The organism is Vibrio sp. YT-17, assembly GCF_033337375.1.
GTDB lineage: Bacteria > Pseudomonadota > Gammaproteobacteria > Enterobacterales > Vibrionaceae > Vibrio > Vibrio alginolyticus.
Window position 1 is genome coordinate 1 of record NZ_JAWOQP010000011.1, and the last position, 115,343, is coordinate 115,343.

The following is a 115,343-nucleotide window of genomic DNA, read 5'->3' on the forward strand; positions in this document are numbered from 1 at the left end:
GAGTAGTTTTACAGGCAAAGCCGAAACGGATGATAACCACCTACTGAAGTAGGTGGTTTAGGGCTGAAAACAAAAAGGCTCCTAAATAGGAGCCTTAATAAATCGATTAAAATCGAGATTAGAAGCTTGAAGTATCTTGGAACAAGCCAACTTTCAAATCTTTTGCTACGTAGATTTCTTTGCCGTCCACACATACACGACCGTCGGCCAAACCCATCACAAGTTTACGGTTTACAACGCGTTTCATGTGGATCTCGTACGTCACTTTTTTCGCTGTTGGCAGGATCTGACCTGTAAACTTCACTTCGCCAACACCCAGAGCACGACCTTTTCCTTTGCCACCAACCCAGCCAAGGAAGAAACCAACAAGTTGCCACATCGCATCAAGGCCAAGACAACCCGGCATTACAGGGTCGCCAGGGAAGTGGCAGTCAAAGAACCACAAATCTGGAGTAATATCCAATTCCGCCAAGATCAAACCTTTACCAAAATCGCCTTCAGTCTCAGACATTTTAGTAACACGATCCATCATTAGCATGTTTGGCGCAGGAAGCTGAGGGTAACCAGGCCCAAACAGTTCGCCTTGGCTAGAAGCAAGTAGATCGTCACGGTTATAAGAATCACGTTTGTTTTGCATTATCAATTACTCCAATTTTTGATAGCTGCATCTTAGTGAACACGTGTACGCTAAACAACTCCGATCAGTACTAGACAAACCAGTTTTTGATGCGCTGCACAATTCCTTCTGGATGCTCATGTCTTTCAAAGTTTTCAATACGTTCCGCTATTTTGCCAATAATGCTATCGTCTTCACCTCTAAAAGGTTTATTCATTACAATCGGAATAGCTTCATCTACGGTAGAAACGGACCAAATATGGAACTCACCATTTTTAATGCTTTCTATTACATCTTTATGTAATGCAAGGTGTTTAAGGTTTGATTTTGGCATCACAACACCTTGATTTCCTGTAAAACCTTGATGTTTACAAACCTGATAAAAGCCTTCAATTTTTTCGTTCAAGCCACCGACGGCTTGCACTCGACCAAACTGATCAACAGCTCCTGTAACAGCAACTTGTTGATTAATTGGAGATTCAGATAAAGCACTCACCAAGCAACAAAGTTCTGCAAGAGATGCGCTGTCACCATCAACTTCACTATAAGACTGTTCAAATACGATGGAGGCAGAGTAAGGCAGTGGTTCATCCAGTTTCAGAGCAGAGCTCAAGAAAGCTTGCATAATCATCATGCCTTTTGCATGTAGATTGCCTCCAAGCTCAGCTTTGCGCTCAACATCGGAAACATCGCCATCACCAAAATGAATTACACAAGATATTCGTGCAGGCTCACCATAGCTGACAGGGTGCCCAGCCATATCAATAACGGTTAGGCCATTGATTTGACCAACTTGTTCCCCAGTTGTCTCAATGATGACTTGGCCATCTAAAATATCGTACACGGCACGCTGAGGAAGGTAAGATTCTCGGTAATACTTATCGTCAATCGCTTTATCTAACGACTTGTAATCTAATGCGTGGCCATCACTGAACTGGCTAGCAAGCGTTAGAAGTTGAGAGTGCCACATTACTCCTAAAGGCAGATAATGTTGATCTTCAGTAAATCTCATACCGGCCAGCAACAATCTTCTAAAACCACATTCAGTTAAGTGAGGCAGCTGATATTGAGAACATATCCAGTTCACTAAACCAAAGTAATCTGTCAAATTCTGCTCTGACAGATGAATATCTTCTTCAACTTCCGTATACATGGCAAAGCCAGAACAGAAGTCTTCATCGATGTATTCTAGCTCTGCTAACTGACTTCTTTCTCCTGTTACAATCAGTTTTACATCATAGGCTTTAGCTTGCGGTACTGAAGTAGGTAAACGAGTAGGGCTTAGGTTCAGTGGCTCGATAAGGTTTTGTTGAATTGCAGACTTTATATTTGGCCAAAGCCCTGGGTTAGCCAAAATTAGATTAGCCGGTACTATTAAGTAACCGTTATCTGCCTGTGAAATTAAACCAGGTTGGAAGGCAATATCACCACTTACATCAACACTGTAACGGTCAAATAAACGTTTGGCATCAAGTGATTCCGACAAAACTATCGCAGCGTTAGACTGGCTCTGAAGAGCTTTACTGATGAACTCTCTATATACAGAATTATCTACGCAGTTAATGAGTAGTACTCGCGTCAATCCGGAAATTTTTGAAAAACGAGATATCGTTGCCGACATTCTCGGTTGGAGCTCAGTAAAAGACTTCTTTGGTAACGAAGGTGCAGACTTTAAAAGTGCTTCGTACCGCTCAAGTGAAGGTGTTACGTCTTGCCAATTAAGTTGGTTCATTAAAATTCATCGTAATTCAATCTTGCCGACATTATAACGAAACGGACTATAACACCCTAGCACCAATTTGGTTTGTTCTCGGCATTCAACTCTCAATGAACAATACTTAGACAAATGAGTGATCAACATCGATACTTCTAAGAGTTTTATTTGCCCAAGTAAACCATCTGGGTTACGCTGTCACTAGGTTATGTTTATGGGTCGGAACAAATGAAATATCAACAGCTTGAGAATCTAGAATGTGGGTGGAAATGGAAGTATCTCATCAAAAAATGGAAAGATGGTGAAGCGATTACCCGACATATTGATACAAGCGAAGCAGATGCAGCGGTCGCAGAACTAAAACGCCTTGAACACGAGCCTACACTTGTCTTGGCTTGGATAGAAAACCACATGTCAGAAGAGTTAGATAATAAACTCAAGCAGGCTATCCGAGCGAAACGGAAACGTCACTTCAATGCAGAGCAAGTCCATACAAAGAAGAAATCCATTGATTTAGATTACCGAGTTTGGGAAAAGCTTTCTAGTAGAGCGAATGAACTTGGTTGTACGTTATCTGACGCAATTGAATATTTGCTTTCCGAAGCGTCGAGAAGTGAAAAAGCGAGTCAAAAAGTTACCTCAATTAAAGAGGATTTGAGTAAATTGCTATCTAGCTAGGATAGGGAGTGCCAAATGTTATATGTAATCTTAATTGCAGCCATCGTGATCTTTTGGTTGATCGCAGTCGATAGGCCGGTGTTAAAAGTAAAGTTCGATAATGGCCATATTAGTAACGTAAAAGGGCATCTACCTCCTTCTTTCAAACACAACTTACAGGATATTAGTGAGCATAACCCGTTTACTGGTGAAATGAAGGTGTATAGCCAACGAACAGGAATGCGCTTAAGCTTTTCCAAAGGCATTCCCAAAAAAGTTCAACAGAGGATTCGTAACGTTTTTCCGCATCAGGGCTTCAAAGCAAACAAAGGCAAGAAGCGCGCTTAATTACATATCAGTTACTTCATCATGTTAAATGGGACGCAATGTGACGTCCCATTTTCGTATCTACAGAAAAATTACTTATCATTGAACAATCAACAACATAAACGGACCAAAACGATGAGATACGTTGTAACTTTAATGATATTGATCTTTGCAAGTAATTCAGTTTTTGCTGACGATTCAGAAACGAACCTGTTGGCTAAAAAGATTAAGACTAAGCTTCAAAAGAAAGTAGACAATAAGTTTGATGGCTATCAAGGTTATTGTGACGTCATGATAGAAATGGAGCACAAAAGTAAAAACGCAGTAATAAAAAGAGTAACCAGTAGTGGTGACCAAAAAGTGTGTAGGTACGTTAAGTCCAACTTGAAGAAAGGAAAACGCTATCGTTACAAATCCCCCGAAAAGTACATTCGCCTCCATATAACCACAGGCTTATAAATGTTTCAGAACGCAACTGAGCTCGTGATTTTTGGCAGATTTCGTTGCGGAGCGATTAGAGCGTTTAGCTGATTTTTGCTGTTGTACGAGGCGAGCATGAAAGGCTTTTTGCTCAGCAGCGCGTTTGAGTTCGTTAAAGTAGTTATGACATTGAATGGCGAACTCAGTGAGTTGGCCGTCACCATCATAGATATATTGATTCTCAGGTGTTTAAGGAAGAACACACCAGTAAAGTAAGTCGAGGACTAAGCGCGCATCAATTTTCAATAAGAGATTTGATTTGCTTCGTAAGCATAACCACAAACCAAACTAGCGATTGCAAGTCCACAGGAACCTCGGTTAAAGCCTCAAAAGCAAACAATGTTGTTAACCTTAGGAGGACATTTTAAAGTAGCTAAAACCGGACATTATTGCTTTGAGACCCCACCCCTTGGTACGCATTATGTATATTATGTTAAATTGTATATTGCTGTACGCTAAATGTTGTCTGAGTATGCTCCTATTCCCCTGCAGATTTTAAATTTAAGGGCCTTACTGTGAGCATTAAACATAATCGTTATTTACCATAAAATACTTAATATAGATCTTAATAATCTATCGATTGTTAAGATCTATATTAACGCCTTTTTACTTATTGAAATGACTGTATAGCTTCAAAGATATCTTGTCTTCTAACTGGCTTGGAAATGAATCCGTCCATACCGGCATCCAGGCATTTATCTCTATCGCTTTCTAGCGCATGTGCAGTTAACGCTATAATTGGGGTCCTGAGACCTTTATCTCGAATAAGTCTTGTTGCGGTAATTCCATCCATCACTGGCATCGAGACATCCATGAGAATCAAATCGATTAAATCCTCATTCTCTTCTAAAAATGTTAATGCCTCTGCTCCATGGCTTGCGATATGAACATTATGGCCAAGCTTATTTAAGATAAGCTTTATTACGAACTGATTCGATTCGGTATCTTCTACGACGAGAAGTTCCATTGCTTTTGTCGGTTGATTGGTTTCGATTCTAACTGGACGATTTTGATTGCAACGAGTCAAAACTGGAATCGAAATCGTAAAGGTTGAACCAACATGCTCGTCACTTTTAACGGCAATCTTGCCACGCATCATTTCAACTAAATGCTTGGTTATTGCGAGTCCCAGTCCTGTACCACCAAAGCGTCTCGTGATGGAACGGTCTCCTTGATGAAATGCCGTAAACAAGTGCTCTTGCTTTGCTTTAGATATACCAATTCCAGTGTCAGATATTGAGATCACAAGTTCAGCATCTTGCTCAGATACAGAAACTTTTACTTCACCTTCGTCTGTAAACTTTATTGCATTCCCTATTAGATTAAACAGAATTTGAGATAACCGCGTGGAGTCAATCCAAAATTGTTTGTCATTAGTGACAGTACAGTTGAGCTTGAATTTAAGATCTTTCTTCTTAGCTATTTGTTTTTGCTGAGAAATAACAAAAGTGACAGTGTCTCTTAAGTTAATCCATTGTTCATTGAGCTGAAAGCGACCTGACTCGATTTTAGAAAGGTCAAGAATGTCACTGATTATCGCGAGAAGTAACTCTGCAGAGCACTCCATTTGGCTCAAAGCATCAATTTGTTCTTCTGACAAGGTTGATTGCTTCAGTATATCTAGCATTCCAAGAACGGAATTTAAAGGGGTTCTTATTTCATGACTCATCATCGCTAAGAACTCCGACTTAGACCGGTTCGCAAGCTCTGCTTCTTCTCTTGCTTTAGCGAGCTGAGTTGTTCTTACTTCAACGATACGTTGTAACTTCTCTTTGGTCTCGATATCAATGACCGCCCTTTCAATTAAGGGACGAAACCGCCTCAAGGTTTCCTTATTCTCTATGCTAAAGTGCCCTTTCTGAGCTCCAATAAGTAGGATTACGGTTTGCGTTACTTCTGAACGTATACCAGTTAAAACGACCGAGTTTACATGGCTTTTTATAAAGCTGTTTAAGTTAACAAACTCAGCGAGTTTATCTGGCTCGAACAGTAGAATGCATTCACCATTGAGAGCTCTTTGATAGGTGTTACCGTGTAACCAGGATACATTATCAAATACGCTATTAGTTGATATCAACGTCTTGAAGGGATATCGTTCACCATCACGAGTCAGTACAATAAAATCATCGAAGTTGATGTACTTTTTGAGGACATTGTTTAATCCCGTAAATATCTCATGCCGATTCTTTGCCTCACTCATCGCAGATATCGCGGAAAGAATGGCCTTGTTTTCATCAGCGAGTAGTCGTTCTCTTTGTCTAGCCTGCTTTAGCTCAACTAACGCTTCTTGAAGCGCTTCCTGTTGATATATGTCTAAGTATTTATCTTTCATAAGGTTTATGGAATATAGCCGATGAAATCATCAGGTTTCCATGTCCATTCTCACCACCAATAAATCTACCTTGCTCGCCGAAAGTAAAAGGGCAAATAAAAGGCAAATGTTCTAGTTCTTGGTTAATTTGTTCACAAACGCTATTCATGTCTTGCATTAAGTGCAACATGGGACCTGCGCAAAAGATATTTATCACTCCAATTTTTCGAGACTCTTCTAATTTTTGGTTAAAAGCGGCATTGACGACTTTTGCAGCGCGCGCAACGAGATGCTCACGACTTCCTTTCATTAATGTGAGCTCGTCACCCTCTTCTATTCGTGTAAACAACTCGATTCCACCATCTGGCGTCTCACGGATCGGATGGGATAACTTGTAATATGGGCGATCATAGAGATGACCTGCGATCCGCCCTAATGGATAAGCACTCGAGTTTGTAAACAGCATATTATCTTTACCTACTTGGTTATCCTGGTGATTTGTCCACCTTCTATAAACATTGAGCGCAGGTTCATTATCAATTTCAAGTAAGCATCTATCGTTGGTCTTGGTTGCAACACCTTTGATATTAGTTGGTGTATGCCCAGCGCTAAAAGCGATATCAACAGGTTGAGAGGAGTAAAAGAGAGTTAAGCTTAAACCTGAAGTTTGAGATCCTTGGGCGGTTATCACAGACCATTTCCCAGCGATGTTATTATCAGCGGCCGAACCACCAATAATTGGAATTAGAGTTCCAAATCTTTCATCTATAGACGCAATGATTGATTCCTCTTGCCCTGGTGTAGCATGAAGTAGAATTAAGTTTGGTACCTCTCCAACACGGTTTGCGTTCTCAAGGGCCATATCCAAAGCCTTGGTGACGCTGTCACCTGAGTTGTGATTAGAAATACCAGTACCATAAGCATGAGGACCTGTATCATAAACAGCAAGTGCCGCAATTACTGGTCCTGTATGAAAGCCCTGATCTGTCATTACGGCTTGACATGAACTGGCGCCATGAAAAGGCACACCAGGAAAATGCGCAAGAAACGCTTCTCGAATCAACTCGAAATTGTATTCTTCCGTGTAGTAACACATCACGTAAGACAAGTTTTGTTGTGTCAATTCGGACCTGAGCGTTTTTATCGCTGAGTCTTCATCTTTAATATGAGTAAAAACTGATTGGCAATGCATACGATTTTATAATTGGTTATCACTCTGCTGTTATACCATTCCAACCAATTTTCTCTAGGTAAGAAGGTGTTAATTTCATTAATAAGTTACGATTATCTCGTGATAGATCGTATTTATAATTGAACTACAACAATGTTTTCACCTTTTTTAAAGGTGATTTTTTTCGATTCAGGCATGATGTCCCATTCTACTGACTTATGCTTTTCGTTGAGATGGATAAAATTACCAGATTGATTTAGATCAATTTTTAGAGTGCTACTTTCTGTCGTTTCGAGCGAAATTCCCATTGAGTCACGATTAATCGTGATTATTTCTCCTTCAATTGTTACATCGCATCGTTCTTTTTGTGAACAGTCAACGCTATTAACACTCTCGTGTGTAAAGGTACGCCAGAAAAATGCGCCTATTAAAACACTGAGCATGATTAAGATTTGTGCAAGTCGCGCCTTTGTTAACTTTTGTGCAGGCATAATTACTAATATCCTTGTTACAAACTTCAAACTTTTTAAATAAAAAATGATTTCCAGAGGTCCAGTAAGGTTACTACCCTGTCATTGAATTGTTAATTCAAGTATAGTGTCACGCTGAAAATGCCACTTTTTATTAAAGTCAGCAATGGAAATAAGGTGATGATAACACTTGAATTCTAGAGTTTACTTGGGTGGTGTTACGACGCAAGTCGTGTTGGAAGTAAAAGTGTAGTTAATTAGAAATTGGAAGCATGCAAATGAGCCAAGTAAAGCAGCTTGAACAAAACTACAACTATACAGTCGTTCGCCAATTTACCCTTGTGACCATTTTATGGGGCATAGTTGGTATGGCTGTTGGTGTTTTGATTGCCGCTCAATTAGTTTGGCCACAGCTAAACTTTGATACGCCGTGGTTGACGTACAGTCGCTTACGTCCACTGCATACTAATGCGGTAATTTTTGCGTTTGGTACCAGTGCTCTGTTCGCAACGTCTTATTATGTTGTACAGCGCACATGTCAAACACGTCTTTTTGGTGGCCCACTCGTTGCCTTCACCTTTTGGGGTTGGCAAGCAATCATCCTGGCAGCAGCCATTACTTTGCCTCTCGGTTTAACATCGGGTAAAGAGTATGCTGAGCTAGAATGGCCTATTGATATCGCAATTGCGCTAGTATGGGTATCATATGCGGTGGTGTTCTTCGGCACACTAGTGAAGCGAAACACGTCACATATTTATGTGGCAAACTGGTTCTTCGGTGCCTTTATTATCACAGTAGCAGTACTTCACATCGTGAACAGCATGGCTATTCCTGTGTCACTTGGTAAATCTTACTCGATTTACTCGGGCGCAGTGGATGCGATGGTTCAGTGGTGGTATGGACACAATGCGGTAGGTTTCCTACTGACCGCTGGTTTCCTAGGTATGATGTACTACTTCGTTCCTAAACAAGCTGAACGTCCTGTTTATTCTTACCGTCTATCTATCGTTCACTTCTGGGCACTTATTTCTCTATATATTTGGGCAGGCCCTCACCACCTTCATTATACAGCGCTACCAGACTGGACTCAGTCTCTAGGTATGGTTATGTCGCTGGTTCTATTTGCTCCTTCTTGGGGTGGTATGATCAACGGTATTATGACGTTATCTGGTGCATGGCATAAGCTTCGTTATGACCCTATCCTACGTTTCCTAATCGTTTCACTGTCGTTCTACGGTATGTCTACCTTTGAAGGCCCGATGATGTCGATTAAGACGGTTAACGCACTTTCTCACTACACAGACTGGACCATTGGTCACGTTCACTCTGGTGCGTTAGGTTGGGTTGCGATGGTTTCTATCGGCTCTGTATATCACTTGGTACCTCGCCTATTTGGCCAAGAGCGTATGTACTCTGTTGGTCTAGTTAATGTGCATTTCTGGCTAGCAACAATCGGTACCGTTCTTTACATCGTTGCGATGTGGATCTCTGGTGTAATGCAAGGTCTTATGTGGCGCGCGGTTAACTCTGACGGTACGCTAACTTACAGCTTTGTTGAGTCTGTAGAAGCGTCTTATCCGTTCTACTTTGTACGTTTCCTAGGCGGATTTATCTTCCTATCTGGTATGTTCCTAATGGCATACAACACGTACAAAACGGTAAGTGCACCTAAAGAAAGCCTAAAAGCTATCCCACATCCGGCATAAGGAGATTTAAGAATGAGTAATAATTCTAATAATCGCCATGAAATCTTAGAACGTAATGTCGGTTTGTTGGCTATTTTTATCGTGTTTGCTATCAGTTGGGGTGCTCTTGTAGAGATCACTCCTCTGATTTTCCAAAAGCAAACGACTGAACCTGTAGAAAATCTGCGCGCTTACACTCCTTTGGAGATGGAAGGCCGTGATATCTACATCCGTGAAGGTTGTAACGTCTGTCACAGCCAGATGGTTCGTCCTTTCCGCTCAGAGACTGAACGTTACGGTCACTACTCTGTTGCTGGTGAGAGTGTTTGGGAACACCCATTCCTTTGGGGCTCTAAGCGTACAGGCCCGGATTTAGCTCGTGTTGGTGGTCGTTATTCTGACGAATGGCACCGTGTTCACCTGTTAGATCCTCGTGAGCTTGTACCTGAGTCAAACATGCCAGGTTTCCCGTGGCTAGCTGAAAACGTTTTAGACGGTAAGCTAACTCAGAAGAAACTTGAGCTATTTCGTGATCAGTTCGGCGTTCCATACACTGATGAAGAGATCGCGAATTCGGCTAAAGAAGTAGAAGGTAAAACAGAGATGGATGCAATCATCGCTTACCTTCAGTCTCTTGGTCATGCAATGAAGTAAGGGGATCATATGGATTTCGGTACAATTCATAGTATTTATACCGTTGTACTCTTCGCTAGTTTTATTGGCATCGTATGGTGGGCATTTAGTAAAAAGCGTAAAGCACGCTTTGAAGAAGATGCCAACTTGGTGTTTGCTGACGAAGAACAAAAGACCCCTAATAACCAAGGAGTGAAGAAGTAATGACTACATTCTGGAGTCTCTGGATTATCGTGATTACTGTCGGTACGCTAGTAGGCTGTGCGATTCTCCTGACTTGGTGCGCTAAAGATAAAATGGGCGTCGAGGAAGGGGAAGACATGGGCCACGAGTACGATGGTATTCGCGAGCTAAACAACCCTCTACCAAAGTGGTGGACTTACCTGTTTGTAAGCACATTTGTGTTCGCAGCAGTTTACCTTGCCCTATTCCCAGGTCTAGGTAGCTTCAAGGGCTTTTTAAACTGGCAGAGTTCGGCTCAAACCGTTCGCTCACTAGAAGAGTCAAAAGAAGCCATCGCTGCAGCACAAGAGAACAAGCAACTAAACCAATATGCAAAAGAACTGGATGATGCCGACGCTTACTTCGGCGAAGCATTCCGTAAACTTGCGCACAATGACAGTGGTCTACGCCCAATTCCTGAAATTGCGCAAGATCCTGAAGCATTAAAAGTTGGTCAGCGTTTGTTTTTGCAAAACTGTTCTCAATGCCATGGCTCTGATGCACGTGGTCAGAAAGGCTTCCCTAACCTGACTGATGATGCATGGCTATATGGTGGCGAGCCATCAGCGATCGTTACAACCATCATGCACGGCCGTATTGGTCAAATGCCAGCATGGAAAGATGCCCTTGGTGAGCAAGGTGTTCAAGAAGTTGTAAGTTACACACTTAGTCTATCTGGTCGTAAAGTAAATGCTCGTGAAGCCGCGGCAGGTAAAGCACGCTTCGTAGTGTGTGCTGCTTGTCATGGTACGGATGGTAAGGGTAACCCTGCAGTCGGTGCGCCTGACCTTACAGACCAAGACTGGTTATTTGGTGAGTCTCGTGCAGCTGTAACAGAAACCGTAATGAACGGCCGCTCAGGTGTAATGCCCGCGTGGAAAGACATTTTGGGTGAAGATAAAGTTCAGCTCGTTGCCTCTTATGTCTGGAGCTTAAGTAACTCAGAGAGTAAGTAACTGAGATATTAAGTAACATAGCAATAACAGCCCCTTTCATAGGGGCTGTCTTTCCTTTAAATTTAACGCCTTACATTTTTTCATTTAGCTGTTGAGAACTTTTTTATGGTAAAGCCTTGGTATAAACAATTTTGGCCGTGGTTCCTAATCATCCTTCCTCTTACTGTCGTAGTTTGGACTGTGATTACTGTGGTCGTTTTCTCGAACAACTCTGTTTCTTTAGTCGCCGAGGATTACTATAAAAAAGGCAAAGGCATTAATATCGACATTAGTAAAATGAATGTCGCTCGTGACCTAGGTCTTAACGCTGAGATTTCCTCTGAAAATAACAATGTTGTGATTGTTTTCGCTAAAGGGAAGCTACCTCATTACCCTGCTCTAACGGCCACTTTCACTCATCGTACTCTTCCTGATCGTGACTTCACAAAGCTTGTAACAGCGGATGCATCTGGTAATTACCGACTAAAAGCTGAGGAATCTATTCAAGGACCATGGTTTGTTGAACTACAACCACACGACAAGCAATGGATGATCCAAGGTAAAGTTGAGTTTCCTGCCTCTTCAACACCGTTAATGAAGTAAGCATATGTGTAAATCCTGTTATCACTGCGGTGAAGATGTACCAGCCAACACGGATTTCAAAGTAGAAATATTGGGTGAAATTCGCGACATGTGTTGTCCGGGCTGCGAAACTGTGGCGCAGACTATTGTAGATAGTGGTCTTGTATCATATTACCAATACCGCACTGCGCCTGCAGAAAAGGCAGACCTAGTACCAGAGCAACTCCAAGCTTTAATTCATTATGACAATGCGGATGTACAATCTGAATTCGTACGAAATCGCGAAAATGTTTCTGAAGTAACCCTTTCTTTGGAAGGCGTTTCATGTGCCGCTTGTGCGTGGTTAATCGAAAAGCAAGTTTCTAATACGGCCGGGTTGGTATCTATCCGTGTTAATACAACCACCAATCGAGCGTTACTAGCCTGGGATAAAACTCAGGTACGGTTAAGCGAGCTCCTTTCCGTTATTCATAAACTTGGTTACAAAGCTGCACCTTTTGAAGCAGATAAGCAAGAAGCCTCTTACCATCGAATGATGAAGCAATATCTATATCGACTAGGTATTGCAGGTTTAGCAACCATGCAGGTCATGATGCTCGCCGTTGCACTGTATCTCGAAGTCTTTGGTGATTTAGAGCCAGAGTTTAAAAGTTACTTTCGTTGGGTAAGTTTGATTTTTGCTACTCCTGTTTTGCTTTATTCCGCTCTTCCATTTTACTTAAACGCATGGCGTAGTATCAAAGGTCGAACCCTTGGTATGGATGTCCCGGTTTCTATCGCGTTGATCTTTGCCTATGTTGCAAGTTTAGTTGCAACAGTAACTGAACAAGGCGAAGTCTTCTTTGAATCTATCTCGATGTTTACCTTCTTTTTGTTAGTAGGTCGATTCTTAGAGATGCGCGCTCGTCGCAAAGCTGCTGCAGCGAGTGGTAACCTTCTTAAGTTGATTCCTGCAATTGCTACAACGCTGGACGGTGATCAGATCCCCGTGAAGACGCTAAAAGTTGGCGATCGTATTCGCGTTCTACCTGGTGAACATATCCCCGCTGACGGTAAAGTTATTTCAGGCCGTATTCATATTGATGAATCCATGTTAACGGGTGAGTCAGTGCACGTTGTGAAACGAGAAGGCGATGTCGTCTATGCGGGAACACTAAACGGAGACGAATCATTTGAACTTGAGGTAGTAAGCTCAAAGGCCGATTCAATGATTTCTAACATCGTGCGTTTACAAGATGAAGCTCAACACTCCAAACCTAAAATTGCGGAAATTGCAGACATTGTCGCCCGTTACTTTGTTGGTGTGATTCTTATTATCTCTGCTGGTACTTGGTTTTACTGGCATCAAACAAAACCAGATGATGCGTTTTGGATCATGCTGTCTGTGTTAGTCGCTACATGCCCATGTGCGCTATCTCTGGCTACTCCGACCGCTCTCACTTGTGCTACCTCTAGAATGGGTAATTTTGGCATTTTGCTTCGTAAAGGCCATGTGTTTGAGACACTATGTAAGATCAACCACTTAGTTGTAGATAAAACAGGCACTCTAACGAAAGGTGATATTGAGATCTGTGAAACAAAGGTACTTAGTGATCTCCCACAGAAAGATTGTCTATCACTAGCTGCAGCTTTAGAGGCTCATGCAAACCACCCTATCGCTCGTTCTTTTGCAACTTACACCAATGATGACTTTATCGTGTCTGACGTGCAAAACGTGATTGGTTCAGGGATTGAGGGTATGTGGAATGGCAAAATCGTTAAGATAGGTAGTGCTGCTTTTGTTCAAGGCAAAGAAAGTGGTGAAAGCCAGGCGGTCTATCTGTCGGTTGATGGCAAGCATGTCGCTAGCTTTTACTACCGCGACCCTATCCGAAAAGAAAGCAAAGCCTTTATTCAACGTTTTGCTGACGCTGGAATTAAGACAACCCTGCTAACTGGTGATTCTCTCTCAAACGCCCAACCAGTGGCGAATGAAATTGGTATCGATCACATCGTCGCGTCAGCAAAGCCAGAAGATAAGCTTGCATACCTTAAGAGCTTGGACGAAAACAGTATCACTATGATGGTTGGTGATGGAATCAATGACGCGCCGACTCTCGCCGGAGCTCACCTTTCTGTCGCAATGGGCGGTGGTACAGATGTCGCTAAAGCTTCTGCAGATATGACGTTACTTGGGGATAATCTCGAAAAGCTACTAGAAGCACGTTTGCTTGCACTGCGTACAAGAAAGATTATTCGAGAAAACTTGGCTTGGTCTTTGGGTTACAACCTGTTAATTTTGCCTTTGGCGGTCGCAGGTTTAGTGGCTCCCTACATTGCAGTAGTTGGCATGTCTGCAAGCTCAATTATCGTTGTATCTAACTCTTTGCGCCTGCTCAAAGAGAAATAAGTAGAGAAAGCAAACATGGAAAGTCTTTATATATTGATTCCCATCGCTATCGTTCTCGTTTGTGTTGCTGTCGCCGTTTTTCTTTGGGCAGTAAGAAGCGATCAGTTTGAAGATCTTGAACGGCAAGGGCACAACATTCTTCTCGACGAAGAAGACCAATCTAATAGTGATAAAAAGTAGCGACCTTTATGACTCCTGATTTTATCGGTGCGTTGATGATCGGCTTAGTAGGAGCCGGTCATTGTATGGGTATGTGTGGTGGTATCGCGTCTCTGCTTACCATGGGCTCTTCTGCTAAAAATAAAACTACCCCTCTTATCCCCCTCTTCTACAACCTCGGACGATTGATCAGTTATACCTTAATAGGAGCATTAGTCGGTGGTGCTATATCAGGTTTATCTGAACTTAGTGGGTTAACGCACTCTCTTGCTTGGTTAAGGCTGATTGCGGCCTTATTCATGATTCTGGTCGCGCTGTATATTGCTAAATGGTGGCAAGGCTTACTTTTAATAGAAAAGCTAGGGCAGTATATCTGGCGCTTTATCTCGCCGGCAGGGAAGAATCTGTTGCCACTAAAGCATCCTCTTCACGCGTTGCCATTTGGCTTTATTTGGGGTTGGTTACCATGTGGCTTAGTTTATTCAGCGCTTACTTGGTCGGCGGTTTCTGGTAGTGCGATGAACGGCGGCCTAATTATGCTTGCGTTTGGGCTCGGAACACTACCTGCAATGCTTATTATTGGATACGGTGCCAATCATTTTCAGAAATTACAAAAATCATTAATATTTAGAAATATTTCAGCATTAATCCTTATTGGCTATGGTACGTATACCGCTGTAGGAGCCTTAGCGTTACTCGGTTTCATATAACGTTAAACTCTATTGAGGTGACATTTTTGCTACCCTTTAAGATTAAGCGATGCTAAAATATTGATGTATATCAAATAGTGAAAGGTTGTTATGATTTCTGAAAAACCTGCAACAAAGCGTATCCAATCAGGCGGTTGCGCCATTCATTGCCAAGATTGTAGCATTAGTCAACTGTGTATCCCGTTCACTCTAAATGAGGCAGAACTTGACCAGCTTGACCAAATCATCGAACGTAAGAAGCCTATTCAAAAAGGACAAGAGCTTTTTAAGGCCGGTGATGAGCTAAAATCGCTATACGCTATCCGCTCTGGTACCATCAAGAGCTATACGATCACAGAGCAAGGTGATGAGCAAATCACAGCGTTTCACTTAGCTGGAGACTTAGTCGGTTTCGATGCTATCACTGGTGACTCCCACCCTAGCTTTGCTCAAGCACTCGAAACGTCGATGGTATGTGAAATCCCATACGAAATTTTAGACGATCTATCGGGTAAAATGCCTAAGCTTCGCCAGCAAATCATGCGTTTGATGAGTAACGAAATTAAAGGTGATCAGGAAATGATTTTGCTTCTTTCTAAAAAGAACGCAGAAGAGCGACTAGCTGCTTTCCTTTACAACCTATCAACGCGTTTTTCTCAGCGTGGCTTCAGCCCTAGAGAGTTTCGTTTAACTATGACTCGTGGTGATATTGGCAACTACCTTGGTCTTACAGTCGAAACGATCAGTCGTTTGTTAGGTCGTTTCCAGAAATCTGAGATCCTAAGCGTAAAAGGTAAATATATCACTATCTTAGACCACGATGCATTGATGGAACTTGCTGGTGTAACTAAAGAATAATACACCCTAATTATTGATGTAGCTCGAAAATGAGCTACATCATATTTCTCATAAATTCCTTTCGAAAGTCCTCAAAAAGTTCTCCAAACTAAGCTACAGTAAAAATGTACGGTGAGTACTCCAAAATACTGATTTAATTTACATTCAGTATCTGGTTTTGCAATAGAAGTGGGCTTAGTTATGAGTATATACAGTAAGATCCTTGTTGTAGCTGACATCAATAATGATGAGCAGCCCGCACTTGCAAGAGCTGTTCAATTAGCTCAGAAAAGTGTATCTAGAAGCCGAATCACTTTCTTTTTATCCATTTACGATTTCTCGTATGACATGACGTCAATGCTATCAGTGGATGAAAGAGATGCTATGCGTCGAGGTGTCATTCATCAGCGTGAGCAGTGGATGCGTAAAATTGCTCAACCATACCTAAACGATGGCTTCGACTTTGATGTTTGTGTTGTCTGGCACAACCGCCCTTATGAGGCGATTATTGCTGAAGTCTATGCAGGCAATCATGACCTAGTCATCAAAGGCACACGTAAGCATGATGTTTTAGAGTCTGTCATTTTCACACCGACAGATTGGCACTTGTTGCGAAAATGCCCTATTCCAGTGCTTCTTATTAAGAATGCTGCTTGGCCGGAACAAGCAAGTATCCTTGCCTCAGTACATGTGGGCTCAGAAAACCCGACTCATATTGATCTCAACGATACGATGGTCGAGCGATTAAAAGAAATCACCACTCGGCTTGAGGCCAAGCCATATCTTGTTAACGCCTACCCCGTTACACCGGCGAATATTACGATTGAACTTCCTGAATTTGACCCAACGACTTATACCGATGCAGTGCGAGGTCATCATTTAACGGCTATGAAAGCACTACGCCAAAAACATGGTCTTGATGAAGAACAAACGATAGTTGAGCAAGGTTTACCTGAAGATGTCATTCCGGCAGCTGCAGAGCGCTTGAACGCAGCAATGGTTATTTTAGGTACCACAGGGCGAACAGGGCTTTCGGCTGTCTTTATTGGTAATACAGCGGAGCACGTAATTGATAAAATAAATTGCGACGTGTTGGCTCTAAAACCAAAAGGCTATATTAGCCCTCTCGACCCACATACAGCAACCTAATCTCTCCTTAGTATCGCTATGTATTGAGCGCTTTCAAATAAGCGCTAATAAATCCCCCCAATACAGGGGGATTTTTGTTTGGGAACAGTTAAAGCGTTGGGTACAAAAAAGGAGGTCTAATTGACCTCCTTTTTTACGAGTTAGATGTTCGTAACATCGATGAACATCGATTCATCAATATTCGTCGAAGAAACGACAGCCTCATTAAATTCATACTCTTCGCGGTTACCTTCACGATCTAGCGGTAAGTTAACAAAGTCGAACAATTCGCGGTCTGCTAGTTGGCTTGGGCTTACGTTTTGAATTGATTTAAAAATTGCCTCCACACGCCCTGGCGTCTTCTTATCCCATTCAATCAACATTGCTTTTATAGATTGACGCTGAAGGTTCTCTTGAGAGCCACAAAGGTTACACGGAATTATTGGGAAATCCTTGTGCTCAGCGTATTTGATCAAATCTTTTTCACGACAGTAAGTCAATGGACGAATGACCACGTTACGACCATCATCAGAGCGTAGCTTTGGTGGCATCGCTTTAAGGCGAGAGCCGTGGAACATATTCAAGAACATTGTTTCGACGATGTCATCCATGTGATGACCTAGCGCAAGCTTAGTTGCACCAATCTTCTCTGCAAATGAATACAGCGTACCACGTCGCAGGCGTGAACACAGACCACAAGTGGTTTTGCCTTCTGGTACCTTCTCTTTTACGACGGAATACGTGTCCTTATCGACGATATAGTAAGGGATGTTCAGTGTTTCGAAATACTCTGGCAGAATGTGCTCAGGGAAGCCCGGTTGTTTTTGGTCTAGGTTTACCGCAACCACTTCAAATTTGATCGGTGCGGCTTTTTGAAGATTCAGCAGGATATCAAGCATCGCGAATGAATCTTTACCACCGCTAATACATGCCATTACAACATCGCCTTCTTCGATCATGTTGTAATCAGTAATGGCATTTCCAACATGTCTTCTTAGGCGTTTCTGAAGCTTGTTGAATTCTAGGGTTTCTTTTCTTGTATCTATTTGGTTCATTGCGGGCTCTCACATCGCCGATAAATCGACTAGGACTTCCTAACATGGGTTTCTTTGGGGCGTGGATTATACGAGCTTTTTACGCAGGATTAAATGCTTGTCTTATTGAGTCTTTAAGAAAAGAGTGTGAAAGATACTTTAGTTACGGTCAAAATTAAAAAAGAGCTGCGATTGCAGCCCTTTCTAAACGTTCAGTGTTCATTTCTTTGCGTTAGGTAGATAAGGTAACACTCGCATCGTCGGTTCTGGTAGTGTCATTGTGCCACCTTGCCCTATTTCACTTAGTGCGACTTGTATCTTGCCATTGACAATTGGCTTTTCGGTTCCGTTTGAGAAAATCACTTTATCATTCAGTTGATTTGCAAACTCCATCGTCACACCTTGAACTTCCGGTGTAAACCAACCCGCAAACATACCGCCTAAATCTTCCAGCATCGTCTGCATTTGAGGTAGAAGAGGCTTAAGTTGGTCGTAAGAAACGTTACCCTGTAATGGTTCTTTGGTCATCACGACAAGTGAGTAATCGCAACGTGTATCTTTTGGGGTATCGACAAAAACCAACGGATTCGCTGACTTTAAGTTTTTATCAACTGGTAAAGGCAACTCTTGTGAAGCAGGGATAACAAACTCTTCATAGTGCTCTTCTTTTTCCATCCAAGCTTTTTCTATCGTACAAATTTGTTTAGTTTTTGCGTCCACAAAAAAGACACCAACTTTCACATCGTCATGCCCTTCTTTATTGTTGTTTTTTAGTTGAGTATATAACTTTGAGTACGTGAACATGTACTCTTGAGCTTGGGTTATCGGCGATGCAAGAATTAGCGCCGCACTTCCCAACAGACTTAGGCTTAACTTTTTCATTTTATCCGTTATTTTATTGCGTCCAGTAGGCGTTGTTATGACGAATCATAGCGCGAAGATCGTGTACATAGGCGATGCCACGTTCAGAATAGGCTAGCAACCCATGCGTTAACTCTGACGCGGTTGCGACCGTTAACAAGCCCTTGTTCTTTTCAGCCAGAGATGTTCTGATTTCACGCAGGTCTGCATACGCTGGGTTTCGATTAACATTCATAAAGTAGCCATGAACAGACTGTTGTACAGAATCGAATTTTTCAACTTCATGAACTTTGTTAGCGCCACGTTGCGCTGGAACAATTCCACAGCCCTTTTTATAACACCATTGGCCGAACAAGTTGTTTGCTTGAGTAGCAAAACGAGAAGTGCCCCACGCAGATTCATTTGCCGCTTGAGTTAGAACCAACGCTTCTGGTAAGACGTTCACTCTCACAAGCATCTCGTCTAGCCATGCTTGATCAATCTTATCGTTACTCAAGGGCAACGAATACAGAGATGATAACCGCTGAGCATACTCTTGTTGTTCTTGCGTCACTTGTCCCACCTTTAAAGAGGTAAGAAAGGCCCGCTCATGACGAATTCGTTGATTCTCAAGAGCAATTTTAGGCCTTAAAAAATCAAAAAAAGCAGCTTTTTTCTCTTTCGTATCTTTTATTGAATTGAAGTCTGGGATATCACCGATGTATGGCAAGTGTGATAAATCGACATGCTTAATCTTGCCAGAGAGTACGTCAGGATTTTCCACATATTTAAACTGTTTCTCGTAGTGTAAATATGGGCCTATAGAAATGAAAGTGGCGGCTATACAGGTTGCCGCCACTCGTAAACTTATTGATTTCAAAGAATTAGGCATCAAACACCTGTGAGTTACCATCGTGATCATTATCGTTTTTCTGTGTTGTAACGATCTTAAGCTTAATTCCAAACATTTCGCGGTAGAGTATGCCTTTCAAATGGAAGAAGAATGGCAGCACAAAAATCAAGCCAATACCGTAGAACATTGCTGCAATAATAAACATTAACATCACGCCTAAGTAAAGCCCCGCGACCACAAAAATCTTCTTGTTGATTGCGCGAAGTGATAACAGCAACGCTTGCATTGGTGGCACCCTTTTCTCACAAATCAACAAAATAGAGTGACTAAATGCCAAGGAAAGATACAGCGACAGTAAAGGAAAAATCATACCAACTACACCTTGTAGCATTAAGCTCATGAGCGTTGCTAGAATAACAGGAATGGTGAACTGCAACCCCTTTCCAACATGGCGCAACTTAGTCTTCAGGCCAGCGACATGGCTCATAGCCATCAAGCTGATCCCCGCATAAATTGGTGCGCTAATCACCTCATAACTGAAATTCGCGACATAAATAGAAGACACAATATCGTTTGTGAACGACTCTGGGTTCTCAAATGCATCAAGAATAACGGTCAAATCGCCCAACTGCAGTTTTAATGCAATATAGAAAATACCTAATTGGACAAAAAGCAATACAATAATGGCAGGAGAAAATGATAAAAAGTGCTGGATGGTTGCTCGCCAAGCTTCGTTAAAAACCGCGCCAGCTTTAAGCTCGTAGTTGCCAGACAAAGCTCGCTCTACACTCCCCCCAAGATTGAAATCTTTCTCAAAATCGTCGTTCATAGTTTATCCAAGACTAACTTGTAAAATTTTGACTGGAATTCCAGTCAATTAATGTAATCGTCATTATAAAGAAATCTTTCCACATCTAACATCACAACTCACCTACAATCCTTGCAATCTCAACTGTATGGTTGATAATTAACCACTTTCAAGGTCATGAAATTGAAACAATTGTTGAACAAAGTTTAGTGCTATCAAACTGTGTCTAGATGCCAATTAATCTCATAAAAACAGTATGGTAAGGAATGATGGCTTTTTCCTGCAAAATTATTTCTGTTTCAAGATAAGAAAATGCTTTAATTTCACACTTTTGGTGATTATGATGCGCGCCTCAAAAGTGAATGGTTAGTGTCACATCAGCTGGGATAATCCCGGCTTGAACGTGGGGGAAATACAGACGTTGAACGCAAAACCGCAAGCAGGAAAGCCAGTTATTCGTTTATCTGGTATTAGTAAAAGTTTCGATGGTAAGGAAATCATCGGTAATTTAAATCTGGATGTTAATCATGGTGAATTTCTGACGATTCTCGGGCCTTCTGGTTGTGGTAAGACAACAGTTTTACGCATGATTGCAGGTTTTGAAACGGCAGATAACGGTCAAATTATTTTGGATGACCAGGATGTAACACAGGTTCCTGCAGAGCAAAGGCACGTCAACACGGTATTTCAAAGTTACGCATTGTTTCCACACATGACCGTATATGAGAATGTCGCTTTTGGCCTTCGTATGCAGAAAACGCCTACTGCGGACATTGAACCACGAGTAATGGAAGCGCTACGCATGGTGCGCCTAGAAAAAATGGCACAGCGTAAGCCTCATCAGCTTTCTGGTGGTCAGCAACAACGTATCGCCATTGCGCGTGCGGTTGTTAACAAACCAAAAGTACTGCTGCTAGATGAATCTCTATCGGCACTTGATTACAAACTGCGTAAGCAAATGCAAATCGAGCTTAAACAGCTTCAGCGTCAACTTGGTATTACCTTTATCTTCGTTACGCACGATCAGGAAGAAGCCCTATCGATGTCTGACCGCATTATTGTAATGCGCGATGGTGTTATCGAGCAGGATGGTTCTCCACGTGAGATTTACGAAGAGCCGAAGAACCTATTTGTTGCTCGCTTTATCGGAGAGATCAACGTATTCAACGCAACCATGCTAGAGCGTATCGACGAGAAACGTATCCGTGCAGAAATCGAAGGTGTCGAGTCTGTTGTTTACTACGGTCAGGAAGCGCAAGCAGGTGAAAAACTGCAAGTACTACTTCGCCCAGAAGACTTACGTATCGAAGAGATCAAAGAGTCTGAAGAAAAAGGCATCGTAGGTCACGTAACAGAGCGTACCTATAAAGGTATGACGCTTGATTCCGTTATCCAATTGGATTCAGGCATGCGTGTAATGGTTAGCGAATTCTTTAACGAAGATGATCCTGATGTGGACCACTCACTTGGCCAGAAAGTCGCTATCACTTGGGTTGAGAGTTGGGAGGTAGTCCTCAATGATAAGCAAGAAGATTAATCTTCAAAACGCGATCATTACCTTAATCGTCGGTTGGTTAACACTTTTCGTGTTGGTACCAAATGTGATGATTATCGGTACGAGTTTCTTAACGCGTGATGAAGCAAACTTAATCGAAATGACATTTACTTTCGACAACTACTTACGTCTACTCGACCCCTTGTATGCGAAAGTGCTGATGCACTCGTTCTACATGGCGATTGTGGCGACGTTGTTGTGTTTAGTAATTGGTTACCCATTTGCTTACATCATAGCGAAAATGCCAGAGAAATGGCGCCCATTCATGTTGTTCTTAGTTATCGTACCTTTTTGGACAAACTCTCTTATCCGTACTTACGGCCTGAAGATTGTTCTGGGTACACAAGGTATTTTGAACAAATCATTAATGGCGATGGAAATCATCGATAAGCCATTACGTATTATGTACACCGAAACAGCAGTAATGATTGGTCTTGTGTACATCCTGCTTCCATTTATGATTCTGCCGCTTTACTCGGCAATCGAGAAGTTGGACAACACTTATATCGAGGCGGCGAAAGATCTTGGTGCGAACAAGTTCCAAACCATTACGAAAGTGATTCTACCTCTTACAATGCCTGGCATTATCGGTGGTTGTTTGTTGGTTCTGCTACCAGCACTAGGTATGTTCTACATCTCTGACCTTCTTGGTGGTGCGAAGAACCTACTGATTGGTAACGTTATTAAGAGCCAAGTATTGAACGCTCGTGACTGGCCATTTGGTGCTGCGACCAGTATCGCCCTCACCTTCGCAATGGCTGTGATGCTTTACGCTTACTACAGAGCAGGCAAACTATTGAATAAGAAAGTGGAGCTAGACTAATGGGACGCACAGTTAGATTTAGCTTTATGGCGCTGGTGTATGCATTTTTGTATCTGCCAATCATCGTCTTAATTGTTAACTCATTTAATGCCAACAAATTTGGTATGAAATGGGGTGGTTTCACCACGAAATGGTACGAAACCTTAGTAAATAACGACAGCCTAATGCAAGCTGCATGGCATTCATTGAACGTAGCGGTATTCTCAGCGACAGCAGCAACCATCATTGGTAGCTTAACGGCCGTTGCCCTATTCCGTTACTCGTTCAAAGGTAAAGGTGCGGTAAACGGCATGCTGTTTGTCGTGATGATGTCTCCCGATATTGTAATGGCGATTTCATTACTTGCTCTGTTCCTAGTATTAGGCGCACAGCTTGGCTTCTTTACACTATTGATTGCTCACATCACCTTTTGTCTACCATTCGTTGTGGTAACTGTATACAGCCGCTTAAATGGCTTTGATGTGAAAATGTTGGAAGCAGCAAAAGACCTTGGTGCAAGCGAGTGGGTTATCTTGAAACAGATCATCCTTCCTCTCGCTAAACCAGCGGTTGCCGCAGGTTGGCTATTGAGCTTTACCTTGTCTTTGGACGATGTGATCATCAGCTCGTTTGTAACGGGTCCAACATACGAAATCTTGCCATTGAAGATTTACTCAATGGTTAAGGTGGGCATTTCACCGGAAGTGAACGCCCTAGCAACGGTGATGTTGATTGTTTCTTTGGTCTTGGTAGTAATTTCTCAGTTGCTAGCAAGAGAAAAAGTGAAGTAGAATCCGCACCTGTTAACATCACGAAACAGAATGGTTACATGCCATTCTGTTTTTCTATCTATCGTCCAAAATTGGACAACGTTTGGTTTGGAGCTAACGTCAATGAAAAAATGGGCTACTCTATTAGCTGGTAGTGCATGTGCGCTTTCTCTGTTCTCTGGTACAGCGACAGCGGATGATAAAGAACTAGTATTTATGAACTGGGGTCCTTACATCAACAGTAATATCCTAGAGCAATTTACTAAAGAAACTGGCATCAAAGTGATCTACTCGACTTACGAGTCGAACGAAACTTTGTATGCAAAGCTAAAAACTCATAACCAAGGTTATGACCTAGTAGTACCTTCAACGTACTTCGTGGCGAAGATGCGTGACGAAGGCATGCTACAAAAGATCGATAAGACTAAGCTGAAAAACTTCGGCAACCTAGATAAAAACTACCTAGACAAGCCTTACGATCCAAGTAACGACTACTCTATCCCACACGTTGTTGCGATTACAGGCCTAGCGGTTAACGCAGATATGTACGATCCAAACGACTTCCAAAGCTGGGCTGACCTATGGAAGCCTGAGCTTGAAGGTCAAGTAATGTTGATGGACGACACTCGTGAAGTGTTCCATATCGCTCTGCGTAAACTTGGCTACTCAGGTAACTCAAAAGACCCTAAGCAAATCGATGAAGCGTACGCTGAGCTACAAAAGTTGATGCCTAACGTTTTAGTTTTCAACTCTGACAACCCTGGCGCACCTTACATGTCTGGTGAAGTGGGCGTTGGTATGCTTTGGAACGGTAGCGCCGCAGCGGCACAAAGTGAAGGCCTGAACCTTAAACTCGTTTTTCCTAAAGAAGGCGGTATCGGCTGGGTTGATAACTTCGCTATCTCTTCCGGTGCGAAGAACGTAGAAGCCGCTCACAAGATGATTGACTTCCTACTGCGCCCAGAAATCGCAGAGCAAATCTCTCGTGATACTGGCTACCTAACGGCGGTGGAAGAATCGAATGCTAAGTTTAAAGACGTTGCCCCACTGTTCCCTTCTCAAGAAGACCTTGACCGTGTTGAATGGCAAGATGCGGTTGGTGATCTAACCGTTAAGTACGAAGATTATTTCCTCAAGCTGAAAGCGGGACAATAATCTAGCTTGTGTAACAAGTCATCAACCATAGGAAAATAGGCAGCAATACGCTGCCTATTTTTGTCTTAGGCTGATATAATCGCGCGTTGCTAGGTTTATTTGTCTTGGTATCATAGATTTATCGTCTCATAACAAGGAGACAACGATATTCAAGCTAAATGAACATATTTGTGCTTACTGCGATTTGGCTCAACTCGATAACTCCAGCTAGTATTGACTTGTCCAATCGCGAAACAAAACGGAAAACAAATGAAAAGTAAATTCTACGCAAGCGCTCTATGTGCAGCGACGCTCATCGCTACCCCTGCAATGGCTGCTGATCAAGAACTGTATTTCTACAACTGGTCGGAATACATTCCAAACGAAGTTCTTGAAGACTTTACAAAAGAAACCGGAATCAAAGTTATTTACTCTACATACGAATCTAACGAGAGTATGTACGCAAAACTAAAAACTCAAGGTTCTGGTTACGACTTGGTAGTACCGTCTACCTATTTCGTCTCTAAAATGCGTAAAGAAGGCATGCTACAACAGATCGACAAAGAGAAATTATCTCATTTTGCCGATCTTGATACTAACTTCCTAAACAAACCGTTCGATCCGAACAACAACTACTCTATCCCATACATTTGGGGTGCGACCGGTATTGGTATCAATGCTGACATGCTAGACAAATCATCGGTTACTAAGTGGGATGATTTTTGGGATAGTAAGTGGGAAGGTCAACTAATGCTGATGGATGATTCTCGCGAAGTATTCCACATTGCATTGACTAAGCTTGGTTACTCACCAAACACGACTAACCCAGAAGAAATCAAAGCCGCTTACGAAGAACTGAAAAAGCTAATGCCAAACGTATTAGTATTTAACTCAGACTTTCCTGCAAACCCTTACCTTGCGGGTGAAGTTTCACTAGGCATGCTTTGGAACGGTTCTGCATACATGGCTCGTCAAGAAGGTGCGAACATCGACATCATCTGGCCAGAAAAAGGCACTATCTTCTGGATGGACAGCCTAGCAATTCCAGCTGGTGCGAAGAACGTTGACGCAGCTCATAAGATGATCGATTTCCTACTACGTCCTGAGAACGCAGCTAAGATTGCACTAGAGATTGGTTATCCTACGCCAGTTAAAACGGCACACGATCTGCTACCGAAAGAATTTGCTAATGATCCAAGCATCTTCCCACCACAAGAAGTGATGGACAGCGGTACTTGGCAAGATGAAGTTGGCGAAGCGAGCGTAATGTACGATGAGTACTTCCAAAAGCTAAAAGTGAACAACTAATTCGTTAGTTTTAAAGATATGAAAAAGCGGCTCATGAGCCGCTTTTTTGTTCTTAATGACAAGACAAACACTCTTCCTGTTGAAGTTATTACGCTCTTTCTTTTCCTTCTAGAGCCAGTATCTCGTCAACTAATTTTGGAACCTCAACGCTTGCTTTTCCGTAGCGTTTTTCCTCAAATTCACTTTCTACCGCACTAGGTTCTAGGTTAATTTCAATGGTATGTGCGCCGTGCATTTTTGCATCATGAACAAAACCTGCTGCGGGATACACAACGCCAGAAGTCCCAATAGAAATAAACAAATCTGCTTCTTCTAATGACGCGTAGATATCACCCATTCGCAGTGGCATTTCACCAAACCAAACAATATGTGGTCGCATTTGTGAAGGGATCTGACAACAGTGACAAAGTTCGCCTGTCTTAATGTCCTCATTGTGCTCTACTACTTGGTTAGATTCACTACAGCGCGCCTTGAGCAACTCACCATGCATGTGAATCACATTCTGACTGCCGCCTCTTTCGTGAAGGTTGTCTATATTTTGAGTGATGACCGTCACTTTACCTTCTAACTCAGCCTCTAAACGACCTAATGCTTCATGCGCTGCATTAGGCTTTATCGCATTATCTTGAAGTTTCTTGCGGCGTTGGTTGTAAAAGTCTTGAACAAGGTCCGGATCGCGAGCAAACCCTTCAGGCGTTGCTACATCTTCGATACGGTGATTCTCCCATAGGCCATCTTGCGCACGAAATGTTTGAATACCAGATTCGGCCGAGATACCTGCACCAGTAAGTACTACAATATTTCTATAAGGGAAATTCATAACTCATCCTTGCTGTTTTTTCATTAGCTTAACACTGAAAGAATAGCAACAGTAGTAATATGGATTAGACCATAGTCGTAATGGTCACTATTAGAATTACAATTTAAGAGGAACAGCAATGAGACAAGTATCTCTAACGTTCACATTGCTTCTGACTTTGGCAGGCTGTCAACTTACCAATGTTGAAGGCGAAGTCGATGATGTAAAGGTAAGAGTCAGCACCAATGATGATGACCATCGAGGTAATGGTAATTTCTGTCCTCCGGGCCAAGCCAAGAAAGACAATTGCTAAAAGAGCGGCTTTATGCCGCTCCCATATTGGCCTCAATCCTCGTTGGTCGAAGATATTTTATGAATGGCTAGGTCAGCGCCATTGAATTCGTCTTCTTCTGAAAGCCTCAGTCCCATACTGGTATTAATCGCACCGTAGACTACAAGTGCACCAAGCGCTGCGATGGAAAGGCCCAAAAGCGTTCCTAGAAGCTGAACGATAATGCTCACGCCACCTAGCCCACCCAATGCGCTTTGACCAAAAATCCCAGCGGCAATACCACCCCAAGCGCCACATACACCGTGTAAAGGCCAGACACCCAGCACATCATCAATCTTGGTTTTGTTTTGTAGGTGGGTAAAAAGATAAACAAATAGCACGCCAGCAATCGCACCTGTCACTAAAGCACCGATAGGATGCATTAAGTCTGAGCCCGCACATACAGCAACCAAGCCAGCCAGTGGGCCGTTATGAATAAAGCCAGGGTCATTCTTACCAGCCAACAATGACGCGACAATGCCTCCGACCATTGCCATCAATGAGTTCATAGCCACCAAGCCACTTATGCCTGACACAGTTTGAGCTGACATGACGTTGAAGCCAAACCACCCCACACATAAGATCCAAGCTCCCAAGGCCAAAAATGGAATATTCGAAGGTGCAAAGTTGGTGTGCTTTCCTGCTCGAACTCTGCCTTTTCTCATGCCCAAAAACACGACGGCAACAAGCGCTACCCAGCCGCCAACACCATGCACAACGACTGAACCTGCAAAATCGTGGAAGCCATAACCAAAGGTATTTTCAAACCAAGCTTGAACACCAAAGTTTCCGTTCCAGATCATTCCCTCAAATAACGGGTATACGATGCCGACAGTGAAAAATGTTGCGATTAGAATCGGATAAAAACGAGCTCGTTCTGCAATACCACCAGAAACAATAGCAGGAATCGCTGCAGCGAAAGTCAGCAAGAAAAAGAACTTCACCAACTCGTAACCATTGCCTTGAGATAACGTCTCTGCATCGGCAAAGAAGGTGCCGCCATAAGCGACCCAGTATCCAATGAAAAAATACGCAATGGCGGAAATACCGAAATCGGCCAAGATTTTAACTAAAGCATTAACTTGGTTCTTTTGGCGCACGGTTCCTACTTCAAGAAAAGCAAAACCAGCATGCATCAAAAAAACCATGATTGCGCCAAGTAGTAAGAAAAGTGTGTCGGAACTTTGCGTGAGAGTTTGTACAGCGCCGTGTACCTGATTGGCAGTTACACTCATTATGATTGTCTCCGTTGATCTGTAGCGCACTTATCCTGTGCATCAAAGTTAGGCTCATCACCAATTTGGTGAACTTAATTTATAGAGCGTCTAACAGAGCAATTCTCATTCCACAATTTACATTTCTAACACTTACACTTTAATTTATTGTTTTGTATGAACTTTAATAAAACTACGCATTCTTGAAATGGTGCTTAACACGCTAATAAGTGCACCAATATGGTTTTAGTGCACCAACATAATGCGCACCATATAGCTCAACAAAACGTAAAAGCCACCTCATGAGAGGTGGCTTATATACTGAATTGCTAACTAAAGGGGTTTATCGAGTGATCTTCCCTGCTTTTACATCTTCTAACCAACGTCCTTCGACAAGATAGGGAGGAAGCCAACCAGTTTCAACAGATAGACGGTTGCCTTTGTCGTACCACATGCAAGCCATGCCAAGCAGAGGGAAGTTGATAAAAGTTCTGATGCCTATCCTATCTGGTCCTAATTCTCTAAGATGATATTTCTCTTGGAACTGTAGGTTTTTAACGAGCGCTTCCTCAAAATCATAACCAATATTAGTAGTGAGCGCTGCGAAGGTTTCTAGGATCCCCATCGCAATTTCCAACGCCCAGTTATCTCCTTGAGCTACCGCCGCGTCCATTGCTGAAACCAGCTTATCAGGATAATCTGATGTGCGATTGTGGAACGACTGAATGACGTCTACTAGCATATAAGACAGCTCACCCGCTTTGGTAGAGCTCTGTCTCATCAAAGAAATAGGAAAGTTTGCCAATACGTCCATGCTAGGTTTATCACGAACGATGACAGAGGTAAAATACGCATCTAGCCACATTGAGGGGCAAATGAAACCTGTTTTTAAAATACCTTCGCCTTTCCAAGTTATTTCAGGATGATCAGGTACCTTAACCGTCAAAGAGCTTTCAGGTTTTTGAGCCAGTCGATGATAGCTAGCTTGCATTATCGAGGCTTCAAATAGACGCAGCGTTCCTATTCGGTCATTTAGTTCAGACACTGGAAATAAAGTATATAACCTAACTTGCTCCCAAACCCCGTCTGTTAGATATATCAAGTTTTCTCGCTTTATTGTGATACGATGTTTTCTTTTCTCTAAGTTTTTTTCTATTTGTTTTGTATAGTAATTAAGTTCCTCAGTATTCAACTCGTAGGCTGCTTTTCTATTTATCTTTTTCATACTAACTTTACTTCCCTTAACCTAATTCTTCGAGGCTAATATCAAACTCTTTTACATTCACTTTAGATACGCCATCTGAAGCATCAATTTCTGCTTGGGTATGTAAATACCTGACTGGAATATCATCTTGCACTGCTGATGTAATTTCGTCTGCAGCAGCTCTTTCTGTTGTACCAGCTTTTTGTTCAGACATTAATTTAACGATTTCCGCCGCATATTTGCTTGTCCCTTGTTGATATGCTTCATTGCCAATTTTACGGCTACCGAGCGAACTGCTGCCACCTTTAGCCTCAACAATTATAATTTCGCCTGGTGGTGGCTCTTCCACCTTGTAAACCATATCAAAGTCGCCCGGCTTCGAAATTGAGGTTCCAATATCTTTGGGATGAAGCAGCTTAGCATTAGGACGTTTACTCCGGACAAAGTCATCCGCGGCCAACTCACCTATTTTTGCAGACTGTTGGTTAATATTACCAATTTGAGCGTTATATCCCTCTTCGCCAGATCGAGCGTCCATTGCCTCTTGACGCTCTTTCAAGCATTCATCAATTTTTGCTTTGTTTCTTTCTGTTAGCTCATAATCACTCATATTGAGTTCTGAGTTTTCTTTATACTCTGCTTTATTCAGCACAAGATCTTCAGTGAAGATCGTGCAACCTTCCTCTCCACCAACTTTCTCTGAGTCAAAAACATGCGCATTTACAAACTCCTCAATCCCAACAACATACTGCACTTCGTGTCTGGTGCCATCTGAATGATTGATATGACGATAAAAAGTAATCTCGTTTCTCTCGCAATCAATATGGTCTAAATCGTATTCATATCGAATATGATTTTTACCTTTGGGTTTTCGGATTTTGACTTGCGATCGAACGCCATCTTCTCCGACGGATGACTCTTTTGCTGCTTCTAAAATCTGATCGCAAACCTCTTGGGGAACATCGCTTTGCGCCTGATACTCTGCCAACATTTGACCCAAGCGTTTTAGCCCTTCTTCACAAAGGAAACCTGTTGGATCAATCCACTGGATAGGGTTGACTGCATATTGGTAATGATTAATACCACCAGCAATAGATATCGGATCTTGTTGGATAAAACGTCCTAGTTTAGGATCGTAATACCGAGCGAGGTTGTAGTGTAAGTCGGTTTCTTGATCGAAGTACTGCCCTTGAAAACGCAGTGGATTTACTACTTTTTCAATATGTACATGAGCAAAGCCGTTAGCATCGTAGCTGGCACTCCATACAACATTCCCTTCGCAATCGATCAGTCGCTCTGGTTTACCAACTTGATCGCACTGGTACCAATAAATAACGTCATTTTCTAGCAGTGCCACTGGCGTGTAAGTTTCGGGTTGATATAGGTACCAACGGAAAGCACCTGAAGAGCGTTCACCAATTAAACGTTCACCTTCCCACAGGAACTCCGTAACGCCTTTTTGTGTAATTTTTTTCGTTCTGCGCCCTAATGCATCATATTCATATTGACTGATACCATCGTCGGTGTGAACTTCAATGAGCTGATTTAACGCATCAAATACGCGAGTCTGAACGTGTCCTTGCCCCTCACGTTTTGTCTGGTTTCCTTGCGCGTCATATTTGAACCTGACACCATCGTGTACTTCAATACGATCAGCGAATACCTCTGAAGTTGGCAAAGTAGGATTGCCAAAACTATCGTATTCAAATTTAGTCACATCTCCGGAAGCATTGACTCGTTTAAGTTGCCCTAAGGCATCGTACTGATAGTGTGTTGCTCCTGCCGTATTATCAATGATTGATGAAATACGGTTTTGCGCATTGTAAACGTACTTTTTCTCTCTATCTGGCCAATGCTGTTCAACCAAACGACCAACACCATCATAAATGATGCGCTCATTAAAATATGCCGTTTCAATTTGGGAAACTCGTCCCATTTCATCGTAATGAAATTTGATTTGAGGTAAATCTAGGTTTCCAAACCGAATCGCTGAAAAACGCCCATATCGATCATAAGAGAAGTTCAGCTCCGTATTATCTGGCAGTACCTGAGATACGCGTTGGCCAACTCTGTTAAACTCCTGCGTTATCTCAAACTGGCCTTGAATGCGCTTTGTTAAATGCCCGAATGAAGAGTATTGGTATTGCAATGTGTGATGGCGATTGGATGCGAAAGTAAGTCGCCCACCAAGCGTATAATTGAAGTGGTTCTCTACAATACTGCTACCATTTCCTGCTTTGACGTGCTTGAGATAACCCGCAGCGTCATAGCGATACAGCACCGTCCTATCGGCGACTTGCTTACGATGGATTCGCCCCATATGATCATAATCAAATTGGCTTTGTAGATTATCAAACCCGACAGTTCCTGACAGCTGGCCTTCATCGTCATACAGGAATTCGAACTCTAAGCCGTCACTCCGAACTAATTTAGTCAGGTTACGTTGTTGATCGTATTCGTAAGAAATATGGCTGCCATCGGGAAAGATGACTGCTTCTTGTTGCGCGAGTGCTCCCCATTGATACGAGGTAATGCCTGCTGGCGTTCGAATCTGAGCAACACGGCTGTGCTCATCGTAAGAATATTCTTCGCTATAACCGACTTTGTCTTCGTCGTTAAAATAACGAACTGATGTACGCCTGCCAAATTGATCATAAGCGAGTTGAGCAATACACCCATCGGGATAAGCAACGCCATTCACTAAATCTTCTTCATTGTAGCTATAACGAAGTAATGTACCGTCTATTTCATTCGCGATAAGTCTTTGTTGTTCATCCCACCACCACTGACTTTTCTTACCATCTTCAAACTCTTTTTTGACGACTTGACCGTGTTTATCGTAATCATATTCCGTGACACAGCCGAACTGATCGGTATCCCAAACTCTTTGACCGAGGCTATTGTAGTAAGCCTTCTCGATATCCCCGTCAGGTGAAACCGTTTTAACTAACTTACCTAAGCCGTCATAACCATATTGAATTTCTTTGCCAGAGGAATGAAACTTAGAAACTAATTGACCATGCTGATTATATTGATAATTGACCGTTGACTGATCAGGATAGATAGCTTGTGCTTTTCGTCCTAATTCATCATATTGCCATCGCCAAGTTCTACCTGTGGGGCTTATTTTCTCAAGTAGGTTACCCTGCTCGTCATGCAAGAAAGACCATTGATGATCTAACGAGTCAGAATAAGAAGAGTGATTTCCTTGATAATGGAAGCGATAGTCATAAATTCCTGCGTCCCCAACGTTTCTGATGCACTTCGCTTTTGCACCTTCGCCATCCCATTCAAAATAATGAGTAAAGCCAGTTGGTCGTACACGCTTAATAATTAAATGGCCGAGGTATTGATACTGTTCCTTTAGGCCCAAATGATTAGTTGCACTGACCAAATCATCGTGCTCATCATAGGTATAAGTTGTCAGAACTTTTTGGGACTTTGCATTAAGCAGTTCTACAAGGCGTCCTTGCTTATCATATTGACATTCAAGAACCGGACGCTTGTTATATGCGATCTCGATCAATCGATGGTTTCGAGAATACTGCAATTGAAACGTTGAAAACGTGCCATTTCTAACTTGTTTAACAAGCCAGCGATCATCTTTTTGCTCAAACCGATATTGATGCCCATTAGCGAGCGTTACAATCCGAGTTGCTGAATTTAGGAAATAACAGCTCGCACCAGCGTATATCTGGTAACTTGTTGCTCCAATATCTACTGGCTCAAATTCTGTGATATCGGCCTTATCGTCAACAAACTCCCAAGCGATAACATTGTCTTTCTCGTCCGTCTTTTCGCGTAATTCAAACTGAAATGCATGTCGCCAACCAAAGCCCATTCCATGATTTACATCCGACTGCGAAGAGCGGTAAGTACGCTGCCAAGTAGTACCTTGTTGTAGCTCGATATCATAGAGTTCGAGAATTTCTTCACCCGTCACAAGTGATACAGGATCACCGGCTTTCTCATGTTTTTCGCTGCTTTGTTGCTGAGGCTTGGCGGATGCGGCACTTCTGCCACTCTTTTTATTCGACTTCCCCTTTCCCTTCGATGGTTTTGCATTGACGGTATTTTGAGTCGGTGGAGGCGTAACCGCTGACGAGAGTGCGTAGTTTTCGCCGGTAGGTACAATTCGAGCGACATGCAAATCACCGTTCACCAAAGCATTGGCAAACGTTGAATTATAGTGTTGGGAAGTAAGCTCACCGTCAGGTATGTTTGGCTTGAATTGACCAATCGCATAGAACAAGTCCTCGACAGAGCGAAGGTCAAGCTCACCAAAGCTCTCAAGAAACTCTATTGCCTCTTGTTTGGTCACGAATGTTTTAGGTTCGCCGCTAGTAAGTAACTGACCTGAAAAGTGATAGCTTTCGCCAAAGCGATTCGTGATAGGAATGACGAATTGAGGGATCATAGCCGTAACGTGTTTGTCCTTTTCTTACCTTGCCGCATCATTTAATGCTCGTTTCGCTCTTTTTATTTGTGAGAGCAAGATGCCTTAATCAAACATCCTCCGATAGAGATTCCTCTGTATGCGTAGACTGAATGTATTGATGGCAATTTTCACGTATGCAACTCTTTGAGTTTCTGAGCGCAGCGTACTTTAACGGGACGATGAATCCTGAGTAAATGAACAATAGCGTGAGTGAGACTAATGTCTCATCGTGACGCGATTTTTTTACATGTTTCTTACTTAACTATGATTTCCTGCCCAGTTACGTAAATTCACTCAATAAGTTGCATCAAGTATCACCCCTGCGACTAAGCGCTTCATATTTGAGACAAAACAGCAACAAAAAACCGCCTATTACGGCGGTTTTGCTTAAAGAATACTGATTAAAGGTTTGGACCTGTCGATGGTCTGTGTGGTTGGTTATTGAGCAGTTGCTGCATCCCTTGAAACATTCGCATAAACCACACCAAGATGGCTAATGCAGCAAACACCATCCCTACCCAAGGAATAAAGTAAGCGATGGTTTCAAGCAAAGTACTATGCAACCAATAATCACTCACGCCAACGAGTACACCGTTAGAAGTCGCGACGGTGACGATCAACACAACAAAAAACGTCAGGTAGAGAAAGAAGGTGCGAATTAAACCGTAGTAATGAGAAATCACTACGTCGCTGTCTTCTCCCTTATCTAATCGGTAACCCGCATAGATAATTGCGATAACGCCTGAGATCAGAAACGTAAACGGGGTCAGACAGCTCAGGATGTACGCAACCCAAATCCCGTTATGAGGTTTGCTCATTCGCTTTCGCTCCTTTTACTTCCGTTTGTGCCGTATCTGTTTCACCCATCGCTTCTTTGGACTTCACTTCCTCATACCAAAGATCGTGATGCTCTTTCGCCCATGTTTCATCAACTTCACCTGTCACCATGCCTTCTAGCGCACCTTCCATTCCGAATAGACCAATATAGATGTGGAAGATAAAGCCACAGATTAGAATCAGCGCCGAAATCGCATGAACTAAGTTAGAAAGCTCCATGTCACGGCGAGTTTGGCCAAAGATAGGAAAGTCCAGAACTAAGCCACTCACTGCCGCGATAGCACCAAAGAAGATTAACAACCAATAGATTGCCTTCTCACCACCGTTTGAGAAACCAGCTGACGGATGTGTGCCTTTGTGTTTACCAACCATACCGCCCATTTTCATGAACCAACGAACATCAGTCATGTTTGGAATCGACTTGCGCCACCATTTAAAGAGCACGAGCATCAGCAAAATGAAGAACAATGGTCCCATGTAATTGTGGTACTGCTTCGCCAACATGACGATAAAGCCCCAGAACTCAGTAGGAACGTACGGTTTTAAGAAGTGCTTACCGTAAACCAGCATCAAACCACTGAATGCCAACGTTAAGAATGTAAACGCCATACTCCAGTGAAGCGCGCGGTCTAAACGAGACCAACGCTTCATCTTTTTACCAGTACGCGGCTTGCTAAGCATCAAAGGACCAACGAATACGTAAGCCATGATAACCATCGCGATACTGCCGAAAATCGCGACAGCACCAGCAGGAGACATCCATTTCTCTTTTAGAATGTACCAAGTCTCACCAGGTTTACTGATCAATACGCCATGTTCTGGCGATTGGGACGTGGTGTAGCCTTCTTGCCCCTCTCTGACTTCGCGCCAATAGTCTGCCCCGGCGAGTTGCGTGATCTCCTGTTGAATAACTTTAGAAGATTGTTCCTCTCCTGAAGCAGGCATTGCGAAAGTCAGCAGCAATGCCGTCATCATTGACAGCATTGCTAAAGATGCACGTTTAAGCGTGTTTAACATGTGCCTCTCCTTACTTAGCTTTTCGTCGCATCGTAAGAAAGATCGTTTCCGTCTGTCCAACCTGCGTTTTTCGCGCCGCGTTCTACCACACGTTGACGGAAAATGTCAGAGACTTTCTCTGCGTCACCCGCAAGCAGCGCTTTGGTTGAACAAAGCGATGCACACATCGGTAACTTGCCTTCTGCGATACGGTTCGCACCGTATTTTTGACGTTCTTCCTCAGAGCCAGGCTCTGTTTCTGGGCCGCCCGCGCAGAAAGTACATTTATCCATTTTGCCACGTTCACCAAACGCTTCTTGTTTAGGAAATTGAGGTGCGCCAAACGGACAAGCAAACAAACAGTAACCACAACCGATACACAGATCTTTATTGTGAAGAACGATGCCGTCTTCGGTATGTTCGAAACAGTCTGCTGGACAAACTGCCATACAAGGTGCATCGGTACAGTGCATACAAGCAACAGAGATAGAGTTTTCACCAGCTTCACCGTCGTTTAGTGTTACCACGCGACGACGTTGAATGCCCCATTCAAGCGCATCGTCGTTTTCGTTCTTACATGCAGTAACACAGCCGTTACACTCGATACAGCGCTTGGTGTCACATAGAAATTTCATTCGTGCCATTGTCAGACTCCTTACGCTTTACGAATGTTACATAGAGTTACTTTGGTTTCCTGCATCAAGGTAACCGGGTCGTAACCGTAAGTGGTTGCCGTGTTAGCCGATTCGCCAACAACGTAAGGCTGTGTACCTTCTGGGTATTTAGGACGTAGGTCTTCACCTTCGAACTTACCGCCAAAGTGGAACGGAATGAACGCCAAACCAGGTTTCACACGACGTGTTACCATCGCTTTCACCTTGATTCGTCCCTTCTCTGCACCTTCAACCCAAACATCATCACCATCTCTGAAGCCAAGATCGTTCGCGTCTTTCGGGTTCACTTCAACAAACATTTCTTGTTGAAGCTCGGCAAGCCAAGGGTTTGAACGCGTCTCTTCACCACCACCTTCGTATTCAACCAGACGGCCAGAAGTCAGAACGATTGGGTACTCGCCCGATTTGTCTTGTTCTTGAATGGATTTATACAACGTAGGTACACGGAAGATGGCATCTTTGTCTTCCCAAGTCGGGTAATCCGTTACAAGGTCACGACGTGGTGTGTAAAGTGGTTCACGATGCAGTGGCACACGGTCTGGGAACGTCCAAACAATCGCACGCGCTTTCGCGTTACCAAATGGAATACAACCGTGCTTTATCGCGACACGCTGAATACCGCCAGAAAGGTCAGTCTTCCAGTTTTTACCCTCTGCTGCCACTTTCTCTTCAGCAGTTAGATCGTCCCACCAACCAAGTTGTTTCAATAACTTGTCAGTGAACTCTGGGTAACCGTCTTTGATCTCACAGCCTTTCGAGTAACTGTCTTCAGCAAGTAGGCTCTTGCCTTCAAATTCCACACCAAAGCGCGTACGGAAGTTACCGCCACCTTCTGCAACCGTCTTAGACGTATCGTACAGAATGTGCGTGCCTGGGTGTTTCATTTCTGGTGTACCCCAACATGGCCAAGGTAGACCGTAGGTTTCACCGTTGACAGGGCCACCTTCCGCTTCCAATGTGGTTTTGTGGAACGTATGCCAGTTTTGTTGGTGCGCTTTCAAACGCTCTGGGCTTTGGCCTGTGTAACCAATCGTCCACATGCCTTTGTTGAATTCACGCGTTAGGTCTTCAATCACCGGCTGGTTGTTTTCAACACGGATGTTTTTGAACAGAAGATCGGAATAGCCCAGTTTCTTCGAAAGCAGGTACATGATTTCGTGGTCTGGTTTTGATTCAAACAAAGGTTCAATCACCTGATCACGCCATTGTAGAGAGCGGTTAGATGCGGTAACGCTGCCGTGTGTTTCAAACTGTGTTGTTGCAGGAAGCAGGTAAACGCCGTCGGTACGGTCGTTCATTACCGCAGCAACCGTTGGGTATGGGTCCACAATCACCATCATGTCCAACTTCTGCATCGCTTTTTTCATCTCAACACCACGTGTTTGAGAGTTCACTGCGTGTCCCCAGTAGAACATTGCACGGATGTTTTCGCGTTGACGAATGTTGTCTTTGTTTTCCAGTACACCATCAACCCAACGAGATACAGGAATACCTGCACTGTGCATTGGTTTCTGACCGCTATAAGCGTTGTCATCGAAACGACCTTTGATCCATTCGTAATCGATTTCCCACACTTTTGACCAATGACGCCAAGCGCCTTCAGAAAGGCCGTAGTAGCCCGGTAGCGTGTCAGAGAGCACGCCAAGGTCGGTTGCGCCTTGTACGTTATCGTGACCACGGAAGATGTTTGCACCGCCGCCTGATTTACCAATGTTTCCAAGCGCTAGCTCAAGCACACAGTAAGCACGTGTGTTGTTGTTACCAGTAGTATGCTGAGTACCACCCATACACCAAACAATACAGCCCGGGCGATTTTCAGAAAGCAGTTTTGCTGTTTGGTAAACGTCTTCTTCGCTTACGCCTGTTACGCGCTCAACTTCTGCTGGCGTCCATTTCGCCACTTCAGCACGGATCTCATCCATACCGAATACACGTTGACGGATGAACTCTTTATCTTCCCATTGGTTTTCGAAGATGTGCCACAACACACCCCAAATGAATGCTACGTCAGAACCAGGACGAAGTGAGACATAGTGATCCGATTTTGCTGCCGTACGTGTACGACGAGGATCCGCTACGACGATCTTACAGTTGTTCTTCTCTTTTGCGATCAGAATGTGCTGCATCGCTACTGGGTGTGCTTCAGCTGGGTTTGAACCAATGAATAGCATCGACTTACAGTTGTGCATGTCATTGAAAGAGTTGGTCATCGCACCGTAACCCCAAGTATTCGCTACACCCGCCACGGTTGTTGAGTGACAAATACGCGCTTGGTGGTCAACGTTGTTCGTACCCCAAAGTGATGCCATTTTTCGGAACAAATACGCTTGTTCGTTGCTGTGCTTTGCGCTTCCCAAGAAGTAAACCGAATCAGGGCCGGACTCTTTACGGATGTCCATCACCTTGTTACCGATTTCTTCGATCGCTTGATCCCAAGAAAGCTTTTTCCACTTACCGTTTTCAAGCTTCATTGGGTATTTAAGACGGCGCTCACCGTGACCATGTTCACGCAGTGCTGCGCCTTTTGCACAGTGACCACCGGCGTTAAATGGGTGGTCGAATGCAGGCTCTTGACCCGTCCAAACACCATTTTGAACTTCTGCGTAAATACCACAACCCACTGAACAGTGAGAACAGATAGTACGTTTTACTTCTGTTTTCGCTTCTGGATCGACTGATTTTGCTTGCGCTTTTTTCATCATTCCCGGTGCGAATAGACTAGCACCAACCACTGCACCACCAGCGGCAAGCGAAGTGTTTTTCATGAATGCACGACGAGATACGCCAAGCTGGTTCGTTTCTTTGCTCACACTGTCGGAGCGTTTGACAAGTTTCATCCGTTATCTCCTAAAGTGTGTCGTAGTAATCGCGAATGTGTTGTGTTTCACGATACCCTTTCTTCTTCACGTCTTTTTCAGGAGGCTCAACCGTTTCTGAAGCAACGGCCACTTTCGTGGTTCCCGCAACAACAGCACCAGCAACGGCAGCGGTTGTGAAGCCTTTTAGGAGATCCCTACGGCTTGTGTTTATTTCTTTATTATCTTTCATCATTGCTTCCTTACCTTACGGTAGATCTTTGGAGACTCATGCCTCTCTATCGATATGACCAAGTACTGCTCGATTACTCGTAATCAGTGACGTTTTTCACATCAATTTTTAATTTGTTCTTACTGCTTTTGGTGTTCACGCTAAAGCGGACTTGCTCTAACGTTAAAAATGCATCGCAAAGCTGTGCAGCTGGCTTGTAGAAGTTCACGCTTTCGGCGCTCTCTAGTTGGCGCGTAAAAGATTGGAACCAAGGGGCAATGTGTTTGTTAAACACCGCTTGTTGAAGTTCTTCCTCTTCACCTGTCAGCATTGCCATCACTTCGCACAGTGCAGAAATATGGTCTTCAGGCTCTTTCACGTTCTCTTCTCGTTCGATGCCTAAAAGATCCAAATCGCGACGAATTTCCGCTAACGGCTTTTCCATCATCGAGCCAGTACGATGCCAAGATCCGAATGGCACAACTTCACCACGTCCAATGCCAATAAACAGATCTTGATATTCTTCTTCTAACGCTTCTCGCTGCGCTTCGTTCGCGGCTTGTTGCAGTGCGAGCCAAGCTTTTTGCATCGCGCTCTCAGACGGCTCAATTTCTAGCGATTTCAGGAACGCCAGCATTTCATCACTAGGCGCACTACGAAAAAGTGCGGATAAAACGAGATAAATGTCTGTTCTCAGTGTTTGTTCTTGTTGTGTGTCCACTGCGAGCTCCTAGTATTTCAGTTGTTTCATTGGGTCTTCTGCCATCGACTCAAACATGTCGATCACACGGCAGTCTTCACACATCGCGATACGATTGATCGCCGCTTCATCAGAGAAATGAGAGTGACCGCGTAACTTGTTTTGTAGCATGTCGATCATAGACTGAGGTGCGAATGGCTTATGACAGCGAATACATTCCGCTGCTTTCTCTTCGTGAATCACAACCGCTTTTTGGCGCTCTTTTTTCACCCAGTTCATACGAGGCGTAAGCGTCAGCACTTTCTCTGGACACGCTTTCTCGCACAGCCCACATTGAATGCAGTCTTGCTCGACGAATTTAAGCGACGGAGATTGACCATCGGTATGAAGTGCACGTGTAGGACAAACTGCCACACAGCTCATACACAACGTACAATCTTTACTTTCACAAGAGACTGTGCCGTAAGGTGCGTTCGCTGGAAGTTCAACAATGTTCTCAACTGGAATACGTGATGCGGACAACGCATCCAAGGCCGTAAATAGACGCTGACGTTTGTTACCTTGCAAATCACCTAATGCCAAATCAAAAGACTCAGTACAAAGTGTCGGAGCACCTTCACGTAGTGACTCTAGATACAGAATGTCGATGGTTTCTTTGGCGATACCAAGCTGACCGAGCAGCTCTTGAGCAATACCTACTTCGCTATTAAGCACACGAATAATGGTTTGAGGCATAAAACGTGAAGCCGCAAACAGCACCTGAGTAGCACCATTCACAAGCGCGGCGAACCAAGTATCAATACCAACCGAAGGCAGTTCTTCCACCACAATTGGAATCACATTATCTGGCAGTGCTTTTAGTGCCATCACGTTGTAGCTCTCGTGGCGAGAACTACAAATCAATACGATAGGATCTAAACCACCCGCTTGCTCATAGTTGGCGAGCGTACGTTCAATAAACTTTTGCGTATCTTCAGGGTTTGGCAGTGCGTAATGAATCGCTTCTGTCGGACACGCTGTAGCACAAGTACCCACACCTTGACATAGGTATGGGTTGATCTCGATGCGATGGCCCGTTCTGTCGCTGCCTTCACTCGATAGTGCCCCTGCCGGACAAGCATCCACACACCGTTCGCAACCTTTTACGCCACGAGAGCTGTGTGCACATAAATCGGTATCTAAACGGAAGAATTTCGGTTTATCGAACGTCCCCATTAAGGTTGGAATCTCTTCCAACGCTTCAGCCAGTTTCGGATAGCCACGACCTACTGGGTAGTAGCCCGGTACTGGGACTTCTTCCGACATGCAGCTGTTAAGGCAAAGATCGAGTACGATATCGAAACAATCGCTATTGGTCGCGACCTTGGCAAGGTTGTTGGTCAAACCATGATTTTCAATCAGAACTTCAAACGTACCTAAGAACCCTGAAACCTGAACCGAATTGGCGTAATAAAGCTCGGGATTTGTGCCCTTTTCGCCATCGGTAGAAAGCAGCGTTAGGCTGTTCATTTGCGACAATTGCGCTGCCGCACTTTCGATGATTGCTGTTGGGCCCACAATCAAAGTATTACCGCCGCTTTCATAGCTTACGGTTGGTGGAATAAGATTGGTCAACTCTACGGTATTTTCGAAAGCGTACAGCCTCGCTTTACCGTTATTGGAAGTTGCTTGTTCTAATAATTGTTTCAGCATTGCTCAATTCCATTTATGAACATGGATAGTCTTTTCCATCTCTTAGTGTAGTTAGCGCCGGAGATTCTGCTGATTAACTTATCAATGAGAATTCTTATTCCGCCGTCTATAGGCGATGAATACTACGCAGTGCGTCCGTACTAACTTCAACCAGATTGGTATTGAGCAACAAATAGCAAGTGTCATGCCAATAAAATATCAACTGAAAATCAATAGGTTATCAATTTTACTGACAAATAGTAGGGATAAAAAAACCGGTTGAGACATTTTGTCTCAGCCGGCTCATTGAGTGTTTAGTCAAAATGTACCTATTCTTTGTGTGGTATATTTTGTCTCACCTCGTTAGGCTGTGATTCTTCAGCAAAAGTATCACTTTCATCTTGAGTAATTTGGCCACTTTTGTCGGTGTTTGACTCTGCGTCTTCAACTACCTCAGATGCGATATCGTTAGCGTTAAGCTCAGACCCTTGCGCAGTTTCGGCGTCTGGTTCGTCTTCCACTTTGTCTTTAACCCAATCACGCAGCGTCTCAGCGACGTCTTGAGAAAGTGACTTTAAGTTACTGTAATCATCATCGTAATCGTCTAGGCCGTCACGCACGTTAAATTCTTCGGACAAGAACATTTTGCGCAGCGCAGCTTTCTTAACACTTTCTGAAGCTTCAGAAACCAGCAGTTGCGCCACAGACATTTCTTCGGTTTTTTCAGTCTCTACACTCGCGGTAATGTCTGGAGCCTGACTATCCTCATTGACGTTCAAAGCATCTAAGCTTTCGTCAGCGTTTGAAAGCGCTGTGACACTATCTTCGGATTGCTCCGTCTCTGCTATCGGCGTGATCTCTTCAGCATGTTGGGAAGATTCTTCTAGTTTACGTTTCGACCAACGGCTTAAAAAACTAGTTGCCATTTGCTCTGCCTGCTCCTTTGCGTTTCTTTCGTCTTACTTCTAACAACTCACCGTGACGACCAATAAAGGCTTCCATCCAAGCCTGAACGGCTAACGGCATATCGTTAGATAGTACAAGGTTATCACCATCCATATATTGCGCCGCAACAGATTGTGAAGCCGTCAGTAACTGTATCGCTGGTTTTTCACCAGACTCGACGTTATCCATCACTAAAAAGAGTTTAGGTTGCTGAGAGCTTAAGTTAAAGCGGTAGTCTGTACGCTCGTCTTTATGTAATTGCAACAGACAAACATCTGGAGTCTCTTCCGTCGGATTCAGCGCAAATCCTGTCAACTGCCATTGGGTTGTCACCCAAATCCCTGTACTGATCTCATGCTCAACAAGCTCTACGCCGATTGGCCATGTATCCTCAGTCTTTTCGTAATTTTTTTCGAAATCTTTCTTATCCGACATAACTCACCCAGTCTTTCTATTTTTGGTCTGAAAACACACGGGAGATTTTGCCCCCGTTTTCGACCATTTTTATTGTCTTCGAAGCAATAAACGCGCCAAGCTGATATAACTTAGTCTATATACTCCCTCAGGCTATAAGTACCAAACTAGACGAAACTCAAATGTATTGATGTGTCATTACTGCGAACTCGCAGTTTTAATGCATTGTTGACATAAAACCTCGCAATTTCTGTGGGAACCGCTATTTTGGAATGAGATTTGCTAGCCACTTAACAAGCTAAAATGCGTAGCAACCTAACGCTCTTAATCACTAGGACACGACTGTGCTGAAACCAAATATTATTAAAACCAGTGAAAATCCCCTGCAAACCATTGAAGTCGATGTGTACGACGAGTACGGCGAAAAGCTCACGAAGCAAATCGCTTGCGAGCGTCCTCTTACGGTCATGCTGAACTGGAAAGAAGTGGTCACGCTCATGACGCTAGGTTCGCGTCCAGAAGCACTAGTACTGGGTTATTTAAAAAACCAAAGCTTCCTGTCCGATCCAGCCGCGATTGAATCCGTTATTATTGACTGGGAAACGCATTCCGCAGCGGTGATTACTAAAGAAAACACTGAACACTTAGAAGGCGCCCTGAAAAAGAAAACCGTCACCTCAGGTTGTGGCCAAGGCACTATGTATGGCAACGTGATGAAGCAGCTTGAAAATTATCAAGTGCCTCAAGTTCCTCTTAAGCAGTCAGAGATTTATTCTGCGCTGGAAGCGTTAACTCATTACAACGACACCTACAAAAAAGCGGGCGCAGTACACGGCTGTGCGGTTTGCAAAGGTAATGAAGTGTTGTCATTTGTGGAAGATGTCGGCCGTCACAACGCAGTGGATACACTTGCAGGTGAGATGTGGCTCAAAGAAGAAACAGGTGAAGATAAAATTTTCTACACAACTGGTCGCCTTACATCAGAGATGGTGATTAAAGTGGCTCAAATGGGCATTCCTGTTCTGCTTTCTCGCTCTGGCGTTACTCAAATGGGGTTAGATCTAGCGAAGCAATTTGGTATTACGACCATTGCACGTGCGAAAGGTTTGCGCTTCCAAGTGTTTACAGGAGCCGACAAGGTTGAATTTGATGTAAAAGGCAACCAATAACACCTTTTCAGTGTAAACTAAAACCAATAATGCGGATTCACAGAGGATGTGGACTATGAATAATGACCAATTGTGGAATTTTCTGCTTACGCCCAGCGGTATCATGCTTTCTATGATTATTACCTTTGGCGTAGTCGGAATCTATGCGTATATAACCGGTCAGTTTAAGGATTAAGGCCAAATATTAAAAAAGCCTCGCTAAATAGCGAGGCTTTTGCTTTTTAAACGCTTTGCGAGTAATTACGCGTCAACGCCACGAGATTTTAGGAACTCAGAGTAAGTGCCTTTAAAGTCTGTGATTTTACCATCGCGGATTTCGATAATACGCGTTGCTAGCGAGTCTACGAATACACGGTCGTGAGAGACGAAGAACAACGTGCCTTTGTATTGCTCAAGCGCCGTGTTCAAAGATTCAATCGATTCCATATCCATGTGGTTAGTAGGTTCGTCCATTAGCAGCATGTTTGGCTTGTGCATCATTAGCTTACCAAGCAGCATACGACCTTGCTCACCACCAGACAGTACTTTTACTGACTTTTTAATGTCGTCTTGACCAAACAGCATACGACCAAGGAAACCACGAACGACTTGCTCGTCGTCGCCTTCTTGACGCCATTGACCCATCCAATCCGTTAGATTCATGTCTTCGGCAAACTCATGCGCGTGGTCTTGCGCGTAGTAACCGATGTTTGCATTTTCAGACCATTTGAACTCACCAGCACGCGGTTCAAGTACACCAGCAAGCGTGTTTAGAAGTGTTGTTTTACCCACACCATTTTCACCGATGATCGCAACGCGCTCTCCCACTTCAAAAATTGCATTGAAGTCTGAGAACAAGTCCTCTTCAAAACCTTGGCTCAGGTTTTCTACAATCAGAGCGTTACGGAACAGCTCTTTAGACTGTTCAAAACGAATGAATGGGTTTTGACGACTAGACGCTTTCACTTCGTCCAATTTGATCTTGTCGATTTGCTTCGCACGAGATGTCGCTTGTTTTGCTTTCGATGCGTTTGCAGAGAAACGCGCAACGAACGTTTGTAGCTCAGCGATTTGTGCTTTCTTCTTAGCGTTGTCGTTTAGTAGACGTTCGCGAGCTTGAGAAGCCGCCGTCATGTACTCGTCGTAGTTACCTGGGTAAACACGTAGTTCACCGTAGTCCAAGTCAGCCATGTGTGTACATACTGAGTTTAGGAAGTGACGGTCGTGCGAAATGATGATCATTGTGCAGTTACGCGCGTTTAGCGTGTCTTCCAACCAACGGATTGTGTCCATGTCCAAGTTGTTGGTAGGTTCGTCAAGAAGCATCACATCTGGGTCTGCGAATAGAACCTGCGCTAGAAGCACACGAAGTTTCCAGCCTGGTGCTACTTCACTCATTAGACCGAAGTGCTGCTCCATTGGAATACCCACCGCAAGAAGAAGTTCGCCCGCTTTGGCTTCTGCCATGTAGCCGTCCATTTCAGCAAACTGAACTTCTAAGTCAGCCACTTTCATGCCGTCTTCTTCGCTCATTTCAGCAAGTGAGTAGATGCGGTCACGCTCTTTCTTCACTTCCCATAGCTCTTTATGACCCATGATAACGGTATCGATTACCGTAAATTCTTCGTAAGCGAACTGGTCCTGGTTCAGTTTTGCAACGCGCTCGTTTGGATCGTAGCTTACGTTACCACTGGTTTGCTCAAGCTCGCCGCTGAGGATCTTCATAAAGGTTGATTTACCACAACCGTTAGCTCCAATTAAGCCATAGCGATTGCCTTCGCCGAACTTAACTGAAATGTTTTCGAATAGCGGCTTAGCGCCGAATTGTTGAGTAATATTCGCTGTGGAGATCAAAACCTTTACCTTAGCAATTGGGGTGTATTTAGAAAAACCGGGCAACGGTACTTGTTCATGCTACATACTGCAAGTGTTGTTTTTATTAATTCACTCCAAGTGAAATCATTGTAAGGTTTCTAAGAAGCAAAAGCGTAAACATAAATGCGTCATTAAATACAAAAAAGAGCCACTATCGTCAGTGGCTCTTTTTCCATTAATGCTTCAAAAAAGTGACTAAGCGATGTTCGTCACCTCTAGGATCAGTTCGGCTTTTTTAGGTAAATAAATACTGAATTTACTGCCTGTTCCCCATTCAGACTCTGCTTTTAACTCACCACCCGTTTGGCTGAGAATACTTTGGGAGACCGATAGCCCTAACCCTGTGCCTTCTCGTTTCGTTGTGTAAAATGGCGAGAAGATTCGACTCAAGTTTTCTGGTTTAATACCGCAGCCCTCATCGATAACATGAATCGCAGCTCCTTTCACTTCACCCTCTTCAATCCAGTCTTCACTGACTACTGTTAAAGTTCCTTTACCGCTCATTGCGTGAATGGCGTTCATTTGCAAATTAACTAAGATTTGTAGCAAGTGGTGACGGTTTATCTCAACGGACGTATGCGCTTGTAGGTCAGTCACAAACTCAACGTCGCGTTTCTTGGTGCCAGTTTTAACCAAGGTGATGCTTTCATCAATAATAGGATTGACATGTTGCCAAGTGATTTCATCTTGAACACCGCCTTGGCGACTGTATTGCAATAAACTGCGTGTGATATTGCGGATACGATCAATTTGCGCGTGAATCGCATCAATTTCTTCTTGTACTCGACTTGCATCGTCACCCAATTCAAAATGGATCAATTCTACGTTGCCAAGAATCACGGCGGTTGGGTTATTAATTTCGTGAGCAATCCCCGCGGTGAGTTCTCCCAGCGCTGCCAGTTTTTCATGAACAACGAGTTTGTCGCGGGTTTGGTTGAGCAATTGAATATGCAGTTCAAGATCTTGGGTTTTTTCTCTCAGGCTTGCCGTACGCTCTTGAACTTTGCATTCAAGTTGAGCTGCGGAGTTTTTCAGTTCAATTTTGCGCTCTTCTAGCGCGTCTAACATATCATCAAACTGTCTGGCTAACTGCGCAAGTTCATGATCGGCATCTAATCCTAACGGGCCAATCCGTTTTTCTTTACCTTGTTGGACCTGCTTCACCACTTTGTGAATGCGTTCGATCGGTCGAAACAGATCATAAGAACCGCGATATACCATCACGCCAGAAACCAGCAATAACATAACCGTAATCAAGCTGATTTCGGCAATGTTGGTCATGTAGGCTTTAACGAATGGCCACATGAGGTAACCGGTATAAAGCATACCAATAACATTGTCGTATTGGTCTTTGATTGGTTGATACGCCGTAATATACCAAGCGTCATACACATAAGCGCGATCAACCCACTGTTCACCCTTAGAAAGTACTTGGTTATACACTTCGGCGCTCACGCGAGTGCCTATAGCGCGCCCTAGTCTATGATCGCTGTCTAAAGGAACGTTGGTGCTCACACGCAAATCATCGAGAAATACCGTCAACGTACCCACAGGGCGAAGGCGGTCATTATCACTTAAGTAAATGAGATCGCGGATTTGATCCACCAGCACTGTGCTGTTGTTAAGGAGCAAACCACCATCAAGAAAGCCGATCAAATCGTTCGCTTGGCTGTATACCGGAATCACGGTTCGACTGACTAACCCACGCGCCTCCCTGTCACCATCAGCAAGAATAGGCACTTCTGCTCGTTTGGCGAGTTCAGGATCGAGGCGTTCGAGTTCTTCTTTATTGAGTACATCAAAAAACGATTCGCGCTTGGTGAGATCCATAAAGCGGAATTTGTTTTCCATGGAATTAACGCGTTGGAAAGAGAGAAAATCTAAAGCATATCTTTTCTTCTGCTCTGTGACCCACTTTTGCAGGTCACCTTGTGGCGTTCCTTTATTAATGCGAATACGGAAATCGTACGAATCGGCAAACGCCCGCACGTAATTGGCTTGCTTTTGCTGTAACAACGTTACACTGTTATTTGCAACACCAAGACGTTCCGAGACATCAAGCAGCGCATTTTGCCACGTGTAATGAATAGACCAATAAATGGTAATGCCGATCAGAGCTAACAATGTGAGGAAAATCGGCGCAGAGGTTAAGAATAACAAGCGATAACGCACCATGGTTTTAAAACGGTGCGTCCATTTTGACAATCCTTTGTGCTGTGGGCCGTTAGTCGGCATATTCCTCACCCTCAGAATCCCATTCTTTGTACTTACGTTCTAAGGTCTTGCGAGCTACGCCCAAGTCACGAGCAGCAGCAGACTTATTGCCTTCATGCAAGTTAACGACTTGTTTAATATGTGCTTTCTCGACTTCTTTTAACGTCCAGCTGTTTGGATAGCCTTCGCCAGTAAATTCTTTGCCTTCTCTAAAGGTTGGTAACTCAGCAGAGTGAGAAACAGTAATCGATACATTAGGCAGTGAATGCCCGCCATTCAGCTCTCGCCAATAGTGTGCAGGTGGTTTGCCAAGCAAGATACAACGCTCAATCAAGTTTTTGAGCTCACGAATGTTTCCCGGCCAATCGTACTCACTCATGGCTTCCATATCCTCGTGAGCCCATTTGGGCGCAGGCATACCGAGCTCGCGCGTCAGCATGTTGCTGAAAAATGGCACCAACTCAAATAAGTCGGTTTTGCGCTCTCGCAGCGGACACACTTCAATTTTCAGAACGTTTAAACGGTAATAGAGGTCACTGCGGAAATTACCTTGATTGACCTCTTCTTGCAGATTACGGTTGGTGGCGGCAACAATACGGACATCAATACTGATCTCTCTTTCTGAACCGACAGGGCGAATCGTACGCTGCTCTAACACACGCAATAATGATGCCTGCATTGCAAGTGGCATCTCCCCGATTTCGTCAAGAAATAAGGTGCCACCGTTCGCAACACGGAACAAACCTTCACGCGATTTTTTTGCACCGGTAAACGCGCCCGATGTATGACCAAACAACTCACTTTCTAAAAGCTCTGGTGCAATCGCACCGCAGTTGATTGGCACAAACGGGCCCGTTCTCCCACTCGCCTGGTGAATACCTCGTGCAACTAGCTCTTTACCCGTACCCGACTCACCTTCAACCAAAACAGAAGCGCGTGATGGTGCAAATTGGTTAATAAGTTGCTTAAGCAGACGCGTTTTTTCTGAGCCGCCGATGATCTCTGAGGTATTGTGACGTTGGTAATCGCGTGTCATCGCGTACTGCATGCGTTCGTTCAAACGGCGATCCATACAGCGACTGACCGCTTTTAACATCTGCTCAAGGTTGAATGGTTTGAGGATAAAGTCGGAAGCACCGAGCTGTAGAGCTCGAATGGCAATTTCTAAATCCGCATAACCCGTCATAAAAATCACATCGGCACGTTTGTCATCATCTTCAAACGCTTCTTCCCACTCAATTCCAGAACGCCCTGGCAGATTAATATCCAGTAAGATCAGATCATAATGTCGAGAATTACGCAGTTGTTCTGCTTCTTCGATGCTACCAGCTGTATCGACATGTGAAAAAAGCTTACCCAATGCCTTTTTCAAGATGGCTTGCATGCCTAATTCATCATCGACGACCAGTACGGAAAAGGCGCTATATTGTTGGTTTGTACTAAGATGGGATTGAGTAGACATATTTACCCCAGATGGATTTAGATGGGACAGAGTGTACCAAGTTTAAACAGAGATACCCTACAAAAAGTGCGACATTTTGTACCAACGCAAACTTTTATGCAAATAACCCCATGATTTAGTGCATAAACCAAGCACTTTAAGCTTGTAAAAGGTTGGCATCTTGTTTGCTATAAGGTGGATACGGAGCGCATTTAAGTGATCTCAGGATGTTGATGTTTGCTTATTCCAACACCCTAAGACAACTTGCGTATTACGCTAATCGCTCTCGTCCAAAAAGGCTTCTCCCTAAAACCTGGAGAGATTCCAAAGAATCATTGGAAAGGAACACATAAAAATGAAAAAAATTGCGCTAACTCTGGCTGCAACGTCAATCACGCTTGTAAGTTACTCTGCGTTTTCTGCTCAAGACGGAGAACACGTTCGCCTTGCAACCACAACCAGTACCTACCATTCAGGTTTACTTGATTACCTACTTCCACAATTTGAAAAAGACACGGGCTACAAAGTCGATGTTATTGCTGCAGGTACGGGTAAAGCCTTAAAAATGGGCGAAAACGGTGACGTAGATTTGGTGATGACACATGCACCAAAAGCTGAAGGCGCATTTGTTGAGAAAGGCTACGGCGTTTTACCTCGCAAGCTAATGTACAACGACTTTGTGATTGTAGGCCCGAAAGCTGACCCAGCAACAATCAAAAATGACGAAGGCGTGTTAGATGTATTCAAAGAGATCGCAAACAAAAACGCAACGTTCATCTCTCGCGGCGATGATTCTGGTACGCACAAAAAAGAAATGGGCTTCTGGGCTCAAACTAAAATCGAACCGAACTTTGGTGGCTACCGTAGCGTAGGTCAAGGTATGGGCCCAACTCTAAACATGGCGTCTGAAATGCAAGGCTACACCATGACGGACCGCGGCACATGGCTGGCTTACCAAAACAAATTGGATCTAGAAATTCTGTTCCAAGGCGATGAAAAACTGTTTAACCCGTACCAAGTTATTCTTGTTAACCCTGAGCGTTACCCAACGATCAACTACCAAGGTGCGAAGGCATTCAGTGATTGGTTGGTAAACCCTCGCGGACAGGAACTTATCAATGGTTTCCGCCTAAACGGTAAACAACTGTTTGTTGCGAATGCTGAGAGCAAATAACGCAATATGAATCTTGCTGATACAACACTGGAAGCGCTTCGCTTACTGGTGAATTTTGATGCAGACCTATGGGAGATCGTTGCGGTCTCCTTTAGTGTTTCTATTACGGCAATATCCCTAGTGGTATTGCCGGCTATTTTGATGTCCTTTGTACTGGCGTATACCGACTTTCGCGGTAAATGGTTTTTGTTGTCGATCGTAAATACGCTGCAAGCGGTCCCTACGGTGGTGATTGGCCTGTTGCTGTACATGTTGCTGTCGCGCTCTGGCCCTTGGGGAGACTGGCAAATGCTGTTCACTCAGAAGGCAATGATCTTCGGCCAAATGGTGATCTGCTTCCCTGTTTTGGTATCGATGATGCATGGTGCATTACAATCTAGCGACCGTCGTGCAGTGGAAACTGCCATCACGCTGGGCGTCTCCATTCCGCGCTTGGCAGCAACGATGATTTGGGAAACCCGCTTTCCTCTACTTGCGGCTATCATTGCAGGGTTTTCACGTATCGTGACCGAGGTGGGCTGCTCAATGATGGTTGGTGGGAACATTATGGGCGTGACGCGAAATATTCCCACGGCTATCGCAATGGAAAGCAGTAAAGGTGCTTTTGCGCAAGGAGTTGCATTAGGAATTGTATTACTATCTTTAGCGTTGGCTCTAAACTTCTTCTTATCAAGCATGAGAGGCAAAGGCTACCTCAGAACATAGAACATGAAGCAAACAAACGACTCACCATTAACCCCATGTCGAGGCGAATTATGACTATAAAAATCACCGCCGAACAGTTATCCATGCGCTTTAAAGAGCGTGTGCTTTTCCACATCCCTGAGTTAGCCATCGGCCCAAATGATGCCATTTATCTCAAGGGTGACAATGGTGTGGGCAAAACTACCCTACTCAAAATCCTTGCTGGCTTGCTCAAACCCTCTACTGGCGATGTTGTTGCGCCAAAAGATACGTGGCTGAAAAGACTGACGTGTCGCAATGGTCGTGTCGATGTGATTTATCTCCATCAATCCCCTTACCTTTTTGACGGCACTGTATATGAAAACGTAGTCTATGGAGTGAAATATCAACAAGACACGCAAAAAGATAAGCGAGCTCAAGTTATTCACGCGCTGCGCATGGTAGGTTTAGAAACCTTAGCGGACGAACATATTTCCGTGTTGTCCGGCGGTGAAAAACAGCGCGTTGCCATGGCAAGGGCTTGGATTTTAAAACCGTCGATTTTATTGATGGATGAGCCAAGTGCGTCTTTAGACCAAGAATCCATTGAACGATTGGTAATGATGGCGAAAGATCTTTTGGATCGTGGTTCCAGTATCGTGGTGACAAGCCATCAGGCCAACGCACTGACCGACTTATGTAAAAAACAGTGGTGGATTAAAGACAAGACTTTGATAGAGTCTCCTCTGTTGTATGTCATACCAAAAGAAACATCCCAAGAGAATGCATATGCTTCAACCAACACAAACTAGTTGGGTCATTTTGGCTGGTGGCCAAGCCAGCCGTATGGGTGGAAAAGATAAAGGTCTGATTGAGTTAAATCAGAAGCCACTCATCGAACACGTTATTGAGCGTTTATCTCCACAAACTCCACGCATTTTAATTAATGCCAACCGAAACCAAGATGCGTACAGCAAATTTGGTTTCGTATTTAGTGATCAATTCAAAGATTTCCCTGGGCCTATGGGCGGTATTCACGCGGGTTTGATGCATGCTGAAACTGACTGGGTCGGATTTGTACCTTGCGATAGCCCACAAATCAACACCGACCTTGTCGAGCGTTTCTGCCAGTTCGTCAAAGAAGACAGCGATATTTTGGTCGCGCATGATGGTGACCATCAGCAACCTGTTTTTACGCTCTACCACAAGCGCGTACTGCCAAAACTCACCGCATTTTTAGAACGTGGCGACCGCAAAATCATTCTACTCTACAAAGAGTGCAATACCAGTTACGTTGACTTTAGCGACTCACCAAACTGTTTCGTCAACTTGAACACTCCGGAAGAACTGGCGCAATTTGGACAATTAGAATCATGAAACACACGCTAAACATTCCTATTCTTGGTTTTGCGGCTTATTCAGGCACAGGCAAAACCACACTACTTGAAGCTCTATTGCCAAAGCTAACTGAAGCGGGCCTGCGCATTGGCATGCTAAAACATGCTCATCACAACTTCGATGTCGATAAGCCGGGTAAAGACAGCTACCGTTTACGCAAAGCTGGCGCATCTCAAATGCTGATTGCTTCTCGCAACCGTTTTGCGTTAATGACAGAAACGCCAGAAGCCGAAGCGGAGTTTGAATACCTATTAACACGTTTTGATGAAGACATGCTTGATGTGGTTTTGGTCGAAGGCTGCAAAAACATCGCGTTTCCTAAAATCGAATTGCACCGTGAAGAAGTCGGCAAGCCTTGGCTTTATCCAAACGATGAAAACATCATCGCTATCGCTTCAAACACTGCGGGGTTAGATTCTGAGCTCCCTCAAATGAACATCAATGATTTGGATGCCATCGCTCAATTTGTTCTTCAATACGTTCAAGATGCAAAAGCACCAAAATCTAAAGAGAAAGAAGCCGCATGTTGCGACACACTTTCTCCTGCTTTCCTTTCTGTGGTTCAAGGCCAAGAGAAAATCCTTTCTTTGGTGAACACGGTTTCGGAAATAGAAGCATGCAAGATTGAAAACGCCTATGGCCGCGTTCTTGCGGAACATATCGTTTCACCAGTAAATGTGCCGCAATACACCAACTCCGCGATGGACGGTTATGCCATCCGCAGTGATGATGTTGACCGTGATAGCTACCAAGTGGTTGCTGAAGTGATGGCGGGCCATGCTTACGATCAGCCTCTGGAAGTTGGTCAAGCAGTTAAGATCATGACTGGCGCACCAACACCACGTAACGGCGATACAGTGGTCATGCGTGAGCAAGCCACTCAAGAAGGTGACAAGGTCACTTTTAACGGTGCGAATATCAAAGCAGGCCAAAACGTTCGTCAAGCAGGTGAAGATCTCGCTATCGGCAGTGACGTCTTTACCGCAGGCACTCGCCTCGCCTCTCCAGAAATGGGCATGATCGCTTCGCTTGGCTTTGGTGAAGCGAATGTATTCCGAAAATTGAAAGTTGCCGTGTTCTCCACCGGTGACGAAGTACAAGCGCCGGGAACAGAGCAAAAAGCGAATTCTATCTACGATTCCAACCGTTTTACCATCATGGGCATGCTTGAAAAGCTCGGCTGCGAGATCTTGGACTTCGGTATTCTGGAAGACAACGAACAGTTAATGATTGAAGCATTGGAAAACGCATCGGCGCAAGCGGACGTGGTTATGACTTCTGGTGGCGTATCCGTTGGTGATGCGGATTACATCAAACTTGCCTTGGATAAACTTGGTCAAATCGATTTTTGGCGAATCAACATGCGTCCGGGACGTCCATTAGCGTTTGGTCAAATCAACAACAAGCCGTTCTTTGGTCTGCCGGGCAACCCTGTTGCCGTGATGGTTTCATTCATCAACTTTGTCGAGCCTGCACTGCGTAAGATGCAAGGCGAACAAGGCTGGAAGCCTCTGAAAGTGAATGCCATCGCGACTGAAAACCTTCGCTCTCGCCAAGGTCGTACCGAGTTTAGTCGAGGAATCTATGAACTGGATAACACTGGCCGTTTAACCGTTCGTACAACAGGCAAGCAAGGCTCTGGTATTTTACGCTCAATGAGTGAGGCAAACTGTTTGATCGAAATCTCCCCAGCTATTGATACAGTAAAAGCGGGAGAAAGCGTGACAATTATCCCACTTCAAGGCAGAATCTAGCTCAAACTAGAAATTCAAAGGTCAGCGAGTCTGGCCTTTTTGTTTAATATACAGAAACCTTTTCAGAGAGACAGCTATGGCTCGCACCATTCTTTACACTTACAAAGACCAAGATAAAGAACTGACGTTCTCATACCAGCAACACCGCAACATTCAAGAAGCAGTTGCAGAAGCCGAAGGTATCGATATCACTGAGTTCCTAAAGATGGAGCAACAAATCGAAGCAGTGTCTGACACTAAAGCGGTGCGAAACTACCGCGACAACTACTTCAGAAAATTAGGCTTTAGCAAAATCACCCTAGCTCAAAAAGAAAACCTGGGCGTAGGCAAAAAGAACAAATAAGCTTAGCTGCAAACAGAAAACTCACGATTCGTCGTGAGTTTTTTATGCATGCTACTTTTGTTCATGATCCATACCCGAGCATACCGAAATTACTTAGGTATATGAGTTACTTGGGTATACAAGTTACTTCGGTATATAAGTAAAAGCCCCGTTTAACCTTGAAAGTCTAAACGGGGCTTTAAATTTCTTCTTACTTTATATCGAGTAAGGTTTAAGTCATTACTTGATGTTTAAGAACGCAGCGCCGCGTACACCACCTGAATCACCGTGTTTTGCTTTGATGATCTTAGGACACTTAGCCACAGACAATAAGTGTTTAGGGATGCGTTTTGGCATCTCTTCGTAAATCAATTCGAAGTTAGATAAGCCGCCACCAAGTACAACGGTGTGTGGGTCTGTTGCAGTAAACAGGTTTGCAAAGCAGATCGCTAGCAGCTCCATAAAGCGCTCGACGTGCTCTACTGCTTTCTCTTCACCCTCTGCGTGCGCTTTAATAATGTCGATCGCTTTCTTCTCTTCGCCGTAGTAATGCGCGTAAAGAAGCTCGAAACCACGACCAGATAGGTAACTATCTAAACAGCCTTTGTTGCCACAGCCACAGCCAAGTAATGGTGCGTTTTCGCCCAGGTGGAACCATGCGTCGATAGGAAGACGTGTGTGACCCACCTCACCCGCTACGTGGTTGCGGCCAGAGAATACTTTGCCTTCGTAGATAAAGCCGCCACCAAAACCAGTACCAAGGATCAAACCTAGTACAGATGGTTCATCTTGAAGATCTTCATCCCAGGCTTCAGAAAGCGCGAAACAGTTTGCATCGTTTTCAATTTTTACGCTGCGACCGATTTTAGCTTCTAGATCAGCACGAAGTGGTTTGCCTTTTGCCGCAGGAACGTTAACTGTTAGTACCGTTGCATCATCGGCGTCTTCCATACCTGGTAGGCCAAGACCAATCGTACCTTCGCAGCCAAACTCTGTATCGTATTTATTCACCAATTCCGCAATGGTATCAACCAGCAGCTCGTAGTTGTCTGTTGGTGTAGGTACACGTTCCGTCGCTACACGCTCAAGCTTCTCGTTAAATGCACCAAATTCAATTTTAGTGCCACCGACATCAAAGCCGTAATACATGTATTTCTCTCCTAAAAAATGCTTCAAACGACTCTCAAAAATGGCTAGAGTCAAAAGTATAAACTGATGGCATTATCCATATCTGTACGCCTGCAAACCGTGACCGAATGCAGATTTATCCCCTCACCGAAGCCAGTTGAACAACATACCATCAACAAAAGCTCATTCCTTAGAGTCAGCTCTCGGTTTTCATCCACTCTTTGAAACGTTTCAAGTGTGGCTGGTTAGGGTCGCTTTTGACTCGAGTCTTGCTCAGCATGTAAGTTTCTCTGAAGGCTTCAAACCACAATTGAAGGCATTCCGCAGCTTTAGGCTCACCAGCTTGTTTTAAAACTAATGTCGCGACTTCGGCGGTTGAAAGATGCTGATCATTCTCGGAGCGGCGCATGATGTATTCAGACAGAGATTCCGGCTCAATGGAAAGCACAGGCAAAGATTTAAGAAAATCAGAACGACGGAATATCTTTCGTGCCTCACGCCAGCTACCATCAATAAAGATCAGCAACCATTTTTTGTTCTCGACATCTTCTTTTACCAATCGCCCTGGCTCTAGATCTTCAATTAAACGAGAGGGATCATCCACATAGTCTGCAGGAAATACAATCACCGGTTGGTAACTGTCATCCTGTAGTAGCGCTAGCATCTCTTCAGACGGTTCTGTTCGGTTCCATTGATACACGTAAGTCTCTTGAATCGTATCAGCGATTAGACGACCGGTATTACTTGGCTTAAATACTTCGTTTTCAGAAACAATCAACATACATGCAATATTAGCCTTAATGTTTGGCTGAAGGTCGCACAAACAGTGTTGCTCAGAAACCTGGCAATATTGGCAACGAACCACTTTACATCCACGCGCGTTGAAAGGCTTGGTTGAGATAGATTGTCGGTACTGATATAAACGGTGGAAAGCGTGAATTCTCATGGTAAGTAATGCCAAGTAAAAAGTAGAGCGCGATTCTACTGATATTATGGTTTCGCCTCAAGATAAGCCCATCAGCAGTGTGTTGAAATAATTTCACACTTATCTCGGTCATAGATAAAGAAATAAATAAGGGAATGACAGTGACAGAAACGACATTTCAAGAACCCTCATGGCTCAGATTAGGCTTTTTCCTTGGCGTATTATTGCTTTGTGCCATTTGGGAGAACAAATTGCCTAGAAAAACACTGACCGCTTCGCGCAGGTTTCGCTGGGTCAATAACTTGTCATTGGTTGCTTTTAACAGCCTAGTTATTGCTTTAATCATGCCTATCGCCGCCTTTCAAGCTGCGGTCATAGCTCAGGAGCAACAATGGGGGCTGCTCAATATTCTGTCCCTCCCCGCTTGGTTAAATATTTTTCTAACCGTCATTTTGCTTGATTTCGTCATTTACGCTCAGCATGTTGTCTTTCATCATGTAAAGCCGCTGTGGAAGATTCACCGAATGCATCACGCCGATCTCGACATAGACGTCACTACAGGCGCACGCTTTCATCCCTTCGAAATAATCATTTCAATGGGAGTAAAAATTGCAGCCGTGTTTATCTTAGGTGTTTCACCTATCGGAATTGTGGTATTTGAAATTGTGCTTAATGCGAGCGCGATGTTTAATCACAGTAATGCAAAACTGGCTTTATCTATGGACCAAAAACTGCGAAACGTCATCGTTACACCAGACATGCATCGCGTGCACCATTCAGTGATAGTAAAAGAGACCCACTCAAACTTTGGTTTTTTCCTTTCAGTTTGGGACCGCTTTTTTGGGACATACCGAGCTCAGCCTAAGTTGGGTCATGATGATGTTGTTATTGGTGTGCCGGAAATTAGAGACGAAGAAGAGCAAAGATTAGATAAGCTTTTAACGCAGCCCTTTCGCTACAATAAAGAGAAGAAGTAATGGTTGAAAAAATATTGTTGGATGAAGTATGTCAACAAAACGAATAGACCAAGCCTAAACCCCTGTTAAACACTACTTCATCCTCATGATGTGTAAGAACAGATTAGTTTTCTGCTAGCTGACGCTTTTTGTTTAACTGAGTAATACCAACAAATAAACCAACAACACCAAGCACTGCACATGCCAAAGCATTGGTGTTCATTACTTGCTGTGCCTCTATTGAGCTGTATAGAAAAGCAAGGCTGAAGAAAGTGGTGGCAAAGCTCAAACCTGTCAGTACGCTGAAACCAGCAAAACTGGCCAAGTCTTTAAAATCGTTCATAACGAGTCCCTGTTTACAATCCTTAATCGAGTGTTGTGAAAATAATAATTAACGAAATATTTGGCGCGATTGACTATGTTTTCGCGCATTCCATAACCAGATAGATACCCCAAATGAGAACCCTAAAAACAGTGTCTTCATTTGTAGGGCGACGTTGTTATCTAATATTTCTAATGTATAGTGAGCGTGGGAACTAAAGATAACATTGGTTATAAGAATCAATAACATAACGACTAGGCCAGAGCGGCGATGCTTGACCAATAGATACGCTGCTAATAAGTCCAATAGTCCCAAAGCGCTCCAATACATATTCAACCAGCGTGGCGCAAAATCGTAAGGTAAAAAGCCACCAACAATGTTGTCATAAAGATGAACCACTCCGCCAACTGTCATAAAAAGGCATAAGAGAAACACGACGAATTTATCCATTACCGTTTCCTTATCTGAATGAATGAGCAAAGCATATAGAAGTCACTTAAACATTTGTAATCTCATCGCCATTTTTGAGATCGACAGTGCCATTATCAACACGATGAGAACAGTAACGGCTGCTCTACCTTCTTTATTTGCTTCTAGTAGAAGCATAGTGTTTGCTGTGGCGTTTCGCCCAAATCCGCCAATGCAATGACAGAATCCTCCTTTAAATCACGCCTTGGTTTATCAACTCTCGTACCTTTTCCAGCCCGCGCTGAAACACAGTATGTGCATTCGCGGGAAGGCCGCTCTCGACATCGTGCCAGAAGAACGCAAAATCATGTCCGCCATCGTCTTGCGTATGAAACAGCCATGAATTAGCGAGGCCAGCACACTCACACAAAACAAAATGCCATACTTGATTTTGAAAGCCACTGTCCCATGAGCATAAATATCGTGCGGAACGAACATGTGTGATACCAGACTCCTCAGCGAGCTCCCGCTTGGCTGCTATGATGTAACTTTCATCAAACACTTCAACAGTGCCCTTTACGAGCTGAACACCCGCCAACGGATGTTTAAAAAGTAGGATCTCTTGATTTTGATTACGTAGAACAACGGGGCAAACTTTATCGATCACAAAACCACTCCTTATGCTTCAAGCAAAAGGCTTTAGCTTTCTCTGGATATAAAGAAATCGAGTGAAGTTGCTCTACACGCACCCACTTCAAATGGTACTGATTAACATCTGATTTTCTGATTTGCTCTGGCCCACTCCCAAGTTTCACTTTTAAGTTCCCTACATAAGAAAGAAAATAGGTTTCTAAGCGACCTTGATTTTCGAGTTCCAAAACTTTCTTAACCGAGCCAAGTTCTATTGAGGTTTCTTCCAGCGCTTCTCTTTTAGCAGCTTCAACAGGTTTCTCACCTGCTTCAACACTGCCGCCAAGGAAAACCCAATACTGTCTGTCGTTTCGAACGCGGTGGATAAGCAAAAGCTCTTGGTGATGATTAACTAGTATGAGGCTGGCTCTTTGTGATAACTGCATGATTCGTTCCTTTGAATTCTGGCGACATTCTAGTCAACGAGTCCCTCGAACAAAGCATTAACATCACGTTGTGATAACTAAACCCTTTAGAAATGAACGAGATGAGATGTAACTCACTCTTGCAATGCAAATAGGAGCCATTGAATGGGTAGCCGTAACAAAAAAGCAGAACCGAGGTTCTGCTTTTAGTCGGTGGAAACATCTCATTTACTTGGTCTGATGAAGCTCATACTTGTGCAGCATTGCTTGCTGGTGCCCAGCAATTTCCGCCACTTGCTCAGAACTCTCAACCATAGACTCAAGCTGCAGCTTTGTGCGTTCGCCAAGATCAGAAATATGCGTGATGGATTGAGATACATCTGCCGTCGCTCGTTCTTGTTCTTCTGTAGCAACTGAGATTTGCTCAACACGTTCTTGAATGTGCTTAACCGCGAGGTTGATATCAGAGAATGTCGATTTCACTTCATTACTGGACTTTAGCGCGTGGGTCATTTCTTCTCTTGAATCATTAACTGCTTGGCGCGAACGCTCTGCGGCAGTAATAAGCTCGCTCATCATTTCTCGGATGTTCGTCGTTTGTTGAGAGGTATCACTTGCAAGTTTGCGAACTTCATCAGCGACAACCGCAAATCCACGCCCTTGCTCACCAGCACGGGCAGCTTCTATTGCTGCGTTGAGAGCAAGTAAGTTGGTGTTGTCCGCGATCCCACTGATCATATCCACCATTTCACGAATCTGTTTAACACGTTGGTCTAGCTCTAACATTGACTGTTCATTTACATCCAAAGAGCTTTCTAATGACTCCAAACGTTCGCGGTTTTGTTCCACGACTTGAACCCCTTTTTCAGTGTGTTGGGTTGCAAGGAGCGAGTCCTGTGAAGATGCATTTGTCACCATTGCTATTTCACGAATAGAGGCTTCAAGCTCCGTTATGGTCGTGATCATACTCGACAACGCTTCATTTTGTGTTGCCAACCCATCATTTGTTTGTTCGGCTGCACTGTGACTTACTTCTGCCGTCTGATAAAGCGTTTCACAATTGCGCGTCACCGTTTGAATGGAGTCGTGTGTGGAATCGATTACTTGATTCAACTTTCGTGCTACTTCTTTCAGCTCATAAGGGCCGACTTCTTCTGCCTTGTCACGAAAATCATGTTCGGTAAGTGCTGAAAGACGCGTTAGTACATTCCTTAACCCTAGGTTTGTCCATGACTTGAGACTAAACCAAGTAACCAGAATAATAAAAGAAATCACACACGCCGCAAACACGAGCACAACGCTCACCGATTCAATGGTCTCGTTGACCACCCGCTCTTTTTCATCGATCAACTGACCAGCGGTTTGGGAGATTTGATCAAGTAACCGCATGGTTTCATCCGCAAGCATCGAAGCCTGTTTAAACTCTGAACGTTGCAATTCCCCTTGTTCTAGTTTGGCGAGGATCAAACGCAGCACGCCCTTTTCACTAAAGCCTTGTTTCACCATCTCATATGGTGCGGTTAAGCTTGCATATTCACTTACTTCAGGATGAAAAGATTGGAAGTCTTCATAGGCGAGTTTAATACCGGCTATGCGATTTCGCATTTCTCGGTATTCTTTTTCGGCTTTGTTTAATTCTGAGTGCATCATCATGACTAAGAACGTACTTTCCATTGAGCTTGCAGAAGCAATGAAACGGTTAGCGGCATCGCTCGACTCAGGATTATCAGCACTAAGGAACGAACTGATTCGATTCATTTCCGGACCGATAGAGCTAAGCCCATAGCGAAAACCACCAACAGCGGCATCAATATCCATTTGAATTTGTATCACCGAAGATTGCTTCAACAAAATGGACTGCGTGATGTTATGTAAACGCGCTAGTTTGGTGTCTAACTCCTCCGAGAGTTGCTGAGCTACACCAGACGCTTCCACAACCAAAGTCGTGCTTTGAGTTGCAAGAGAGTCGATTTGCTCTTTTATGAGAGGCAACTCTTTCGGCTCAGTAGTCTGCATACCATGGTTGAGTAGCTTAACCATCTCCAATACATTCCTGGTTAACTTTGCGTTTGCCATCGCGATTGGTAATGCTTTTTGCGACAAGTCTTCAAATTGTTCCCCTACCTGTTCCATTCCTTTGAAACTTGAGACAGAAAGGGCTATAACAAGAGCAATGATAGTTAAAAATGTTGCACTGACAGCCTGAATTAGTGAAAGTGATGTGCGTGAGCGTTTTCGCTTTGCCATAATCAATTTTTATTCTTTCTTAAGGTTGAATCGGTTCTGCAGTGATTCCGTCACATTTGTGAGACAAAACCGTGATTTGCAGCCCATACTATGGATTGGTTATGACACTAATATTTCAGTTGTGAGTCATAGAGATGACAGGTGGTGATTTGCGTCGAGTATATTTTCCTTTGATAATCAGTGTGCTACTAAGCGCCTGCTCTTCTGGGCCTGAGCCTAGTGAGCAAGCACAGGTGACAACACCTACAAATCAGCTATTGTCGGACAACCCTGATTTGTTCGAGTTTTACACAGAGTGGCACGGCACGCCTTATCGCTTAGGCGGGACACAGAAATCTGGAATTGATTGCTCAGCATTTGTACAAAAAGCGTTTGTTGAGGCTTATCAGCTCTCGTTACCAAGGACAACGAGGCAGCAATCAAAGCAAGGTGTGGAGTTAAGTTGGACGGATGCCAAGCAAGGGGATCTAGTGTTTTTTAAAACAAGACGTACAACTTATCATGTCGGAATTTACTTGGGTAACAAGCAGTTTATGCATGCATCGACGTCTAGAGGTGTGATTATTTCAAGAATCGACAACCCATACTGGGCATCTAAGTTTTGGCAAATAAGAAGAGTTACAATGTAACTCCTCTCACTCTTTAACCGGACATTGCTGTAAGTTAAAACAATATCAGTCGTAAGTCGCAACAGCATTATCGAACAGATTTTTGACCAGAGCGATGTATTCATCAAGGAACGTGATCTGTTCATTGGTCGCTTTTTTATGCCATACCCCAGCCAATATCTCACCAAGATCTTCAACAACTGCATCAGCCTCTTTCAACAATTTGAAGCGTACGCTCGAGTGAAGTTCTGGATTTTGCTCAAAAATCGCCATGATGTTTGAAGCCACCATATCGGTGACAACATCTTCGATGCTTTCGGATCCAGTGTCGCCAATTTCGGTCGTAAAAATATCTAGATTTAGAGACAAGTGCTCGATAAGAGCGAGATATCCATCGGTTTCTAAAACCACTGTTTTTCTCCGTTTATTGCAAGCCTTCGAAGCTGAAAGCAGAATAGTTTCAATAGTAAGACATGCCGAGAAAATTTCATTAACTTATTTCATATTAACAAACATTCACGAACCAACTGGATGATTTTCAAACAATTGAGCTTTGCTTCACTGAATTCGGATACAGGGTTTCTTCAAACCTTTTTATATTTCAGTCATTTTCATGCAAACAGGTTTGGTTACGACCATTTTCTTTTGCACGATACAGCGCAGCATCGGCACTCTTTAACCATTGAGTGTGAGTTTCAAAATAAGGCTTATACTCGCAAACACCAATACTTATCGTGTAATTAATCAAAAAATCTTCCACTTTCACGATCTCTTGCTCAATTCTTTTGCGCAAACGCTCTGCGAAATAGCAAGCTTGCTCCTGGTTTGTGTGAGGAAGTAGTACCGTAAACTCTTCACCACCAAAACGACCGCAGATGTCACTGCTTCTTGCTGTTTTTCTCAACAAGGCAGAGGTTCGACGAATGACTTCGTCCCCTGTCGGGTGACCATAAGTATCATTCACCTTCTTAAAGTGGTCGATATCGAATATTACTAATGAGCATGGTCCGTCGATAACTTTTAAGTGAGCAAACTCATCTTTCAATGATTGCTCCCAATAAGCGCGATTAAATAAACCTGTTAAACCATCTTTGCGACTGATTTCCGACAAATGTTGATTTGTTTCTTTCAAATGAATGCGATTTCTCGCAGTTTCAGAAACATCATTGACTTGAATCGCTATGTGGCTGACCTCTCCTGAAAGCCCAATTAACGGCGTGATCACGATATCTTGATACATAAAATCACTGCTGTTTGAAACCGGAGAAAAATTGTTGAACTTAAAAAGGTACGGTCGGTTTTCCCAGCTAGAAAAAGAACGAGTTTCCAGATCGGCGGCAGCTTTTATCTTGGTTTCTAGCCAAGTTCTTGGCAGCTCTTCAAAATGCTCAAATAAACATTCACCAAGAATTTCTTGTGATAGAACGCCACTGTATGACTGCATAAAACTGTTCCACACACACACTTTATACTCTTGATCCAAAACAATAAGCCCTGAATCCATCGTATCGAGAATTTGTGTGACCCAATGAAAGTCTGCTATGTCCAGCGTGATATCGGACATTAGATTAGCTCCATGATTTCATAGATTATTTCTACGGATGGCTTATCAATTAAAAACAGTACCTCGCACTCGAAATCGAGCGCTTCTGCCATGTAGGTGTATTCGATAGTAAAGAGCTCGCCCAACTCGCCTTGCTCTTCACAATAAGGTGTTAAGGTATCCACAATGCCTGGCTGACGAAGTGAGAATTGCTTGTCGAGTTGATCGCCTAACGACGTGAGAAATGACGAAACCAGTAGGTTAGAGATATTCAAGATGATTTCATTATGAGGCGTAAACTCAAGGAGGTAACCTAATTTTTCCCCAATCTGATTGATATCCCTACCACGTAAGCACACCAGTGCCTCTCCGTGAATACCACCACCGACAAACCTCTGCGCTACCGCAACGGAACTGTCACGCCCAACCACATCAACCAGTGTCATATGAAGCTCGCCGTAGGACAACGGTCCAACATGAGGAACAGGAAGTTGGATGAACTCATGTAAATGGTCGGCCATAATCGCAGCCCCTTTACCAAGGGCAATGTTCGCAATTTCACGGAATTTGGCTAGTAAGGAAAGCTCTTCGCAACCCTGGTTTTTAGAATCAACCGAATGACTAGGTTTGAACGCATAATGCAGTCCTAATTGTTCGTATAGTGGGAGCACCTGCTCTTCTGTCAGAGGCTTAGCGATAAAAGCTTGAGCACCAAGATCGAGACAGCGCTGTTTTGCCTCTTGTTGAACATCTCCAGAAATAATGACGATGTTGGTCGGGTACTGACTAACAGGTAATGATTCGAGGACCTCAAAACCATCCATTATAGGCATCGTTAAATCGAGAAACAAAATATCGATATTTTGCTCAGCAAGAATATTAAGCGCCTCATAACCATCTTGCGCTTCAATAAGATGCAATGATGTATCTTGTACGATAGAACGCGCAATAAGCTTTCTTGCAACAGCTGAGTCATCACATATCAGTATTTTCATGCCACCAATGGAACTAACGTCAAAAAAATCATAATACCTGTTGTAAACGTTCATCTCCATATGCTAAGCCAACAAATCAGAGGCTTATAAGCGATTTGATTCACATTTATACAAATTGACTACACTAAGAGGAAGGTTTCTTTACTAAGTATGCTCAACATAGCGCCAACTCCCTGCTATTTATCCTAAACTATTGGTGGTCAAATAGATTCGCGAGGTTTTGTATGTGGCAAGCAATATCGCAACAGCTTTCTGATACTTTATTGTTCGATTACCAGATCACGGAAAAAGTAAGGCTGTCTGGTGGGGATATCAGTGAAAGCTACATGATCAATGATGGCGAGCAACGTTATTTTGTGAAAATTAACGATCGCGAGTTTTTGTCTAAATTTGAGGTAGAAGCTGAAAGCCTGCATCTTTTGCGTGAAACATCAACCCTATTTGTACCTGAGGTGGTATTGGTTGGTAAAACCAAAAATGCCTCATTCCTAATTCTTAACTACCTTCCAACGAAACCATTAGAAGATGGTCCCAACAGCTTTAAATTTGGGCAGCAATTAGCTCACCTACACCAGTGGGGCGAGCAAAAAGAGTTTGGTTTTGATACCGACAACTATCTCGGTTCGACTCTACAGCCCAACAAATGGCACAAGAAATGGTGTGTATTCTTTGCTGAGCAACGCATAGGTTGGCAATTACAGCTCCTTAAAGAAAAAGGCGTCACCTTGGTTGATATCGATAACTTTATCGACGTCGTAAAACAGCGGCTAGCAAACCATGCTCCGAAACCTTCTTTGTTGCATGGCGATTTATGGAATGGAAATGCGGCACTCACTGCATTCGGTCCTATCTGTTACGATCCTGCGTGCTATTGGGGGGACAGGGAGTGTGATATTGCGATGACAGAGCTTTTTGGTGGATTTCAGCCAGAATTTTATCAAGGCTACGAATCGGTTATGCCACTTTCTTCAAGCTATGAGGAACGTAAAGATATCTATAACCTTTACCATGTTCTCAACCATTGTAATTTGTTTGGCGGCCATTACTTGGAACAGGCTCAACTGGTTATTAATAAAATCATTTCTTATTAATTTGGAAGCCACTGCATATTTCAAGATGTAAAATCTCGAGGCACATCACTACAGAAAATCACCCTAAGCTCAAGGTTGAGTTTGGGGTCAAGTTTTGTACTTATTTCGACTCAATTAGCAACAACTCTGCCTAATATCAAAGGAGACTTAACTTTGGATTGTGCCTATTTTCCTTGTAGGCAAAGTAAGTAAAGGGCTGTACTTCATTGATGAATAGTGTGTTTAAAAGCCCTGCGAGATTAGGAGTTGTTGTATGAAAAATTATACCGAAAGGTATGTAAAGTGCCCGCATTGCGGACACTCTATCGGCATTACATTAGATGCAAGTAATGGTGACCAAGAGTTTTATGATGATTGCCCAGCTTGTTGCCACGCTATCCACCTAAATATGCGAGTGGATGAGTTACAAGATAAGGTCGAACTATTTATCGATGACAATTACGAATAACAGCTCGAGCATGTGAACATCAGAAATATAAAAACGCTTAAATGAAAAAGGAGCACTAGGCTCCTTTTTCTCATTCTAAAGCTGTTTTGCTGCAAGAACGCGCTCAACAGTATCAACAATTGCTTGAGTCTGAGGATCAAACTCAATATTAACACGCTCCCCTACTTGTCTCACTCCGAAAAGCGTTCGCTGCAAGGTTTCTGGAATTAGGTGTACCGAAAAACGACACGCTTCAACTTCACCAATAGTTAGCGAGCAGCCATCTAAACCAATGTAACCTTTCGCTAATACATATTTCATTGATTCTTGCGGCAGTTGGAACCAAATCGTGCGGTTATTGGGCGTATCGATGATATCGACAATATCTGCCGTTAAACTAATATGACCAGACATACCATGCCCGCCTATTTCGTCACCAAACTTAGCCGCGCGCTCAATGTTTACGCTATCCCCTTCCACCAGCCGACCTAAATTAGTAAGAGCCAATGTCGCTTGCATTAAATCAAAACTGATAAGGTTGCCTTCGATCTTAGTCACAGTTAGACAACATCCGTTGTGTGCAACGGATGCACCAATTTCTAACCCTTTACAAAGTTCATCGCTTAACTCGACAACGTGCGTTTGAAAGCGTTCTTTTTTATCAATTTTAACGACCTTCGCCGTACCCTGAACTATTCCTGTAAACATTTCTTTTTACCTATTGATTTAATACCAACTGTAGTCGAAGACTAAGCCCTATACACTGCGCTACAGGTCGGAAATAAAGACCGCAGACGATAAAGCCATGGCTTAATGAACACTGGTTTGTTCTCATGCATACTTCAACATTACCATGATTCGCTGCTGTTCTCAGTAAAAGCGTATCCTTAGCTTGGAGAGCGTCCAGTCAGTGTTATCGACTATTCACTACCTAGCTATGGAATATAAACATACAATTGTTTATCATTTGCGCGGAGTTTCTCCGAGGCATTTTTTCACCTTATCGTGACTAAAATCAACCATCAGATCCGTTCACCACATCTTTTGCCCTCGAGTACTCTCATTCTTTCAACTTATTGTTCCGCTCTGGAGTATTTTTCGTGCATCGCTATAAAGAAGAAGCATCAAGTCTTATCAAATTGGCGACCCCGGTATTGATCGCATCTGTCGCTCAAACTGGTATGGGGTTTGTTGATACCGTAATGGCTGGCGGCGTTAGCGCCACCGACATGGCTGCGGTTTCTGTCGCTTCAAGTATTTGGCTACCATCCATTTTGTTTGGGGTGGGTTTATTAATGGCATTGGTCCCTGTTGTCGCACAGTTAAATGGCTCTGGTCGTAGAGTGAAAATCCCGTTTGAAATTCAGCAAGGCGTCGTTTTGGCATTGCTGATCAGTGTGCCGATAATTGCAGTCCTGCTTCAAACCCAGTTTATTCTCGGGCTGATGGATGTTGAAGCACTGATGGCTGAAAAAACGGTGGGATACATTCATGCCGTTATACTAGCAGTACCCGCTTTTTTACTTTTCCAAACGCTTAGAAGCTTTACGGATGGTATGTCATTGACGAAACCGGCAATGGTTATTGGCTTTATCGGTTTGCTGCTCAACATTCCTCTAAACTGGATTTTCGTGTACGGCAAGTTTGGTGCACCTGAATTAGGCGGTGTTGGATGTGGTGTAGCAACCACGATTGTTTACTGGGTCATGTTTGCCATGCTATTGCTGTATGTGATGACATCAGAGCGGTTGAAAAGCATCAACCTATTTGGAGAATGGCATCGCCCACAATGGAAAGCGCAAGTTCGTCTATTCAAGCTCGGCTTTCCTGTTGCAGCAGCGCTGTTTTTTGAAGTGACACTGTTTGCTGTTGTTGCACTGCTCGTTTCACCACTAGGTCCTATCATTGTGGCAGCGCATCAAGTCGCGATTAACTTCTCCTCGTTGGTATTTATGCTACCAATGAGTATTGGTGCAGCAGTAAGCATTCGTGTCGGCCATCGACTTGGTGAAGAAAACGTAGATGGCGCGCGCGTAGCGTCACGAGTCGGCATTATGGTTGGTCTAGCATTGTCCGTTCTCACAGCGATTTTAACCGTATTGTCTCGTGAGTGGATCGCCGAGCTTTACACTAGCAACCCAGAGGTAATCACTCTAGCGATGCACCTGCTCGTATTTGCCGCTGTTTATCAATGTACGGATGCGGTTCAAGTGATCGCAGCTGGTGCATTACGCGGCTATAAAGACATGCGAGCTATCTTCAACCGTACTTTTATTGCTTATTGGATTCTTGGGCTGCCAATTGGTTACGTCCTTGGCCGTACAGACTGGATTGTCGAGCCAATGGGAGCACAAGGCTTCTGGCTTGGTTTTATCATCGGCCTATCTTCTGCGGCCTTTATGTTAGGCGTCAGAATGCGTTGGATGCATCGCCAAGAGCCAGAAGTGCAATTGAACTTTTCAGTTCAATAAAAAGTAAAAAAAGCCAGCTTCCGCTGGCTTTTTTGATCGAATAATCACACGGTTGAGTATACTTATAACAAGATTATGAAGCGGTTGATTTTGCTCTCTAGACAACGGATACGAAGTTATAAAAAAGGATATTTGTGCGGTCTATTTTATTGTTCTTAATCTTGATTCTTAATGGTTGTGATAACTGGTTCAATCCAGAGAACGCCATGTTTGATAAGTATCATCAACGTGTAGCCAATGTATTGGAAGCTCCTGCTATTCCAATAACATTACAGTCTACGGTAACGATTCCTGCGAAACGCGTTTTGTTCGAGCCATTGCCAAGGCTATCTATTGGCCTGCTAGAGAGCTATCAATTACGACAGTGCGGACTCTTTAATTTACTTGCCGAGAAAAACTCACAACTTGGAAAGGTGCAGGATGCCTTTCATGATTTTGATTATCAAACTGCCCTTTTAAGAGTCATGAATCGATGTTTATCCGAATTTCCACTTAGCGATGAAGAACGCGCGACATTGACAGAGCTTTACGCAACCAAGTGGCAACATTTAGACATTCATCTCGACAACTTACTACTCGTAAGTGATGCCATGCAAAAGCAACTAACTGCCTCTGATTGGCTATCTCAAGACACGACGAATGATATTGCACGCATTAACGATGTCTATCGTATTTTCAGCGAAATGTATGATTTACCCCACCGCGCGGTCTCACGTCTACCCGATGTGGAAGTTACGCAATATCAAGAAGAGTTAGAGAAATCTCGTTTACTCGGACGACTTTACTATTCAATGGTAAATACATCCCTTTGGTTAAAAGCGACAACTCAGCTACTTGAGCAGAACCAGAGCAATGTATTGTGCGGGCCGAACAGAGACACCACTCAGTTCCGCTACTTAAGAAATGTCTTTCAATCCATTTACGTTGAAGAAGTGCAACCTTATTTGGCTTATTTAGACAGTACCTATCAACAACTTAATGATGGTGCCACTTTGGTGGAGAACCGTATGCAACTCCATGGTCACCAGTATGGCATCATTGAGGCACATAGGAAATTTAGGCAAGAAACCCTAAACCACGTTCAGTTTTGGCAGGGTCTCTTCAAACGATGTGGCGTAACCGTTGGCAACTAGTAAGTGCAGAGCGTTCTATTCCTTCAACCTTTCACGCAAGAATCGAGCAAAACGTGGTTTACCAGTATGTGTAAAACCGTTATATCTAAATGTAATGGTTGAACCAATTTTCGGAGGCTGGCGACGCACTTCATCGGTAAATCCGCTACCGATGTAAAACTCAATGCCATTTGGTAAGCGAACTAACATTGCTCCCATCATACCTAATAAGCGCCCTGTTCCTGGCTTATAACCCACAACTAACGCTTCATCATCTGCGTATCGTTTTAGTTTAAGCAAATCACTACCGCGTCCAGCCTGATAGCGGCTTGATACCTTCCGCAACATCACCCCTTCACCGTCGGATATTGAAATTTTATCCAACTGTGTAAACAGATGAGCTTCATTTTGAATGGCTCGGTGCTCGACATATTTGATATGAGGCTGGTCGACTTCAAGCACTAAGGCTTTGATGTTGTAATAACGCTTCCGATAATCACCAGCGGAATATGGCATATCAAAGATCATAAAGTCGATATGTCGCCAAGCAGACTCTACAGGAGTTTTATCTAATACCGTTTGCTGAACAAGATGGAAGTTACCTCTCCCAGCCCAAAGTTCACCGTCCAACGGATAATCAGGCAAAGGTCCTGTAAACCAATCTGGGGCGTAGATTCGATTACCATTTCTCGTCACGAGATGTTGCCCAGTCCAATAAGCGCGAACACCATCAAGTTTTTCGCTATACCAATATTCAGACACATCAATGCCATCCTGATAGCTTTGTGCAAGAGAAACTGGTGGTGCGAGAGAAGTATCCGCTTGAAGCTGTGAAGACGCTGCCATAACAGCCAGCGCAATTAATGTCATTTTTAATGGCATAAGAAGACCTTGTACAAAAAATCGTCTTTATTGAAACGTAAGTCCTCTCGATGACCTATTTATTACTAGTTGTTCTTCGACTCATAACAATCAACATTAGTAATAATTTGCAAAGATAATCATAAACTTTAGACAGGTTTTGCATTTAGTCGTTACACGCTATTCACGTAAGGCGGATGGTTCGTCAATCGAGTTGGAATCTAATCATGACGAGATCCCCCGCTCTAAAGACTTCTTTCGGCTCAAAACCTCTTATAAGCAAACCATTTCTCTGTGCGTTTTTGATTCTCAATTTGAGAATCAGTCCTTTCTCAAATTGAACAACATCATTAACAATATTTAAGCTTTTGATTTTTAGCCAATTTAAAATTGGCACGTTACCTGCTCTATATTCAATTAGAAAAACAAACGGAGACAGAGCCATGGAATTACGCAAACTAGAAATCAATCAAAACAAGTTAGCCATTGAGTTTTTTGGTGACTTAGACGCAAGCGGCTGTCGACAAGCACAACATCACATTGATGAGGTAATTCACAACAATCATCACAAAGAAGTCGAAATTAACCTACAGCACGTCCAATTTCTTGATTCTTCAGGGATTGGTGCCATTGTTTACTTATATAAGCGTCTAGTTGAACGTGAAAGAAGCATGAGTATTGAAAACGTATCAGGCCAACCTTTAGAAATCATGAGCTTGCTTCGTATCAACCATGCCATTCCCGTTAACTCAAAAGGACACTAAAAATACCGGTTTAAACGGAGGTTGGCATGGTAAATCTTATACGACGATATGCAGTAAGCGGTCTTGTTGTCGGCATGTTTGGTTGTTCGTCGTTTGACTACCCAGAACACGGAAAAGGTGGCTTGGCGGAAAGCTATCAAGATATCTCGATCGAGAATTATCAGTTTTCCCCTGTGATGCCTGACGAGCCTTTAGGTCCAGAACATGGGTTAAGGTTTGATTGGCAACTGACCAAGTTACATCTAGACGCACTAATCCAAGAGGGAGCGCGCTGGTGTTTTCCTGCGGCAGTTGTTCAGGCCCTTGAAAAACAAAATAGAATTGCGCGCGAGTTAGAAGGTGGGCTTTTACTCGACGCTGCCAACGACCTTGTGATTCAGCGTCGACGCTTAAACCAGCTCGAACAACAACTCGACTACGTACTGAGCCAAACAACTTGCACACCGCCCGATGATATTGAAGCACTACGTAGCGACCTAAACATAGTCTCGGATATCTATGCACTACTTAATATCGACAACCAGTTTGCTGTCGATTCAGCAGAAATCAACCCGAAGTACATGGGACATTTGGCAGAAGCAGCCTACATTTTACGTGACCACCCCAACCTATCTCTTGTAGTAACGGGGCATGCGGATGCAACTGGAACACCCGATTACAACCAGAAACTTGCTCAAGCGCGTGCGGAACAAGTAAAGCGTTACCTAACCGTATTTGGTATCACTTCAGAGAGAGTCACTACCAAATCTGTCGGAGATAACCTGCCACTCTATGAAGGTGAAACATCCGCCGTGCGTTTAACTAATCGTCGAGTAAGCATCGAGGTTATTAGCCCTAATTCAGATAGCGATACCTCAATAAACCGCAACCCAACGGCAGGAGGCGCGCTATGAACACGATGAAACCATTTATCCTCTTAATGTTGTTGTGTCTGGTCGCGTGGGTACCTTCTTCCATAGCGGATGAGAGCAATACTGTTAAGGTCGGTGATTTAATACAGATTAACTTACCTGGAGAGGCGTCTTTAAACCAAGGGTTTCAGGTTGATCGTCGTGGACGAATTAATTTACCAGAAGTCGGCCCTGTATTAGTGGCCGGCTACAATGAACAACAACTCCAAGACGTGATTATCGACAGGCTAAAGACCGTGTATCGTGACGTTAACAACGCTCGAGTTTTTATTAAACAGCAACAGTTGTTAGTGTCCGTTCAAGGCTACGTGGTCAAACCCGGTGAATATACCTTACCTTCTGGGTCCAACATTCAAATGTTTGTGTACGAAGCTGGAGGCCTGCGCGCAGGGGCTCAGCTTGATAAAATGATCGTGAAACGTGGAAATAAAAACATTGAATTTGACTACAAACGCTTCCTTGATACGGGGGACAATAGCCAGCTGCCAAAACTAGAATCACTGGATGTCTTATTTGTCCCCGCTTCACCACTCGTAGGGAATATTGAGCAAGAGTTTGATGCAGCAAAACTCGCGAATTCAGGTGACAGCGCAGATTCCGCTCGTGCAATCAAAGTCTTTGGTGAAGTCAACGCACCCGGCTCGTTCTCATACAAGCCAAACACCACGCTAGTTGATGTCGTAATGCGAGCTGGCGGCGTGACACGATATGCCAGTGTTGAGCAAATTCGCGTGATAACAAACAATAACCCAACCATGTTTAACCTGAAAAAGTACCTTGATACTGGAGACCAAAGCCTACTGCCGGAGATCCTGCCAGGTGCCACCATCTTTGTCCCAAAACAGGAAGAAGAAATCAAAGCAGGTGCAAATGTGGTTTACGTGATGGGTGAAGTCGCCCATCCTGGGGCATACGAAGGCAAGCAAGGCGCTAGCTTCATGGATATCCTCGCCAACGCTGGCGGGCCCACTCGCTACGCAGAATCTCGCCAAATTCGCGTTATAAAAGCCGATGGCAAAGTCATCAAATTCGATCTTACCGCGCATACAGAAGGACTATCTTCAGCCAGACCACCAAATGTTGGACCGGGAGACGCGATTTTCGTGCCGGAGAAAACCGATTTCAACGAGAAGTCTTGGTTAAAAGTAGCACCTAGTCGAGCGGTCGCAGTGATGGGAGAAGTTGTTCGCCCTGGACGCATCGAGTGGTCAGACGAAATGGATTTGATTGATCTGCTTGCACACGTTGGAGGCCCAACTCGACGAGCTGATACCACCAAAATTGAAGTCGCCAATAACGGTCAAATGACACAATTTGACTTGGACCAATACATTCTGGATGGCTCACCAACATCAAGCCTACCTCGAGTTTCCGCTGGTACAGTCGTAAGGGTACATGCATTGCCTGACGACCCATCCGATAATAAATCGCAATGGGTAAGCCAAAGCTCTGACGCATCGATATACGTTTTCGGGCAAATCAATGCACCTGGGCGCTATCGTTTCACTGAAGATATGCATTTTCTGGATATTTTGTCTGCCGCCGATGGACCGACAATGGATGCAGATATTCACAACATCCGTGTCACACACCGAGGCCTAGGTTATGCCAAAGTGAGTAAATTGAATTTATCGATGTACTTTGAAACAGGCGATGAATCAATTCTGCCCCACGTTCGTCCTGGTGATACCATTTACATTCCAGAAAAAAACAAAAACTGGTTAGATCGTTCAAAAGAGTCCACGGTACGCGTATTAGGTGAAGTAAGAGACCCAGGGCGATACGTATTCAATGACAACATGACTGTGCTTGATCTGTTAGCGGAAGCAGGAGGACCAACTGACAATGCCTACCTTGAAAAGATCAGTGTGGTCAATATGTCTTGCTGCCAGGGCCAAGCCCGAACATTTGATTTGGTGAACTTTAGTAAAACAGCCAACATTTATGAGCTGCCAGTCATTCGCGCAGGCGACACGATTTACATTCCCCATAAAGACGAAAGCTTTGTTGAAAAAGCGAGGGCCGGATTAAGAGATATTTTACAAATCACCACAACCATCGTGTTAATAGGAGCGTTGTAATGACTATTCCTGCAACTCACGCTGAGATTGAGCAAATTTATCTTCAGAGTGAACAGAAAGGCCACAAAACGATTTGTGTTGTGGGTTGTAAATCTGAAGATGGTGTCACTTCCGTGGCGTCATCTCTTGCAGAGCGCTTGGTTTTAGCAGGCCACAATACTTTGTATGTAGACCTTAACTTATTCAAACCCGCTTATCACACTGTTCACGAATTTGATGATGACGAGAAGGTTGGCCATTTGATCACACGAGAGAATACACATCAAACTTTAGTCGGCCTCCCAGCTCCATCTCTCGCCAGCACTCAGTTAGCGTACCGAGACCCAACAATGCTGAAACGAAACATTGCACAATGGTTAACGCAGTACGAGCGCGTCGTGATAGATACATCACCACTTCTCAGTGTCAACCGAAGCAATATTGCGCCTCAAGTGATTGCTGGCGTATGTGATGCTACTTTGTTAGTAGCGCATTATGGTTCTACGACTGCAACCCAGCTCGAGCAAGCCAAAAAGATACTCGATGCTAGCGATGCGAACTTGATTGGTTCTGTACTGAACATGAAGCACACTCCAAGCCTGAAAGATGAGTTAATCCGCCAAGTTTCCAAGCTGCGTTTCTTACCAAAAAAGTGGAAAGAAAAACTGTCTCAGCAAATTAAAAAAAGCGAACTGTTTATGTTATAGGGAGCGCTATTATGACGATAAATAATACATTGACTATCGAGCAAGAATTAGTGGATGAGCATATTCTTCAGCAAATGATCAAAGATACGTGCGCCGAAATCATCCCTACCTTGATTGATCACTATGTCGAAGAGTCACGCGATCGCATGGAGAAAATAGAGCAAGCATTAAGCACAAAAGACCTTCAAACATTAGAGTTCGAGGTTCACACACTGGGCAGTTCTGCTCTCGCTCTAGGCAATCGAACGCTTTCAAGACAAGCAAGAATGATTGAGAAGTACTGTGTCGAAGGAAAAATACCAAAAGCATTGGAGCTTTGTGAAACACTTCCTCAACTCGCCAATGAATCGTTTGATGCGTTAGAAAAGCGAAAAGCTCAAGGGTTTGAGTAGTATCAGTGTCTTACTCCCTAGCGAAGCATCGCGTTTGATAAAGCGCGATGCCGACATCATCTCAGAAATTTAGGCTCCAAATTCAGTCACCCTCGCCAAGCCACACACCTTGAAGTTATTTGGGCATAACTTAATCAATTAAAAAGTATGGATTTTTCGCAAATTTCCTACCTTGTGCTAATACTTAAATAACGCTTTTCTCAAATTGAGAATTTTCAGCACTAGAGAGCAATAAACCACTCATAACGCCAAATAGTAGTGCTGACAAAAATCATAAAAAATGAAACAAACTACGTTGGGATGGGACTATGAGACCAAGGGTGTTACTGGTAGAGGACTCTACTTCACTAGCCATACTTTATAAGCAGTATGTGAAAGACGAACCTTATGACATTTTTCATGTCGAGACAGGTCGCGAAGCGATTCAATTTATTGAAAGAAGCAAACCTCAGCTCATCATTCTCGATTTGAAACTGCCCGACATGTCTGGCGAAGACGTGCTGGATTGGATCAACCAGAATGACATTCCTACGTCCGTTATTATTGCTACGGCGCACGGCAGCGTCGACTTAGCCGTTAATCTAATTCAAAAAGGTGCGGAAGATTTCTTAGAAAAGCCCATAAACGCTGATCGCCTAAAAACGTCAGTTGCATTGCACCTTAAACGCGCCAAATTGGAAGATTTGGTGGAAAATATTCAGTCCAAGTTTGATCGCCACAACTATCACGGATTCATCGGTTCAAGCCTCCCGATGCAGGCGGTATACAAGACCATTGATGCTGTTGCGCCAACTTCTGCCAGTGTGTTTATTGTGGGAGAAAGCGGCACAGGTAAAGAAGTTTGTGCTGAAGCCGTCCACCGCCAGAGTGACCGTAAAGACAAGCCTTTTATTGCAATTAACTGTGGGGCTATTCCACGAGATTTGATGGAAAGTGAGATTTTTGGTCACGTTAAAGGGGCCTTTACTGGAGCAACAACAGATCGAAAAGGTGCGGCGACGCTGGCACATGGTGGTACGCTTTTTCTTGATGAGCTATGTGAAATGGAACTTGAGATGCAAAAGAAGTTGCTCCGCTTTCTACAAACGGGCACTTACACTCCTCTTGGTGGCACTCGAGAAATGAAAGTGGATGTGAGAATCATTTGTGCCACCAACCGAGATCCATTAACAGAAGTAGAAGAAGGTCGTTTTCGTGAAGACTTATACTACCGTGTGCACGTTATACCTATCGATATGCCCCCATTACGTGAACGAGGAAGTGACATCGTCACGCTTGCCAAGCACTTCTTGACCACTTACGCCAAACAGGACAAAAAGAAATTCTCAACAATCGACAGCGAAGCTCAACATATCATCAAGCATTACGAATGGCCGGGTAATGTAAGGCAACTACAAAACATCATACGTAACATTGTGGTGCTTAATAACGACGAAAAAGTCACGGTGAGCCACCTACCCGCTCAACTTACTAAAAAGTCTAAAGTGACGAAAACAACGACGCCTGCGCATGTTGCTCAAGAGTCAGCAAACATTGCACCAATCACACCACCACCTGTTTATACTGAGGAACTTTCACCTTCTGCGGTCGAACCGTCGATTACCGCAGCGGAGCTGCCTGGTACACCGTCCTCTGCTGCTACCTCACCGTACTTTAACTCTGATGGAACCATTCGTCCTATGTGGCAAGTAGAGCGTGAAGCAATTCAAAACGCAATCGCGTACTGTGATGGCAACGTCCTCAACGCCGCTGTCATGCTGGAGTTAAGCCCATCTACGGTTTACCGAAAAAAACAAGCGTGGGAAGCGGATGAAATTAATCTCGAACAATCTTGATAAACCTGCCATTGGTGAAATTTGGATCTTGCTTGATAGCCGTCTATTCGGTGGCATTGAAAGTCACGTTATCGAGCTAGCTCGGGGATTAATCGCCTTTGGACACAAAGCTCGAGTTGTGCTAACCACTGAGTATTCACCAGCCGCTCAGATTGTACAGAAGGCAAAAGAAGCCGCGATCCCTGTGAGTTACTTAAACTATTTGTCTGGCGAGCCCAATAAAGCTTTAAAAATTAAACACCTAACAAGCGCCGTCGCCAATCACCAACCCTCAGTGGTTCACTCCCATGGTTATAAAGCGTCGATTTTGTCGCGCTGCGCCAAACTGCTCACCCGTACGTTTCCTCGTTTGATTTCAACTTATCATGCTGGTGAATCGTCCTCAGGGAAACTATGGCTATACGATTGGCTTGATAGAAGCTCAGGCAGCCTATCTGACCATTGCTTTGCTGTCAGTCCAAGTATTCAGCGCAAAGTTTTTTGTTCTTCAGAACTGCTGAATAACTTTGTTTCGATTCCCAACAGTCAACTCAACTATCAGGAGATCGCTTTTGTCGGCCGATTGAGTCAGGAAAAAGGCGCCGATCAATTTATTGAGGTAGCGAGGCTCTGTCCAACATTACAGTTTAGTGTGTACGGTGATGGCCCAGAAAAAGAGTCGCTTAATCAAACTGCCCCTTCAAACGTGACTTTCCTCGGCCATCAAACCGATATGGAAGGTGTTTGGGAAAATATCAGTGTACTTATCATCTCTTCTCGTTATGAGGGGCTTCCAATGGCGGCGCTTGAAGCCATGTCGAGAGGCATTGCCGTGATGAGCTTACGTGTAGGTCGTCTTCCAGATATTATCCAAACGGGTAAAAATGGTTTTATCGTCGAAGACATTCCCTCTCTTGCTAAATGTCTTCATGACTGGATGTCGATTGGTGAAGCGCAACAATCACTCATTCGCCAGAATGCTCGACAAACCATCATTGATGATTTCTCAGCGCAAAGTGTGATTCCCGTATTGCTACAAAAATATCAAATTGAAACGGATCACTAATCCATATTGGTTCTCAATATGAGAATGATGAGTTCCAAACATAAATATCATATAAGATTCAATCACATAAACTAATAGCATATTTTGGCATCTCTATTGCAGCTCAGCAGTTAACGCAGATTAATGATGAGACAGAGGTGACTTATGACTACGCCAAAACGCATTCTATATGTTCATTATGGTGATAATTGGATTCGCGGCAGTGAAGTGGTGCTTCTGGATCTCATTTCAGGAATCGACCGCAATAAGTTTGAGCCATTCGTATGGTCAAACTGCCAACCATTAATCGATAAGTGCCAATCGCTCGGAATTGAAGCGGAACATTCAGCCTTCAATTTGGTGGGTGGTTGGAGCGCTCCACGCTGGGATATTAGCGGGTGGAATAGCCTTATCAAACAAGGCTCAGCTTTGATCGAAAAGCACAGCATCGACTTGGTACACGTCAATAGCGGCGGCCCTTGTCAATGGATGTGTTTGGCTGCTCGCATGAATCATATACCACTTGTCACGCAACTTCATTGCCATTATACATTGCGCGATCGCTTCTCTCTCGGACTTCACCTCTCTCCAAAATTGATTTGCGTTAGCAAAGATGTTGGACGCGAAATTCTTCAGGACGGCTACCCACAAAACCAACTTCATGTCGTACACAACGGCGTGTCACTTCAAGGCGTGGATACACCCATCGACATTAAAGATAGCCTCGGAATCCCATCACAGGCCTTTACCTTTCTGTCGGTGGGTTCGCTGATTAAGCGCAAAGGGTTCGACCGCCTTATTCGCGCAATACGCATGCACAACTACCACCACAACAACCCTCACCTTGTTATTGTTGGTGACGGCGAAGAAAGAGAAGCATTGCAACAGCTTGCATCGGATCTTGGTATCCAAGAACGAGTGCACTTTGTCGGAGAACAACACAATGCCGGAGCGTGGATGTGTGGTAATGCAGACGCTTTTATTAGCGGCGCCTATGAAGAGGCCTTTGGTCTCGTGCTCGGGGAAGCGGCTTTAGCTCAACTGCCTATCGTGGCTCCTAAAACGGGAGGCATTCCCGAGTTGTTCGAGCATAATCACTCTGCATTGCTGTACCAGAACAGTGGAATGGCGAGCCTGTTAAACGCGATTCAACAAGTCATGCAAGACGCGGCATTAAGAAACAAGCTGGCGGAAAACGCTTACCTACATGCTAGCCAGCACTTAACGACGACTGCATCTATCAACGCTATTGAACGTATTTACGAAGGTGAACTTAATAACAACGCTATTACACCAATGCCAATGACTCACTGCATGAAGCCTCTTTCACGCTGGTTGAGCATCAATTGAGGAGCCCGGTCATGAAACGTGTATTGATGTTCGACGCCATCCCAATGCAAGGTGGATCCAAAATCGCGAATGCAGAGCTCCTTAAGCAGTGCGATAAGCTGAACGTGATTGGTTATCTACTCACTACAAATCCAGAGCATTGGGCGTCACTGCTTAGTGATACACCGCGTGTGCAAGTTATAAAAATAAAACCATCACCATTTAACTCGACTCATGGACTGACCTACTGGTTGATGAACGCTTACTACTTTCTCCAACTTCTCTACGCGTGCATGAAGCTGCCAAAAATAGATAGCTTTTTGGGCCTATCTTGCCCAAGTAATGATATGCCTTTGTACTTACTACGATTAATTAGCAAAAAGCCTGTGGTACAGATGGTTCATGGCCCTATTGGACGATCGAGATCTGCTGGCTACTGCTTAGTAAAAGCATCGGCAATTTACTACTTGGCAAACACCCGCGAATCAATGGTAGAAGCATTACAGGCCTACCTCAAAACAGAGAAGCCAGCCACCGAACGCTATTGGTGTGGTTTGAATACATCTACGTTTGTTAATGGATTATCGAAAGATCGCTGGCCAAAACAAGCGAATCCGATTTCAAGCCGCGTTTTCTGGGCAGCTAGCTTACTAAAATGGAAGAACATCGATCTTTTGCTTGATGCTTTAACACTTGATGAGTCGAAAAAGATCAAATCCACCGTGTGTTACATCAAACCTAACGTGGCAGGTGTGGAATATTCAACACCGGACTTCAACACACAAGGTGTTGAATGGCATGAGTGCCCAAACAACTTAGATGAATTGCGTTCACAGTGTGGTGTGTTTGTTTCCACCAGTATCAACGAACCTTTTGGGTTATCTATTTTGGAGGCTCTCGCTGCAGGTATGTGTGTCGTCATTCCACATGATGATAGTTATTGGGACCGCGTGTTAACTCACGGCCGAAATTGTATTAAATACACGCCTAACAATGTGGCTTCGCTACACAACGCAATTCGCCTTTTGAATGAATCGCCGTGGATGAAAGTAACGATGGGTATCGAAGCACTCAATGTTTCTCAACTATACACAGCCGAACGTTGTTATTTGCCAATCGCCCAGCACCTTGCTGCCGAAATTGCTACCAACAATGATTGCACACTCAAGACACCGCGAGACATCAAAGGATATGATCATGTCTAAAGCAATGACCAACATGACGCTATTTGCTATCGCCTTAGTGATCAATAAAAGCATCAGCCTAATCATGCTGCCTGTATTGCCCCACTTTCTCTCACCAGAACAAATGGGCAAGCTTGAGCTTCTAACAACCTTTGGTGTTGTTACGACCTTGTTTGTCAGTTTCGCTTTGCATGAAGCGCTTTATCGATTCGTCGGCGTTGAAAAGGATCAAAATACGCGCACAAGCCTACTAAACCAGCTGTACTCACTTGCTTTACTCATCGCTGGCGTCGTCGCTCTTAGCTTGCTCACTATCATTTTAATCGCCCCCATTCCCGCGCCTTTTACGCGAGTCGAATTTGCTATTGTTATGTTTGCCATCGTTCTAGAAGGCAGTATTGCAATCGGCACTGCCTGGTTAAGAACACAAGACGACAAAGCAAGAACACTGCTTAACGTCATGGTCACTACCACCATTTTTCAGGTCATTTTTATCGTCGCGGCGCTGTCTGTTCATCCCCATGTTATTTCTGTTTTGTGGGGGGGCTTGTTGGCTGCTATTACTCAATTTGTTTGGCTGCACATCGTTAACCGTTACAATGTCACCCTTCCTAAGCTGACATTGGCAAAACAATACCTAAACTACTGCCTACCAATGATGATGGCTGGATTGGTTGCGTTCTGCCTCAATGGCGCTGAACGCTGGTTCATTGGTGCCAACACTTCTCTTGCGACGTTAGGGATTTACGCGATAGCGGTAAAATTTGCAGTGGGCATGTGTATTTTAGTGCAGCCGTTTGGCATGTGGTGGATGCCACGTCGATTTAACTACTTAGAAGGGCGCAAGAACACTGAAGCAGTGCGCATCACACACCTAGGTATGATTTACATTACAGGTTTGAGTGTAGTGGTCGGCACATTAGCAATGGTGATGATCACCTACTTACTGCCAGAAACCTATCATGAGGCGGTACTATTCAGCTTATTCTTGCTACCTATCGCCATGTTAAAAGAATGGAGTGAGTTGATTAACATCTCCATTTTGTACAAGCGTCGTACTCGCTGGCTACTGGGTATAAATGTCGTCTCTGCGTGCGTTGCGATTGCTTTGCTGTTTGGCTTATCTTCTCTGGGTATTTATGGTGTGTTCATTGCGCTTTATTACGCACAACTGTGTAAGCTGGGCCTGACTTATGTAGTAGGCCAACAATGTATGACGTTGCCTTTTCACCTAAGTCTGATGGTTTTATTACAGATTATATCCGGTGTGGCACTGTTCCTGCTTCACTCTTCACAATCAATAGGAATCGCCATCGCAATTTGCATTTTGACATGCAGTTTGCTGGCAGGGATAGCCACTCGCTACATGAGTAAAGAGACGCTCAATGCTCTCACTCGATACATAGTGAAACGGCGTGGACAGGTGAAGAGATACTCGTTATGAATGAAACCAAGGTGAGAACAAAACAGTCCATCGCAGCACTGACGATCACTGTCGGTATCGGCCTGCTTTGGGTTGTTATACCTCATCCCATTTTGATTGTTGCGTTGTGTTTCGCACCACTCGCGTTACTGTTTGTTCTCAATCAAACGTTTTGGCTTGTCACACTGTTCGTTATTTTTTCATTCTTTCGTATTCACGAAGCCTTTCCTGTTATCTATAACTTCAAGATCCCATTACTCTTATCACTGGGGGCACTCGCCGCACTCGCTTTTCACCTTCTTATAAGCCGCCAGATTACAGCTTTTTGGCACCCTTCATTAAAGTGGCTGTGTATATTTTGGGGTCTGGTGATCATCGGAATCATATTCGCTTCCAGTCGTGATATCGCAATAACGGTGTTCAAAAACACCTATTGGAAAATCATCATTATGACGTTGGCCATCACCTGGCTTATTACTAAACCTTCACAGCTCGCACAGATGTCAAAAGCAATTATTTTCGCCGGATTATTGATTGGCTTAGTGGCATTACAAAACGCTGCGAATGGCATTGATTTGGTTGAAGGGACGCGCGTGTCGATAGGACGATCCATAGGTTCAGTACTTGGCGATCCTAACGATTTGGCACTAGTGCTGATGTTTCCCCTTGCCTTTACCGTTAGTCAATTGATGGAGAAGCATTCCCCCAAGCATCTCAGGCTCTTTGCCCTTATCACCTGTTTGGTTTTGTTCTTTGCGATCATTGAGACGCAGAGCCGCGGGGGGTTACTAGGTTCACTGTCTGTATTTGCCTACTTTGCTTTTAAACACATCAAAAGCAAAACATTAGTCTTGGTATTAGGCGCTATCGCAGCGATCGTACTCTACGCATTCGCTGGTATTTCAGGACGAGAATCGGGGGGAGCCGCTGAGGATGGTATAGATGCCTCTGCGATGGGGCGACTTTATGCGTGGGAAGCGGCATTTAAAATGGCGCTGCATCATCCGTTGACTGGCGTAGGTCTAGATAACTTCTACTTTAATTACTATTTCTACAGCCCACACTGGGATGGTATCAACCACGCGGTCCATAGTACTTGGTTTGGCGTGTTAGCAGAAACGGGTTTTGTCGGGCTCGCGGTGTTCATTACTTTAATTGTGTCATTGATCCGCACCTCTTTGCATTCCATCTCATTGTTGACACCAAAATCAGATTACACCCTCTCTGTAGGAGCAAACGCCGTGTTAAGTGGGCTTATCGGTACCATCGTATCAGGCACTTTTCTGACTCAAGGTTTCACCTGGCCAATTTACATTCTAGCGGCATTAACAGTTGTCGTTAGCCGAATTGTTCAAAGTGACTGTCAAAATGAGAAATACTAGTTTCAAACATAAACAAAACCCATAACTCACTGTTTTAAAATGGCTAATTCCTTGGCACGCATTGTGATTACTCACTTAATTAGTAATCAAATAACCAAGACTCAAGGAGAGCCACATGACGGACATCGTAGTATTTGGAGAAGATTTTGGTGGGTTACCCTCTTCCACTCAGCATATTGTCAAGCGACTAGCAGCGAACCATCGAATCCTTTGGGTGAACTCCATTGGCCTTCGTCAACCTAAGCTGGATTCTAAAGACATACAACGTGCGTTAAACAAACTCACTCGTGTATTTCATAACGTAGGCTCACACAAGCCAACATTGGACTCTGAAACAAACCCAAACATTCACATCATCAACTTGCTCACGATTCCTGCCCCTAGTTCTGCATTAGCAAGAAAAGTGGCCGCTAAGATGATGAAACACCAACTCAACAAACAATTACAAGCTCTTGGTTTTGATAAGCCTGTATTTTGGACGTCGCTCCCGACTGCTGCCGATGTTTGTGCAGAAATGAACCCACGTGGACTGATTTACTATTGTGGCGATGACTTTAGCGCTTTAGCTGGTGTTGACCACGACACGGTAACAAAGCACGAACGTACTCTTGTTAATGCGGCCAACGTTATCTTTACGGCAAGCGAAACACTCTCCACCAAGTTTCCATCACATAAAACCGTCACTTTGCCTCATGGTGTCAACGTTAGTCTGTTTTCTGAGCCAGCACCGAAGGCCAAAGACTTGCCTGACAACGGCCGCAAAGTGCTGGGCTTTTATGGTAGTTTGTCTGAATGGTTAGACTACGACTTAATTGCCCAAGTCGCAGACCAAGCGCCTGACTGGGATCTCGTGTTCATCGGCCCCAACGAGTTCAGTGACAATCCACTTCCACAAAGATGCAACGTATACTACCTGGGCCCGAGAGCGCATCACACTCTGCCACGTTACTCTCAACACTGGGATGCCAGTTGGTTGCCCTTTGTTGATAACGCTCAAATCAAGGCATGTAATCCGCTTAAACTTCTTGAGTACTTGGCAACAGGAACCCCTGTTATCAGCACACCGTTTCCTGCATTAATGCCGTACAAGCATATGCTCCACATAGTTCAAAATGTCGAAGATGTATGCGCCAGTCTCGATCACCTGATCCCACCCCCGGCAAACTCAAAGCAATATGTTCAACAGCAAAGCTGGGAAGCAAGAGCCAACCAAGTTGATAAATTAGTGAGGGCGCTATGAACGATTTAAGAGAAAACCTCAGCGTACTGTTACATGGAGCTTGGAGACGTCGCTACATGATCGTTATTCCTATGCTTGTCTTGCCGGTGCTGGGCTTCATCGTAAGTAAGCTGGTTCCGACGACTTATGTTGCTCATACCAGCATGCTTATTCAAGAGACAGCGAAAATGAACCCGTTCCTTCAAGACCTTGCCGTCTCAACAATGCTTAAAGACCGATTGAGCGCACTCAGTACTCTGCTAAAAAGCCGACACGTTTTGTATTCTGTCGCAAAAGAACAATCGTTGATCAATGATGAGATGAGTGCAAAAGAGCAAGAGTTCATCATAAAAGATCTTGCGTCGCGTCTGTCTGTTCAGCCACTCGGTAAAGACTTCATTCAAATTCAATTGCAAAGTGGTAAATCAGAAGGAATGGAGTCGATGCTGCTCTCTGTCAGAGAGCATTTTGTCGAACAGCTTTTGGCTCCTGAGCGTTCTTCGATTAAAGATTCGAGTCATTTTTTGACTATCCATATCAACAAACGCAGGGAAGAACTAGACAAGGCTGAACAAGCTTTTGCAGAGTATAAAAATACTTACTCAGACGCGACACCCGAAATGCAAGCTCAAAGCCTTACTCGCCTTGCTAGCCTCAAACAAACGCTAGCCGAAAAGGAGGCGGAGCTTGCTGGTGTTTCACGAAGTCTAGGCAGTTTGGATCAACAACTATCCAAAACGAACCCGGTTATCGGTAAACTGGAAGAGCAAATCATCGACATTCGTAGTGAACTTACCCTGCTTCGCGCTAAATACACAGAGGCGCATAGTTTGGTGCAAGGTAAGTTGCGAGAATTAAACCGGTTGGAGCAGGAACGCTCGGTACTCTTGAACTCTAAACAACCAGAACTAAACAGTGCTCAACTATGGGATATCGCGAGCAATACCACAGTAAACAGTCTTGGCGAAGCACAGCCTCTACTAGTCTCCCAACTACATCAATTACAAATGATGCGCGGACGTTTTGAAGCACTTACGGAAGAAACCAACAGCTTGCGAGACATGATCCAAGAATTAGAGCGAAATGCGCACCAATTTGGGAGCACGGCAACAGAAATCAACCGCTTAGCTCGTGACGTCGCAGTGAAGAGAGAAATGTATGATGAACTCGTCGAACGCTATGAGATGGCCCAACTAACGGGTTCTTTGGGAGAGTTTGAAGAGAATAAGCGCGTAAAAATCATTGATGAACCGTTCACGCCAACGATTCCAACTAACTTACCTAGTTTTGTGTTTGTCATTTTAGGATTTATTGGTGGCGCTGGTTTAGGCATTGGATTAGCGACGATACTTGAGTTAGCCGATAACTCTATCCGCTCTAAAAGAGCATTAGAAAAACACCTTGGTGTTCCTGTCATCACCACTTTACCTAACGTAGTGTACGGAAACTAACCGCCATAAGAACTCATTTACAAGCACTCAGTCGGCGAGTGCTTTTCTTTTACTACTGCCTTATACAGCCTCATAGCATGTCCACTAATATGAATCTCAAATTGAGAATAAACATAAAGCCTCACAAATATCAATATTAACCTATTGTTTTTAAATGATTAATTTTTTGGCACGCAGTCTGCAATTCCTAAATAAACAAAGAACTCAACGAGGGTTTGAAAATGGAATTCAGACAAAAACACAATAACACTAAGCACAGCAAAAAAGTGATATTACACGTCGTGCAACACTTAGCTCCTGGTGGTTTAGAAACGCTCGTACTAGAAATGCTTCGTTTTGCGCAGCCAAACCATTCCGTTTTTGTCGTGAGCTTAGAAGGAAGCAAAGAACATGCACTACAAGGTTGGCAAAAACTATTGCCCTACCAAGGCCAACTGCACTTTCTTAATAAGAAACCTGGATTCAGCGGAAAAACCATCAGTACGCTAACTTCCATGCTCAAAGGACTTAAGCCTGATGTGGTCCACACTCACCATATCGGACCACTCTTATATGGTGGGATTGCGGCACGTTTAGCGCACGTACCTGTAGTTATTCATACCGAACACGACGCATGGCACCTTAATAACAAAAAATCAGCTCGACTGCAGTCCCTACTGCTAAAAATGATTCGTCCACATGTGGTTGCCGATGCTAACTTTGTCGCCCATCAAATACAGACTAAGTTAAAGTATCGCAAAGTTTGTACTATCCATAACGGGATTGACTGTCAGAAGTTTAAAAGCGGTGACCAAACGGCAACAAGACACTTGTTTGAACTTCCAACCGACAAAATCGTGATTGGCGTTGCCGGGCGTCTAGAAGCAGTTAAACGCCATAAAGTGCTTATCGAAGCATTCTCTCATCTTACGCCAAACACACACCTAGCCATTGCTGGAGATGGTTCTCAGCGAGCTCAATTGGAAGCACAAGTTAGAACGTTAAAACTTGAAGATCGAGTAACCTTTTTAGGCTTGGTCGACGATATGCCCAGCTTTTACCAAAGCCTAGACTTGTTTTGCTTACCATCACTTCAAGAGGGATTTCCTCTCTCAACCCTCGAGGCTCAAGCATGTGACATTCCTTGCGTCGCGACGGATGTTGGCGGCGTGAAAGAGACGCTCTGTCCGAACAACAGTACACTGGTTGAAGCAAATCGCGTGTTTTCGTTGGCCGAAGCGTTATCACAGCAACTGGAATCATCACACCATTCTCCTCGAACTTTTATTCTCAAACACTTTGATATCAGAGACATGGTGAGTCGCTACTCACGTTTGGCCAAGGAGGCTAGCTATGAATGATTTACTTTGGATTATAGGGTTTGGTTTATCCGCGTTTTTGATTGTCTATCATCACGTTGGGTATCCACTGCTCCTTAAGTGGCTTCCTTTAAAACAGCAAGACGAAACCAAATCACCATTTGTAGAGCGAGCTTACAAAGCCTCCAAAACAGACAGCCAGCTACCCTCTATTACTGTCATCGTACCCGCCTACAATGAAGAACAATGGATAGCAGAGAAGATCCGTAACCTTGCGAGCCTAGACTACCCGAGGGATAAATTAAGAGTAGTGATCGCATGTGATGGCTGCACAGATAACACAGCCGAGATTGCTCAAGCGACAATTCAAGAAGCAATCTGCTCTGATACTCTGTTCATTATTAATGATCACCAAGTCAATCGCGGTAAAGTTGCCCTACTCAACGAAGAAATGCGTCATGTTAGCTCGGACATTACCGCACTGAGTGACACGTCGGCATTGATTTCTTGCGATTCTCTATTGCTAGCTAGTCAGCATTATCAAAATGAGAACGTTGGAGTGGTTAACGCAACATATCAAATAATGAGCACTGATAACCAAGGTGAAGCGGCGTATTGGCAATACCAGTCTCGAGTAAAGCACCAAGAATCTTTGTTAGGTTCAACGATTGGTTCCCACGGTGCGTTTTACACTTTCAGAACTCACTTATTTGAACCACTGGAAGTTAGCACCATTAATGACGACTTTATTCTCCCTATGAGAATCGTTTTGCGAGGCTATAGCGCTATTTACGAGCCAAACATGCTGGCTCTTGAACTAGAACAGAGCTCAGACAACGCAGATTTCAAGCGGCGCCTAAGAATTTCAGCGGGTAACATGCAGCAGCTCATGCAATTAAAGAAATTACTGCTACCTCGTTATCGTGGCACTGCCTTTGCATTTCTATCGGGAAAGGTTCTGCGCTTAGCAACACCCTATTTGATGATTGTTTGCTTTATTTGCTCACTACTACTGGCACACAATCCGCTGTTTCAAGTAATGCTGTCCGCACAAGTTGGTATTTATAGCATCGCGCTTATCACTTACTTGATGCCAGCACTTAACACAATTAAACCTTTTAAGCTGATTAGCTACATCGTCATTGGTCATCTCGCCAACTTTATCGGCGGTATGAAGTATTTACTCGGAATGGAAAATGGACGTTGGAAACGCGTCAACCAATAAGGAAAGCATCATGAAAAACTCACGCTACGATTCAAATGTATGCCACGCGAAAAGAACGTTTGATGTACTGGTTGCAATGCTTATTTTGGTCGTCACTGCACCACTTTTCCCATTTATCGCGCTAGCTATAAAAATCACATCGAAAGGCCCAGTGATCTATCGTCAACTGCGTGTTGGGCGCTGTACACCAGAAAAAATGGATCTTTTTCAAATCATGAAGTTTCGCACCATGTATATTGATGCAGAGCAACGCTCTGGCGCAGTATGGGCAACTGAAAATGATCCCCGCATCACGCCAGTAGGACGCTTTTTACGCAAAACGCGTTTAGATGAACTACCTCAACTGTTTAATGTGTTGAGAGGTGAAATGTCGATGATTGGGCCGCGCCCAGAACGCCCAGCTTTCTACCAGAAATTAGAAGATGAAATCCCCTATTTTGTAGAGCGCACATATGGCGTGTTACCGGGTATCACAGGCTTAGCTCAGGTTAACCAAGGCTATGATGCATGCATTGAAGATGTAAGACGCAAAGTTGGGTTTGACCACAGTTACGCACTAAGCTTAGGTTCGTTTTACTCTTGGATTTCAATGGACCTTTCAATCATGAGCAAAACATTCGTTGTGATGATTGACGGACGAGGTCAATAACTTCCGGTTCTGGTAATGGTCACTCTTGCCACTGGCGTCGCATCTTTTCTATCGTCGCTGGTGGCACATCATGAATGCTTTGATACGCTCCGTGGCACACTTTAATTTCCACCTCGATGCGCTTCTTCATGCAGTAGTCCATGTAACGCTTCATCTCCCAATGTCGAACAAACGTATTGCTCACAATCACGACTCTCCCTTTGTTCAGCCACTTTCTAGTTTGCTGAAAACACCACTCATGCGCTTGAGGTAATTGAACCGGTTCAAAGTGATAATCACCTTCATCATTTTCAAAATACATGTCAGCTTCAAAATGCTTAGCACCAAGCTCTATTGCCAGTTGTTTTGCTAAGGTTGTTTTACCTGAACCCGGAAGTCCACGAATAAGAATGAGTTTAGCCAGTGACATAATGCAGTTTAATGAGGTGGAAATAAGCCTAAACTGTAACGAAATTATTGGAAAAGAAAAGTAGAAATAAAAAATGCCGAGCACATAAGGCTCGGCATTTAAACTCAATCATGGATCGCGTTGTATTTATTTGTAAGCTGGCAGTTCAGTTCTTAACCCTTTCACCAAACTGACACACATCAACAGCAGAACAAAAGTAAACGGTAATCCTGTTGCAACAACGCCTGATTGCAATGCTTGCAGGGCTTCTTTACCACCAACCCAAAGCATTACGGCTGCAATTGCACCTTCAATACACGCCCAGAAAATGCGTTGCGGTACTGGTGCATCAATCTTACCACCGGCGGTAATACTATCGATAACCAGCGAGCCAGAGTCTGACGATGTAATAAAGAATACCAGAATCAGCACGATAGAAAGCATTGAAATCACTGAGCTATACGGAAGCGCATCGTAAACATGGAACAGAGTCAATGAAATATCAGTTAGGCCATTTGCACCTAGCTCACCAACTTTATTCACCACTTGGTCAAGCGCGATACCACCAAACACAGACATCCAAATCAAAGTAACAACTGTAGGAATAACGATGACTGCGAATAAGAATTCTCGAACCGTACGACCTTTAGACACACGCGCGATAAACATACCAACAAACGGTGACCAAGATACCCACCAAGCCCAGTAGAATACCGTCCAGCCGTGCATCCAAGTTTCATCTTCACGACCGTGAGGGTTACTCAATGGAATAATATTTTCAATGTAAGCCATTGTTGTGTCGCGTAGCGAGCTCCACGCCGTATCAAACGTGATGAAGGTAATGAAAATAAGCAGCGCAAACGCAACCACCATATTGACGTTACTCAGTAGCTTAACACCACCATCAATACCACGAATCACTGATAGCACCGCGATAAAGGTAACGAAGGTGATCACAATCATTTGTGTACCAATGCCGCCTTCTAGACCAAAGACATGGTTAATACCACTGGTCGCCTGCTGAGCACCCAGACCTAGCGACGTTGCAAGACCAAATAGCGTCGACAAAACGGCAAGGATATCAATAACGTGACCTAACCAGCCCCATGCACGGTCACCAAAAATTGGATAGAACGCCGCGCGCAATGAAAGTGGTAAACCTTTGTTAAATGCAAAAAACGCTAATGCTAGTGCAACGAGTGCGTAAATACTCCAACCATGCACACCCCAGTGGAACATAGTGGCACCCATCGCGAGGGATTTTGCTTCTTCGGTGTATGGTACTGCGTTCAGTGGCATTCCCCACCAATCAGTGAAATACGCGGTCGGCTCAGCCACACTCCAGAACAGAAGACCAATACCCATACCCGCGGCGAAAAGCATCGACAACCAAGAAACGGTTGAGTGATCCGGCGTTGCTTCTTTGCCACCTAAGCGGATTTTACCTAGCGGAGAAAAAAGAAGAGCAACGGCGAACAATAAGAAGAAGTTTGTCGACCACATAAAAAACGCATCAAACTGTTCGATAATTCCGTTTTTTAGACCGTTTAATACGTCTCGAGCAGTGGTTGGCTCAACAAGAAGAAGTGAAATCAGACAGAAAACAACGAGCCCCGCACTAATGCCAAAAACCGGGTTATGTATATCGAATCCCCACTTTTGAACGTTATCCTGTCCAACCTGATAATCGGTTGTATCAATACTATATTTTTTAAATGCATTATCCATAAATACAAATTTAACGTGAATTTGAAACGCCCCTCAGGTGAGAAGAACTCCAATACCGCCCTCCATTAATTTGAACTCTAAAGTTTTAAAGCGGGACGAATTTTAGCAGCAATCACATATTTTTGCAAAAAGTCGTGGTTTATTGCATTTTAGGCTCAATTCGAGACAAATGAAGAGGAAATAATATCAACACAAAAATTACGAGGTCTAACGATTGATTTTGTCGTAGGTTGTAGACTAGAAAAGACACAAGAAATACTTAAGTTCATAGCCAGTCACTGCGCAAATAGAGAAGACCTGCGCTGATTTGGTTTCACAATTAACGACGAAACCAAATCAGCAAACCTTTCATCCAGCGAGCGTTATAAGAAATGGAAGGTGATGTTCCCTGTTACGCTGCTAACGGTATCGCTATCGCCTTCAATATCCACGCCAAACGCTTGATAACTCGCGCCCACAGACACATTGTCAAGCAAGAAGTATTCGGCACCAACACCATACATATAAGAGACGCCATCATCTTTGTCTAAGTTTCTAAGTCCACCGTCATAATCAACGTTGAATGCATTGATGCCGCCTTTTGCGTAAACGTGTAACGGGCCGAAGTCGATACTAGGTTTCGCCGCTAAATAGAATGAATCAAAATCAGCACTACCCCTGCTGCCACTCAAAGATAAATCCACTTTGCCGTGGTTAAAGTAGCCTGCCTCAATGCCAATGAATGGCAAAATACCAGTACCGACATGAATACCATAAGTTGTATCATTTTCGCTGTCGATATCGGACTGACCAATTTGGCCACCAGCGTAAATCCAAGAGTCAGCCATTGCTGACGTTGAGCACAACGTTAGAGCGAATAACGAGAGTGTTTTTTTCATACTATCCCTTCCTGATCGATTCCTAAGCGAAACATTACGCAAATATGCGCATTTAATCGCCACTATATATTGGAAAGCATAGGCATTTTAAGACTCTAAAAGTGAATAATTTATGTTCAACTTTTGTTTTGTGACTTCCAGACAAAAAAACACCGACATAAAGCCGGTGTGTTTCATATGGTGTTAGAAAGCTTGACGCTTATAGGAAATGTAGTGTTGCGTTAACAGAGAACGTGCTGATATCGTCTTTACCAGCAGTGTAGTTCATGTAGCTAGCACCAACAGACATTGGGCCAAAAATGAAGTACTCAGCACCCACACCGTACATTAGGTCCAAATCGTCATCGTCTTTGCCGCCTTTCACTTTTTTGTCCCACTGATGGAAACCACCTTTTGCGTACACGTGTAGCGGACCGAAGTCGATACTTGGCTTAAGTGCTGCGTAGTAAGAAGTTAGCTTAGTGTCTTGACCATTTACGTTGAACTCACCGTGCTGTGTTACACCAGCTTCAACACCAATGATAGGTAGAATGCCTGTACCAACGTGAACAGAGTATGATGTGTCCGTCTCACCTTTGTAGTCAGACTGACCTACTGTTGCACCACCGTAAATCCAAGAATCCGCCATTGCCGCAGAAGATGCGCCAAGTAGCGCCACTGCTAATAGAGTTTTTTTCATCATCTACCTTTACTCTTTATTATTCCCACGTCTGCATAACTCAGTCGTTGGTACTACAAATAAAGGGAGGCGAACTATTGCCTCCCAGAACTAAAAAATAATGCTTATTGAGTTACTAGCAATTAGTGTACCAGCAACTTCTTAAGCGATAATTACAAATCTGACACTATTTTACTGGTTGATTAGCAAGCATCAATCGCGTTTTTGACTCGTTTATCAGAAACAGGATAAGGAGTGCCTAATTGTTGAGCAAAGTAACTCACGCGAAGTTCTTCAATCATCCAACGCACTTCTTTTACATTTTCAGGAATGGCCACACCTTTCGGGATCTTGTTCAGCAACTCTTTATAGTCTTGAGTCACAGATTCAATCTTCAGCATATGTAAACGATCTTTGTTTGGATCGATAGGCAACTTCTCCATACGGCGCTCTATCGCGCGCATGTAGCGAAGAATATCCGGCAAGCGCTTCCAGCCACATTCCGTTGCAAAGCCTTTGAAGATCAAGCCTTCAATTTGTGCTTTGATATCGGACAGAGCAAACGCCATTGTGAAGTCGATCTTGCCTTTTAGCTTCTTATTGATGCTAAACGCCGTGGTCAGAATAGTCTCAACCTGTTGAGCAATCTCTACAACGGTGTCACCCAATTCAGCACGAACGTGTTCTTTCAACGCTTCGAACTTCTCTGGCTCCCAAACTAAACCACCCTGCTCTTCAATAAGCTTATCGACACCACAGGCAATGCAGTCATCTATCAGATCAAGCACTTTGCCGTATGGATTAAAGTACAGACCCAGCTTCGATTTGTTCGGTAAGTTGGCGTGCAAATATTTAATTGGCGACGGTACGTTCAATAAAATTAGGCGGCGCTGGCCAGCACGCATTGCGGTGATCTGCTCAAATTCGGTTTCGTAGAGTTTGATTTCAACGCTGTCTTTGGTATCAACAAGCGCCGGATACGCTTTTACATCGTAGCCGCCACGTTTTTGTTGATACACTTTCGGCAATTCGCCAAAACTCCACGTATGCAGACCTTGCTGTTCGATATCGTCATCCGCAACTTTGGAAAGCGTTTCTTGAACTTTGTCTTTCAAACTTTCTTTCAGTTCATGAAGGTCTTTATGTTCCTTCAGTTTACGATTTCGATGATCAACCGCGCGGAACGTGACTTTCAAGTGCTCAGGTACTTGTTCCAAGTTCCAGTCTTCACGCAGTACCTCTACGCCCGTCATGCGTCGCAACTCTTTCTCTAATGAATCTAGCAGCGGCGCTTCCATTGGCGTGACGCGTGCTAAGAATGCATCGGCATAGTTCGGCGCAGGTACAAAGTTCTTACGAATTGTCTTTGGCAACGATTTAATCAAGCTAACCACAAGCTCATGGCGTAAACCTGGGATCTGCCAGTCAAAGCCCGCTGGTTCAACTTGGTTTAAAATCGGCAACGGTAAATGCACTGTGACACCGTCACTATCATCGCCTGGTTCAAATTGGTAACTCAATTTGAGCTTCAAACCATTTTGATGCCAGAAGTTCGGGTAATCCAAATCGGTCACATGGCTAGCATCACCTTTGAACAGCATCTCTTTTTCAAAGTTCAGCAGTTCCGGGTTTTCTTTAGATGCTTTTTTCCACCACGTATCGAAATGCTTACCAGACACCACTTCGGTGCCAACGCGTTGGTCATAGAAATCAAACAGCTCATCATCATCCACCAAGATGTCACGACGACGAGATTTGTGTTCAAGCTCTTCCACTTCTTGCAGAAGCTTACGGTTTTGCTTAAAGAACGCGTGTTTGGTTTCCCATTCACCCTCAACCAATGCACTACGAATGAAGATTTCGCGACTTACGGTCGAATCGATACTGCCGTAGTTGACCAAGCGTTTCGGTACGATTGGTACGCCGTAAAGCATCACTTTTTCGTGCGCCATCACCGCAGCGCGTTTCTTCGACCAATGTGGTTCGCTGTAACTACGTTTAATAAGGTGTTTAGCTAACGGCTCAATCCATTCTGGCTGAATCTTTGCGATGATACGACCCCAAAGTTTTGAGGTTTCCACCAACTCAGCAGACATGATCCACTTAGGCTGTTTCTTGAATAGACCTGATGCTGGGAAGATATGGAAACGAGCATTACGCGCGCCTTGATATTCATTCTTTTCTTGGTCTTTCATGCCGATGTGCGACAGCAAACCAACCAAAATGGCACTGTGTACGCCATGGTAAGAAGCGGGCTCATCGTTAAGCTTGAACTCCATCTCACGCATCGACTGATGAATTTGGAAGTACACGTCTTGCCACTCGCGAACGCGCAAGTAGTTCAAATAGTCTTGCTTACACTGTTTGCGGAACTGATTGCTAGACAAGGCTTTTTGCTGCTTTTGGATGTATTCCCACAAATTCACAAATGTCAGGAAGTCCGACTCTTCATGGAAGAAGCGACGATGTTTATCGTCTGAAGATTGTTGTTTGTCGGAAGGACGCTCGCGTGGATCTTGAATCGACAAGGCAGCTGCGATGATCATCACTTCTTTAAGCGCACCATATTTTGGCGCTTCCAATACCATACGCGCCAAGCGCGGATCGATTGGCAAACGCGCTAATTGGCGACCAATGGAAGTCAGGCGTTTTTTCGGATCTTTTACCTCAGAGTTAATCGCACCAAGCTCTTCCAGCAAACGCACGCCGTCTTGGATGTTACGTTTATCCGGTGCTTCCACAAACGGAAACGCTTGAATATCACCCAAACCAAGTGCCGTCATTTGCAAGATAACCGACGCTAGATTGGTACGTAGGATTTCAGGATCAGTAAACTCTGGGCGTGACTCAAAATCTTCCTCTGAGTACAGACGAATACAGATACCCTCTTCCACACGACCACAACGACCTTTACGCTGGTTCGCACTCGCCTGAGAAACTGGCTCGATTGGAAGACGCTGAACCTTAGTACGGTAACTGTATCGACTGATACGCGCCGTACCCGGGTCGATAACGTATTTAATGCCCGGAACAGTTAGCGAGGTTTCTGCCACGTTGGTTGCCAGTACAATTCGGCGACCAGTGTGAGGTTGGAAAATCTTATTCTGCTCACCTGCCGACAAACGCGCGTAAAGCGGCACAATTTCCGTGCTCTTCAGATTACGTTTGGACAATGCATCTGCGGTATCACGGATTTCACGTTCACCGTTCATGAAAATCAGGATGTCACCTAAACCTTCATCGCACAGTTCATCTACCGCTTCGAAGATGCCTTCAAGCTGGTCACGATCATTGTCGTCATCACCGCTTAGTGGGCGGTAACGTGTTTCTACTGGGTAAGTACGACCCGATACTTCAATGATTGGTGCATTGTTGAAGTGTTTTGAGAAGCGTTCTGGGTCGATGGTTGCTGACGTGATGATCACTTTCAAATCAGGACGACGTGGCAGCAACTCTTTCAAGTAACCCAAGATGAAATCGATGTTGAGGCTGCGCTCGTGCGCTTCATCGATAATGATGGTGTCGTATTGATTCAAGAAACGGTCATGCTGAATTTCAGCCAACAAGATACCGTCCGTCATCAATTTGATTTGGGTATTTTCAGAGATCTGATCGTTGAATCGAACCTTGTAACCAACAAACTCACCAAGCTTGGTTTCCATCTCTTCGGCAATACGGTTAGCAACCGAACGCGCTGCAAGACGACGAGGCTGAGTATGACCAATCAGACCAAATTTACCGCGACCAAGCTCAGCACAGATTTTTGGTAGCTGAGTGGTTTTACCAGAACCAGTTTCACCCGCGACGATAACCACTTGGTTTTCTTCGATCGCTTTCGCAATATCGTCGCGTTTTTGGCTTACAGGCAGGATTTCTGGGTATTCAATCGTTGGTTTGTAGTTGCTGCGCTGCTCTGCAACCATCATGGATTTTGCGATGTCTAATGCGATTTCGTCGAACACAGCATTACGCGCTGCGTCCTTCTTAATTTTGCTTGCACCAGAAATACGTTTACTCAAGCGGAAACGGTCGCGCATCATGCACTGATTCAGCGCTTTACGCAGAGATGCCGCGCTATTCACTTGAGCCTGAGGTGTTTGAGCTTGTTTCGCTGTCGCTTTTTGCGCACCATTTGACGGTGTCGCTTGCTCTTCAGCTAGATTCTTTTTTGGGGGCTGTGACGAAGTCAAAGCGTTTCCTATTCTTTTCATTACAAAAACTGCGCGGATTGTATCACACAAGATCTGTAACAAGATAACCGAAAGCTCATTCAATTTTTTCGAACATGTTCAGCGAATCGCTAGGCTTTTGAACTCACTTACGTTGCTTATAATGGCTCCCATAGTCGAAAGCACTTATTTAAGGAATAACCATTATGTCTCGTGTACTAGCTCTAAAATCAAGCATCCTTGGCGATTACTCTCAATCAAACAAATTGGTTGAAGACTTCATCAAAAATGTAGACCAAGACAAGCTTACTGTTCGTGATTTGGCTGCAAACCCGCTACCTGTTTTGGACTTCGCCGTTGCGACTGCACTGCGCGCTACGGAAGATCTTTCACAAGAACAGCAAGCGGTGGTCGACTTGTCTGACACCCTTATTGAAGAAGTAAAGGCCGCAGACACTTTGGTTATTGCCGCTCCAATGTACAACTTTACCATCCCAACTCAGCTTAAAAACTGGATTGATTTGATTGCTCGTGCAGGCGTGACATTCAAATACACAGAAAACGGCGTTCAAGGTTTGATTGAAGGTAAAAAGGCGATTGTAATAACGACTCGTGGTGGTATTCATAAAGATTCACCAACTGACAACGTTACGCCATACCTACGCACTGTGCTGGGTTTTGTAGGAATCACTGATGTGGAATTTGTTTACGCAGAAGCGCTAAACATGGGTGAAGATGCGGCTGCAAAAGGCATTTCAGAAGCGCAAAGCCAACTTGCAACAATGGCGTAAGTTAGAAGAAACCAGAATACAAAAGGGATTGGTTCGCGCCAATCCCTTTTTGGATCCTTATGCCTTGATCGTATTTATAGGGTCTCTTACATCGTCAAAAACGATTCACTTTCTCCAAGTTGCGTATTGCATCGAGGTAGACTTTTTCTAAAGACCGCTCAGCTTCGCTTATCATATTCTCGATCATCGCATTAAACGCGACATCGCTACGGATTTCTATATTGTCTCCCGCCTTAACGTCAAGAGAGTTGACGTACAGCACCAACCATTCATCGCCCTCCAAGTGCCCTTCTCCGTGAATGGCAAAAAAGCGTTTGGCAAATTCAGCGTTGGTACAATTTATCGCTTCAATTTGAAGATTGAATGAGGAGTCGATACTCATGGTGCTTATGCCATCCGATTCATCAGATGCATCACAAACAGCCTTAACTCTGGCACGATATACGAAATTTCTCGTTGAAAGCAGCATAGTATTATTCATCATTACTCATAATGGGCGATAAATAAGTCAGTTGCAAATCCGACCTATATGCATCTCGTGATGCGCTAAAACTCGAACTGGAAATAAATAGTATTGTAGTTGCTCCCACCTTTAATTCGCCCAAACTGCGAAGCGCTTTCAAAAATCGCCGAGCGGTGATGCAATGAATAGCCCACCCACATATTGTTCCAGCTCTTTTGGTTGAAGAGATCGCCTACATTGACATCAAACGAGAAATCTAGGTAGTTGAGCAACTTGCTTGGTGTATAACCCTTGTCTTCCATTTCTGTGCCTTCAATATAGGTAATGCTATCAATGTATGACACACCTTCCGCTACACCAAATCGCCAAGTCGTAGGCCAATTAACCGTATAATAAGCCTTAATCGCCATGACGTATTCTGTGCTCGCAGACTGAACACTGGACGACCAGTGATGAACCAACCCTGGCGTTAAATAAATATCAAGAGGAAAACCAAACAGCTCATCCGTTAATGGATGCCCATAAAACAATGAAGTAAGTTGATTGTCGTATGGGTCTTTTTCTCTCTCAAAGCTAAATATTTCACCGATGTTCGAAGGCGTCGCCCAACCATGCGCAATACGTAGATATGCTTTATTGCTCAGTGTCGGTTTCGGAACTTTGCTTTTATCGTTGAAAAAGCCAAAACCGACAAACACTTCTCCCTGATATCGATCTTCTACAAGCTGACTGTTGTAGGCGTTATCATCTAAGCGAGTAACACTCGTCTCACCCAGTAAATACAAATTTGAAGTTACATGGTAACGCGCTTTAATACCAAGATTGGTGTCAAGTCCAGCTCCAATTCTCTCGCCAGTAATATCCTTAAAGGAGTAATATTCACTATTGAAATCAGCATCTTTGTATCGAATCGTAATCGCTGGCTCTAATTCCCAATCCCCAAATACATAATTGGCAGCAAGGCGGTAATTAGAGTGAAACTGGAGTTCGTCGTCCGTCATCAACTCTACTTCTGCGCGCCAATTGTCGTTAATGCTATAACGCACTTGCCCACCGAAATCGACTCTGTCCCCTTCATTAGCATTTTGTAGCGACATGGGAATATCGACAAATCTCAATCGCATGAGTGCGCTCGCACGCCAGTCGGAATCACTCTCATTATACAAAAAAGCGCCACCTTCAATGCCATTGATATACACATGTTCGTTTTCAAAGAACATCATTGGTACAAATGTACTCACCGTAGAGTCATTATCGGCGGTATAAAACGGAATCGATGCTGTGCGATACATCGCAGCAATCCCCCACGTTTGTTCTTCTGCACCATGCGCAGAAGAAACTACCGCAGCTAAAGGTAAAACGAGTGTTGTTAGAATTAATCTCTTCATGAGTTCGAAAAATGTTGGTTGAGAAGCAGGCAAACATCAATGATTTGCCATTAAAAGCTTATGTTCTGCTGATGATAGCCGTTACAATGGCAAATGTTGTCATCCTCGTGACAGTTTGAGTCCCAAGATCATATTAATATTGCACGACTAGGTGAGCTTGTTTGCGAATATTTTACCATTACAACAAGCGCTTAAACTCTAGCTTAGTTCTAAATCAAACATAATGAAGTAAAAAGTGAAAGCATCAGAACTCATCTCTACCTTGAATCATTTACCCGCAGACACAGACCCAGACATTGTGATGGGAGAAGCATGGCTGCCAGAGAGGTTGATAGGGACTCAACTCGATGGTGACATGTTGTTTTTGCACTTTGATAATGCACCAGAAGATGGTCAAGGTGACGAAGAAGGGCGTGGCTTCGTCGAACACGAAATCGACCTAATTAGAACTCGGCTTCAGCAAATTTTGGATGAAGACAGTGATAACGCGTCAAAAGCCGATGCGATGCTTGGTTTGTTCCTTATGGGACATGAACTTAGTAGCTCGCAAGTTATCGAAATATTAGAAGAAGAAGCTGACACATAAGGAGCCGTTTTGCCAGCATTGATGAACACGACTGAAATTTCTTCACTTCCTCTTGTCGTTGCAGGTCCGATCCTACGTAAAGTGACCGCAACTGAAATCAATATTTGGCTAGTCACCACCCAACGCTTGGAGGGTATGGTGCAAATTACGGATGAAAATGCCTCCATCCTTTATCAAGCCCCTTTAAGTGAACAAAAAGAACAGCTTCAAATCGGCCTCAATGCGTGGTGTTGCTTACTTAAATTAGAAGGCGAGTTTCCAACCCATCAAGCGTTACGCTATCAAATAAAAACGCAATATGGCTTAGTGACGGAACTGCTCCCTCACCTGACTTATGAGCGAGATAATACGCCAAACTTGGGTATTGAGTTCCTCGTTAGTGAAAAAGCGGATTATCTCTTACATGGCTCTTGCCGTAATCCCCATCACTTCAGTGATGATACATTGGTCGCTGCGGATCATAAAATCGCGTCTCAATCCATTGAAGAAAGACCAGATATGCTCATCATGAGTGGTGATCAAATCTATGCAGACCATGTTGCAGGCCCCACTCTCGATGCCATTGAGCAAGTCATAGCTTTATTGGGTTTGCCAGGCGAAGAATTCGATCAAGCTCCGATAAAAAATACCAATGAGCTCTACCAACACCCTGCTTGCTATTATGGTCGAGATAAATTGTTGCCTCATTATGTGAGTGATGACAGTTTACTAAGTAAGTTTTTTCCACACCGAGGGACACCAATATTCAGCGCCAAAGAGTGTGAGAATCACCTAATAAGCTTTGCTGAGTGCTTTGCAATGTACTTATTGGTTTGGTCTCCGACCTTGTGGAAGCTTGTTCGAACGGATCGTTTATTAGAAAACGAATTTACTGTCGGCGGAGAAGTTCTTGAACCCAAATGGCAGCAGCAATGGCGCGAAGAAAAAAAACAAATTGATAAATTCGTCGCAGGTCTGGACAAGGTTCAACGCTTACTCGCTCACATTCCAACCTATATGATTTTTGATGATCACGATGTCACCGACGATTGGAATCTCACCATAGGCTGGGAACAAGCCGCATACAGCAACACGTTTGCAAAACGCATTATCGGTAATAGCTTGATTGCTTACTGGCTTTGCCAAGGTTGGGGAAATGCGCCAGAAAAATTCAATGATGAATTTATGAGCCTCGCTCAACGCTTTATCGATGAGCGAACCTCGCAAACCCAAGATGCATTTATTCAATATTTGTATCGCTTTGAGAATTGGCACTACACCATTCCTACGACACCAAAAGTTGTCGTGCTAGATACACGAACCAGACGCTGGCGTTCTGAGTCTAAAATGAACAAACCTTCTGGCTTAATGGACTGGGAAGCGATGATTGAGTTCCATCAGGAGCTCGTGCATCAAGACAAGGTTGTTATTGTTTCTGCCGCGCCAATGTTTGGTGTGAAATTTATCGAAGCACTACAACGTGTGGTGACCATGCTTGGTAAACCATTGATGGTTGATGCTGAAAACTGGATGGCTCACCCCGGAAGTGCGAATACTCTTATTAGTATTTTCACACACACAAAGACACCAACTAACTTTGTTATTCTCTCTGGCGACGTACACTACTCTTTTGCATACGATATTAAGCTCCGCTATCGAAAAAACAGTCCGAATATCTATCAAATCACCTGTAGTGGAATTAAAAATCAGTTCCCTACACAACTGCTCAATATTTGTGATGGCCTAGATAGACTGCTATACAGCCCTCGCTCACCTTTAAACTGGTTCACAAAACGTAAACGACTCAAGATTTACAAACGCGCACCAAGTACGCACAACTTTTATCGCTTGGTTAACCATAGTGCCATTGGTGAGCTACGTCTTGATGATGAAGGCAAACCAAGTCAAATTAGTATTCTGACGAGTGATGGTGACGAAGTTCATTTTCCACCCACACGTGCTGAAAGCTAAGTATCAATCCCCAAATGACTTGCCCTTTGTAAGAGGCAAGTCACCGTGAACTAACTCAGGAGTTTAGGTTTTTTTGGGGAGAAAGTGGCCGTGCTTAAATGTCAACGGCGTGCTAAATTTGGTATCGCACCTTGAGATCTTCCGTATTTATTACCATGTTAACCAAATAAACAATAGCTCGGTGTTCATTATGTTTAATTCTCTCACATCATTATTTAAGCAACTCATTGATGGCTCTGATTTAAGCCAAACCAACACACTTTCCCCTAACATGGCTATCGCGTGTTTGCTTTGTGAAGTTTCTGGCGCAGACCATAGTGTCGATGATAGAGAACAAGAAACAAAGCGCTCTTTATTGATGAAACTGCTTTCGTTAAATGAAGAAGAATCAAATACTTTGTTAGAGCAAGCGCAACAGAAAATAAAAGATTCCGCTTCGCTGTACGACTTTACCTCTCAACTAAGAGAACTGACTCAAGAAACTCGTTACAACTTAATCAAAAGCATGTGGGAAGTCGCTTACGCAGACGGCGAAATTGACCCGCTAGAAGACACGGTGATCCGTAAAACAGCAGAGCTACTCTATGTTGATCACAGCGAGTTCATTCGAGCGAAGTTACAGTCTCAGTAAAGTGACGAGATGAGTATATAAGTCGCTGGCTAACTCTAAGCTACCCCTAGAATGACAACAGATATCGCTTCTGTAGCCATAAAAAAACGCGCACTCTGCGCGTTTTTCAATGAGCCAATGACATTGTTATTAAAATACTGGTCAAAGTATGTGTTTAGCTCTTTCCACACTAAACAGACTGCATGACAAAACAACAATGGTTGGATGATTATTTAATTACAAGCTAGCTAGGTTCGAATAACTAAAACATGGTCAAAGCAAGCTTAGCTAAGTTGTATGCATCTACATAGCCAGAGTGTTGACGCCCTTCCCAGTCTATTCCTTTTGCTTCTTGAGCGGCTCGATGGCCTATACGTTTATCTTTAAGACGATTTTGAATACGGTAGAGTGTCGCTAAGTTGATGAACTCTGTGAACGGTGCTTCAATACCTTTTTGCTTACACTCTTCTAGAAGAATGAGGTCATCTCGCCCCCAAGATGCAAAGATTTTGTTGCGACCACCGAAGTTCTTAACCATGGATTTAAGCACTTCTTCTAGTGGGCGTCCTTGTTTTTCAATCTTACGTGGTGTGATGCCCGTTAACTCAGCGCAAAACAGAGACACTTCATCGTGTTCTGGTTTCACGTAGTATTGAGCACGCTTGACTATCTCACCTTTAGACAAATCTATTTCAGCTAACCCCACTTCGATAATTTCACCCGTGCTGCCGACGCCATTTTCGTTCCAGCAACACATTTCTAAATCGAAGCATACAATACGGTTATGGTTCATAGTTTGCCTTGGTTCCTAACATAAAAATTTAAAGCGTACGATTCTATCGTAACACGGCGTAAAACTCGAATTTGTGCGCCCATTTAATCGCCGATCGACACATTATTACGGCCGTTTTTTTTACTCAAATAGAGTTGACTGTCCATTTTGTGATACAAGCTCTCAGGATCTTCTTCTTTATGGATAACCGCACCGATACTCAACGTACAGATGATTGACGCATCACCATAATCAAAAGCCGTACTTGCCACAACACTCCGTAACTTTTCTAGGTAAGCTTCTAGCACCGCTCTATCAATGACTTTAGAAATAATACAAAACTCGTCACCACCAGCGCGGTAAAACTTATCTCCCGGTTTTAAATTAGCACTGACCAGCTTAGTGACATGTTGCAACGCTTCATCTCCACCTAAATGGCCGTGTTTGTCATTAATCACTTTGAAGTGGTCGATATCAAAACCAACCAAGGCGAAGTTAACACCTTTGTTTATCTGATTAAGCAAGTGATCGTTGAATGCTCGGCGATTCAGTAGTTGAGTTAGAGGGTCTCGCTCTGCCATTCTTTTTAATTCAACGGTTTTGAGCTCCAACATGACCGCTAAGCGCTCTTTTTCTCGAGACTGTAAATTTACAATCCAACTGATCAAAAAGGCGATTACCAATCCGGCTAGCGTCGTGCCCGCTAAAATAGAACGCTCCCAAGCTGAGACTGCGTCAGAAAGTTTAAAGTCAATACGCCATTCACGGTTAGGCAGTTGAATGGTTCGGCTTATAACGGTTCCTCGAATGTTATCCCAGCTAGCACTTTGAAAGAGAACAGGGTCATCTGCTGCGTCGAATCCCAAGTCTTCTACGCGCACCGACATATCGAGCTCCGTCGCGGTTTTCGTAATCAAATCCTCAAAGTAAACCGTACTTCGAATAACACCGGTCACTACTCCTAATAAATATTTGTTCTCGAAGTCGAACACTGGATGGAACACCAGCAACCCAGTCTTAGGTATGGACTTGTCATAACCATCTTGCAGTAAGCGAACTTTATCCGAGACATTCGCTCGCCCATTTTCGGAAATATCATCCAAGATTAAATCGAAGCGTTTGCGCGAAAAATAGAAACCCAATAGAGAAAGGTTTTCCGGTGTTCTTGGGTAGATATCCGACGCGATGAAAATTGGCTCATTGTGTTCAAAAATGTACCCGTAGGTTTTGGGACCATCTTTAGGAACGGTAAACGGTTGGAAGTTTGGAAATTTTTGACGGGTCTTTAAAATATGTTCATCAAGATCTTCGAATTCGACCTTTTGCATCCATTGAAGTCCAATGAGACTTCGCGAGCTGTTAATCACTTGTTCCGCATACATCGGAAACGATGGCCAATAGCTTCGCTCAATCGAATGGAAAAAGTTTGCGCCCGCACCAATGAACTTTAGATCATTCTCGACGTTTGCTTTAAGTGATTCTGCTTGTCGGTCGGCTAAAGTATCAAACGTAGTCTGTGTATACCGTTGCTGCATTGTATAAGCAGCACCAACTACACCAGCAGTGACACATAAAGTCGCCAAAAAAGCTAAAATAGAGTCTGAATGTCGTTTTATAAAGCTCTTATGAGCGGTGCTTTGTGTCATATCGTAATTTTTGATACTTCCGTAAGTTAAACTTCGGGATCTATTGAAATACTGCGTTAGCAATGCACAAACATCAAGCAACAACCTATATTGGGGAGTCTGATCGTCGATTTTTCACGCTGTTCGTACGGTATAGTCACGAATTATTACAGCCTTAAGCCTTGAATATGCTACCATCCGTCATCATTTTAATGTCTAAACTTGGTGCAAGATCGCAAAGACGATCGTTTTAGTGAACAAATATGAGCCAATACTGAGCACCAATAAATCAATAGAAAGAGAAAAAACGTCATGAACATTGATTTGAACCTAATTCCTCAAACGTTCGATATGCTTCACGCTGGCCTAACCGCATCGAGCGTTTTGCTTCTTCTAGTTGCAGTGTCGCGCAAATCAAAAGTGGTCGAGAAAGTGGTAGAAAAACCAGTCGAGAAAATCGTCGAGGTTGAGAAACCAGTTGAGAAGATCGTTGAAGTAGAAAAAGTAGTGGAAGTAGAGAAAGTCGTTGAAAAAGTGGTGGAAGTTGAATCAAAACTTGCAACCGCGTCAACGGACTCTGCAATGCAGCTGCTTTCTATCATGCAACAAGAAGCTCGCCTGATTGACTTCCTAAAAGAAGACCTAACGTCATTCTCTGATGAAGAAGTAGGCGCAGCCGCTCGCGTAATCCACACTGGCGGTCAGAAAGTACTGAACGACTACGTGACGCTAGCGCATGTTCGTAACGAAGACGAAGAAACTCGCATTACGGTTGAAGAAGGCTTCAACCCACAAGAAATCCGCCTAACTGGCAACGTAACAGGCAGCGCGCCATTCAACGGCACGCTAGTTCACAAAGGCTGGAAAGCAACATCAATGACGTTGCCTAAACTTGCTGAGAACTACGATGCTTCTGTGATCGCTCCAGCTGAGGTTGAGCTGTAATGGAACACATGAACCAAGAAAACCATTCTCAAGAAGCGTCTGTTGAAACTCAACAGACACCTAAATTCAGTGTTGGTATCGACTTAGGTACAACACACTGTGTCATGTCTTTTGTTGATACACACAACGAAGACGCTCGCGTTGAAGTGATGCCAATCCCGCAGTTGACTGCGCCGGGTACGGTAGAGACTCGCAACCAATTAGGCTCTTTCCTTTACCAGCCGCACGAGCACGAAATGAACCCGCAATCACGCGTTCTTCCGTGGTCGAGCGAGCCAAAAGCTCTAGTTGGTGCAATTGCACGTAACCTAGGTTCAAAAACACCGATTCGCCTTGTTGCAAGTGCGAAATCTTGGCTTTGCCACGCTGGTGTAAACCGTCGTGATGCATTCCTACCAGCGGGTAGCCCAGAAGAAGTGGAAAAAGTATCCCCTCTTCGTGCGACAGAGCTTTACCTAGAGCATCTAAAAGACGCTTGGAATCACACGAATCCAAATCACAATCTTGCCGATCAAGACGTGACTATTACGGTTCCTGCTTCTTTTGATCCTGCTGCTCGCGATCTAACTGCAGAAGCTGCACGCAACGTTGGTTTTGTGCACCTAACGCTTCTAGAAGAGCCACAAGCTGCGCTTTACAACTGGATTGATAACAGCAACGACAAATGGCGCGACGAAGTTGAAGTTGGCGACATCGTACTTGTGGTCGATATCGGTGGTGGTACAACCGACCTTTCTTTGGTTGAAGTAACTGAAGACGACGGCAACCTAACTCTGAACCGTATCGCGGTAGGTGAACACATCCTACTTGGCGGTGACAACATGGATCTTGCACTTGCGTACCGCTTGAAAATGAAGCTAGCGCAAGAAGGCAAAGAGCTACAACCATGGCAAGTTCAGGCAATGACACACGCATGTCGTGACGCGAAAGAAGCGCTCTTGAACGACAGCGAACTTCAGTCAGTGCCAATCGTGGTACCAAGCCGCGGTTCTAAGCTGCTTGGCGCAACGCTGAAAACAGAACTGACTCAAGAAGAAGTACAACAAACACTGGTTGACGGCTTCTTCCCTCAAGTTACGATTACGGACCACCCTGTTCAACGTAACCGTGGTGCACTAACGCAAATGGGTCTGCCTTACGCACAAGATGCGGGTATTACTCGTCACATTGCAGCGTTCTTGTCTAAGCAAGCCAATGCTCTTTCTGCTTCAGGAAATGGCGCAGAAGCAGCAGCTCAAGATTTCAACCCATTCGCTAACATGCCTGGTATGCCAGGTGCGGATGCAGCGCAATCGGCTGACTTCATCAAGCCAACGGCAATCCTATTCAACGGTGGTGTTCTGAAATCGAAGCTTCTAGCAACTCGTCTAGAAGACACGATCAACGAATGGTTAATTGAAGCAGATGCTGAAATGGCAAAACGCCTAACAGGTGTGGATCTAGACCTTGCTGTTGCTAGCGGTGCGGCTTACTACGGCTCTGTGCGTCGTGGACAAGGCGTTCGTATCCGTGGTGGTATTGCTTCAGCGTACTACGTGGGTATCGAAAGTGCGATGCCAGCGATTCCGGGCATGGCGCCTCCAATGGAAGCACTTTGTGTTGCACCATTTGGTATGGAAGAAGGTTCCAGCGTTGACGTACCAAGCCAAGAGTTTGGTTTGATCATCGGTCAGCCGGTTAACTTCCAATTCTTCGGCTCAACGGTTCGTCGTGATGACCTAGCAGGTACTCACCTAGACTACTGGGCACCAGAAGAGCTCGAAGAGCTACCAGAAATTCAAGTAACGCTGCCTGTATCTGAAGGTCGTCGTGAAGGTGAAGTGGTTCCGGTAACCCTAGCCTCTCGCGTCACAGAGCTTGGTACGCTTTACTTAGAAGCCATTGCCGCTGATAACGGTCAAAAATGGCATGTTGAGTTCGATGTGCGCGAAGACGCGAAAAGCAACTCAAACGAAGAAGAATAAATAGAAATCAAACGGCATCCAATCGGGTGCCGTTTTTAAATACACGAAGGTTTGTATGGCATCTCCTCGTTTTCTTGTTGGTATTGACCTTGGCACCACAAACACTGTGGTGGCGTACTGTGAAATCACCGACAACCTTGAACAATCCGAAGTATCCCTATTCGACATCGACCAACTGATTGGTCCGGGTGAAGTGGTTCGTAAACCATTGCTGCCCTCTTTCCGCTATCACCCTGCAGTTGGTCAAATCTCCCCTTCTGACCTAACACTTCCTTGGGAAAACGAACCTGTATCTGGCGACATTAGTAATGTGATCGTGGGTGAATGGGCTCGTGAATTAGGCGCTAAGGTGGAAGGACGTCAGGTATCCAGTGCTAAAAGCTGGCTATCACACCAAGCAGTGGATCGTAGCTCAGACATTCTTCCTTGGGCTGGTGCGCAAGACGTAGATAAAGTTTCTCCCGTCATTGCCAGCGCAAGCTACCTCAACCACATTCGTCAAGCATGGAACTACCGTCACCCTAGCAACAAGCTAGAAGACCAAGATGTGGTTGTGACCGTTCCAGCGTCGTTCGATGAAACCGCTCGTAAGCTCACGCTTGAAGCCGCTGAGTTGGCAGGTTTGAAAAAAATCGTCCTGCTCGAAGAACCACAAGCCGTATGTTACGACTGGTACGCACGCCACCAGCAAACCGCAGCTGATGAGCTCAAAGAGTTACCGCTGATTCTGGTGTGTGATGTGGGCGGTGGTACTACCGACTTGAGCTTGATTGAAGCCAGTTTCTCTTCTCAAGATGAACTAGCCCTTGATCGTATTGGTGTTGGCGAACACTTAATGCTGGGCGGTGACAACCTCGACTTAGCATTAGCACACCTTGCAGAGAGCCGCTTCAACCAAAGTAAGAAGCTCACTGCAGCAAGCCTGACTAAGCTGATTCAGCAAACGCGCAAAGCGAAAGAAAACCTACTTTCAGCGAGTGCACCTGAAGAAGTGAAAATCACCATGCTGGGCAGCGGCTCTAAACTTCTTGGCGGAACAAAGAGTATTGGGCTGAGCAAACAAGAAGTGCACCAAATCGCTTTAGATGGCTTCTTCCCGCTTTCTGATTTCAGTGAAGTGCCAGACAAACGCCGCAGCGCCGTTGTTGAGTTTGGTCTTCCATACGTCGCTGACCCAGCAGTGAGCAAACACGTTGCCGAGTTCTTAACTCAGCATCAGCAAGTGTCCCGTGCCGCTCTTGGTCTTGAAGACGACAAACAAAATGCCATTCCTGTCGGTTTGCTACTTAACGGTGGTGTGTTCAATAGTGAACTAGTGACTGAGCGTGTCACTACCCTACTGTCCGATTGGCGAGGCGCTCCGGTTACGGTATTAGACAACCCACATCCAGATTGGTCTGTTGCACTAGGTGCTGTTGCGTTTGGTAAAGCACGTCGTGGTGCACAGCTAAAAATTGGTGGTGGTGCAGCGCGTTCTTACTTCTTGCATCTTCAAGAAAAGAACAAGATGGGCAAAGCGCTTTGTTTGCTTGCAAAAGGTACAGAAGAAGGTCACGAGATCCGCTTAAGTGGTCGTCGTTTCTCGCTTACCTTAGGTGAACCTGTTCGCTTTAACCTGCTGACGTCTACCCACGACACCTTAACCAATAACACCGCTATTCAAAACGGTGTGATGGTTGACGTTGATCCTGACTTGTTTGCTCCTCTGCCACCTTATATCACCACCCTTGAAGGTGAAGGTGCCGAACTGCAAGCCAACCAGAAAGAGCGCGTAGAAGTGCAACTGGCGTGTCAGTTGACCGAAGTCGGCACGCTTAAGATGGAATGTGTCAGCGCAGAAGACGATAACAAACGTTGGGAGCTGGAATTCGAAGTTCGTAACAAGCAAACCGATGACAGCGAGCAAGTTAAGCTTCACCCTAAACTGAACGAATGTAAGGAGCTGATCGCTCGCCTTTACAGCGGTAACAAGAAAAGCGCAGAAAGTAAAGAGATCAAAACCTTAGCCAAAGATCTTGAGAAGAAACTGGGCAAACGTGACGAGTGGGATTTCACGACCCTACGTCAACTGTTTGATACCTTTGCACAAGGTCGTAAGCGTCGCCGCCGCTCTGAACAGCACGAGAAAAACTGGCTTCGTTTAGCAGGTTTTGCACTGCGTCCGGGCTTTGGCGATCCAACCGACTCATGGCGCATTGAGCAAGTTTGGGGTCTCTACCAGCAAAACATTCAGTTTAAGAACCATCAAGGTTGGACTGACTGGTGGGTATTCTGGCGTCGTATCGCAGGTGGTTTAAGCCAAGAGCAACAAGAGACTATCTTGGCGGACATCGCGAAATACCTACACCCTGGCGCGATGAAAAACCCACAATCCGCCAAAGCGGCACAAGATATGGGTTACGAGTCTATGGTGCGCTTGTCTGCTTCTCTGGAGCATTTAGAAGTCGAAGACAAGGTTCTATTGGCTACGTGGTTCTTGAGCAAAGCCATCAACCATAACCAGTTCGAACAAGCGCACTGGTGGGCTATGGGTCGCTTGGCATCGCGTACGCCTTTGTATGGCAGCCAGCATAACGTCATTCCTCGTGAACAAGCGGAACAATGGTTACCTAAGCTGTTGGAACAGAACTGGCAGAAAGAGCCAATGATCGCTTTCGCAGCCGTAATGATTTGTCGTAAGACGGGCGACCGACTATTCGATATCTCTGACGACTACCGTGAACAAGTTCTCACCAAGCTGAAGCAAAGCAAGGTGCCTGAATCTTGGGTATCACTGGTTGAAGAAGTCAAAGAGCTATCTGAGAGCGAATCGAAGCGTATCTTTGGTGATGCACTCCCAAGCGGTCTGACGCTGGTAAACAACTAAGCTCCCATGCTTATAAACGCAACAAAGCCCTTCATGAGAAGGGCTTTGTTTTATCTGATTCTACTCGCTGACCAAAGACAACTCGTTAGTTCATTTCCGTATTGATTACCACATCACGCGTTTCATTATCCATATCACTGATGCCGACCACTGAGATTTCACGGTCAGATAAATTCTCAATCATGCTGTCTTCCAACCCACCGTCCGTCATCCACGCATAGAATTTTTCCGCAATACGATCCGAACCTTCTCCGACAAACGTTAATGTGACCTTCTTCATTTGTGACACTCCATCAATTTACGATTCAGCCACTTAAGCGTAGTATGTTTCGCAAATATCGACATAAACTAGGACTAACTTCTTTTATGAGTATCGAAAAATTTGACGCGATTTATCAGCGCGCTGCTGAGCGTAAAGGTGGTGAAGATCAACTTGAAGCGCTTTTGTCTCATCCACTAAGCAAAGAAGAATTGGCAGCGATTCCCGATGACCGTTGGCTGGCCGCTTTTTCGATGAAGGTATTCCAAAGTGGGATTTCGTGGAGCGTGGTTCGCAACAAGTGGCCGAACTTCGAAGAAGTATTCTTCGGATTTAAGATTGAGCCCTTGTTAATGCTGTCAGACGAGCAATGGGAAACCAAAGCAACCGACAAACGCATCATTCGCCATCTCACTAAAGTCATGTCGATCCCTGCTAATGCTCGTATGATCCACGAAGCAAAAATCGAATATGGCTCGTTTGGCAAAATGGTTGCTGATTGGCCGCAAGAGAAAATCACCGACCTATGGGCGTATTTGAAGAAACGCGGCAATCGCCTAGGCGGAAATACTGGCCCTTACACACTTCGTCAAATGGGCGTTGATACCTTTATCTTGTCTAGCGACGTGGAAGCTTACCTGCGTAATTGCAAGATCATTGAAGGTGGCAAAGATACGAAAAAATCGCTCGATGCAACCAACAAAGCGTTTGTTCAATGGCAGCAAGAAAGTGGTAGAAGCCTGTCTGAGATCAGCCAAATCATTGCGTTCAGTACCGGCGATAATCGCATTTAATCCAGACTGAACCCACAATACAAACGGCGCACTGATCATTGGATTTAGTGCGCCGTTTTTATGTTCATTGGTTCAAGTACACACTTACTTTGAAGCCAGTGATTCCCACTCAGTCAGTAGCTGCATAATACGGTGAGAGTCTTCCCATGTTGCACAAGGGTTTTCTAACGAGGTACGCCCCTCTTCAACCGCTTGGCGAATATTGCGCACTTGATAGAAGAAAGCGTCCCCAGTTGCCGGTACAGACACCTCGCGCTTCGACGTCTCGTAAATTTCCACACTAAACTGGTTATCTTGCGTTGGTAGCCATGGGTTTGAATCTAAGGTAATACAGCCTTTGCTACCCAGAATGGTGAACTGGTGTTTCAATCCATGATCTTCGGCAGTATGTACGCTCACCGTTTGTTGCTCACCAAATTGCATCATCAAGCTCGACTCGCAGATATTCCCATCATTACCTCGTCGGCCAATCGCTTTCATTGAACGGTTCTCAAAGGTTTGTTCACCCAACATGGTTTTAACCACCAAATGCACTAATGACATTGGATAGCAACCTAAGTTATACAAAGCACCTTTGCTGTCTGGATTAACAAACTGCGCAATCGACGCAATATAAGACGTATGGATGGAGCGAAGTTCACCAATCTCTCCCGATTTAAGCACCGAAACCAACTCACTGATAAATGGGTGATGCAAGTACATTAAGCCTTCAGCAAAGAATACCTTGTGCGCTTCTACGGCTTGAAGTGCCAGCTCGGTTTTTTCCATATCTACCGAAAGTGACTTTTCACACAGGATCGCTTTGCCCTGCTCAGCCGCTTTGACGATAAAGTCATGATGAAGGTGATTTGGCAATGCGATATAAATAATGTCGACTTGCTCATCAGCAATCAACGCATCGTAATCGTTGAACGTATTCTCGATGCCATATTGCTCAGCGAATGCCTGTAAGTTCTGCTCCGAACGCCCAGCAACCGCGTACAGTTCACTCTTGTCATCGCCTTGGATTGCCTCAGCCATGACTCCTGAGATAAAGCTTGTGCCTAAAATGCCCCATTTCATGTTCACGTCTCCTATTGAGCTTGGGTTTCGAATGCTTGAACTAACTCTGCCATTTCAGCCGCAATAAACGCTTGTGTATGCGGCATAGCAAAATGCGCTTCAATCGCGGCGCGGTTTTCATATCGCTCCCAAAGAATCACACGTTGTGGAGCTTTAGAATCGTAGGTCGCATTCGCTTGCAAGCACCCCGCTTCGCTTTGCATATCAAGGCAAAATTGTTCAATGGCTTCAACCACTTGTTGTCTTGGCTTATCGGCATTCATTTTCAGTTCGGCGGTAACAAAAATCGTCTCGCTCATGATGGCTCTCTTTCTCCATTCTTAATCATACGCCCACTGTAATTAACCTCATTTGATTGATAAACTCTGCTTTAGTTATTTCTTTATCAACTCTGGGTGTGCAATGGATAAATTAACAAGCATGAAAGTTTTCGCTTACGTGGTCGAACACGGCAGCTTTCGTAATGCAGCACACCACTTTGATATTTCACCGACCATGGTTGGCAAGCACATGAGCTTTCTTGAGCAAAGCTTAGGTACGCAGCTGATTCATCGCACCACGCGCAAACAGTCCTTGACCGAAGCTGGCAGACTCTACTATCAAGAGTGCCACCGCATTATTGAAGACATCACCAACGCAGAGAACCTAATCCAGACGCTGATCAACCGCCCAACTGGAACAGTAAAAGTTAACTGCCCAGTTACCTATGGTAAAAAGGTGATTGCGCCCATCGTAGCTGACTTCTTAGCTGAATTTCCCGAACTGAACGTTGAGTTAATGTTGGATAACAGTTTGATTGACCCATATCGAAGCGAAGCAGACGTGATTATTCGTATTGGTGAGTTGGTCGATTCATCGTTAGTTGCAAGAAAACTCGGGCAATACGACATGACTTACTGCGCCTCACCCTCTTATCTTAAGCTGCATGCCCCTATCCAATCGCTTGATGACCTTGAACATCATCATTGTTTGGGATTTCAGTACCACCAAGGGGAAAGCCAACAGGTGGTGAACATGCCATCTAATACCTTTGGAAACAGCAACACCCGATTAACGTCTAATAATGGTGATGTGCTTAAGTTTGCCGCGTTAAAAGG

The 115,343-nt window shown here is 44.1% G+C and carries 107 protein-coding genes (1 of these 107 running past the window's edge); 58 read left to right on the forward strand and 49 right to left on the reverse strand.

Annotated elements, in window-relative coordinates:
• Positions 1-118 precede the first annotated feature (118 nt).
• Together fabA and R7F67_RS12180 are read right to left on the reverse strand one after the other, a co-directional pair.
• Positions 119-637, reverse strand: a complete 519-nt coding sequence (gene fabA, locus R7F67_RS12175) for a bifunctional 3-hydroxydecanoyl-ACP dehydratase/trans-2-decenoyl-ACP isomerase (RefSeq protein WP_005390081.1) — start codon at positions 635-637, stop codon at positions 119-121.
• Positions 638-707: 70 nt separating this feature from the next.
• The gene (locus tag R7F67_RS12180) at positions 708-2,237 is read right to left on the reverse strand and encodes a Lon protease family protein (protein WP_226977269.1); all 1,530 of its coding nucleotides are present in this window, start codon (positions 2,235-2,237) and stop codon (positions 708-710) included.
• On the opposite strand from R7F67_RS12180, the gene R7F67_RS12185 reads away from it, so the two are divergent.
• From R7F67_RS12185 to R7F67_RS12200, 4 genes are all read left to right on the forward strand, one after another.
• Positions 2,143-2,385, forward strand: coding sequence for a hypothetical protein (locus R7F67_RS12185; protein ID WP_021033883.1), 243 nt, complete (start codon positions 2,143-2,145; stop codon positions 2,383-2,385). The two genes, R7F67_RS12180 and R7F67_RS12185, sit on opposite strands and share 95 nt — an antisense overlap.
• A 173-nt stretch (positions 2,386-2,558) precedes the next feature.
• Entirely contained in the window at positions 2,559-3,008 is a 450-nt protein-coding gene (gene matP / locus R7F67_RS12190; RefSeq protein ID WP_005396497.1) for a macrodomain Ter protein MatP, read from the forward strand.
• Positions 3,009-3,023: 15 nt separating this feature from the next.
• Positions 3,024-3,335 (forward strand): DUF3634 family protein, encoded by a 312-nt coding sequence (locus tag R7F67_RS12195; RefSeq protein ID WP_005377468.1) that lies wholly within the window; start codon positions 3,024-3,026, stop codon positions 3,333-3,335.
• 114 nt (positions 3,336-3,449) lie between these two features.
• Positions 3,450-3,773, forward strand: coding sequence for a hypothetical protein (locus tag R7F67_RS12200; RefSeq protein WP_054702349.1), 324 nt, complete (start codon positions 3,450-3,452; stop codon positions 3,771-3,773).
• Between the two features lie 631 nt (positions 3,774-4,404).
• Here the strand turns inward: R7F67_RS12200 and R7F67_RS12205 are convergent.
• The 3 genes from R7F67_RS12205 to R7F67_RS12215 all read right to left on the reverse strand — a co-directional run bounded on the left by R7F67_RS12205 (position 4,405) and on the right by R7F67_RS12215 (position 7,767).
• Entirely contained in the window at positions 4,405-6,126 is a 1,722-nt protein-coding gene (locus tag R7F67_RS12205; RefSeq protein ID WP_054576881.1) for an ATP-binding protein, read from the reverse strand.
• Entirely contained in the window at positions 6,116-7,297 is a 1,182-nt protein-coding gene (locus tag R7F67_RS12210; RefSeq protein WP_017634895.1) for an FIST signal transduction protein, read from the reverse strand. The genes R7F67_RS12205 and R7F67_RS12210 overlap by 11 nt, the downstream gene beginning before the upstream one ends.
• 113 nt (positions 7,298-7,410) lie before the next feature.
• A complete protein-coding gene (locus R7F67_RS12215; protein ID WP_054576882.1) occupies positions 7,411-7,767 on the reverse strand; it encodes a hypothetical protein in 357 nt (118 codons plus the stop codon).
• A gap of 257 nt (positions 7,768-8,024) precedes the next feature.
• Here R7F67_RS12215 and ccoN point away from each other — a divergent pair, with 257 nt between their 5' ends.
• The 10 genes from ccoN (at position 8,025) to uspE (ending at position 17,026) form a co-directional block, all read left to right on the forward strand.
• The gene (ccoN, locus tag R7F67_RS12220) at positions 8,025-9,452 is read left to right on the forward strand and encodes a cytochrome-c oxidase, cbb3-type subunit I (protein ID WP_005396488.1); all 1,428 of its coding nucleotides are present in this window, start codon (positions 8,025-8,027) and stop codon (positions 9,450-9,452) included.
• 12 nt (positions 9,453-9,464) lie between these two features.
• Positions 9,465-10,085, forward strand: a complete 621-nt coding sequence (gene ccoO, locus R7F67_RS12225) for a cytochrome-c oxidase, cbb3-type subunit II (RefSeq protein ID WP_005377475.1) — start codon at positions 9,465-9,467, stop codon at positions 10,083-10,085.
• Positions 10,086-10,094: 9 nt separating this feature from the next.
• A complete protein-coding gene (locus tag R7F67_RS12230) occupies positions 10,095-10,268 on the forward strand; it encodes a cbb3-type cytochrome oxidase subunit 3 (protein WP_005377485.1) in 174 nt (57 codons plus the stop codon).
• A complete protein-coding gene (gene ccoP / locus R7F67_RS12235; protein WP_318057195.1) occupies positions 10,268-11,242 on the forward strand; it encodes a cytochrome-c oxidase, cbb3-type subunit III in 975 nt (324 codons plus the stop codon). Before R7F67_RS12230 ends, ccoP begins: the two co-directional genes overlap by 1 nt.
• A gap of 105 nt (positions 11,243-11,347) precedes the next feature.
• Positions 11,348-11,824: a FixH family protein gene (locus R7F67_RS12240; RefSeq protein ID WP_005377489.1), complete on the forward strand. Its 477-nt coding sequence runs from the start codon at positions 11,348-11,350 to the stop codon at positions 11,822-11,824.
• A gap of 4 nt (positions 11,825-11,828) precedes the next feature.
• Positions 11,829-14,192: a heavy metal translocating P-type ATPase gene (locus tag R7F67_RS12245; protein ID WP_054576883.1), complete on the forward strand. Its 2,364-nt coding sequence runs from the start codon at positions 11,829-11,831 to the stop codon at positions 14,190-14,192.
• 15 nt (positions 14,193-14,207) lie between these two features.
• Positions 14,208-14,372, forward strand: coding sequence for a cbb3-type cytochrome oxidase assembly protein CcoS (gene ccoS, locus R7F67_RS12250; RefSeq protein WP_005377493.1), 165 nt, complete (start codon positions 14,208-14,210; stop codon positions 14,370-14,372).
• A gap of 8 nt (positions 14,373-14,380) precedes the next feature.
• Entirely contained in the window at positions 14,381-15,061 is a 681-nt protein-coding gene (locus tag R7F67_RS12255; RefSeq protein ID WP_017634899.1) for a sulfite exporter TauE/SafE family protein, read from the forward strand.
• Positions 15,062-15,151: 90 nt separating this feature from the next.
• On the forward strand, positions 15,152-15,898 hold the full coding sequence (locus tag R7F67_RS12260) for an FNR family transcription factor (protein WP_005377497.1): 747 nt from the start codon (positions 15,152-15,154) through the stop codon (positions 15,896-15,898).
• A 180-nt stretch (positions 15,899-16,078) separates the two neighbouring features.
• Positions 16,079-17,026, forward strand: a complete 948-nt coding sequence (uspE, locus tag R7F67_RS12265) for a universal stress protein UspE (protein ID WP_054576884.1) — start codon at positions 16,079-16,081, stop codon at positions 17,024-17,026.
• A gap of 140 nt (positions 17,027-17,166) precedes the next feature.
• Here uspE and ttcA read toward each other — a convergent pair whose 3' ends face one another.
• From ttcA to R7F67_RS12285, 4 genes are all read right to left on the reverse strand, one after another.
• Positions 17,167-18,060 (reverse strand): tRNA 2-thiocytidine(32) synthetase TtcA, encoded by an 894-nt coding sequence (gene ttcA, locus R7F67_RS12270; protein WP_005377502.1) that lies wholly within the window; start codon positions 18,058-18,060, stop codon positions 17,167-17,169.
• A 198-nt stretch (positions 18,061-18,258) separates the two neighbouring features.
• Positions 18,259-18,921: a DUF2987 domain-containing protein gene (locus R7F67_RS12275; RefSeq protein WP_149191782.1), complete on the reverse strand. Its 663-nt coding sequence runs from the start codon at positions 18,919-18,921 to the stop codon at positions 18,259-18,261.
• Positions 18,922-18,934: 13 nt separating this feature from the next.
• Positions 18,935-19,771 carry a glucosaminidase domain-containing protein gene (locus tag R7F67_RS12280; protein WP_017634900.1) on the reverse strand — a complete coding sequence of 279 codons (837 nt, stop codon included), beginning with the start codon at positions 19,769-19,771 and terminating at the stop codon, positions 18,935-18,937.
• Entirely contained in the window at positions 19,764-20,561 is a 798-nt protein-coding gene (locus R7F67_RS12285; RefSeq protein ID WP_005377508.1) for a hypothetical protein, read from the reverse strand. Before R7F67_RS12285 ends, R7F67_RS12280 begins: the two co-directional genes overlap by 8 nt.
• A 400-nt stretch (positions 20,562-20,961) precedes the next feature.
• Here R7F67_RS12285 and potA point away from each other — a divergent pair, with 400 nt between their 5' ends.
• The 5 genes from potA to R7F67_RS12310 all read left to right on the forward strand — a co-directional run bounded on the left by potA (position 20,962) and on the right by R7F67_RS12310 (position 26,109).
• Entirely contained in the window at positions 20,962-22,077 is a 1,116-nt protein-coding gene (gene potA, locus R7F67_RS12290) for a spermidine/putrescine ABC transporter ATP-binding protein PotA (RefSeq protein ID WP_250158447.1), read from the forward strand.
• Positions 22,058-22,918: a spermidine/putrescine ABC transporter permease PotB gene (gene potB / locus R7F67_RS12295; RefSeq protein ID WP_005377512.1), complete on the forward strand. Its 861-nt coding sequence runs from the start codon at positions 22,058-22,060 to the stop codon at positions 22,916-22,918. The genes potA and potB overlap by 20 nt, the downstream gene beginning before the upstream one ends.
• Positions 22,918-23,688, forward strand: a complete 771-nt coding sequence (gene potC, locus R7F67_RS12300) for a spermidine/putrescine ABC transporter permease PotC (protein WP_005389180.1) — start codon at positions 22,918-22,920, stop codon at positions 23,686-23,688. Before potB ends, potC begins: the two co-directional genes overlap by 1 nt.
• A gap of 102 nt (positions 23,689-23,790) precedes the next feature.
• On the forward strand, positions 23,791-24,822 hold the full coding sequence (locus R7F67_RS12305; RefSeq protein ID WP_017634902.1) for an extracellular solute-binding protein: 1,032 nt from the start codon (positions 23,791-23,793) through the stop codon (positions 24,820-24,822).
• A 249-nt stretch (positions 24,823-25,071) separates the two neighbouring features.
• Positions 25,072-26,109, forward strand: coding sequence for an extracellular solute-binding protein (locus tag R7F67_RS12310; protein ID WP_025766646.1), 1,038 nt, complete (start codon positions 25,072-25,074; stop codon positions 26,107-26,109).
• Positions 26,110-26,197: 88 nt separating this feature from the next.
• Here the strand turns inward: R7F67_RS12310 and cobB are convergent, their stop codons facing one another.
• On the reverse strand, positions 26,198-26,929 hold the full coding sequence (gene cobB / locus R7F67_RS12315) for a Sir2 family NAD+-dependent deacetylase (RefSeq protein WP_005377522.1): 732 nt from the start codon (positions 26,927-26,929) through the stop codon (positions 26,198-26,200).
• A gap of 118 nt (positions 26,930-27,047) precedes the next feature.
• Here cobB and R7F67_RS12320 point away from each other — a divergent pair, with 118 nt between their 5' ends.
• Entirely contained in the window at positions 27,048-27,221 is a 174-nt protein-coding gene (locus tag R7F67_RS12320) for a hypothetical protein (RefSeq protein ID WP_005377524.1), read from the forward strand.
• Between the two features lie 32 nt (positions 27,222-27,253).
• Here R7F67_RS12320 and R7F67_RS12325 read toward each other — a convergent pair whose 3' ends face one another.
• The 12 genes from R7F67_RS12325 to R7F67_RS12380 form a co-directional block, all read right to left on the reverse strand.
• The gene (locus R7F67_RS12325; RefSeq protein ID WP_318057196.1) at positions 27,254-28,474 is read right to left on the reverse strand and encodes an ammonium transporter; all 1,221 of its coding nucleotides are present in this window, start codon (positions 28,472-28,474) and stop codon (positions 27,254-27,256) included.
• 322 nt (positions 28,475-28,796) lie between these two features.
• Entirely contained in the window at positions 28,797-29,678 is an 882-nt protein-coding gene (locus R7F67_RS12330; protein WP_053307099.1) for an immunity 49 family protein, read from the reverse strand.
• Between the two features lie 16 nt (positions 29,679-29,694).
• Positions 29,695-34,074 carry an RHS repeat-associated core domain-containing protein gene (locus tag R7F67_RS12335; RefSeq protein WP_318057197.1) on the reverse strand — a complete coding sequence of 1,460 codons (4,380 nt, stop codon included), beginning with the start codon at positions 34,072-34,074 and terminating at the stop codon, positions 29,695-29,697.
• A gap of 422 nt (positions 34,075-34,496) precedes the next feature.
• A complete protein-coding gene (locus R7F67_RS12340; RefSeq protein WP_318057198.1) occupies positions 34,497-34,913 on the reverse strand; it encodes a hypothetical protein in 417 nt (138 codons plus the stop codon).
• Positions 34,897-35,949 (reverse strand): formate dehydrogenase subunit gamma, encoded by a 1,053-nt coding sequence (locus R7F67_RS12345; RefSeq protein ID WP_065274532.1) that lies wholly within the window; start codon positions 35,947-35,949, stop codon positions 34,897-34,899. Before R7F67_RS12345 ends, R7F67_RS12340 begins: the two co-directional genes overlap by 17 nt.
• 14 nt (positions 35,950-35,963) lie before the next feature.
• Positions 35,964-36,572: a formate dehydrogenase FDH3 subunit beta gene (fdh3B, locus tag R7F67_RS12350; protein WP_005377536.1), complete on the reverse strand. Its 609-nt coding sequence runs from the start codon at positions 36,570-36,572 to the stop codon at positions 35,964-35,966.
• A gap of 11 nt (positions 36,573-36,583) precedes the next feature.
• A complete protein-coding gene (locus R7F67_RS12355) occupies positions 36,584-39,439 on the reverse strand; it encodes a formate dehydrogenase subunit alpha (RefSeq protein WP_005377539.1) in 2,856 nt (951 codons plus the stop codon).
• A gap of 10 nt (positions 39,440-39,449) precedes the next feature.
• Entirely contained in the window at positions 39,450-39,650 is a 201-nt protein-coding gene (locus R7F67_RS12360) for a twin-arginine translocation signal domain-containing protein (RefSeq protein ID WP_205390877.1), read from the reverse strand.
• A gap of 73 nt (positions 39,651-39,723) precedes the next feature.
• Positions 39,724-40,350, reverse strand: a complete 627-nt coding sequence (locus R7F67_RS12365) for a molecular chaperone (RefSeq protein ID WP_017820684.1) — start codon at positions 40,348-40,350, stop codon at positions 39,724-39,726.
• Between the two features lie 9 nt (positions 40,351-40,359).
• Entirely contained in the window at positions 40,360-42,021 is a 1,662-nt protein-coding gene (locus R7F67_RS12370) for a 4Fe-4S dicluster domain-containing protein (RefSeq protein ID WP_318057199.1), read from the reverse strand.
• 308 nt (positions 42,022-42,329) lie between these two features.
• Entirely contained in the window at positions 42,330-42,926 is a 597-nt protein-coding gene (locus tag R7F67_RS12375; RefSeq protein WP_171344702.1) for a DUF3306 domain-containing protein, read from the reverse strand.
• A complete protein-coding gene (locus R7F67_RS12380) occupies positions 42,916-43,380 on the reverse strand; it encodes a DUF3305 domain-containing protein (protein ID WP_005389514.1) in 465 nt (154 codons plus the stop codon). The genes R7F67_RS12375 and R7F67_RS12380 overlap by 11 nt, the downstream gene beginning before the upstream one ends.
• Positions 43,381-43,703: 323 nt before the next feature.
• Here R7F67_RS12380 and R7F67_RS12385 point away from each other — a divergent pair, with 323 nt between their 5' ends.
• Positions 43,704-44,528, forward strand: coding sequence for a formate dehydrogenase accessory sulfurtransferase FdhD (locus R7F67_RS12385; RefSeq protein WP_017820681.1), 825 nt, complete (start codon positions 43,704-43,706; stop codon positions 44,526-44,528).
• 240 nt (positions 44,529-44,768) lie between these two features.
• Here the strand turns inward: R7F67_RS12385 and R7F67_RS12390 are convergent, their stop codons facing one another.
• The 3 genes from R7F67_RS12390 to R7F67_RS12400 form a co-directional block, all read right to left on the reverse strand.
• Positions 44,769-46,361: an ABC-F family ATPase gene (locus tag R7F67_RS12390; RefSeq protein WP_031781344.1), complete on the reverse strand. Its 1,593-nt coding sequence runs from the start codon at positions 46,359-46,361 to the stop codon at positions 44,769-44,771.
• Positions 46,362-46,577: 216 nt separating this feature from the next.
• Complete coding sequence (locus R7F67_RS12395) at positions 46,578-48,617, reverse strand: cache domain-containing protein (RefSeq protein ID WP_005389520.1); 2,040 nt, start codon at positions 48,615-48,617, stop codon at positions 46,578-46,580.
• Positions 48,607-50,058, reverse strand: coding sequence for a sigma-54-dependent transcriptional regulator (locus tag R7F67_RS12400; RefSeq protein WP_064353911.1), 1,452 nt, complete (start codon positions 50,056-50,058; stop codon positions 48,607-48,609). Before R7F67_RS12400 ends, R7F67_RS12395 begins: the two co-directional genes overlap by 11 nt.
• 334 nt (positions 50,059-50,392) lie before the next feature.
• On the opposite strand from R7F67_RS12400, the gene R7F67_RS12405 reads away from it, so the two are divergent.
• The 6 genes from R7F67_RS12405 to R7F67_RS12430 all read left to right on the forward strand — a co-directional run bounded on the left by R7F67_RS12405 (position 50,393) and on the right by R7F67_RS12430 (position 55,369).
• Positions 50,393-51,211, forward strand: coding sequence for a substrate-binding domain-containing protein (locus R7F67_RS12405; RefSeq protein ID WP_005389522.1), 819 nt, complete (start codon positions 50,393-50,395; stop codon positions 51,209-51,211).
• A gap of 6 nt (positions 51,212-51,217) precedes the next feature.
• The gene (locus R7F67_RS12410) at positions 51,218-51,916 is read left to right on the forward strand and encodes an ABC transporter permease (RefSeq protein WP_258475701.1); all 699 of its coding nucleotides are present in this window, start codon (positions 51,218-51,220) and stop codon (positions 51,914-51,916) included.
• Between the two features lie 50 nt (positions 51,917-51,966).
• Positions 51,967-52,686 carry an energy-coupling factor ABC transporter ATP-binding protein gene (locus tag R7F67_RS12415; protein ID WP_005377570.1) on the forward strand — a complete coding sequence of 240 codons (720 nt, stop codon included), beginning with the start codon at positions 51,967-51,969 and terminating at the stop codon, positions 52,684-52,686.
• The gene (gene mobA / locus R7F67_RS12420; protein ID WP_005377572.1) at positions 52,664-53,251 is read left to right on the forward strand and encodes a molybdenum cofactor guanylyltransferase MobA; all 588 of its coding nucleotides are present in this window, start codon (positions 52,664-52,666) and stop codon (positions 53,249-53,251) included. Before R7F67_RS12415 ends, mobA begins: the two co-directional genes overlap by 23 nt.
• Entirely contained in the window at positions 53,248-55,026 is a 1,779-nt protein-coding gene (locus R7F67_RS12425) for a bifunctional molybdopterin-guanine dinucleotide biosynthesis adaptor protein MobB/molybdopterin molybdotransferase MoeA (protein WP_258475703.1), read from the forward strand. Before mobA ends, R7F67_RS12425 begins: the two co-directional genes overlap by 4 nt.
• 76 nt (positions 55,027-55,102) lie before the next feature.
• Positions 55,103-55,369 carry a DUF2960 domain-containing protein gene (locus R7F67_RS12430; RefSeq protein WP_005377584.1) on the forward strand — a complete coding sequence of 89 codons (267 nt, stop codon included), beginning with the start codon at positions 55,103-55,105 and terminating at the stop codon, positions 55,367-55,369.
• 219 nt (positions 55,370-55,588) lie between these two features.
• Here the strand turns inward: R7F67_RS12430 and nagK are convergent, their stop codons facing one another.
• Together nagK and R7F67_RS12440 are read right to left on the reverse strand one after the other, a co-directional pair.
• Entirely contained in the window at positions 55,589-56,497 is a 909-nt protein-coding gene (nagK, locus tag R7F67_RS12435; protein ID WP_005377586.1) for an N-acetylglucosamine kinase, read from the reverse strand.
• 175 nt (positions 56,498-56,672) lie between these two features.
• Positions 56,673-57,422 carry a tRNA-uridine aminocarboxypropyltransferase gene (locus R7F67_RS12440; protein WP_005389532.1) on the reverse strand — a complete coding sequence of 250 codons (750 nt, stop codon included), beginning with the start codon at positions 57,420-57,422 and terminating at the stop codon, positions 56,673-56,675.
• Positions 57,423-57,562: 140 nt separating this feature from the next.
• On the opposite strand from R7F67_RS12440, the gene R7F67_RS12445 reads away from it, so the two are divergent.
• On the forward strand, positions 57,563-58,378 hold the full coding sequence (locus R7F67_RS12445; RefSeq protein WP_054579312.1) for a sterol desaturase family protein: 816 nt from the start codon (positions 57,563-57,565) through the stop codon (positions 58,376-58,378).
• Between the two features lie 103 nt (positions 58,379-58,481).
• Here R7F67_RS12445 and R7F67_RS12450 read toward each other — a convergent pair whose 3' ends face one another.
• From R7F67_RS12450 to R7F67_RS12470, 5 genes are all read right to left on the reverse strand, one after another.
• The gene (locus tag R7F67_RS12450; RefSeq protein WP_005389537.1) at positions 58,482-58,700 is read right to left on the reverse strand and encodes a hypothetical protein; all 219 of its coding nucleotides are present in this window, start codon (positions 58,698-58,700) and stop codon (positions 58,482-58,484) included.
• Between the two features lie 48 nt (positions 58,701-58,748).
• On the reverse strand, positions 58,749-59,129 hold the full coding sequence (locus tag R7F67_RS12455) for a hypothetical protein (protein WP_005377611.1): 381 nt from the start codon (positions 59,127-59,129) through the stop codon (positions 58,749-58,751).
• Positions 59,130-59,340: 211 nt separating this feature from the next.
• Positions 59,341-59,754, reverse strand: coding sequence for an NUDIX hydrolase (locus R7F67_RS12460; RefSeq protein WP_005389540.1), 414 nt, complete (start codon positions 59,752-59,754; stop codon positions 59,341-59,343).
• A complete protein-coding gene (locus tag R7F67_RS12465; RefSeq protein ID WP_258475704.1) occupies positions 59,744-60,163 on the reverse strand; it encodes an NUDIX domain-containing protein in 420 nt (139 codons plus the stop codon). The genes R7F67_RS12460 and R7F67_RS12465 overlap by 11 nt, the downstream gene beginning before the upstream one ends.
• Positions 60,164-60,370: 207 nt before the next feature.
• Positions 60,371-62,389: a methyl-accepting chemotaxis protein gene (locus R7F67_RS12470; RefSeq protein WP_318057200.1), complete on the reverse strand. Its 2,019-nt coding sequence runs from the start codon at positions 62,387-62,389 to the stop codon at positions 60,371-60,373.
• A 134-nt stretch (positions 62,390-62,523) separates the two neighbouring features.
• On the opposite strand from R7F67_RS12470, the gene R7F67_RS12475 reads away from it, so the two are divergent.
• Positions 62,524-63,018 carry an NlpC/P60 family protein gene (locus R7F67_RS12475; protein WP_213868751.1) on the forward strand — a complete coding sequence of 165 codons (495 nt, stop codon included), beginning with the start codon at positions 62,524-62,526 and terminating at the stop codon, positions 63,016-63,018.
• A 45-nt stretch (positions 63,019-63,063) separates the two neighbouring features.
• Here R7F67_RS12475 and R7F67_RS12480 read toward each other — a convergent pair whose 3' ends face one another.
• The 3 genes from R7F67_RS12480 to R7F67_RS12490 all read right to left on the reverse strand — a co-directional run bounded on the left by R7F67_RS12480 (position 63,064) and on the right by R7F67_RS12490 (position 65,535).
• Positions 63,064-63,408: a DUF3802 family protein gene (locus tag R7F67_RS12480; protein ID WP_005377620.1), complete on the reverse strand. Its 345-nt coding sequence runs from the start codon at positions 63,406-63,408 to the stop codon at positions 63,064-63,066.
• A 190-nt stretch (positions 63,409-63,598) separates the two neighbouring features.
• The gene (locus tag R7F67_RS12485) at positions 63,599-64,561 is read right to left on the reverse strand and encodes a GGDEF domain-containing protein (protein ID WP_025766666.1); all 963 of its coding nucleotides are present in this window, start codon (positions 64,559-64,561) and stop codon (positions 63,599-63,601) included.
• Complete coding sequence (locus R7F67_RS12490; protein ID WP_042523017.1) at positions 64,561-65,535, reverse strand: response regulator; 975 nt, start codon at positions 65,533-65,535, stop codon at positions 64,561-64,563. Before R7F67_RS12490 ends, R7F67_RS12485 begins: the two co-directional genes overlap by 1 nt.
• A 224-nt stretch (positions 65,536-65,759) precedes the next feature.
• Between R7F67_RS12490 and R7F67_RS12495 the strand changes: the two genes are divergently transcribed.
• Together R7F67_RS12495 and R7F67_RS12500 are read left to right on the forward strand one after the other, a co-directional pair.
• The gene (locus R7F67_RS12495; protein WP_054579487.1) at positions 65,760-66,626 is read left to right on the forward strand and encodes a fructosamine kinase family protein; all 867 of its coding nucleotides are present in this window, start codon (positions 65,760-65,762) and stop codon (positions 66,624-66,626) included.
• A 253-nt stretch (positions 66,627-66,879) separates the two neighbouring features.
• The gene (locus R7F67_RS12500) at positions 66,880-67,074 is read left to right on the forward strand and encodes a CPXCG motif-containing cysteine-rich protein (RefSeq protein WP_017634925.1); all 195 of its coding nucleotides are present in this window, start codon (positions 66,880-66,882) and stop codon (positions 67,072-67,074) included.
• A gap of 75 nt (positions 67,075-67,149) precedes the next feature.
• On the opposite strand, the gene R7F67_RS12505 is transcribed toward R7F67_RS12500, so the two are convergent.
• Entirely contained in the window at positions 67,150-67,761 is a 612-nt protein-coding gene (locus R7F67_RS12505; RefSeq protein ID WP_054579486.1) for a riboflavin synthase, read from the reverse strand.
• Between the two features lie 392 nt (positions 67,762-68,153).
• Here R7F67_RS12505 and R7F67_RS12510 point away from each other — a divergent pair, with 392 nt between their 5' ends.
• Both R7F67_RS12510 and R7F67_RS12515 read left to right on the forward strand, forming a co-directional pair.
• A complete protein-coding gene (locus R7F67_RS12510; RefSeq protein ID WP_005377626.1) occupies positions 68,154-69,524 on the forward strand; it encodes an MATE family efflux transporter in 1,371 nt (456 codons plus the stop codon).
• A 134-nt stretch (positions 69,525-69,658) separates the two neighbouring features.
• Positions 69,659-70,657, forward strand: coding sequence for a DUF3080 domain-containing protein (locus tag R7F67_RS12515; protein WP_258475709.1), 999 nt, complete (start codon positions 69,659-69,661; stop codon positions 70,655-70,657).
• A gap of 15 nt (positions 70,658-70,672) precedes the next feature.
• Here R7F67_RS12515 and R7F67_RS12520 read toward each other — a convergent pair whose 3' ends face one another.
• The gene (locus R7F67_RS12520; RefSeq protein ID WP_005389571.1) at positions 70,673-71,518 is read right to left on the reverse strand and encodes a DNA ligase; all 846 of its coding nucleotides are present in this window, start codon (positions 71,516-71,518) and stop codon (positions 70,673-70,675) included.
• 422 nt (positions 71,519-71,940) lie between these two features.
• Between R7F67_RS12520 and R7F67_RS12525 the strand changes: the two genes are divergently transcribed.
• The 16 genes from R7F67_RS12525 (at position 71,941) to R7F67_RS12600 (ending at position 90,350) form a co-directional block, all read left to right on the forward strand.
• Positions 71,941-72,261: an STAS domain-containing protein gene (locus R7F67_RS12525; protein WP_005389573.1), complete on the forward strand. Its 321-nt coding sequence runs from the start codon at positions 71,941-71,943 to the stop codon at positions 72,259-72,261.
• Positions 72,262-72,287: 26 nt separating this feature from the next.
• Positions 72,288-73,154, forward strand: coding sequence for an OmpA family protein (locus R7F67_RS12530; RefSeq protein ID WP_005377631.1), 867 nt, complete (start codon positions 72,288-72,290; stop codon positions 73,152-73,154).
• Positions 73,151-75,253: an SLBB domain-containing protein gene (locus R7F67_RS12535; RefSeq protein WP_064353904.1), complete on the forward strand. Its 2,103-nt coding sequence runs from the start codon at positions 73,151-73,153 to the stop codon at positions 75,251-75,253. The genes R7F67_RS12530 and R7F67_RS12535 overlap by 4 nt, the downstream gene beginning before the upstream one ends.
• Positions 75,253-75,939 (forward strand): AAA family ATPase, encoded by a 687-nt coding sequence (locus tag R7F67_RS12540; RefSeq protein ID WP_054730238.1) that lies wholly within the window; start codon positions 75,253-75,255, stop codon positions 75,937-75,939. The genes R7F67_RS12535 and R7F67_RS12540 overlap by 1 nt, the downstream gene beginning before the upstream one ends.
• Positions 75,940-75,950: 11 nt before the next feature.
• Positions 75,951-76,331 carry an Hpt domain-containing protein gene (locus R7F67_RS12545; protein ID WP_005377636.1) on the forward strand — a complete coding sequence of 127 codons (381 nt, stop codon included), beginning with the start codon at positions 75,951-75,953 and terminating at the stop codon, positions 76,329-76,331.
• A 308-nt stretch (positions 76,332-76,639) separates the two neighbouring features.
• Positions 76,640-78,166, forward strand: coding sequence for a sigma-54-dependent transcriptional regulator (locus R7F67_RS12550; RefSeq protein WP_031777249.1), 1,527 nt, complete (start codon positions 76,640-76,642; stop codon positions 78,164-78,166).
• The gene (locus R7F67_RS12555) at positions 78,141-79,211 is read left to right on the forward strand and encodes a glycosyltransferase family 4 protein (protein WP_017820658.1); all 1,071 of its coding nucleotides are present in this window, start codon (positions 78,141-78,143) and stop codon (positions 79,209-79,211) included. The genes R7F67_RS12550 and R7F67_RS12555 overlap by 26 nt, the downstream gene beginning before the upstream one ends.
• Before the next feature lie 144 nt (positions 79,212-79,355).
• On the forward strand, positions 79,356-80,540 hold the full coding sequence (locus R7F67_RS12560; protein WP_054701426.1) for a glycosyltransferase: 1,185 nt from the start codon (positions 79,356-79,358) through the stop codon (positions 80,538-80,540).
• 11 nt (positions 80,541-80,551) lie between these two features.
• Positions 80,552-81,724, forward strand: coding sequence for a glycosyltransferase (locus R7F67_RS12565; RefSeq protein WP_017634933.1), 1,173 nt, complete (start codon positions 80,552-80,554; stop codon positions 81,722-81,724).
• A complete protein-coding gene (locus tag R7F67_RS12570) occupies positions 81,717-83,147 on the forward strand; it encodes a lipopolysaccharide biosynthesis protein (RefSeq protein WP_054701429.1) in 1,431 nt (476 codons plus the stop codon). Before R7F67_RS12565 ends, R7F67_RS12570 begins: the two co-directional genes overlap by 8 nt.
• Positions 83,144-84,508, forward strand: coding sequence for an O-antigen ligase family protein (locus R7F67_RS12575; protein WP_170897088.1), 1,365 nt, complete (start codon positions 83,144-83,146; stop codon positions 84,506-84,508). The genes R7F67_RS12570 and R7F67_RS12575 overlap by 4 nt, the downstream gene beginning before the upstream one ends.
• A gap of 115 nt (positions 84,509-84,623) precedes the next feature.
• Positions 84,624-85,748 carry a glycosyltransferase gene (locus tag R7F67_RS12580; protein WP_170897089.1) on the forward strand — a complete coding sequence of 375 codons (1,125 nt, stop codon included), beginning with the start codon at positions 84,624-84,626 and terminating at the stop codon, positions 85,746-85,748.
• Positions 85,745-87,178 carry a GumC family protein gene (locus tag R7F67_RS12585; RefSeq protein WP_005377649.1) on the forward strand — a complete coding sequence of 478 codons (1,434 nt, stop codon included), beginning with the start codon at positions 85,745-85,747 and terminating at the stop codon, positions 87,176-87,178. Before R7F67_RS12580 ends, R7F67_RS12585 begins: the two co-directional genes overlap by 4 nt.
• A 221-nt stretch (positions 87,179-87,399) precedes the next feature.
• Positions 87,400-88,518, forward strand: a complete 1,119-nt coding sequence (locus R7F67_RS12590; protein WP_318057201.1) for a glycosyltransferase — start codon at positions 87,400-87,402, stop codon at positions 88,516-88,518.
• Positions 88,511-89,701 carry a glycosyltransferase family 2 protein gene (locus tag R7F67_RS12595; RefSeq protein WP_318057202.1) on the forward strand — a complete coding sequence of 397 codons (1,191 nt, stop codon included), beginning with the start codon at positions 88,511-88,513 and terminating at the stop codon, positions 89,699-89,701. The genes R7F67_RS12590 and R7F67_RS12595 overlap by 8 nt, the downstream gene beginning before the upstream one ends.
• A 10-nt stretch (positions 89,702-89,711) precedes the next feature.
• On the forward strand, positions 89,712-90,350 hold the full coding sequence (locus R7F67_RS12600; protein WP_054576904.1) for a sugar transferase: 639 nt from the start codon (positions 89,712-89,714) through the stop codon (positions 90,348-90,350).
• Positions 90,351-90,369: 19 nt separating this feature from the next.
• Here R7F67_RS12600 and R7F67_RS12605 read toward each other — a convergent pair whose 3' ends face one another.
• The 5 genes from R7F67_RS12605 to hrpA form a co-directional block, all read right to left on the reverse strand.
• Complete coding sequence (locus R7F67_RS12605) at positions 90,370-90,759, reverse strand: ATP-binding protein (RefSeq protein ID WP_005377656.1); 390 nt, start codon at positions 90,757-90,759, stop codon at positions 90,370-90,372.
• A 126-nt stretch (positions 90,760-90,885) separates the two neighbouring features.
• Positions 90,886-92,466 (reverse strand): BCCT family transporter, encoded by a 1,581-nt coding sequence (locus R7F67_RS12610; RefSeq protein ID WP_005377659.1) that lies wholly within the window; start codon positions 92,464-92,466, stop codon positions 90,886-90,888.
• A gap of 362 nt (positions 92,467-92,828) precedes the next feature.
• The gene (locus R7F67_RS12615) at positions 92,829-93,344 is read right to left on the reverse strand and encodes an outer membrane beta-barrel protein (RefSeq protein WP_005377661.1); all 516 of its coding nucleotides are present in this window, start codon (positions 93,342-93,344) and stop codon (positions 92,829-92,831) included.
• A gap of 199 nt (positions 93,345-93,543) precedes the next feature.
• Positions 93,544-94,023 carry an outer membrane beta-barrel protein gene (locus R7F67_RS12620; RefSeq protein WP_021033871.1) on the reverse strand — a complete coding sequence of 160 codons (480 nt, stop codon included), beginning with the start codon at positions 94,021-94,023 and terminating at the stop codon, positions 93,544-93,546.
• A gap of 182 nt (positions 94,024-94,205) precedes the next feature.
• Complete coding sequence (gene hrpA, locus R7F67_RS12625) at positions 94,206-98,192, reverse strand: ATP-dependent RNA helicase HrpA (protein WP_258461352.1); 3,987 nt, start codon at positions 98,190-98,192, stop codon at positions 94,206-94,208.
• A 185-nt stretch (positions 98,193-98,377) separates the two neighbouring features.
• On the opposite strand from hrpA, the gene R7F67_RS12630 reads away from it, so the two are divergent.
• Positions 98,378-98,962 carry an FMN-dependent NADH-azoreductase gene (locus tag R7F67_RS12630; RefSeq protein ID WP_025766683.1) on the forward strand — a complete coding sequence of 195 codons (585 nt, stop codon included), beginning with the start codon at positions 98,378-98,380 and terminating at the stop codon, positions 98,960-98,962.
• A 94-nt stretch (positions 98,963-99,056) separates the two neighbouring features.
• Here the strand turns inward: R7F67_RS12630 and R7F67_RS12635 are convergent, their stop codons facing one another.
• Both R7F67_RS12635 and R7F67_RS12640 read right to left on the reverse strand, forming a co-directional pair.
• Positions 99,057-99,446 (reverse strand): hypothetical protein, encoded by a 390-nt coding sequence (locus R7F67_RS12635; RefSeq protein ID WP_228009997.1) that lies wholly within the window; start codon positions 99,444-99,446, stop codon positions 99,057-99,059.
• A gap of 62 nt (positions 99,447-99,508) precedes the next feature.
• Complete coding sequence (locus tag R7F67_RS12640) at positions 99,509-100,813, reverse strand: MipA/OmpV family protein (protein ID WP_318057203.1); 1,305 nt, start codon at positions 100,811-100,813, stop codon at positions 99,509-99,511.
• A gap of 235 nt (positions 100,814-101,048) precedes the next feature.
• Here R7F67_RS12640 and R7F67_RS12645 point away from each other — a divergent pair, with 235 nt between their 5' ends.
• From R7F67_RS12645 to R7F67_RS12655, 3 genes are all read left to right on the forward strand, one after another.
• On the forward strand, positions 101,049-101,399 hold the full coding sequence (locus tag R7F67_RS12645; protein WP_005377676.1) for a hypothetical protein: 351 nt from the start codon (positions 101,049-101,051) through the stop codon (positions 101,397-101,399).
• A gap of 9 nt (positions 101,400-101,408) precedes the next feature.
• Positions 101,409-103,349 carry an alkaline phosphatase D family protein gene (locus R7F67_RS12650; RefSeq protein ID WP_033905249.1) on the forward strand — a complete coding sequence of 647 codons (1,941 nt, stop codon included), beginning with the start codon at positions 101,409-101,411 and terminating at the stop codon, positions 103,347-103,349.
• 190 nt (positions 103,350-103,539) lie between these two features.
• Positions 103,540-103,980, forward strand: coding sequence for a TerB family tellurite resistance protein (locus tag R7F67_RS12655; protein WP_258454577.1), 441 nt, complete (start codon positions 103,540-103,542; stop codon positions 103,978-103,980).
• A gap of 241 nt (positions 103,981-104,221) precedes the next feature.
• Here R7F67_RS12655 and R7F67_RS12660 read toward each other — a convergent pair whose 3' ends face one another.
• Both R7F67_RS12660 and R7F67_RS12665 read right to left on the reverse strand, forming a co-directional pair.
• Entirely contained in the window at positions 104,222-104,752 is a 531-nt protein-coding gene (locus R7F67_RS12660; RefSeq protein ID WP_005377684.1) for a 3'-5' exonuclease, read from the reverse strand.
• Between the two features lie 83 nt (positions 104,753-104,835).
• A complete protein-coding gene (locus R7F67_RS12665; protein WP_005377686.1) occupies positions 104,836-106,377 on the reverse strand; it encodes a sensor domain-containing diguanylate cyclase in 1,542 nt (513 codons plus the stop codon).
• Between the two features lie 291 nt (positions 106,378-106,668).
• Between R7F67_RS12665 and R7F67_RS12670 the strand changes: the two genes are divergently transcribed.
• Genes R7F67_RS12670 through R7F67_RS12680 form a run of 3 tightly spaced genes read left to right on the forward strand, consistent with a single transcriptional unit; the run spans position 106,669 to position 112,131 of the window.
• The gene (locus R7F67_RS12670; RefSeq protein WP_005389474.1) at positions 106,669-107,301 is read left to right on the forward strand and encodes a DUF2760 domain-containing protein; all 633 of its coding nucleotides are present in this window, start codon (positions 106,669-106,671) and stop codon (positions 107,299-107,301) included.
• Positions 107,301-109,265: an Hsp70 family protein gene (locus R7F67_RS12675; protein WP_258454578.1), complete on the forward strand. Its 1,965-nt coding sequence runs from the start codon at positions 107,301-107,303 to the stop codon at positions 109,263-109,265. The genes R7F67_RS12670 and R7F67_RS12675 overlap by 1 nt, the downstream gene beginning before the upstream one ends.
• Positions 109,266-109,320: 55 nt before the next feature.
• Positions 109,321-112,131, forward strand: coding sequence for an Hsp70 family protein (locus R7F67_RS12680; RefSeq protein ID WP_258454579.1), 2,811 nt, complete (start codon positions 109,321-109,323; stop codon positions 112,129-112,131).
• An 85-nt stretch (positions 112,132-112,216) separates the two neighbouring features.
• Here the strand turns inward: R7F67_RS12680 and R7F67_RS12685 are convergent, their stop codons facing one another.
• Complete coding sequence (locus R7F67_RS12685; protein WP_005377692.1) at positions 112,217-112,411, reverse strand: hypothetical protein; 195 nt, start codon at positions 112,409-112,411, stop codon at positions 112,217-112,219.
• Between the two features lie 86 nt (positions 112,412-112,497).
• Between R7F67_RS12685 and R7F67_RS12690 the strand changes: the two genes are divergently transcribed.
• Positions 112,498-113,184 (forward strand): DNA-3-methyladenine glycosylase I, encoded by a 687-nt coding sequence (locus R7F67_RS12690; protein WP_005377694.1) that lies wholly within the window; start codon positions 112,498-112,500, stop codon positions 113,182-113,184.
• A gap of 84 nt (positions 113,185-113,268) precedes the next feature.
• On the opposite strand, the gene R7F67_RS12695 is transcribed toward R7F67_RS12690, so the two are convergent.
• On the reverse strand, positions 113,269-114,246 hold the full coding sequence (locus tag R7F67_RS12695) for a Gfo/Idh/MocA family protein (protein ID WP_213905945.1): 978 nt from the start codon (positions 114,244-114,246) through the stop codon (positions 113,269-113,271).
• A gap of 11 nt (positions 114,247-114,257) precedes the next feature.
• A complete protein-coding gene (locus R7F67_RS12700; protein WP_025766691.1) occupies positions 114,258-114,545 on the reverse strand; it encodes a putative quinol monooxygenase in 288 nt (95 codons plus the stop codon).
• 103 nt (positions 114,546-114,648) lie between these two features.
• Between R7F67_RS12700 and R7F67_RS12705 the strand changes: the two genes are divergently transcribed.
• Positions 114,649-115,343, forward strand: the 5' portion of a protein-coding gene (locus R7F67_RS12705; protein WP_182039594.1) for a LysR family transcriptional regulator. It continues 184 nt past the right edge of the window; 695 of the gene's 879 nt are visible here — the first part of the coding sequence; its start codon is at positions 114,649-114,651; its stop codon lies beyond the right edge, outside the window.

Coding starts and splice junctions, on each gene's coding strand:
- fabA (WP_005390081.1), bottom strand. CDS start 637: ATGCAAAACAAACGTGATTCTTATAACCGTGACGATCTACTTGCTTCT.
- R7F67_RS12185 (WP_021033883.1), top strand. CDS start 2,143: ATGAACTCTCTATATACAGAATTATCTACGCAGTTAATGAGTAGTACT.
- R7F67_RS12180 (WP_226977269.1), bottom strand. CDS start 2,237: ATGTCGGCAACGATATCTCGTTTTTCAAAAATTTCCGGATTGACGCGA.
- matP (WP_005396497.1), top strand. CDS start 2,559: ATGAAATATCAACAGCTTGAGAATCTAGAATGTGGGTGGAAATGGAAG.
- R7F67_RS12195 (WP_005377468.1), top strand. CDS start 3,024: ATGTTATATGTAATCTTAATTGCAGCCATCGTGATCTTTTGGTTGATC.
- R7F67_RS12200 (WP_054702349.1), top strand. CDS start 3,450: ATGAGATACGTTGTAACTTTAATGATATTGATCTTTGCAAGTAATTCA.
- R7F67_RS12205 (WP_054576881.1), bottom strand. CDS start 6,126: ATGAAAGATAAATACTTAGACATATATCAACAGGAAGCGCTTCAAGAA.
- R7F67_RS12210 (WP_017634895.1), bottom strand. CDS start 7,297: ATGCATTGCCAATCAGTTTTTACTCATATTAAAGATGAAGACTCAGCG.
- R7F67_RS12215 (WP_054576882.1), bottom strand. CDS start 7,767: ATGCCTGCACAAAAGTTAACAAAGGCGCGACTTGCACAAATCTTAATC.
- ccoN (WP_005396488.1), top strand. CDS start 8,025: ATGAGCCAAGTAAAGCAGCTTGAACAAAACTACAACTATACAGTCGTT.
- ccoO (WP_005377475.1), top strand. CDS start 9,465: ATGAGTAATAATTCTAATAATCGCCATGAAATCTTAGAACGTAATGTC.
- R7F67_RS12230 (WP_005377485.1), top strand. CDS start 10,095: ATGGATTTCGGTACAATTCATAGTATTTATACCGTTGTACTCTTCGCT.
- ccoP (WP_318057195.1), top strand. CDS start 10,268: ATGACTACATTCTGGAGTCTCTGGATTATCGTGATTACTGTCGGTACG.
- R7F67_RS12240 (WP_005377489.1), top strand. CDS start 11,348: ATGGTAAAGCCTTGGTATAAACAATTTTGGCCGTGGTTCCTAATCATC.
- R7F67_RS12245 (WP_054576883.1), top strand. CDS start 11,829: ATGTGTAAATCCTGTTATCACTGCGGTGAAGATGTACCAGCCAACACG.
- ccoS (WP_005377493.1), top strand. CDS start 14,208: ATGGAAAGTCTTTATATATTGATTCCCATCGCTATCGTTCTCGTTTGT.
- R7F67_RS12255 (WP_017634899.1), top strand. CDS start 14,381: ATGACTCCTGATTTTATCGGTGCGTTGATGATCGGCTTAGTAGGAGCC.
- R7F67_RS12260 (WP_005377497.1), top strand. CDS start 15,152: ATGATTTCTGAAAAACCTGCAACAAAGCGTATCCAATCAGGCGGTTGC.
- uspE (WP_054576884.1), top strand. CDS start 16,079: ATGAGTATATACAGTAAGATCCTTGTTGTAGCTGACATCAATAATGAT.
- ttcA (WP_005377502.1), bottom strand. CDS start 18,060: ATGAACCAAATAGATACAAGAAAAGAAACCCTAGAATTCAACAAGCTT.
- R7F67_RS12275 (WP_149191782.1), bottom strand. CDS start 18,921: ATGAAAAAGTTAAGCCTAAGTCTGTTGGGAAGTGCGGCGCTAATTCTT.
- R7F67_RS12280 (WP_017634900.1), bottom strand. CDS start 19,771: ATGCCTAATTCTTTGAAATCAATAAGTTTACGAGTGGCGGCAACCTGT.
- R7F67_RS12285 (WP_005377508.1), bottom strand. CDS start 20,561: ATGAACGACGATTTTGAGAAAGATTTCAATCTTGGGGGGAGTGTAGAG.
- potB (WP_005377512.1), top strand. CDS start 22,058: ATGATAAGCAAGAAGATTAATCTTCAAAACGCGATCATTACCTTAATC.
- potC (WP_005389180.1), top strand. CDS start 22,918: ATGGGACGCACAGTTAGATTTAGCTTTATGGCGCTGGTGTATGCATTT.
- R7F67_RS12305 (WP_017634902.1), top strand. CDS start 23,791: ATGAAAAAATGGGCTACTCTATTAGCTGGTAGTGCATGTGCGCTTTCT.
- R7F67_RS12310 (WP_025766646.1), top strand. CDS start 25,072: ATGAAAAGTAAATTCTACGCAAGCGCTCTATGTGCAGCGACGCTCATC.
- cobB (WP_005377522.1), bottom strand. CDS start 26,929: ATGAATTTCCCTTATAGAAATATTGTAGTACTTACTGGTGCAGGTATC.
- R7F67_RS12320 (WP_005377524.1), top strand. CDS start 27,048: ATGAGACAAGTATCTCTAACGTTCACATTGCTTCTGACTTTGGCAGGC.
- R7F67_RS12325 (WP_318057196.1), bottom strand. CDS start 28,474: ATGAGTGTAACTGCCAATCAGGTACACGGCGCTGTACAAACTCTCACG.
- R7F67_RS12330 (WP_053307099.1), bottom strand. CDS start 29,678: ATGAAAAAGATAAATAGAAAAGCAGCCTACGAGTTGAATACTGAGGAA.
- R7F67_RS12335 (WP_318057197.1), bottom strand. CDS start 34,074: ATGATCCCTCAATTCGTCATTCCTATCACGAATCGCTTTGGCGAAAGC.
- R7F67_RS12340 (WP_318057198.1), bottom strand. CDS start 34,913: ATGAGCAAACCTCATAACGGGATTTGGGTTGCGTACATCCTGAGCTGT.
- R7F67_RS12345 (WP_065274532.1), bottom strand. CDS start 35,949: ATGTTAAACACGCTTAAACGTGCATCTTTAGCAATGCTGTCAATGATG.
- fdh3B (WP_005377536.1), bottom strand. CDS start 36,572: ATGGCACGAATGAAATTTCTATGTGACACCAAGCGCTGTATCGAGTGT.
- R7F67_RS12355 (WP_005377539.1), bottom strand. CDS start 39,439: ATGAAACTTGTCAAACGCTCCGACAGTGTGAGCAAAGAAACGAACCAG.
- R7F67_RS12360 (WP_205390877.1), bottom strand. CDS start 39,650: ATGAAAGATAATAAAGAAATAAACACAAGCCGTAGGGATCTCCTAAAA.
- R7F67_RS12370 (WP_318057199.1), bottom strand. CDS start 42,021: ATGCTGAAACAATTATTAGAACAAGCAACTTCCAATAACGGTAAAGCG.
- R7F67_RS12375 (WP_171344702.1), bottom strand. CDS start 42,926: ATGGCAACTAGTTTTTTAAGCCGTTGGTCGAAACGTAAACTAGAAGAA.
- R7F67_RS12380 (WP_005389514.1), bottom strand. CDS start 43,380: ATGTCGGATAAGAAAGATTTCGAAAAAAATTACGAAAAGACTGAGGAT.
- R7F67_RS12395 (WP_005389520.1), bottom strand. CDS start 48,617: ATGCCGACTAACGGCCCACAGCACAAAGGATTGTCAAAATGGACGCAC.
- R7F67_RS12400 (WP_064353911.1), bottom strand. CDS start 50,058: ATGTCTACTCAATCCCATCTTAGTACAAACCAACAATATAGCGCCTTT.
- R7F67_RS12405 (WP_005389522.1), top strand. CDS start 50,393: ATGAAAAAAATTGCGCTAACTCTGGCTGCAACGTCAATCACGCTTGTA.
- R7F67_RS12410 (WP_258475701.1), top strand. CDS start 51,218: ATGAATCTTGCTGATACAACACTGGAAGCGCTTCGCTTACTGGTGAAT.
- R7F67_RS12415 (WP_005377570.1), top strand. CDS start 51,967: ATGACTATAAAAATCACCGCCGAACAGTTATCCATGCGCTTTAAAGAG.
- mobA (WP_005377572.1), top strand. CDS start 52,664: ATGCTTCAACCAACACAAACTAGTTGGGTCATTTTGGCTGGTGGCCAA.
- R7F67_RS12425 (WP_258475703.1), top strand. CDS start 53,248: ATGAAACACACGCTAAACATTCCTATTCTTGGTTTTGCGGCTTATTCA.
- R7F67_RS12430 (WP_005377584.1), top strand. CDS start 55,103: ATGGCTCGCACCATTCTTTACACTTACAAAGACCAAGATAAAGAACTG.
- nagK (WP_005377586.1), bottom strand. CDS start 56,497: ATGTATTACGGCTTTGATGTCGGTGGCACTAAAATTGAATTTGGTGCA.
- R7F67_RS12440 (WP_005389532.1), bottom strand. CDS start 57,422: ATGAGAATTCACGCTTTCCACCGTTTATATCAGTACCGACAATCTATC.
- R7F67_RS12450 (WP_005389537.1), bottom strand. CDS start 58,700: ATGAACGATTTTAAAGACTTGGCCAGTTTTGCTGGTTTCAGCGTACTG.
- R7F67_RS12455 (WP_005377611.1), bottom strand. CDS start 59,129: ATGGATAAATTCGTCGTGTTTCTCTTATGCCTTTTTATGACAGTTGGC.
- R7F67_RS12465 (WP_258475704.1), bottom strand. CDS start 60,163: ATGCAGTTATCACAAAGAGCCAGCCTCATACTAGTTAATCATCACCAA.
- R7F67_RS12470 (WP_318057200.1), bottom strand. CDS start 62,389: ATGGCAAAGCGAAAACGCTCACGCACATCACTTTCACTAATTCAGGCT.
- R7F67_RS12475 (WP_213868751.1), top strand. CDS start 62,524: ATGACAGGTGGTGATTTGCGTCGAGTATATTTTCCTTTGATAATCAGT.
- R7F67_RS12485 (WP_025766666.1), bottom strand. CDS start 64,561: ATGTCCGATATCACGCTGGACATAGCAGACTTTCATTGGGTCACACAA.
- R7F67_RS12490 (WP_042523017.1), bottom strand. CDS start 65,535: ATGAAAATACTGATATGTGATGACTCAGCTGTTGCAAGAAAGCTTATT.
- R7F67_RS12495 (WP_054579487.1), top strand. CDS start 65,760: ATGTGGCAAGCAATATCGCAACAGCTTTCTGATACTTTATTGTTCGAT.
- R7F67_RS12500 (WP_017634925.1), top strand. CDS start 66,880: ATGAAAAATTATACCGAAAGGTATGTAAAGTGCCCGCATTGCGGACAC.
- R7F67_RS12505 (WP_054579486.1), bottom strand. CDS start 67,761: ATGTTTACAGGAATAGTTCAGGGTACGGCGAAGGTCGTTAAAATTGAT.
- R7F67_RS12520 (WP_005389571.1), bottom strand. CDS start 71,518: ATGCCATTAAAAATGACATTAATTGCGCTGGCTGTTATGGCAGCGTCT.
- R7F67_RS12525 (WP_005389573.1), top strand. CDS start 71,941: ATGGAATTACGCAAACTAGAAATCAATCAAAACAAGTTAGCCATTGAG.
- R7F67_RS12530 (WP_005377631.1), top strand. CDS start 72,288: ATGGTAAATCTTATACGACGATATGCAGTAAGCGGTCTTGTTGTCGGC.
- R7F67_RS12535 (WP_064353904.1), top strand. CDS start 73,151: ATGAACACGATGAAACCATTTATCCTCTTAATGTTGTTGTGTCTGGTC.
- R7F67_RS12540 (WP_054730238.1), top strand. CDS start 75,253: ATGACTATTCCTGCAACTCACGCTGAGATTGAGCAAATTTATCTTCAG.
- R7F67_RS12545 (WP_005377636.1), top strand. CDS start 75,951: ATGACGATAAATAATACATTGACTATCGAGCAAGAATTAGTGGATGAG.
- R7F67_RS12550 (WP_031777249.1), top strand. CDS start 76,640: ATGAGACCAAGGGTGTTACTGGTAGAGGACTCTACTTCACTAGCCATA.
- R7F67_RS12555 (WP_017820658.1), top strand. CDS start 78,141: ATGAAATTAATCTCGAACAATCTTGATAAACCTGCCATTGGTGAAATT.
- R7F67_RS12560 (WP_054701426.1), top strand. CDS start 79,356: ATGACTACGCCAAAACGCATTCTATATGTTCATTATGGTGATAATTGG.
- R7F67_RS12565 (WP_017634933.1), top strand. CDS start 80,552: ATGAAACGTGTATTGATGTTCGACGCCATCCCAATGCAAGGTGGATCC.
- R7F67_RS12570 (WP_054701429.1), top strand. CDS start 81,717: ATGTCTAAAGCAATGACCAACATGACGCTATTTGCTATCGCCTTAGTG.
- R7F67_RS12575 (WP_170897088.1), top strand. CDS start 83,144: ATGAATGAAACCAAGGTGAGAACAAAACAGTCCATCGCAGCACTGACG.
- R7F67_RS12580 (WP_170897089.1), top strand. CDS start 84,624: ATGACGGACATCGTAGTATTTGGAGAAGATTTTGGTGGGTTACCCTCT.
- R7F67_RS12585 (WP_005377649.1), top strand. CDS start 85,745: ATGAACGATTTAAGAGAAAACCTCAGCGTACTGTTACATGGAGCTTGG.
- R7F67_RS12590 (WP_318057201.1), top strand. CDS start 87,400: ATGGAATTCAGACAAAAACACAATAACACTAAGCACAGCAAAAAAGTG.
- R7F67_RS12595 (WP_318057202.1), top strand. CDS start 88,511: ATGAATGATTTACTTTGGATTATAGGGTTTGGTTTATCCGCGTTTTTG.
- R7F67_RS12600 (WP_054576904.1), top strand. CDS start 89,712: ATGAAAAACTCACGCTACGATTCAAATGTATGCCACGCGAAAAGAACG.
- R7F67_RS12605 (WP_005377656.1), bottom strand. CDS start 90,759: ATGTCACTGGCTAAACTCATTCTTATTCGTGGACTTCCGGGTTCAGGT.
- R7F67_RS12610 (WP_005377659.1), bottom strand. CDS start 92,466: ATGGATAATGCATTTAAAAAATATAGTATTGATACAACCGATTATCAG.
- R7F67_RS12615 (WP_005377661.1), bottom strand. CDS start 93,344: ATGAAAAAAACACTCTCGTTATTCGCTCTAACGTTGTGCTCAACGTCA.
- R7F67_RS12620 (WP_021033871.1), bottom strand. CDS start 94,023: ATGAAAAAAACTCTATTAGCAGTGGCGCTACTTGGCGCATCTTCTGCG.
- R7F67_RS12630 (WP_025766683.1), top strand. CDS start 98,378: ATGTCTCGTGTACTAGCTCTAAAATCAAGCATCCTTGGCGATTACTCT.
- R7F67_RS12635 (WP_228009997.1), bottom strand. CDS start 99,446: ATGATGAATAATACTATGCTGCTTTCAACGAGAAATTTCGTATATCGT.
- R7F67_RS12640 (WP_318057203.1), bottom strand. CDS start 100,813: ATGAAGAGATTAATTCTAACAACACTCGTTTTACCTTTAGCTGCGGTA.
- R7F67_RS12655 (WP_258454577.1), top strand. CDS start 103,540: ATGTTTAATTCTCTCACATCATTATTTAAGCAACTCATTGATGGCTCT.
- R7F67_RS12660 (WP_005377684.1), bottom strand. CDS start 104,752: ATGAACCATAACCGTATTGTATGCTTCGATTTAGAAATGTGTTGCTGG.
- R7F67_RS12665 (WP_005377686.1), bottom strand. CDS start 106,377: ATGACACAAAGCACCGCTCATAAGAGCTTTATAAAACGACATTCAGAC.
- R7F67_RS12670 (WP_005389474.1), top strand. CDS start 106,669: ATGAACATTGATTTGAACCTAATTCCTCAAACGTTCGATATGCTTCAC.
- R7F67_RS12675 (WP_258454578.1), top strand. CDS start 107,301: ATGGAACACATGAACCAAGAAAACCATTCTCAAGAAGCGTCTGTTGAA.
- R7F67_RS12680 (WP_258454579.1), top strand. CDS start 109,321: ATGGCATCTCCTCGTTTTCTTGTTGGTATTGACCTTGGCACCACAAAC.
- R7F67_RS12685 (WP_005377692.1), bottom strand. CDS start 112,411: ATGAAGAAGGTCACATTAACGTTTGTCGGAGAAGGTTCGGATCGTATT.
- R7F67_RS12690 (WP_005377694.1), top strand. CDS start 112,498: ATGAGTATCGAAAAATTTGACGCGATTTATCAGCGCGCTGCTGAGCGT.
- R7F67_RS12695 (WP_213905945.1), bottom strand. CDS start 114,246: ATGAAATGGGGCATTTTAGGCACAAGCTTTATCTCAGGAGTCATGGCT.
- R7F67_RS12700 (WP_025766691.1), bottom strand. CDS start 114,545: ATGAGCGAGACGATTTTTGTTACCGCCGAACTGAAAATGAATGCCGAT.